This is a genomic window from Labrenzia sp. ATLA3 (assembly GCF_057180185.1).
The window spans coordinates 57,672-167,983 of the sequence record NZ_JBXUKV010000004.1; the positions used below are offsets into that span (position 1 = coordinate 57,672).

General features: G+C 58.4%; 115 protein-coding genes, 1 tRNA gene and 1 riboswitch (1 of these 117 only partly in view). Of the genes, 56 read left to right on the plus strand and 60 right to left on the minus strand.

Annotated elements, in window-relative coordinates; all coding sequences use genetic code 11:
• Positions 1 to 105: 105 nt before the first annotated feature.
• The 3 genes from AC2A6O_RS11665 to AC2A6O_RS11675 form a co-directional block, all read right to left on the minus strand.
• On the minus strand, positions 106 to 1,896 hold the full coding sequence (locus AC2A6O_RS11665) for a B12-binding domain-containing radical SAM protein (RefSeq protein WP_498927177.1): 1,791 nt from the start codon (positions 1,894 to 1,896) through the stop codon (positions 106 to 108).
• Between the two features lie 78 nt (positions 1,897 to 1,974).
• On the minus strand, positions 1,975 to 2,268 hold the full coding sequence (gene yidD, locus AC2A6O_RS11670; RefSeq protein WP_205514254.1) for a membrane protein insertion efficiency factor YidD: 294 nt from the start codon (positions 2,266 to 2,268) through the stop codon (positions 1,975 to 1,977).
• A gap of 223 nt (positions 2,269 to 2,491) precedes the next feature.
• A complete protein-coding gene (locus tag AC2A6O_RS11675; RefSeq protein WP_498927179.1) occupies positions 2,492 to 2,944 on the minus strand; it encodes an iron-sulfur cluster assembly scaffold protein in 453 nt (150 codons plus the stop codon).
• 287 nt (positions 2,945 to 3,231) lie between these two features.
• Between AC2A6O_RS11675 and folE the strand changes: the two genes are divergently transcribed.
• Together folE and hisI are read left to right on the plus strand one after the other, a co-directional pair.
• Positions 3,232 to 3,867 (plus strand): GTP cyclohydrolase I FolE, encoded by a 636-nt coding sequence (folE, locus tag AC2A6O_RS11680; protein WP_148586546.1) that lies wholly within the window; start codon positions 3,232 to 3,234, stop codon positions 3,865 to 3,867.
• A 46-nt stretch (positions 3,868 to 3,913) separates the two neighbouring features.
• Positions 3,914 to 4,369, plus strand: coding sequence for a phosphoribosyl-AMP cyclohydrolase (gene hisI, locus AC2A6O_RS11685; RefSeq protein ID WP_498927181.1), 456 nt, complete (start codon positions 3,914 to 3,916; stop codon positions 4,367 to 4,369).
• A gap of 102 nt (positions 4,370 to 4,471) precedes the next feature.
• On the opposite strand, the gene AC2A6O_RS11690 is transcribed toward hisI, so the two are convergent.
• Positions 4,472 to 4,903, minus strand: a complete 432-nt coding sequence (locus AC2A6O_RS11690; protein ID WP_148586544.1) for a CBS domain-containing protein — start codon at positions 4,901 to 4,903, stop codon at positions 4,472 to 4,474.
• Between the two features lie 281 nt (positions 4,904 to 5,184).
• Positions 5,185 to 5,973, minus strand: coding sequence for a rhomboid family intramembrane serine protease (locus AC2A6O_RS11695; RefSeq protein WP_148586543.1), 789 nt, complete (start codon positions 5,971 to 5,973; stop codon positions 5,185 to 5,187).
• A 554-nt stretch (positions 5,974 to 6,527) separates the two neighbouring features.
• Between AC2A6O_RS11695 and AC2A6O_RS11700 the strand changes: the two genes are divergently transcribed.
• From AC2A6O_RS11700 to AC2A6O_RS11710, 3 genes are all read left to right on the plus strand, one after another.
• Positions 6,528 to 7,175 carry a PAS domain-containing protein gene (locus AC2A6O_RS11700; protein WP_148586542.1) on the plus strand — a complete coding sequence of 216 codons (648 nt, stop codon included), beginning with the start codon at positions 6,528 to 6,530 and terminating at the stop codon, positions 7,173 to 7,175.
• Between the two features lie 366 nt (positions 7,176 to 7,541).
• Positions 7,542 to 8,177, plus strand: coding sequence for a PilZ domain-containing protein (locus AC2A6O_RS11705; protein ID WP_148586541.1), 636 nt, complete (start codon positions 7,542 to 7,544; stop codon positions 8,175 to 8,177).
• A 499-nt stretch (positions 8,178 to 8,676) separates the two neighbouring features.
• The gene (locus AC2A6O_RS11710; RefSeq protein WP_286192745.1) at positions 8,677 to 9,234 is read left to right on the plus strand and encodes a transglutaminase-like cysteine peptidase; all 558 of its coding nucleotides are present in this window, start codon (positions 8,677 to 8,679) and stop codon (positions 9,232 to 9,234) included.
• 171 nt (positions 9,235 to 9,405) lie between these two features.
• Here the strand turns inward: AC2A6O_RS11710 and AC2A6O_RS11715 are convergent, their stop codons facing one another.
• Together AC2A6O_RS11715 and AC2A6O_RS11720 are read right to left on the minus strand one after the other, a co-directional pair.
• Positions 9,406 to 9,933 carry a gamma carbonic anhydrase family protein gene (locus AC2A6O_RS11715; RefSeq protein ID WP_498927185.1) on the minus strand — a complete coding sequence of 176 codons (528 nt, stop codon included), beginning with the start codon at positions 9,931 to 9,933 and terminating at the stop codon, positions 9,406 to 9,408.
• A gap of 6 nt (positions 9,934 to 9,939) precedes the next feature.
• A complete protein-coding gene (locus tag AC2A6O_RS11720) occupies positions 9,940 to 10,266 on the minus strand; it encodes a DUF6949 family protein (RefSeq protein ID WP_498927187.1) in 327 nt (108 codons plus the stop codon).
• A gap of 281 nt (positions 10,267 to 10,547) precedes the next feature.
• Between AC2A6O_RS11720 and AC2A6O_RS11725 the strand changes: the two genes are divergently transcribed.
• Entirely contained in the window at positions 10,548 to 11,177 is a 630-nt protein-coding gene (locus AC2A6O_RS11725) for a hypothetical protein (protein ID WP_498927189.1), read from the plus strand.
• A gap of 86 nt (positions 11,178 to 11,263) precedes the next feature.
• Here the strand turns inward: AC2A6O_RS11725 and AC2A6O_RS11730 are convergent, their stop codons facing one another.
• On the minus strand, positions 11,264 to 11,479 hold the full coding sequence (locus AC2A6O_RS11730) for a DUF3126 family protein (RefSeq protein WP_148586536.1): 216 nt from the start codon (positions 11,477 to 11,479) through the stop codon (positions 11,264 to 11,266).
• A gap of 112 nt (positions 11,480 to 11,591) precedes the next feature.
• Positions 11,592 to 12,428 carry a serine O-acetyltransferase gene (cysE, locus tag AC2A6O_RS11735; RefSeq protein ID WP_148586535.1) on the minus strand — a complete coding sequence of 279 codons (837 nt, stop codon included), beginning with the start codon at positions 12,426 to 12,428 and terminating at the stop codon, positions 11,592 to 11,594.
• 165 nt (positions 12,429 to 12,593) lie between these two features.
• Here cysE and AC2A6O_RS11740 point away from each other — a divergent pair, with 165 nt between their 5' ends.
• Positions 12,594 to 13,406 (plus strand): enoyl-CoA hydratase-related protein, encoded by an 813-nt coding sequence (locus AC2A6O_RS11740; protein ID WP_498927191.1) that lies wholly within the window; start codon positions 12,594 to 12,596, stop codon positions 13,404 to 13,406.
• Between the two features lie 129 nt (positions 13,407 to 13,535).
• On the opposite strand, the gene AC2A6O_RS11745 is transcribed toward AC2A6O_RS11740, so the two are convergent.
• Complete coding sequence (locus AC2A6O_RS11745; protein WP_498927193.1) at positions 13,536 to 14,420, minus strand: alpha/beta fold hydrolase; 885 nt, start codon at positions 14,418 to 14,420, stop codon at positions 13,536 to 13,538.
• Positions 14,421 to 14,489: 69 nt separating this feature from the next.
• Entirely contained in the window at positions 14,490 to 15,245 is a 756-nt protein-coding gene (locus AC2A6O_RS11750) for an alpha/beta fold hydrolase (protein ID WP_148586532.1), read from the minus strand.
• A 214-nt stretch (positions 15,246 to 15,459) separates the two neighbouring features.
• Here AC2A6O_RS11750 and AC2A6O_RS11755 point away from each other — a divergent pair, with 214 nt between their 5' ends.
• From AC2A6O_RS11755 to AC2A6O_RS11775, 5 genes are all read left to right on the plus strand, one after another.
• A complete protein-coding gene (locus tag AC2A6O_RS11755) occupies positions 15,460 to 15,705 on the plus strand; it encodes a zinc-finger domain-containing protein (RefSeq protein WP_498927195.1) in 246 nt (81 codons plus the stop codon).
• Between the two features lie 15 nt (positions 15,706 to 15,720).
• Positions 15,721 to 16,923, plus strand: a complete 1,203-nt coding sequence (locus AC2A6O_RS11760) for an FAD-dependent monooxygenase (RefSeq protein ID WP_498927197.1) — start codon at positions 15,721 to 15,723, stop codon at positions 16,921 to 16,923.
• A gap of 73 nt (positions 16,924 to 16,996) precedes the next feature.
• Positions 16,997 to 17,740 carry a competence/damage-inducible protein A gene (locus AC2A6O_RS11765; RefSeq protein WP_498927199.1) on the plus strand — a complete coding sequence of 248 codons (744 nt, stop codon included), beginning with the start codon at positions 16,997 to 16,999 and terminating at the stop codon, positions 17,738 to 17,740.
• Positions 17,741 to 17,755: 15 nt separating this feature from the next.
• Entirely contained in the window at positions 17,756 to 18,265 is a 510-nt protein-coding gene (gene gpt / locus AC2A6O_RS11770) for a xanthine phosphoribosyltransferase (protein WP_148586528.1), read from the plus strand.
• Positions 18,266 to 18,504: 239 nt separating this feature from the next.
• Positions 18,505 to 19,188: a L,D-transpeptidase gene (locus tag AC2A6O_RS11775; protein WP_498927202.1), complete on the plus strand. Its 684-nt coding sequence runs from the start codon at positions 18,505 to 18,507 to the stop codon at positions 19,186 to 19,188.
• Positions 19,189 to 19,213: 25 nt separating this feature from the next.
• Here the strand turns inward: AC2A6O_RS11775 and sfsA are convergent, their stop codons facing one another.
• Together sfsA and AC2A6O_RS11785 are read right to left on the minus strand one after the other, a co-directional pair.
• Positions 19,214 to 19,918: a DNA/RNA nuclease SfsA gene (sfsA, locus tag AC2A6O_RS11780; RefSeq protein WP_498927204.1), complete on the minus strand. Its 705-nt coding sequence runs from the start codon at positions 19,916 to 19,918 to the stop codon at positions 19,214 to 19,216.
• 62 nt (positions 19,919 to 19,980) lie between these two features.
• Positions 19,981 to 21,405, minus strand: a complete 1,425-nt coding sequence (locus AC2A6O_RS11785) for a TrkH family potassium uptake protein (RefSeq protein WP_148587321.1) — start codon at positions 21,403 to 21,405, stop codon at positions 19,981 to 19,983.
• A 454-nt stretch (positions 21,406 to 21,859) separates the two neighbouring features.
• Between AC2A6O_RS11785 and AC2A6O_RS11790 the strand changes: the two genes are divergently transcribed.
• Positions 21,860 to 24,001 (plus strand): putative bifunctional diguanylate cyclase/phosphodiesterase, encoded by a 2,142-nt coding sequence (locus AC2A6O_RS11790; RefSeq protein WP_498927206.1) that lies wholly within the window; start codon positions 21,860 to 21,862, stop codon positions 23,999 to 24,001.
• Between the two features lie 2 nt (positions 24,002 to 24,003).
• On the opposite strand, the gene AC2A6O_RS11795 is transcribed toward AC2A6O_RS11790, so the two are convergent.
• Positions 24,004 to 24,498 (minus strand): MarR family winged helix-turn-helix transcriptional regulator, encoded by a 495-nt coding sequence (locus AC2A6O_RS11795; RefSeq protein WP_498927208.1) that lies wholly within the window; start codon positions 24,496 to 24,498, stop codon positions 24,004 to 24,006.
• Positions 24,499 to 24,564: 66 nt separating this feature from the next.
• On the opposite strand from AC2A6O_RS11795, the gene AC2A6O_RS11800 reads away from it, so the two are divergent.
• The 3 genes from AC2A6O_RS11800 to AC2A6O_RS11810 are packed head-to-tail and all read left to right on the plus strand — an operon-like array spanning position 24,565 to position 29,294.
• A complete protein-coding gene (locus tag AC2A6O_RS11800; RefSeq protein WP_498927210.1) occupies positions 24,565 to 26,340 on the plus strand; it encodes an N-acetylglutaminylglutamine amidotransferase in 1,776 nt (591 codons plus the stop codon).
• Positions 26,341 to 26,343: 3 nt separating this feature from the next.
• Entirely contained in the window at positions 26,344 to 28,125 is a 1,782-nt protein-coding gene (ngg, locus tag AC2A6O_RS11805; protein ID WP_148586524.1) for an N-acetylglutaminylglutamine synthetase, read from the plus strand.
• Entirely contained in the window at positions 28,122 to 29,294 is a 1,173-nt protein-coding gene (locus AC2A6O_RS11810; RefSeq protein ID WP_498927212.1) for an osmoprotectant NAGGN system M42 family peptidase, read from the plus strand. Before ngg ends, AC2A6O_RS11810 begins: the two co-directional genes overlap by 4 nt.
• A 24-nt stretch (positions 29,295 to 29,318) precedes the next feature.
• Here AC2A6O_RS11810 and AC2A6O_RS11815 read toward each other — a convergent pair whose 3' ends face one another.
• Genes AC2A6O_RS11815 through AC2A6O_RS11830 form a run of 4 tightly spaced genes read right to left on the minus strand, consistent with a single transcriptional unit; the run spans position 29,319 to position 32,503 of the window.
• Positions 29,319 to 29,993 carry a class I SAM-dependent methyltransferase gene (locus tag AC2A6O_RS11815; RefSeq protein ID WP_498927215.1) on the minus strand — a complete coding sequence of 225 codons (675 nt, stop codon included), beginning with the start codon at positions 29,991 to 29,993 and terminating at the stop codon, positions 29,319 to 29,321.
• Complete coding sequence (gene phnE / locus AC2A6O_RS11820; RefSeq protein WP_148586521.1) at positions 29,990 to 30,823, minus strand: phosphonate ABC transporter, permease protein PhnE; 834 nt, start codon at positions 30,821 to 30,823, stop codon at positions 29,990 to 29,992. The genes AC2A6O_RS11815 and phnE (AC2A6O_RS11820) overlap by 4 nt, the downstream gene beginning before the upstream one ends.
• The gene (gene phnC, locus AC2A6O_RS11825; protein ID WP_498927217.1) at positions 30,816 to 31,631 is read right to left on the minus strand and encodes a phosphonate ABC transporter ATP-binding protein; all 816 of its coding nucleotides are present in this window, start codon (positions 31,629 to 31,631) and stop codon (positions 30,816 to 30,818) included. Before phnC (AC2A6O_RS11825) ends, phnE (AC2A6O_RS11820) begins: the two co-directional genes overlap by 8 nt.
• A complete protein-coding gene (locus AC2A6O_RS11830) occupies positions 31,631 to 32,503 on the minus strand; it encodes a phosphate/phosphite/phosphonate ABC transporter substrate-binding protein (RefSeq protein ID WP_498927219.1) in 873 nt (290 codons plus the stop codon). The genes phnC (AC2A6O_RS11825) and AC2A6O_RS11830 overlap by 1 nt, the downstream gene beginning before the upstream one ends.
• 298 nt (positions 32,504 to 32,801) lie before the next feature.
• On the opposite strand from AC2A6O_RS11830, the gene phnC (AC2A6O_RS11835) reads away from it, so the two are divergent.
• The 4 genes from phnC (AC2A6O_RS11835) to phnE (AC2A6O_RS11850) all read left to right on the plus strand — a co-directional run bounded on the left by phnC (AC2A6O_RS11835) (position 32,802) and on the right by phnE (AC2A6O_RS11850) (position 36,640).
• Positions 32,802 to 33,623: a phosphonate ABC transporter ATP-binding protein gene (gene phnC, locus AC2A6O_RS11835; RefSeq protein ID WP_498927221.1), complete on the plus strand. Its 822-nt coding sequence runs from the start codon at positions 32,802 to 32,804 to the stop codon at positions 33,621 to 33,623.
• An 89-nt stretch (positions 33,624 to 33,712) separates the two neighbouring features.
• Positions 33,713 to 34,624, plus strand: a complete 912-nt coding sequence (gene phnD, locus AC2A6O_RS11840; RefSeq protein ID WP_148586517.1) for a phosphonate ABC transporter substrate-binding protein — start codon at positions 33,713 to 33,715, stop codon at positions 34,622 to 34,624.
• 241 nt (positions 34,625 to 34,865) lie between these two features.
• Positions 34,866 to 35,780 carry a phosphonate ABC transporter, permease protein PhnE gene (gene phnE / locus AC2A6O_RS11845; protein ID WP_498927223.1) on the plus strand — a complete coding sequence of 305 codons (915 nt, stop codon included), beginning with the start codon at positions 34,866 to 34,868 and terminating at the stop codon, positions 35,778 to 35,780.
• A gap of 2 nt (positions 35,781 to 35,782) precedes the next feature.
• Positions 35,783 to 36,640 carry a phosphonate ABC transporter, permease protein PhnE gene (phnE, locus tag AC2A6O_RS11850; protein ID WP_498927225.1) on the plus strand — a complete coding sequence of 286 codons (858 nt, stop codon included), beginning with the start codon at positions 35,783 to 35,785 and terminating at the stop codon, positions 36,638 to 36,640.
• Positions 36,641 to 36,843: 203 nt separating this feature from the next.
• Here the strand turns inward: phnE (AC2A6O_RS11850) and AC2A6O_RS11855 are convergent, their stop codons facing one another.
• Both AC2A6O_RS11855 and AC2A6O_RS11860 read right to left on the minus strand, forming a co-directional pair.
• Positions 36,844 to 38,019 (minus strand): alpha-D-ribose 1-methylphosphonate 5-triphosphate diphosphatase, encoded by a 1,176-nt coding sequence (locus AC2A6O_RS11855; protein WP_498927227.1) that lies wholly within the window; start codon positions 38,017 to 38,019, stop codon positions 36,844 to 36,846.
• Between the two features lie 362 nt (positions 38,020 to 38,381).
• Positions 38,382 to 38,467 (minus strand) — tRNA-Leu (locus AC2A6O_RS11860).
• Positions 38,468 to 38,686: 219 nt separating this feature from the next.
• On the opposite strand from AC2A6O_RS11860, the gene map reads away from it, so the two are divergent.
• The 3 genes from map (at position 38,687) to AC2A6O_RS11875 (ending at position 42,747) form a co-directional block, all read left to right on the plus strand.
• Positions 38,687 to 39,517: a type I methionyl aminopeptidase gene (map, locus tag AC2A6O_RS11865; RefSeq protein WP_148586513.1), complete on the plus strand. Its 831-nt coding sequence runs from the start codon at positions 38,687 to 38,689 to the stop codon at positions 39,515 to 39,517.
• Positions 39,518 to 39,582: 65 nt separating this feature from the next.
• Positions 39,583 to 40,296, plus strand: a complete 714-nt coding sequence (gene radC, locus AC2A6O_RS11870; protein ID WP_148586512.1) for a RadC family protein — start codon at positions 39,583 to 39,585, stop codon at positions 40,294 to 40,296.
• A 171-nt stretch (positions 40,297 to 40,467) separates the two neighbouring features.
• Positions 40,468 to 42,747 carry a bifunctional diguanylate cyclase/phosphodiesterase gene (locus AC2A6O_RS11875; RefSeq protein ID WP_498927230.1) on the plus strand — a complete coding sequence of 760 codons (2,280 nt, stop codon included), beginning with the start codon at positions 40,468 to 40,470 and terminating at the stop codon, positions 42,745 to 42,747.
• A 78-nt stretch (positions 42,748 to 42,825) separates the two neighbouring features.
• On the opposite strand, the gene AC2A6O_RS11880 is transcribed toward AC2A6O_RS11875, so the two are convergent.
• Together AC2A6O_RS11880 and ppdK are read right to left on the minus strand one after the other, a co-directional pair.
• Entirely contained in the window at positions 42,826 to 43,782 is a 957-nt protein-coding gene (locus tag AC2A6O_RS11880) for an ArgK/MeaB family GTPase (RefSeq protein ID WP_498927232.1), read from the minus strand.
• 40 nt (positions 43,783 to 43,822) lie between these two features.
• Entirely contained in the window at positions 43,823 to 46,495 is a 2,673-nt protein-coding gene (gene ppdK, locus AC2A6O_RS11885; protein WP_148586509.1) for a pyruvate, phosphate dikinase, read from the minus strand.
• Between the two features lie 325 nt (positions 46,496 to 46,820).
• On the opposite strand from ppdK, the gene AC2A6O_RS11890 reads away from it, so the two are divergent.
• Positions 46,821 to 48,608: a tetratricopeptide repeat protein gene (locus AC2A6O_RS11890; RefSeq protein ID WP_148586508.1), complete on the plus strand. Its 1,788-nt coding sequence runs from the start codon at positions 46,821 to 46,823 to the stop codon at positions 48,606 to 48,608.
• A 12-nt stretch (positions 48,609 to 48,620) separates the two neighbouring features.
• The gene (locus AC2A6O_RS11895; RefSeq protein WP_498927234.1) at positions 48,621 to 49,502 is read left to right on the plus strand and encodes a 4-(cytidine 5'-diphospho)-2-C-methyl-D-erythritol kinase; all 882 of its coding nucleotides are present in this window, start codon (positions 48,621 to 48,623) and stop codon (positions 49,500 to 49,502) included.
• A gap of 98 nt (positions 49,503 to 49,600) precedes the next feature.
• Here the strand turns inward: AC2A6O_RS11895 and AC2A6O_RS11900 are convergent, their stop codons facing one another.
• Positions 49,601 to 50,617 carry a polyprenyl synthetase family protein gene (locus AC2A6O_RS11900; RefSeq protein WP_498927236.1) on the minus strand — a complete coding sequence of 339 codons (1,017 nt, stop codon included), beginning with the start codon at positions 50,615 to 50,617 and terminating at the stop codon, positions 49,601 to 49,603.
• A 174-nt stretch (positions 50,618 to 50,791) separates the two neighbouring features.
• On the opposite strand from AC2A6O_RS11900, the gene AC2A6O_RS11905 reads away from it, so the two are divergent.
• A complete protein-coding gene (locus AC2A6O_RS11905) occupies positions 50,792 to 51,028 on the plus strand; it encodes a putative signal transducing protein (protein WP_148586505.1) in 237 nt (78 codons plus the stop codon).
• 1 nt (position 51,029) lies between these two features.
• Positions 51,030 to 51,839, plus strand: coding sequence for a tRNA1(Val) (adenine(37)-N6)-methyltransferase (locus tag AC2A6O_RS11910; RefSeq protein WP_498927238.1), 810 nt, complete (start codon positions 51,030 to 51,032; stop codon positions 51,837 to 51,839).
• Between the two features lie 13 nt (positions 51,840 to 51,852).
• On the opposite strand, the gene AC2A6O_RS11915 is transcribed toward AC2A6O_RS11910, so the two are convergent.
• Positions 51,853 to 52,125: an usg protein gene (locus AC2A6O_RS11915; RefSeq protein ID WP_148586503.1), complete on the minus strand. Its 273-nt coding sequence runs from the start codon at positions 52,123 to 52,125 to the stop codon at positions 51,853 to 51,855.
• A 147-nt stretch (positions 52,126 to 52,272) separates the two neighbouring features.
• The gene (locus tag AC2A6O_RS11920) at positions 52,273 to 52,620 is read right to left on the minus strand and encodes a c-type cytochrome (protein ID WP_148586502.1); all 348 of its coding nucleotides are present in this window, start codon (positions 52,618 to 52,620) and stop codon (positions 52,273 to 52,275) included.
• A gap of 163 nt (positions 52,621 to 52,783) precedes the next feature.
• Between AC2A6O_RS11920 and AC2A6O_RS11925 the strand changes: the two genes are divergently transcribed.
• The 3 genes from AC2A6O_RS11925 to AC2A6O_RS11935 all read left to right on the plus strand — a co-directional run bounded on the left by AC2A6O_RS11925 (position 52,784) and on the right by AC2A6O_RS11935 (position 56,374).
• The gene (locus AC2A6O_RS11925) at positions 52,784 to 53,716 is read left to right on the plus strand and encodes an AAA family ATPase (RefSeq protein WP_148586501.1); all 933 of its coding nucleotides are present in this window, start codon (positions 52,784 to 52,786) and stop codon (positions 53,714 to 53,716) included.
• A 50-nt stretch (positions 53,717 to 53,766) separates the two neighbouring features.
• Positions 53,767 to 54,981 carry a vWA domain-containing protein gene (locus tag AC2A6O_RS11930; protein ID WP_498927241.1) on the plus strand — a complete coding sequence of 405 codons (1,215 nt, stop codon included), beginning with the start codon at positions 53,767 to 53,769 and terminating at the stop codon, positions 54,979 to 54,981.
• 517 nt (positions 54,982 to 55,498) lie between these two features.
• On the plus strand, positions 55,499 to 56,374 hold the full coding sequence (locus AC2A6O_RS11935; RefSeq protein ID WP_498927243.1) for a hypothetical protein: 876 nt from the start codon (positions 55,499 to 55,501) through the stop codon (positions 56,372 to 56,374).
• 48 nt (positions 56,375 to 56,422) lie between these two features.
• Here the strand turns inward: AC2A6O_RS11935 and AC2A6O_RS11940 are convergent, their stop codons facing one another.
• Complete coding sequence (locus AC2A6O_RS11940; protein ID WP_498927982.1) at positions 56,423 to 56,902, minus strand: L,D-transpeptidase; 480 nt, start codon at positions 56,900 to 56,902, stop codon at positions 56,423 to 56,425.
• Positions 56,903 to 57,257: 355 nt separating this feature from the next.
• Here AC2A6O_RS11940 and AC2A6O_RS11945 point away from each other — a divergent pair, with 355 nt between their 5' ends.
• Positions 57,258 to 57,872, plus strand: a complete 615-nt coding sequence (locus AC2A6O_RS11945) for a YceI family protein (protein WP_498927245.1) — start codon at positions 57,258 to 57,260, stop codon at positions 57,870 to 57,872.
• Between the two features lie 75 nt (positions 57,873 to 57,947).
• On the opposite strand, the gene AC2A6O_RS11950 is transcribed toward AC2A6O_RS11945, so the two are convergent.
• Positions 57,948 to 59,054, minus strand: coding sequence for a branched-chain amino acid ABC transporter substrate-binding protein (locus AC2A6O_RS11950; RefSeq protein ID WP_498927247.1), 1,107 nt, complete (start codon positions 59,052 to 59,054; stop codon positions 57,948 to 57,950).
• Positions 59,055 to 59,376: 322 nt separating this feature from the next.
• Between AC2A6O_RS11950 and AC2A6O_RS11955 the strand changes: the two genes are divergently transcribed.
• From AC2A6O_RS11955 to AC2A6O_RS11965, 3 genes are all read left to right on the plus strand, one after another.
• Positions 59,377 to 59,904, plus strand: a complete 528-nt coding sequence (locus tag AC2A6O_RS11955; RefSeq protein ID WP_498927249.1) for a flavin reductase — start codon at positions 59,377 to 59,379, stop codon at positions 59,902 to 59,904.
• 54 nt (positions 59,905 to 59,958) lie between these two features.
• The gene (locus AC2A6O_RS11960; RefSeq protein WP_498927251.1) at positions 59,959 to 60,963 is read left to right on the plus strand and encodes a P1 family peptidase; all 1,005 of its coding nucleotides are present in this window, start codon (positions 59,959 to 59,961) and stop codon (positions 60,961 to 60,963) included.
• A gap of 68 nt (positions 60,964 to 61,031) precedes the next feature.
• Entirely contained in the window at positions 61,032 to 61,550 is a 519-nt protein-coding gene (locus AC2A6O_RS11965; protein WP_148586493.1) for a DUF3833 family protein, read from the plus strand.
• Between the two features lie 179 nt (positions 61,551 to 61,729).
• Here the strand turns inward: AC2A6O_RS11965 and AC2A6O_RS11970 are convergent, their stop codons facing one another.
• Complete coding sequence (locus AC2A6O_RS11970; RefSeq protein ID WP_498927253.1) at positions 61,730 to 62,311, minus strand: NAD(P)H-dependent oxidoreductase; 582 nt, start codon at positions 62,309 to 62,311, stop codon at positions 61,730 to 61,732.
• Positions 62,312 to 62,428: 117 nt separating this feature from the next.
• Here AC2A6O_RS11970 and AC2A6O_RS11975 point away from each other — a divergent pair, with 117 nt between their 5' ends.
• Complete coding sequence (locus AC2A6O_RS11975; protein WP_498927255.1) at positions 62,429 to 63,046, plus strand: TetR/AcrR family transcriptional regulator; 618 nt, start codon at positions 62,429 to 62,431, stop codon at positions 63,044 to 63,046.
• Positions 63,047 to 63,097: 51 nt separating this feature from the next.
• Here AC2A6O_RS11975 and AC2A6O_RS11980 read toward each other — a convergent pair whose 3' ends face one another.
• A complete protein-coding gene (locus tag AC2A6O_RS11980; protein WP_498927984.1) occupies positions 63,098 to 63,583 on the minus strand; it encodes a YcgN family cysteine cluster protein in 486 nt (161 codons plus the stop codon).
• A gap of 220 nt (positions 63,584 to 63,803) precedes the next feature.
• On the opposite strand from AC2A6O_RS11980, the gene AC2A6O_RS11985 reads away from it, so the two are divergent.
• From AC2A6O_RS11985 to AC2A6O_RS11995, 3 genes are read left to right on the plus strand one after another with little or no spacing between them, the layout of a single operon-like run.
• Positions 63,804 to 66,017 (plus strand): transglycosylase domain-containing protein, encoded by a 2,214-nt coding sequence (locus AC2A6O_RS11985; RefSeq protein ID WP_498927257.1) that lies wholly within the window; start codon positions 63,804 to 63,806, stop codon positions 66,015 to 66,017.
• Entirely contained in the window at positions 66,014 to 66,694 is a 681-nt protein-coding gene (locus tag AC2A6O_RS11990) for a DUF1214 domain-containing protein (RefSeq protein ID WP_148586488.1), read from the plus strand. Before AC2A6O_RS11985 ends, AC2A6O_RS11990 begins: the two co-directional genes overlap by 4 nt.
• Positions 66,691 to 67,254, plus strand: a complete 564-nt coding sequence (locus AC2A6O_RS11995) for a DUF1254 domain-containing protein (RefSeq protein WP_148586487.1) — start codon at positions 66,691 to 66,693, stop codon at positions 67,252 to 67,254. The genes AC2A6O_RS11990 and AC2A6O_RS11995 overlap by 4 nt, the downstream gene beginning before the upstream one ends.
• A gap of 75 nt (positions 67,255 to 67,329) precedes the next feature.
• Here the strand turns inward: AC2A6O_RS11995 and AC2A6O_RS12000 are convergent, their stop codons facing one another.
• Positions 67,330 to 69,012: a tetratricopeptide repeat-containing sulfotransferase family protein gene (locus AC2A6O_RS12000; RefSeq protein ID WP_498927260.1), complete on the minus strand. Its 1,683-nt coding sequence runs from the start codon at positions 69,010 to 69,012 to the stop codon at positions 67,330 to 67,332.
• A gap of 549 nt (positions 69,013 to 69,561) precedes the next feature.
• Positions 69,562 to 70,425: a hypothetical protein gene (locus AC2A6O_RS12005; RefSeq protein WP_498927262.1), complete on the minus strand. Its 864-nt coding sequence runs from the start codon at positions 70,423 to 70,425 to the stop codon at positions 69,562 to 69,564.
• 464 nt (positions 70,426 to 70,889) lie between these two features.
• Here AC2A6O_RS12005 and AC2A6O_RS12010 point away from each other — a divergent pair, with 464 nt between their 5' ends.
• On the plus strand, positions 70,890 to 72,050 hold the full coding sequence (locus AC2A6O_RS12010) for a DUF2336 domain-containing protein (protein WP_498927264.1): 1,161 nt from the start codon (positions 70,890 to 70,892) through the stop codon (positions 72,048 to 72,050).
• A 56-nt stretch (positions 72,051 to 72,106) separates the two neighbouring features.
• Here AC2A6O_RS12010 and AC2A6O_RS12015 read toward each other — a convergent pair whose 3' ends face one another.
• The 3 genes from AC2A6O_RS12015 to AC2A6O_RS12025 form a co-directional block, all read right to left on the minus strand.
• The gene (locus AC2A6O_RS12015) at positions 72,107 to 72,478 is read right to left on the minus strand and encodes a DUF1491 family protein (protein ID WP_498927266.1); all 372 of its coding nucleotides are present in this window, start codon (positions 72,476 to 72,478) and stop codon (positions 72,107 to 72,109) included.
• A 114-nt stretch (positions 72,479 to 72,592) separates the two neighbouring features.
• Entirely contained in the window at positions 72,593 to 73,372 is a 780-nt protein-coding gene (locus tag AC2A6O_RS12020) for a peptidoglycan-binding domain-containing protein (protein WP_148586481.1), read from the minus strand.
• 8 nt (positions 73,373 to 73,380) lie between these two features.
• Positions 73,381 to 75,081 carry a sensor histidine kinase gene (locus AC2A6O_RS12025; protein ID WP_498927269.1) on the minus strand — a complete coding sequence of 567 codons (1,701 nt, stop codon included), beginning with the start codon at positions 75,079 to 75,081 and terminating at the stop codon, positions 73,381 to 73,383.
• A gap of 379 nt (positions 75,082 to 75,460) precedes the next feature.
• On the opposite strand from AC2A6O_RS12025, the gene AC2A6O_RS12030 reads away from it, so the two are divergent.
• Positions 75,461 to 75,931 (plus strand): DUF5330 domain-containing protein, encoded by a 471-nt coding sequence (locus tag AC2A6O_RS12030; protein ID WP_498927271.1) that lies wholly within the window; start codon positions 75,461 to 75,463, stop codon positions 75,929 to 75,931.
• Positions 75,932 to 76,187: 256 nt separating this feature from the next.
• Positions 76,188 to 76,619 (plus strand): SufE family protein, encoded by a 432-nt coding sequence (locus AC2A6O_RS12035; protein ID WP_498927273.1) that lies wholly within the window; start codon positions 76,188 to 76,190, stop codon positions 76,617 to 76,619.
• Positions 76,620 to 76,760: 141 nt separating this feature from the next.
• Here the strand turns inward: AC2A6O_RS12035 and AC2A6O_RS12040 are convergent, their stop codons facing one another.
• The 8 genes from AC2A6O_RS12040 to AC2A6O_RS12075 all read right to left on the minus strand — a co-directional run bounded on the left by AC2A6O_RS12040 (position 76,761) and on the right by AC2A6O_RS12075 (position 83,441).
• Positions 76,761 to 77,177: a Ros/MucR family transcriptional regulator gene (locus tag AC2A6O_RS12040; protein WP_148586477.1), complete on the minus strand. Its 417-nt coding sequence runs from the start codon at positions 77,175 to 77,177 to the stop codon at positions 76,761 to 76,763.
• Positions 77,178 to 77,492: 315 nt separating this feature from the next.
• Positions 77,493 to 77,837 (minus strand): monovalent cation/H(+) antiporter subunit G, encoded by a 345-nt coding sequence (mnhG, locus tag AC2A6O_RS12045; protein WP_148586476.1) that lies wholly within the window; start codon positions 77,835 to 77,837, stop codon positions 77,493 to 77,495.
• A complete protein-coding gene (locus AC2A6O_RS12050; RefSeq protein WP_148586475.1) occupies positions 77,834 to 78,190 on the minus strand; it encodes a cation:proton antiporter in 357 nt (118 codons plus the stop codon). The genes mnhG and AC2A6O_RS12050 overlap by 4 nt, the downstream gene beginning before the upstream one ends.
• Positions 78,187 to 78,663: a Na+/H+ antiporter subunit E gene (locus tag AC2A6O_RS12055; protein WP_498927276.1), complete on the minus strand. Its 477-nt coding sequence runs from the start codon at positions 78,661 to 78,663 to the stop codon at positions 78,187 to 78,189. The genes AC2A6O_RS12050 and AC2A6O_RS12055 overlap by 4 nt, the downstream gene beginning before the upstream one ends.
• The gene (locus AC2A6O_RS12060) at positions 78,660 to 80,249 is read right to left on the minus strand and encodes a Na+/H+ antiporter subunit D (protein WP_148586473.1); all 1,590 of its coding nucleotides are present in this window, start codon (positions 80,247 to 80,249) and stop codon (positions 78,660 to 78,662) included. The genes AC2A6O_RS12055 and AC2A6O_RS12060 overlap by 4 nt, the downstream gene beginning before the upstream one ends.
• A gap of 5 nt (positions 80,250 to 80,254) precedes the next feature.
• Entirely contained in the window at positions 80,255 to 80,632 is a 378-nt protein-coding gene (locus tag AC2A6O_RS12065; RefSeq protein ID WP_148586472.1) for a Na+/H+ antiporter subunit C, read from the minus strand.
• Positions 80,632 to 81,051 (minus strand): Na(+)/H(+) antiporter subunit B, encoded by a 420-nt coding sequence (locus tag AC2A6O_RS12070; RefSeq protein WP_148586471.1) that lies wholly within the window; start codon positions 81,049 to 81,051, stop codon positions 80,632 to 80,634. Before AC2A6O_RS12070 ends, AC2A6O_RS12065 begins: the two co-directional genes overlap by 1 nt.
• Positions 81,051 to 83,441: a putative monovalent cation/H+ antiporter subunit A gene (locus AC2A6O_RS12075; RefSeq protein ID WP_498927280.1), complete on the minus strand. Its 2,391-nt coding sequence runs from the start codon at positions 83,439 to 83,441 to the stop codon at positions 81,051 to 81,053. Before AC2A6O_RS12075 ends, AC2A6O_RS12070 begins: the two co-directional genes overlap by 1 nt.
• Positions 83,442 to 83,888: 447 nt before the next feature.
• Here AC2A6O_RS12075 and AC2A6O_RS12080 point away from each other — a divergent pair, with 447 nt between their 5' ends.
• From AC2A6O_RS12080 to AC2A6O_RS12090, 3 genes are all read left to right on the plus strand, one after another.
• Entirely contained in the window at positions 83,889 to 84,836 is a 948-nt protein-coding gene (locus tag AC2A6O_RS12080; RefSeq protein ID WP_498927282.1) for a GGDEF domain-containing protein, read from the plus strand.
• Between the two features lie 156 nt (positions 84,837 to 84,992).
• Positions 84,993 to 85,442, plus strand: coding sequence for a peptide-methionine (R)-S-oxide reductase MsrB (gene msrB, locus AC2A6O_RS12085; RefSeq protein WP_498927284.1), 450 nt, complete (start codon positions 84,993 to 84,995; stop codon positions 85,440 to 85,442).
• Between the two features lie 242 nt (positions 85,443 to 85,684).
• On the plus strand, positions 85,685 to 86,383 hold the full coding sequence (locus AC2A6O_RS12090; protein ID WP_498927286.1) for a substrate-binding periplasmic protein: 699 nt from the start codon (positions 85,685 to 85,687) through the stop codon (positions 86,381 to 86,383).
• 65 nt (positions 86,384 to 86,448) lie between these two features.
• Here the strand turns inward: AC2A6O_RS12090 and AC2A6O_RS12095 are convergent, their stop codons facing one another.
• Positions 86,449 to 86,883, minus strand: a complete 435-nt coding sequence (locus AC2A6O_RS12095) for a winged helix-turn-helix transcriptional regulator (protein ID WP_498927288.1) — start codon at positions 86,881 to 86,883, stop codon at positions 86,449 to 86,451.
• Positions 86,884 to 87,023: 140 nt separating this feature from the next.
• On the opposite strand from AC2A6O_RS12095, the gene AC2A6O_RS12100 reads away from it, so the two are divergent.
• Positions 87,024 to 87,881: an SDR family oxidoreductase gene (locus tag AC2A6O_RS12100; protein ID WP_498927290.1), complete on the plus strand. Its 858-nt coding sequence runs from the start codon at positions 87,024 to 87,026 to the stop codon at positions 87,879 to 87,881.
• Positions 87,882 to 88,033: 152 nt separating this feature from the next.
• Positions 88,034 to 89,269 (plus strand): MFS transporter, encoded by a 1,236-nt coding sequence (locus AC2A6O_RS12105; protein ID WP_498927292.1) that lies wholly within the window; start codon positions 88,034 to 88,036, stop codon positions 89,267 to 89,269.
• Between the two features lie 37 nt (positions 89,270 to 89,306).
• Here the strand turns inward: AC2A6O_RS12105 and AC2A6O_RS12110 are convergent, their stop codons facing one another.
• The gene (locus AC2A6O_RS12110; protein WP_148586463.1) at positions 89,307 to 89,897 is read right to left on the minus strand and encodes a hypothetical protein; all 591 of its coding nucleotides are present in this window, start codon (positions 89,895 to 89,897) and stop codon (positions 89,307 to 89,309) included.
• On the opposite strand from AC2A6O_RS12110, the gene AC2A6O_RS12115 reads away from it, so the two are divergent.
• Positions 89,896 to 90,150: a hypothetical protein gene (locus tag AC2A6O_RS12115; protein ID WP_498927294.1), complete on the plus strand. Its 255-nt coding sequence runs from the start codon at positions 89,896 to 89,898 to the stop codon at positions 90,148 to 90,150. The genes AC2A6O_RS12110 and AC2A6O_RS12115 overlap by 2 nt on opposite strands.
• Before the next feature lie 30 nt (positions 90,151 to 90,180).
• Here the strand turns inward: AC2A6O_RS12115 and AC2A6O_RS12120 are convergent, their stop codons facing one another.
• The 6 genes from AC2A6O_RS12120 to AC2A6O_RS12145 all read right to left on the minus strand — a co-directional run bounded on the left by AC2A6O_RS12120 (position 90,181) and on the right by AC2A6O_RS12145 (position 96,354).
• Positions 90,181 to 92,376: a M10 family metallopeptidase C-terminal domain-containing protein gene (locus AC2A6O_RS12120; RefSeq protein WP_498927296.1), complete on the minus strand. Its 2,196-nt coding sequence runs from the start codon at positions 92,374 to 92,376 to the stop codon at positions 90,181 to 90,183.
• A gap of 465 nt (positions 92,377 to 92,841) precedes the next feature.
• Complete coding sequence (locus AC2A6O_RS12125) at positions 92,842 to 93,903, minus strand: FecCD family ABC transporter permease (protein ID WP_498927298.1); 1,062 nt, start codon at positions 93,901 to 93,903, stop codon at positions 92,842 to 92,844.
• 53 nt (positions 93,904 to 93,956) lie between these two features.
• Positions 93,957 to 94,892 (minus strand): ABC transporter substrate-binding protein, encoded by a 936-nt coding sequence (locus tag AC2A6O_RS12130; RefSeq protein ID WP_498927300.1) that lies wholly within the window; start codon positions 94,890 to 94,892, stop codon positions 93,957 to 93,959.
• Positions 94,893 to 94,908: 16 nt separating this feature from the next.
• On the minus strand, positions 94,909 to 95,682 hold the full coding sequence (locus AC2A6O_RS12135) for an ABC transporter ATP-binding protein (RefSeq protein ID WP_498927302.1): 774 nt from the start codon (positions 95,680 to 95,682) through the stop codon (positions 94,909 to 94,911).
• The gene (locus tag AC2A6O_RS12140; RefSeq protein WP_498927304.1) at positions 95,679 to 96,086 is read right to left on the minus strand and encodes a DUF1636 family protein; all 408 of its coding nucleotides are present in this window, start codon (positions 96,084 to 96,086) and stop codon (positions 95,679 to 95,681) included. The genes AC2A6O_RS12135 and AC2A6O_RS12140 overlap by 4 nt, the downstream gene beginning before the upstream one ends.
• Positions 96,076 to 96,354 (minus strand): hypothetical protein, encoded by a 279-nt coding sequence (locus tag AC2A6O_RS12145; RefSeq protein ID WP_498927306.1) that lies wholly within the window; start codon positions 96,352 to 96,354, stop codon positions 96,076 to 96,078. The genes AC2A6O_RS12140 and AC2A6O_RS12145 overlap by 11 nt, the downstream gene beginning before the upstream one ends.
• Positions 96,355 to 96,461: 107 nt before the next feature.
• A riboswitch (cobalamin riboswitch) is annotated at positions 96,462 to 96,674 on the minus strand.
• 131 nt (positions 96,675 to 96,805) lie between these two features.
• Here AC2A6O_RS12145 and AC2A6O_RS12150 point away from each other — a divergent pair.
• Positions 96,806 to 98,890, plus strand: coding sequence for a S9 family peptidase (locus tag AC2A6O_RS12150; RefSeq protein ID WP_148586455.1), 2,085 nt, complete (start codon positions 96,806 to 96,808; stop codon positions 98,888 to 98,890).
• Positions 98,891 to 99,092: 202 nt separating this feature from the next.
• Positions 99,093 to 99,491 (plus strand): hypothetical protein, encoded by a 399-nt coding sequence (locus AC2A6O_RS12155; RefSeq protein ID WP_498927308.1) that lies wholly within the window; start codon positions 99,093 to 99,095, stop codon positions 99,489 to 99,491.
• 13 nt (positions 99,492 to 99,504) lie between these two features.
• On the opposite strand, the gene AC2A6O_RS12160 is transcribed toward AC2A6O_RS12155, so the two are convergent.
• Entirely contained in the window at positions 99,505 to 100,422 is a 918-nt protein-coding gene (locus AC2A6O_RS12160) for a LysR family transcriptional regulator (protein ID WP_498927310.1), read from the minus strand.
• Positions 100,423 to 100,522: 100 nt separating this feature from the next.
• Here AC2A6O_RS12160 and AC2A6O_RS12165 point away from each other — a divergent pair, with 100 nt between their 5' ends.
• The 3 genes from AC2A6O_RS12165 to AC2A6O_RS12175 are packed head-to-tail and all read left to right on the plus strand — an operon-like array spanning position 100,523 to position 101,448.
• A complete protein-coding gene (locus AC2A6O_RS12165) occupies positions 100,523 to 100,831 on the plus strand; it encodes a putative quinol monooxygenase (RefSeq protein ID WP_498927312.1) in 309 nt (102 codons plus the stop codon).
• A gap of 6 nt (positions 100,832 to 100,837) precedes the next feature.
• Entirely contained in the window at positions 100,838 to 101,056 is a 219-nt protein-coding gene (locus tag AC2A6O_RS12170; protein ID WP_148586451.1) for a DUF2798 domain-containing protein, read from the plus strand.
• Positions 101,057 to 101,073: 17 nt separating this feature from the next.
• Complete coding sequence (locus tag AC2A6O_RS12175; protein ID WP_498927314.1) at positions 101,074 to 101,448, plus strand: RidA family protein; 375 nt, start codon at positions 101,074 to 101,076, stop codon at positions 101,446 to 101,448.
• Between the two features lie 186 nt (positions 101,449 to 101,634).
• Here AC2A6O_RS12175 and AC2A6O_RS12180 read toward each other — a convergent pair whose 3' ends face one another.
• The 5 genes from AC2A6O_RS12180 to AC2A6O_RS12200 all read right to left on the minus strand — a co-directional run bounded on the left by AC2A6O_RS12180 (position 101,635) and on the right by AC2A6O_RS12200 (position 104,665).
• A complete protein-coding gene (locus tag AC2A6O_RS12180) occupies positions 101,635 to 102,126 on the minus strand; it encodes a GNAT family N-acetyltransferase (protein ID WP_498927316.1) in 492 nt (163 codons plus the stop codon).
• Positions 102,127 to 102,155: 29 nt separating this feature from the next.
• Complete coding sequence (locus AC2A6O_RS12185) at positions 102,156 to 103,088, minus strand: c-type cytochrome (protein WP_498927318.1); 933 nt, start codon at positions 103,086 to 103,088, stop codon at positions 102,156 to 102,158.
• 142 nt (positions 103,089 to 103,230) lie between these two features.
• Positions 103,231 to 103,692: a c-type cytochrome gene (locus tag AC2A6O_RS12190; protein WP_498927320.1), complete on the minus strand. Its 462-nt coding sequence runs from the start codon at positions 103,690 to 103,692 to the stop codon at positions 103,231 to 103,233.
• A 200-nt stretch (positions 103,693 to 103,892) separates the two neighbouring features.
• Positions 103,893 to 104,495, minus strand: a complete 603-nt coding sequence (locus tag AC2A6O_RS12195; RefSeq protein ID WP_148586447.1) for a superoxide dismutase — start codon at positions 104,493 to 104,495, stop codon at positions 103,893 to 103,895.
• 38 nt (positions 104,496 to 104,533) lie between these two features.
• A complete protein-coding gene (locus AC2A6O_RS12200; RefSeq protein ID WP_286192738.1) occupies positions 104,534 to 104,665 on the minus strand; it encodes a hypothetical protein in 132 nt (43 codons plus the stop codon).
• Positions 104,666 to 104,840: 175 nt separating this feature from the next.
• Here AC2A6O_RS12200 and AC2A6O_RS12205 point away from each other — a divergent pair, with 175 nt between their 5' ends.
• Together AC2A6O_RS12205 and AC2A6O_RS12210 are read left to right on the plus strand one after the other, a co-directional pair.
• Complete coding sequence (locus tag AC2A6O_RS12205; RefSeq protein ID WP_498927322.1) at positions 104,841 to 105,176, plus strand: hypothetical protein; 336 nt, start codon at positions 104,841 to 104,843, stop codon at positions 105,174 to 105,176.
• Positions 105,177 to 105,395: 219 nt separating this feature from the next.
• Positions 105,396 to 106,574: a YbfB/YjiJ family MFS transporter gene (locus tag AC2A6O_RS12210; protein WP_498927324.1), complete on the plus strand. Its 1,179-nt coding sequence runs from the start codon at positions 105,396 to 105,398 to the stop codon at positions 106,572 to 106,574.
• Between the two features lie 10 nt (positions 106,575 to 106,584).
• Here AC2A6O_RS12210 and AC2A6O_RS12215 read toward each other — a convergent pair whose 3' ends face one another.
• Positions 106,585 to 107,442, minus strand: a complete 858-nt coding sequence (locus tag AC2A6O_RS12215) for a branched-chain amino acid aminotransferase (RefSeq protein ID WP_498927326.1) — start codon at positions 107,440 to 107,442, stop codon at positions 106,585 to 106,587.
• Positions 107,443 to 107,754: 312 nt separating this feature from the next.
• Between AC2A6O_RS12215 and AC2A6O_RS12220 the strand changes: the two genes are divergently transcribed.
• Together AC2A6O_RS12220 and AC2A6O_RS12225 are read left to right on the plus strand one after the other, a co-directional pair.
• Positions 107,755 to 108,195, plus strand: coding sequence for a VOC family protein (locus AC2A6O_RS12220; protein ID WP_498927328.1), 441 nt, complete (start codon positions 107,755 to 107,757; stop codon positions 108,193 to 108,195).
• A 114-nt stretch (positions 108,196 to 108,309) separates the two neighbouring features.
• Positions 108,310 to 108,972, plus strand: coding sequence for a haloacid dehalogenase type II (locus tag AC2A6O_RS12225; RefSeq protein ID WP_148586442.1), 663 nt, complete (start codon positions 108,310 to 108,312; stop codon positions 108,970 to 108,972).
• Between the two features lie 93 nt (positions 108,973 to 109,065).
• Here AC2A6O_RS12225 and AC2A6O_RS12230 read toward each other — a convergent pair whose 3' ends face one another.
• From AC2A6O_RS12230 to scpA, 3 genes are all read right to left on the minus strand, one after another.
• The gene (locus AC2A6O_RS12230; protein ID WP_498927330.1) at positions 109,066 to 109,452 is read right to left on the minus strand and encodes a YkvA family protein; all 387 of its coding nucleotides are present in this window, start codon (positions 109,450 to 109,452) and stop codon (positions 109,066 to 109,068) included.
• Positions 109,453 to 109,641: 189 nt separating this feature from the next.
• Positions 109,642 to 110,067: a GFA family protein gene (locus AC2A6O_RS12235; protein ID WP_498927332.1), complete on the minus strand. Its 426-nt coding sequence runs from the start codon at positions 110,065 to 110,067 to the stop codon at positions 109,642 to 109,644.
• A gap of 41 nt (positions 110,068 to 110,108) precedes the next feature.
• Positions 110,109 to 110,312 carry the final stretch of a methylmalonyl-CoA mutase gene (gene scpA / locus AC2A6O_RS12240; protein ID WP_148586440.1) on the minus strand. The gene runs 1,962 nt beyond the window's last position, so only the last 204 of its 2,166 coding nucleotides appear in the window; its start codon lies beyond the right edge, outside the window; the stop codon is at positions 110,109 to 110,111.

The following is a 110,312-nucleotide window of genomic DNA, read 5'->3' on the forward strand; positions in this document are numbered from 1 at the left end:
ATGAGTGCCTCAGTTGCCCTTGTCGCCATTGCGGAAATCATCATTGCGGCACTAGGCATGGCCTTTGTTTGGCGCCTGCCCCGGCGCAGGGCACCTGCATCCCACTCACAAGGCCGTAGCCGCCTTCGCTCGATCCTTACCGGCCTTGGAGAGCGCTGCGTCGCGAAGCTGTTTGGCAACCGCTTCCGTACCTCCACGCGTTTCCCGGATCATCGCCAGATCCTCCTCTTCGCTCCGGTTCATCGGCGCGATGGCAAGGTCGGAATAGGTCCGTCTGTCAGGCGATGCCTTGACCTTCCGGTAGATCCGGTAAACCCGCCAGACGGCGGACAGATAGATCCAATGTTTGGCGACGATTTCGGCCAGATAGCGCGGATAAAAGGCAAGCGGATTTTCAAGCGGCAGGCCACCGCGTCGGTCGGTTCGGAATTTCAGGCGGAAATAACCGCCCTCCAGCGGATGAACGCCCTCGCATTCGACCATCAGCTTGAACCACATCATCAGGAACAGCTTGTTGCCCGGACGGCCCTTGCGGTGTGCAGCGGCCCGGCGCAGCACCGTCTCGATGTGGCCATCTGAATAATAACTCGCCCAGGCCTGCCGATAGGCGTCCTCCCAATCCTCGTCGCTCATTTTCGGGTGATGGTTCACCCGGTGATTGAGGTCATACTTGTTGAGATCGGGATCCATCCAGATGCCTTTGTCGAGCAGCACCTTGTGATCCTCGGAGCCCGGCAATGGCGTCAGGTAGAAGAACTCGAGCAGATCGAGAGGAAGCTCTTTCTTGATGATCTCGACGTCATGAAGGACCGACTCTTTCGTATCCCCTGGAAACCCGATGATGTAACCGGCATAGGTGGTCGCCCCGTGCGCCCGCCATTTCTGCAGCATCTCGCGGTATTCGGTGATCTTGTTCTGCCGCTTTTTGGCAGCAAGCAGGTTGTCCGGATTGATATTTTCCAGACCTATAAAAACCCGGTTCACCCCGGCCCGCGTCGCCTTCTCGATGAAACCGTCAATCCGGTGGCAGAGCGTATCCACCTGGATGATGAACTTGATGTCGAAGTTCTCCTGCTCCCTCAAGCGGATCAGGCGGTCGAAGAGGGGTTCCCATTCCCGGTTGCGGGCGAAATTGTCGTCGGTGATGAAGAAGCGGTCGATGCCCTGCGCGACGTTGTCGCGAATGATCTGCTCCAGATCATCGGCTGACCGAAACCGGCTCTTGCGGCCCTGCACGTTGATGATCGTGCAGAAGGAACACTGGAACGGACAGCCGCGGCCAAGATCGAAACTGGAATGCGATCCGGCCGTGAAGCGAATGTGCTGGGAAGGCAGGATCGGTGTCGGCTCCCCCTCCAGCGATGGTAAATCCGCCATGAAGTTGTAGAGCGGCTTCAGATCTCCAGAAAACGCATCGCGGAAGATATCGTCCAACCGCCCGTCCTCGGCCTCGCCGGCAAAATAGACGACCCCTTCCTTTTGCAGCTGCACCATTTCTTCCGGCATTTCATCGAGCATGGAAATGCAGCCGGAGACATGAAACCCGCCGATGGCAACCGGAAGGCCTTGCTTCAGGAAAGTGCGCGCAAGGTCGCCGGCGCGCGGAAACTGATTTGATTGAACTCCGACCAGCGCAATAAGCGCAGATCCGCCCGCTTTTCGGATTTGCCGGGCGATCTTGTCCGGACGAACCCGTTTGTTGGTTTCATCAAAGGTGTGAAGATGGATGCGGACGCCCGTTCCGAGCACCTCACGGTTCCGCGCGTTTTCTGCCAGTCCGTTCAGACTGGCAAGTGTGTTGGACGGTATCGCAGAACGAAGCCACTGGATCGGGTAGCCATCGTCGTCATAATGAGTTGGCTTGATCATTATGAAATGGAAGTCGCGTACGCTCATTCTTCCCTCCGCCTACTGGCATGAGAAGCAAGCGTTGCATTGACCTAACGTCAGGTCAACAACTGGTTGATACAGCGCTCAGTCCAACCGGTGTTCCCGCGGAATGTGCTTGCCGGTCCAATGACCGTAACGCCATGGCAAAAACCAGCGTGCATCCGGCGGCAAGGCGTCCGGGACCGGGTCGAAACCGGAAGCCCCCCAAGGGTTACATCTGAGAACACGTGACAGGCCGATCCAGCCTCCAGCCCAGAAGCCAAAGCGGCGGATGGACTGCTCGGTATAGTCCGAACAGGTCGGCGCATAGCGGCAGGTGCGCCCCATGAAGAGAGACAGGGAATGACGGTAGACCCAGATCAGGGCGATTGCGATCATCCCGCCTGGGCCAAGCCGGTTTTGAGGTGTGTTTTTGGGGCCGTGGCTATTGCACATTATCGATGTTCAAAGGCAACGTTCGAATGCCATCCGGAAGAGGATAGTTTGGCCATCATCCAATCTCGCCGAGTATTGGCCGCTCCTGTCTTCAAGACATTCATTTCCGCCCCGCCATTGCCAACGCGCCACAGCGCAGGGCCAACGCAATCTGCGGCGAGCGCCTTCATGCCGCGGCACCGTCTGCCTTTTTCTTGGCTTCAATCTGATCGAGCGCATCGACAACGGCATCGAACGTCAGCATCGTTGACGCGTGCCGGGCCTTGTATTCGCGCACCGGTTCCAGAAACTTCAGATCTTCAAAACGACCAGAAGGTGCGTCGCCGCCCTCCTTCAGCATTGCGCGCATTGATTTCTGGACCTCGCGCAGTTCAGCCCCGCTTGCGCCGATGATGTTCCGGGCCATGATCGAGGAGGATGCCTGGCCAAGCGCACAGGCTTTGACGTCATGAGCGAAGTCCGTGACCACTCCGTCTTTCATGCAAAGATCCACAATCACGGTCGATCCACAAAGTTTGGAATGGGCTTTCGCGCTGGCGTCCGGTTGGTCGAGACGACCCACCCGCGGGATGTTTCCGGCGAAGTCGAGGATCTTCGCATTGTAAATGTCGTCAAGCATAACTCGCCTCTTCGTGAAAGCCTGTGACGCGCGACACATTGATGGCGCACTGCTTTCCTATATATACATCAGATGCCACAGCAAATTCGCAAGGGGCAGAGTGGTCGCAGTTGGTTTCTCGCATGTCGCATGCAGGTTGGAAACCGGCTCTTCCCACTCAGAAACTGCGCGTTCGCTTTTTGTATGGAGTATGATAATGGTCCGCGGCTTGAAAGCCCGAGCCGTCTGATCTGTGCATCAGTGAGCGCCGTATGACGAGTGACAAGGGTAAAATTGCGAGGATCCCCATGGACGCTGTCCTCAAGCCGGTAGAAACAACATTCGAAAGAAAGACACCGGATCAATTGCAACGGCCTAGCCGTGAAGAAGCTGAAGCTGCAGTGCGAACGCTTCTGGCCTGGACCGGCGACGACCCGGACCGTGAAGGTCTGGTGGAAACACCCAAACGCGTGGTCAAGGCGCTGAGCCAGCTTTACGGCGGCTACTTTGAAGATCCGGCAGAGCATCTGGCCAGGACATTCGAAGACGTGGGCGGCTACAAGGACATTGTCCTTGTGCGCGGCATCCCGTTCCATTCCCATTGCGAACACCACATGCTGCCTTTCATCGGCGAGGCGCATATCGCCTATTATCCGGCGGAAGGCGTGGTCGGGCTTTCAAAACTGGCACGCGTTGTCGACATCTATGCCAAGCGTCTGCAAACGCAGGAAAACTTGACTGCGCAGATCGTATCGGTCATTGACGACGCGCTGGCTCCGCGTGGCCTGGCCGTGATGCTGGAAGCCGAACACCAGTGCATGACCATGCGCGGTGTCCAGAAACCCGGTGTCTCCACGATCACCACCCAGTTCACCGGCGTTTTCCAGGACGATCCTGCCGAGCAGGCGAAATTCATGTCTCTGGTGCGCAGCAAGGGCGCCTGACTTTCCAGCCCTTGCGTTCAAAAAAGACGGCAAGGGCTTTCCCCCCATGTGCAACACTCACCTGACTGAACGCACCGACAAGCAAACGGTCGAAAACGGCGACCTGATGATGCCGAAATTCGACCGGGACGGCCTGATTGTGGCTGTCGTCACCGATGTGACGTCAGGCGAAGTGCTGATGGTGGGCTATATGAACGCCGAAGCCCTGAAGCGGACAATCGAGACCGGCGAAGCCTGGTACTGGAGCCGGTCGCGGCAAAGTTACTGGAAAAAGGGTGAAACCTCCGGCCAGATCCAGACCGTGCACGAGATCCTCACCGATTGCGATCAGGATGCCCTGGTGCTGAAGGTTTCAGTCGCTGGAAACGGCGCTACCTGCCACGTGGGATACCGCTCCTGCTTTTACAGAAGAACCGTAAGGAGCAGCGATGGCCCGGTGCGTCTGGAGCGCGTTGAAACCGAACGGGTTTATGATCCCGACGAGGTTTACGGCAAGAGCTGAAGCAGGTCGGAACCCTGCCGGAGATTATCAATAGTTTCTCAGTTGATCACCCCGGCCGCGTTTCGCACGCGCCGGGATGTCATGGTTCGAAAGCAGCTTCGCTCAAGCCATCGTGATGTAGCTGCGCATCTGCTCTGCTTCGAGCTCAACCTGCGCAATCTTGAATTTCACGACGTCACCGATGGAGATCACTCCGGTCAGTTTTCCGTCTTTCACGACGGGCATGTGGCGGAATCTGCCCTGCGTCATGTGGGCCATGACTTCGTTGATGTTGTTCTCTTCGGTGCAGGTAATAACCTTTTTGGTCATGACACTGGAAACCGGCGTTTTCAGCGCGGACACACCTTGTGTACCGATGACACGAACGATGTCCCGCTCTGATACAATCCCATTCACGGCACCATCATCATCGGAGACAACCACAGCACCGATCTTGTGTTTTGCCAGGGTTTCACAAATTTCGCTGAGCAACGCGTCGCTGCGCGCTGTGATAATTTCGTGGCCCTTCCCACTCAGGATTGCGGCTACGGTCATTCAATCACCTCCCATGGCATCAATCGGTCCGTTTTACCGGACCTGATCAACCGACGCTCAATCGGAAGCGATCAAACGTCTACAGTTGATCGACCTGAATGCAGTCTCCCAACCGGTCTCCGCAAAGAGTTTATCCGGCTACTCGACCACCTTCGCACCAACTGGCGCCGGACGTCCATCCGAATCCGGCAGGACGCCCTCCAGTCTTGAAGGTATCATGGCAAAAAAATCTGGCCGCGCAAACTATTGACGTTGCGTCTAGTGGGCTCTTGAGCCTGACTTCAGGAATTCCGCCGCTGCGGCACCGGGTCAAAGAACGGAAACAGAGCAAGGCCTGCGACGAAGCCGCCGATATGGGCTTGCCAGGCAACACTGGCCGGTTGCCCCGCGATGGGCCCGCTCATCAGGCCGAAGAACAGGTTGAGCCCGAACCACACAGCAACAAAGACAAGAACCTGCCGGTCGCGCAGGCATTCCGACAGGGATTGAGCCGGAACGAAATAGGCGGTCGGATCGTTGTTGCGGATTGCCCCTAGCGGCCCTCCGCGCTCGAACACGAAACGGATGGCGGCCGCCATCTGGCCGGAGATGGCAGCCGACGCACCGATCATCGGTGCCCCCTCGCCCCAATGGGTCGCAAGGTGAGCAAACGCGCCCCCAACCGAACAGGCTGCCGAAAACACCAGAAAGCGTCCGGCACCAAACCGTCTGGCGACAGCACTGCCGAAAATCACCATCCAGAGCAGGTTGAAAATAATATGCATGGCACCGCCATGCAGCAGACTGTAGGTGACGAAGGCCCAGAGGCTGGAGACGAGATCCAGCGGCGGCAGGCTGCTGAAATAGGCGTATTTCACCGGCCAGAAGGCGAACAGCTCCACGATCAGATTGGACAGGTTCACCGGAAGGATCATTTCCCGCAGAACATGGATCGCAATCAGAATTCCGCTCAGCCAGACAATGACGCTCGGCAAATTGAAGACAGGCGGACCGGACGGCCGTTGAGGACGCTTTTCCTTCTGGGCTTGCTCGCGCCGGGCGCGTTCTTCATCGATGCGGTAAACGTTCATGGATCCTCTGCCTTTCGTGTCTTTCTTCTAAGCCAGATCGAAGACAAAACAAGAGTGGTTCGACCGCCGGATGCCGGGAAACCGGGAAATGGTGAATTTGATTTGCCGGTTCCCTTGCCCAAAGGGCTCGGAAAATACAAAGCGCCGGCCACCCAGAAGGTTGCCAGCGCTTTGCGATGCCCCCCAAAACCGGTCGCGTCCCCACGACGCCCGTTCAGGACAATTGTTCACTCTGGTCGGCGCTTGTTTTGCCGAGGCAGCTTTTGGCGGCTGTCCTATCGGCCCGCGGCCTGACCTGCAACACCAGGTTCCTCCCACCCGCTGTTTGTATGAACTGATTGTTAAGCTGCCAGCCCAAATGCCGCAAAACAAGCTTTACTGAAAATTAACCTTAATTCCCGGCCTGACTGTTCACTTTCGATCCGCCAGCACTTGGCACGCCCCCTGCTTTGTAGAGCTCAAAAACCAACAGGGAAACATTTTCGTCCCGTTTTGAAACAGACACTGTCTTGAGACGAAACACCGGGCGCAAGAATGGGAAAGAGGCGAACCAGATGAAACACGGCGTAACGCAAACTCTTTACAACTACTGGGACAATCTTCGCGGCGCCCGCCCCGCGCCGAACCGCAGCGAAGTCGATCCGGGTGAAATCCGTGGCCTGCTCGGCGACACTTTCATTCTCGAAACGAATGGCCCGAAGGACGTGCGCTACCGCCTGGCCGGAACGCGTCTGTGTTCCGCGCATTGCCGGGAGCTCAAGGGCCGCAACTTCCTGCGCGGCTGGAACGTGAAAGACCGTGAGGCGCTGGAAAGCCTGCTTGCCGCCATAACCGAAGACGCCGCTGCCGCCGTGATCGGCATCAATGGCCACACGGAACGCGGACAGATCCTGCAAATGGAAATGTTGCTGGTTCCGCTGAACGTTCCCGGCGAAGGCAGGATCCGGGTGCTGGGCAGCTGTACCCCCATGGAAAAACCCTATTGGATCGGCCTGCATCCCATTTTGAGCCAGTCCGTCAGCAGCCTTCGCCTGGTCTGGCCGGATGAGCGGCCCTATTTCGTGGATTCTCCGGCAGCGACACTCAATCCGATCCTGCCGCGCTTCACGGCCGAAGGCATGGCCATGCCGACGCCGCCCCTGCCGACCGGTGCGGAGCGCAAGGTCGGACATCTGACCGTCTATTCGGGCGGGAAGTCCTGACGCGAACCGCGCATCTGGCGCTGTAGTTTCCCCGTTTGCACAACGACATCGGCCCGGCTGAGAATCAGTCGGGCCGATGTGTGTTGCCCCTTCGTCAATTTGCAGACGTTTCAGGATGAAATAAGAAGGACCTTCCGGACTTTTACTCCCGATTTCTTTCGCCTAAAGGCGTCTATCCTCTGGAAATACCGGCATATTGGCCACGCCCGCATTTTTATCCACGCCAAGTCTGGACCTGAGCCGCTTCTGGGCTACACTCTTACACATCGTTAACCCCAGCTACCTAAAGTGCATTAACAGACGTCTTTTGAATCGCATCTCAGCCGGGGACAGTGCGATTTCCGCATCGTTTTGGATAAAATGGGCATGAGCGCCGGAGTGGCAACAGCAACCGAAGGAAGCAGATCGCTTCAAGTCACTGACCGCCGGCGCCATCAACGTGTCCAGGTCAATATTCTGGGCCGCTTCATGCTGGAAGACCGGCGTGAATATCCCTGTCAGGTCGTCGACATGTCGCCAGGCGGCATGGCCATGATTACACCCGTCACCGGCAGGGTCGGTGAACGCGTGATTGCCTACCTCGACCATTTAAGCCGCGTCGAAGGCACGATCTCCCGCCTCATCGATGGTGGCTTTGCAGTCGAGCTGCGCAACACTGTGCGCAAACGTGACAAGATCGCCAACGTTCTCACCTGGCTCGCAAACCGGGATGAGCTCAATCTTCCCGAAGACCGGCGCCACGACCGTTTCGTTCCCAAAAATCCGATGACCAAGATGATCCTGCCAGACGGCTCGGAGCATGTCTGCCGGATAATAGATGTGTCCCTGTCCGGTGCAGCTATCGCGACGGATATCGTTCCGGAAATGGGCGACCCGATCACGCTCGGAAAGATGCAGGCGCGTGTCATTCGACGCATTGAAGGTGGCATTGCTGTCGAATTTGCAGCCGTGCAGAGCCGCGAATTGCTGGAACACCACATATCGTCATCAGAAGAAAGCTGACAGGCGCTTTCCTGTCTGCCGCAAGTGGTTGCGTACCATGTTGACGGACCCGGCTTCAGCCGGGTCTTTTTGTTTCTACTCGGCGTTTCGGGCGACAGATCTCCTTCTCAGACTGCTCCCATCCAAAAAAATTCAAAAAATTTTCGCTGCCTTTTCCCACCCCCAGAGTGCGAAAAAATGCCTGTTTCGGCTCGCCATGTGACTAGTTTAAAGCCCAGTTTCAGCCACCTGATTAGCGCCAAAATCCATATATTTCAGAGACTTCTAGAGGATAGATCAAATTTTATGAAAGTTTTCTTCTAACTTGAATCAAAGTAAATTCAAATAACGATAAAATTAAGATCAAACACCTTTAAAATACAGATAGAGTTTTACTTTGGAGATTTTCCCCAAGTAAAAATCATTCCGTCATCGTTGCGTCAGCCTTGGGGAGGGCGTTACGATGAAATTACTTCACAGAACTGTACTCGCATCTGTAATTTTACTGTCGTGCACTGTCATGGGATCGATTGCACAGGCAGATCCCGGTCGCTTCATGGACATGAGGACGGTCGTCAAACCGCCGGTCGGCTATGAGCAATTCTGCCGCGACAACGCCTGGGCGTGTCCGAAGGAAAAATATAAGGCGGTTGTCGTGAAGCTGGACGAAACCCGCTGGAACGAACTCATTGCCGTCAACAAGGAAGTCAATCACCGGATTCGCCCGATGACCGATCAGGATCTCTTCGGCAAGGAAGAGTACTGGACGTATCCGGTAAACGGTTATGGCGACTGCGAGGAATATGTCCTTGAGAAACAACGCGTGCTGATGGAGGCCGGCTGGCCCAAGAGTGCCCTGCTCATCACCGTCGCCAAGGACACGCAGAATTCGGGACACGCAGTGCTGACGGTTCGGACCGACCATGGCGACATGATCCTCGACAACCAGATCGAGGCGGTCTTGCCCTGGTACTCGACCCCCTACCGCTACATCAAGCGTCAGTCCGCCAGCTCGCCCGTGCAGTGGACAGGCATCTCCGACACGCGTGTGACCACCGTCAGTAGCGTGTCCAACTAGGATTGGGATTGGTCCGGCGTCAGCCGGCCTCTAGGACGATCCGGTCGCGTCCCCACCCTCCCCATCCCTACCACGACCGGATCCAGGGAACCGACCAGCGCCCCCCGCAGGTCGGTTCCCGCCTTTTCAGGCAAGTCGAAGGGCTGTTCGAGAGGAACGCGCCAGTAGGGATCAGAGTTCGCGCAGTCCGGACTTGAAACGGCGCCAGTTCCGCACGTAGCCGTCAGCGGAATTCGCAATACCGTTCGCCGCTTCCAGCGGCAGTGTCTTCACCACCCTGCCTGGCACGCCCACCACAAGTGAATTGTCCGGAATTTCCTTGCCTTCAGCGATAAGGGCATTCGCTCCAATGATGCAGTTGGAGCCGATGACAGCACCGTTGAGGACGGTCGCCCCCATGCCAATCAGCGAATTGTCCTTGATCGTGCAGCCATGCAAGATGGCCTTGTGTCCGATCGTGCAATTGGCCCCGATGGTCAATGGAAAGCCCATGTCCGTGTGGAAGACGCAGCCATCCTGCACATTGGAGCGCATGCCGACGGTAATCGGCTCGTTGTCACCGCGCAGAACCGCGTTGAACCAGACACTTGCCGCTTCATGCAGGATGATATCGCCGATCAGCGTTGCATTCGGCGCGATCCAGTATTCATCGTTTTCAGGAAAAACGGGCGAACGTCCATCAAGAGCGAAGACAGGCATGAAACCTCAGATGTAACCGATCATAATCAGGGCGACGTTGATCACCATTACACCGGAACACATGCTCCACATACCGGCGATGGTGGAAGAGGCAACCAGCCAGCCCACCGGCCGCTTTTCGATCCTGCGTCCACGGATGGCATTGCGCATGATGATGAAGGGTCCGGCGAACACGCACAGGAACATACCTGCAAGAAACGACAGGAGCCCCTCGCCGTCTACGGCGAACTTCGGCGGCTGCTTCGTGATCAACTGATAAAGACTACCCAGCACACCCGACGCTACAAATCCGGCGCATGCGATGTATCCAACGATTAGAAGATTGAACAGCACGCCCGTTAACCCCTTATTAACTGTTTCCTGCGGAAAGTGATTAAGAATTCATAAAGGATCAAGAGCAAAGACCGTGCCGGAATGGCAAATGCGCCGAATCCCCGCAATTAAACCACCTGGAGCGGCATTGACACCTTCCCTTTGCGAGACACCTGTGCCGTTTCTGGACACTCTGTCCCAGAAAAGCGCACACGAACCAAGGGGCTGAAGTCGTGATACCCGTCTCCTTGCCAGGGCCAATCAGGACGGATCCCCGCCACTTCACATGGCTGGCTTTGGCAATGTGCGTACTGGGCACGGCTCACATAGCCGGCAAGGTCTACACGTGGTCGTTCGGCTGGCCTGCTGAGGCAAGCGTCAGACAAGACCAGCCTGTACACTTTGCCATTGGCCCGACACGCTTTGAATTGCCTCTTAACCTGATCGCGACAGCCTTTCAGAAACGGCAGGCCCTTGGGGGAGACGCTGAATTTGCCACCCTGCGGCTGAACCTTGACTGGTCTCCCGGCAAATCAGATGACGGCGATAAAGGCTGGAAGTATCCGGTAAAAATCCAGGTCGACCTCGAGAGCAATCCAGGCCGGGAAAGTTTGCGGGCGAGGCTTGATCCGTTCTACAGGCGCCTGGCACGGGGCGGCGAGAAGAGAGGCCCCGCAGGCCTGAAGGTGCTGACATTGTCTGCGCGCCGCGCCCCGGCAACCGATATCATTGCCTACGACCCGACCGTGCAGAACGGCTTTATCGTTCGCTGCCGGAAAGACTCCTCTTCCGGAAAGGCTCGCTGTCATCGCGCAATCGTGTTCGCCTCCGGCCTGGAGCTGCGCTACAGCTTCGATCAGTCGCTTTTACCTGACTGGCGCCGTCTGGACGCGGACGTCGTTGCCAGCATTGAAGGCTATCAGATCAAATAACCGGGTTCGTCCGATTGGACAGAGCATGAAAAAGGCGGCTTCCCAAGGGAGCCGCCTTTTTCATGTCGCGATCGAAAGTCTGAAGCTCAGACTTCGTCCAGGTCGATTTCCAGGATTGCCATCTGGAAGTTCCAGCTGAGGTCTTCATCCTCATCATCCCGAAAGATGACGCCGATGAATTCATCGCCGATATAAACCTCCGCAGAGTCGTCCTTGCGCGGACGGGCCTGCACCTTGATGTTCTTGTTCTCGAACTTCAAACGCAGATAGGCTTCGATCTTTCGGATCTCATCGGGTTTCACGGCGCTCTCCTGCTCTTTTCTTTCAGCATCATTCTGGCGCGGACCCTACAGGAGCAAACGGAAATGCCAAAGCCCTTCCGCAAGCTTTCCCCGTCTTCCTGAAACCGGAATTTCAATTCGATTGACCGCCATAATCGCCCAGTAGCTGATTCATGCTGCGGGCCGGTTCTGCGCATCCTGCTTTTCCGACGATCTTGGCAGGAACCCCGGCAACAGTGGTGTTCGCAGGCACGTCCTGAAGCACGACCGATCCCGACGCAATGCGTGAGCAATGACCGATTTCCAGATTGCCCAGCACCTTGGCCCCTGCCCCGAGCAGGACTCCACGGCGGATTTTCGGATGACGGTCGCCATCTTCCTTGCCTGTGCCGCCAAGGGTCACCCCCTGCAGGATCGAGACATCGTCTTCGATCACGGCGGTCCCGCCAACGACGATCCCCGTGCCATGATCGATGAAGATACCTTGCCCGACGGGAACAGCCGGATGGATATCGATCTGGAAAACTTCCGAGCAACGGCTTTGCAGATAAAGCGCAAAATCCTTGCGCCCCCGGCGCCAGAGCCAGTTTGCCAACCGGTGCGTCTGCAATCCATGAAAGCCCTTGAAGTAAAGCACGGGCTCCAGGAAACGGAAGCATGCCGGATCGCGGTCGAAGACGGCAACAATGTCGACGCGGAAGATCTTAGCCAGCTCGGGCTCGTCGGCCAGCGCTTCAAGGTAGGTCTGGCGGATCAGCGATGCGGAAACGATGTCCCGGCCCAGCCGGTCGCCAAGGCGATGAACCACGGCCTCTTCCAGGCTGTCGTGATTCAGAACCGTTTCATAAACGAAGGACGACAGGGCCGGCTCTGCCACGACCATCGCTTGTGCTTCATCCCGCAACTGATGCCAGACCGGATCATGCGTCGGAACTTCTTTCAAACCGGTCTTGCCGATCGGTGCTGACATGGCCTGTCTCCTTTTCAAGCCGTCACGAGTGGCCCTTAAAATAGGACTGTCGTCTGATTTTCCCAAATCAAACTTCCTGATATCAGATATGACTGTCTCGAATGAACCCTGATACCCGAAGATTTTCAGCACCTTGCGAACTGAATCGTATTTTGAGGTTAAGTCATGCCTACGCAAACGTCCCAAACAGCCACTTCCGGCAACCCCATGGTGGTTCGCAGCGGTCAGATTGCAGAACTTGTGCTGAACTCACCGGACAGGAAAAACGCCCTGCCGCTCGCCGCCTGGCAGGCAATCCCGGCCGTGCTAGCCGAACTGGCGCAGGATCCTGTCATGCGGGTTTGCATTGTGCGCGGCGCTGGAGGCAAAAGCTTTTGCGCAGGGGCCGACATATCGGAATTCGAAGCCATCCGCTCCACACCGGAAGCCGCCAAATACTATGACGACATTAACGTCGCGGCCTTCAAGGCTCTGAAGGTTCTGCCGATTCCGGTCATTGCGGCAATCGAAGGCCCCTGCCTTGGCGGCGGCCTGGGCATCGCACTCGCCTGTGACCTGCGTATCGCAACACGCTCTGCCTTCTTCGCCATTCCCGCAGCCCGGCTCGGCCTTGCCTATCCGCCCGAAGCGCTCGGCGATCTACTGGAAGCTGTTTCGCCCTCCAACGCCAAGAGACTGCTGTTTTCGGCCGAGCGACTGACGGCGGAAAAGGCGCTCGACATGGGCCTCGTCAACGAAGTGGTGGAAGACAGTGAGCTGAACCATCGCATCGAAGCGCTGAGTGCAGCTCTGTGCGCCAATGCACCTCTGTCTCTGAAGGCAGCAAAGCAGGCGATCAACAGGCTTGCGCAACCCGGCGATCAGACAGATGCAGCCCTCGACCTCGTCAACGCACAGGCCTGCATCGACAGCGCTGACTATCGCGAAGGCTGCAGGGCCTTTCTGGAAAAAAGAGCACCAGTGTTTACCGGCAACTGACAGCGCCCGACGCCGTGAAACAAGCTTGAATCAACCTCTGAACCTTTCGGACCAGACAGTTGAAACGACTCTTTTTTCGCGCGCGGCCGCGAGACACATGTCTGTCGGTGATTGTTTACCCAACCAGTCTCAGGCCATGGCCGCGTCGGATTTCAGCGCGATCAGGAAGTCTTCTACGGCCCCGGCGAACACGTCATTGCGATCACCGGCAACCATGTGGCCGGCGTCGCGGATATCCGTGAATTTCGCGTGGGGGACCTGCGCCTGAAATTCGCGCACATGGTCCATCGAAACCAATTCGGAATTCTGTCCCCGGATCAGCAAAACCGGCAGCGACAGATTGCCGGCCGCTGCCAGCATGCGTTGCTGGCTTTCCGCCGCCATAGCGTCATCCTGATGATGTTTGGACTTCAGGAACGCCGGGTCCCAGTGCCAACGATACCGGCCATCGGCATGGAGACGAAGATTTTTAGAGAGGCCGGACAGGTCCTTCGGCCGGGAGCGGTTTGGCAGATAGCGGGCAATCGCATCGGCGGCCTCTTCCACGTCGGCAAAGCCATCATCGACCCTGTCGCCCATGAAACCCAGGATCTTGGCAACTCCGCCCATATCGATCCGCGGCGTGATGTCGACCAGCACCAGTGCCGACAGGCCACCGGTGTTTTCCTGCCCTTCCGCCAGCATGCCGGCAAAGCCACCCAGCGACGCACCGACGACAACCGGTCGGGCCTTATGCAGGGCTTCAACCTGCCGTGTGACGGCAACCAGGTCCTTGGCGAAATCGTCGAATGTGTAATTGCCGGAGGCAACCCAGTCACTCTCTCCGTGCCCGCGCTGATCGAGCGAATAGACCGGGTGGCCGAGGTCCGCGATCCTGCGCGCCGCTCCGTCCCAGGAATGCCTCGTCTGGCCGCCACCGTGGAGCATGATCACCGGCAGGTCGCCCAGTCCGTAGCGGTCTGCAACCAGACTGTTCTTCTCCGCCCCCAGCATTTCAACACGCTTCGGCCCCATGCAACCTCCCTCGATGCCCGATCACCTTCGCTAAACGCCTGTCAGGGCGTTGTGCGGCGGCGTCAAACCTTACGCTTCAACATTGTTCAGGAACGCCAGAACGCCCTGTTTGTGAACCTTGTCCCCCACAGCAACCATGTGATCGCGGCCCGGGATCTCGAGAACCTCCGCATGCGGGATCAATGACGCCAACTTGTGCGGCGACCCGGCAATGTCATCCTTCGTGCCAACGGCAATCAGAACGGGTCGCTCGATGCGCGCGACATCTTCCTCGCTGATTTTCTGTCGTGAGGAACGCATACAGGCAGCCAGGGCCCGCCGGTCAGATCCTGTCTGCTCCGCAAAAGCCCTGAAGGCCCGCCCTGTGCGGTCGGACACATCCTGAATGCGGTCGGTCTCAAGCGCAGTTGCGATCGGCTCCGGATCGCCGATACCGGAAATCATGCCGTAGCCAAGGCCGCTGAAGATCGCGCGCCGAACCCTGCCCGGATGATTGAGGGTCAGAAATGCGGAAATCCTCGCTCCCATGGAGTAGCCCATGACGTCGGCGCGTTCGATGTTCAGATGATCAAGCAGGCGCTTGGCGTCCTCTGCCATCACGGGCGCGCCATAGGCGGCCGGATCGTAGAACTTCTGGCTGTCTCCATGGCCGCGATTGTCGATGGTGATCACACGCCTGCCATCATCCACCAGCAGGTCGACCCAACCGGGATACTGCCAGTTCACCTGCTTGTTGGATGCAAACCCGTGGATCAGCAGGATAGGGTCGCCCTCGCCTTTATCCTGATAAGCGATCCTCACACCGTCGAACTCGAATTGCGGCATCTGAGACTTTAACCTTTACGTAAACGGAATACCTAATTGCAAGGTAGAGTAAGAGGTTTAGGCTGCGAAGGTAAAGCCCCATTCCCGCTTCAGGTGAAGGCGGCCTGCGCTTGTGGATCGCAGAATACGGGTCTACCCATATATTTTACAAATGGATATGGTCCTCAAAATTTGCTATCGGGGTCCCAACCTTTAGAGACAGAGGAATTTCAACATGGCGGATCATGTCGTCCCGCATTTCCAGAACTCCAGCGGACACGATTCGGTGGCCATAGGCGCACGAGAATTCATGTGCATCGGCGCAAATCCTCCGTTTGATCACCCGCATGTGTTTCTGGACATGGGCAGTGAGAACGAAGTGGTCTGCCCCTATTGTTCCACGCTCTACAAGTTCGATGCGACGCTGCGGGCAACCGAATCCTCGCCTTCAGACTGCACCTGGGCACCCGCTGCCGCATAAATTATTGGTCTGTGCATGAGCAACAATGGCGAGATCGGGCTTCCGATCATCATTGCCGGGGCCGGCATCGGCGGTCTCACGGCCGCCCTCAGCCTGCGCGCTCAAGGTCATGAGATCGTCCTTATAGACAAGGCGCGGCAACTGTCGGAAGTTGGCGCCGGTCTGCAGCTTTCGCCCAATGCCTGCTCCGTGCTGGACCAGCTTGGTCTTCTGGAAGATCTGGCCCCCTTCGCATATGCCCCCGATTTTGTGAAAATCTGGTCGGCAAAATCCGGAGACGAGCTGGCCAGGGTCAGCATGGGCACTTTCCTGAAGGAGCGTCACGGCTATCCCTTCTGGGAAATCCACCGGGCAGATCTGCAGCGCGTTCTGCTGGACCGGGTGAAAGCCACCGAAGGTATTTCCATCCGCCTTTCCAGCGAAGTGCTCGATCTGGAATCCACTCCCTACGACCACCTTGTCTGCATTTTCCAGGATGACGAGATCACCGGAAACCTGCATTGCAAGGCACTTATCGGTGCAGACGGTGTCTGGTCCAAAACCCGTCGGCTCATTCCCGGGCATGAAGATGCACATTTCAGCGGCCAGGTCGCCTACAGGGCAACGGTACCGATCGATGCAGTTCCTGAGCGCTGGCAGCGGGATGCGGGCCTGTGGTTCCACAAGAGCGCCCATCTGGTGCATTATCCGGTTCGCGGCAGACGGGAACTCAACATCGTCGGGCTTGTCCAGGAATCCTGGAAGGACGAAACCTGGTCTGCAAAGGCCGACAAGGAAACTCTTCTGAAGATCTTCCGGGACTGGCCGACAGAAGTTCGCAACCTGCTGACAATCCCTGAAACCTGGTTGAAATGGGCGCTTTGCAGCGTGAGCGCCGCGGGTCCCTGGACCCATGGCAACATTGCGCTGATCGGTGATGCTGCGCATGCCATGCTGCCGTTCATGGCCCAGGGCGCCGCAATGTCCATAGAAGATGCCGCGGTGCTGGCGCAGCATATGCCGCAAGACGTTGATAACATTCCCGCTGCGTTCAGGGCCTTCGAGCGGCAACGCAAACATAGGGTTCAGCATATCCAGGGCATTTCCTTCAAGAATGCCCGCACGTTTCACTACGGCGGCGCGATGGCCTTTGCCCGCGACACCGTCCTGCGTCTGTCGAAACCGGAAAGCCTCGCCGCCCGGTTCGACGATATTTATGGCTGGACTCCTGGGCAATAAGCCCGCTTTCGCTTGAGCCCAGCCTCAAGCTGGGATAAAGCCAATCCCCATCCATGTGTCAGGGAGTGCGAAGATGACCGGTCAGAGGGCAGATGACGTCGTAACGGCTGCGTTTCTGGTCATCGGTGACGAGATCCTGTCCGGCCGCACGAAGGACAAGAACATCGGCTTTCTCGCCGATTACCTGACAGCGCTCGGTATCGACCTGAAGGAAGTCCGTATCGTCCCGGACGAAACACCGGAAATTGTCGGTGCGGTCAACGCGCTGCGGGCACGTTACGACTACGTGTTCACCTCCGGGGGCATCGGCCCGACTCACGACGACATCACTGCGGAAAGCATCGCTGAAGCGTTCGGGGTGCCCCTGAACCTCGATCCGCGCGCCGTCGCCATCATGGAACCCCATTACCCGCCGGGACAATTCACTCCGGCCCGTCAACGGATGGCCCGGATTCCGGAAGGTGCCGACCTCATTGAAAACAAGGTCTCCAAGGCCCCCGGCTTCCGAATGGAGAATGTCCACGTCATGGCAGGCGTTCCCTCCATCATGCAGGCGATGATGGACGCACTCGCACCTGACCTGAAGACCGGCAAGAAGATGCTGTCCGAAACGGTTGCGGCCGACATGCCCGAGAGCCGTATCGCCGAGCGCCTCGCCGCCATTCAGGACGCACATCCGCAAACCTTGATCGGCTCCTATCCGAGAGCAACGGACGGCAAGTTCAGCACACAAATCGTAATCCGCTCGCGTGACGAAGCCATACTGATGGCCGCGAAAAAGGATGTGGCCGAAGCAGTCGCAGACCTATCGGGATAATCTGAAGGACTAGAAATGGAAAACCCAGCCCAAAACAAAGCATTCCCTGTGTCCTGGGACATGTTTCACAGAGATTCCCGCGCTCTGGCATGGCGCCTGTCGAGCGAAGGCAAATGGAAAGCCATCGTCTGCATCACCCGTGGCGGACTGGTACCGGCCGGCATCGTTGCACGCGAACTCGGCATCCGCACGATCGAAACCGTCTGCATTGCCTCCTATCATGATTACGACAGCCAGGGGTCGCTCAAGGTCATCAAGCCGGTCGATCCCAAGGTCGTCGATCTGGAGGACGGCGAAGGCAGCGGTGTTCTGGTCATCGATGATCTGGTCGACACCGGCAAGACCATGAAGGTTGTTCGCGAGATGCTGCCGAAGGCGCATTACGCGACCGTTTATGCAAAGCCGGTCGGCGTGCCCATGGTCGACACTTTCATTACTGAAGTTTCGCAGGATACCTGGATCTACTTCCCATGGGACATGGGTTGGCAGTTTCAGCCGCCACTTGCCAAGGAAACGGCGGGCTGAACCACGCTCTGCGGTAAGGTCCAGCAACTGTTCCGCGTGCTCGGAACATCTTCTGATAATTCGACAATCGACCGGTCAGACTTCGCGTTTGGCCGGTCGATTTGCGCCTGGGCCACAACAACTTTCCGTTAAGGCAGCTAAGGCTGGCGGGAGAAAAAACACGACAAATCAGAACTTTGGCGCTTGTCGTGCGTTCTCTTCTGGAAAACACCCTACCTCAGCCCAATTCGGAAACCGGAATGCTCACCAGACGTTTGTTCCTCGCCTCCGCCGCAGCCGCTCTTGTGACCGGCTGCGCTTCCAGTCAGCGAACCGGGCAACTTGCTCCAGGCCCCACCTACACATCCAATGGGCCGGGTGGGCCTGTTCGCATTGCGCCCGAGTATCTTCAGATGTACCGGGCAATGCCTGAAGAGCCCTACCCGATCCCGGCTGTCGATCTGTCCAAGATCAATCCGGTCTACTACCGCCAACTGGTCAACTACTCCGCTCCCGAACCTGCCGGCACGATCATCGTCGACACGCCCAACCGGTTTCTCTATCTGACCATGGAGGGCGGCCAGGCAATGCGGTATGGCGTCGGTATCGGCCGGGAGGGGTTTGCCTGGGGCGGTCGTGCGCGCATCGCCCGCAAGGCCGCCTGGCCCAAGTGGACCCCGCCTGCTGAAATGATCGAGCGCCAGCCCGAACTGGAGAAATACAGGAACGGCATGCCGCCAGGTCTCGACAATCCCTTGGGTGCGCGGGCGCTCTATATTTTTGAAGGCAACCGCGACACGCTCTACCGCCTGCATGGCACGTCGGAAACCTGGTCCATCGGCAAGGCCGTGTCATCAGGCTGTGTGCGCCTGCTCCAGCAGGACATCATCGATCTTTACAACCGTGTGCCAAAAGGCACGCCGATTGTCGTAAGGCAGGCGTGATTGCTACCGGGCCTCTGACCTTAACTCAGACAAGGATCTCAACCGGCTTGACCGCATCGATGCCGTCAAGCCGGACATCGCAGCCGATTGCAAAGACTTCCACCCCGGCGCGTCTGGCATCGGCAAAGGCTGCCGCATAGGCGGGGTCGATATCGTCCGCCAGGCTCATCCGGCTGCAATCAGGCCGCTGCACCAGAAACACCATCGCTGCCCGATGGCCCTCGGCCACCATGTCGCTCAGTTCCACGAGATGCTTCGCACCGCGCGCGGTGACGCTGTCGGGGAACTCGGCAAGTCCTGCGTCCCGCATCAGGTGAACGTTCTTCACTTCCACGTAGGTCTTTGCCCCGTCGGAACCTTCCAGCAGAATGTCGATGCGCGAGTTCTTGCCGTATTTCACTTCACGGCGCAGGGTTTCATATCCTGCAAGCTCGGCAATACGCTCTGCCTCAAGCGCCTCTTCCACCAGTTTGTTGGGATGCGCCGTGTTGATCCCCACCAGAGCGCCGTCCGCCTCAATCACTTCCCAGGAATATTTGAGCTTTCGTTTCGGATTGTCAGAAGTTGACAGCCAGACCCGCGCGCCCGGTTCCTTCAAACCGAGCATAGACCCCGGGTTGGCGCAATGCGCCGTGATTGCACCGCCGTCGTCATCCAGAACAACATCGGCCAGAAAGCGCTTGTAACGCTTGACCAGACGGCCACTGACAAGCGGCGTGGAAAACTTCATGACAAGTCTCTCTCATGCAGAACGAGGCCGGACGGCCCCGTTGGTTCAGGTGAGCCGGAGGGTCACTTGGACCAGAAATCCGGGTCAAGAAGGACAAGGATCGTGAACAGCTCGAGGCGGCCGACCAGCATCGCAAAGGACAACAGCCACTTGGCGCCGTCCGGCAAGGGGGCAAAATGACCGGCAGGTCCGATCACCGGTCCCAGCCCCGGGCCGACGTTGCCAACCGAAGTCGCCGCGGCGGAAATGGCGGTGACCAGATCCAGATCGAAAAAGGACAAGGCAACCGTGATGATGCCGACAGACCCCATGTAAACGACGAGGAAAGCCAGAACCGAGAAGGACAATTCAGGCGTCAGTCTGGTGCCACCGTATTCTTCCGACATGATCCGGTGTGGCCGTACCATGCGGCGCAAATGGGCGCGAACTGTCCCGAAGAACACCAGAAAGCGGAAAATCTTGATGCCGCCTGTGGTCGAACCTGTGCAACCGCCGACGAACATCAACAACAGCGCTATCCCGACAACCGGTGCGCCCCATTGCGAATAGTCGCCCAGCGCGTAGCCGGTTCCAGTGACGATGGAGACCACGTTGAAGGTGGCCCTCAGCAGAGCATCGTCAAAGGGAAAGTGCATATTGAGGCCGAGGTAGACGGTCAGCGTCATCGCCACGACGGCCAGGAACCCGAGAAGCGCCCTCACCTGCGGATCGCGCCAGAGCAAGAGCGGATGACCGCGCAAGGCCTGCACGATAAGCACGAACGGCAGGGCGCCAATGACCATGAAGACAATCGCAACCCAGCCGGACGCCGGATTGGTGAAATACCCGAAGGACAGGTCGTGGGTGGAAAACCCGCCCGTCGATATCGTGGTCAGGGCGTGATTGAAGGCATCGAACAGGTCAATGCCGGTCATCAGGTAGGCGACGATACACAGGAAGGTCAGAAACAGGTAGGCAAGCCCGATCAGGCGGATCAGTTCAACCGAGCGGCTGACGATCTTTTCGGACCGGTCGGAATTCTCACTCTGGAAAAGCTGCATACCGCCGATCCTCAGGAACGGCAGCAGCACGATGGCCATGACGATGATACCGACACCGCCCATCCACTGCATCAGCGAACGCCAGACCAGCAATCCCGGAGGCAGACTGTCGATACCCGTCAGAACGGTGGACCCGGTGGTGGTAAAGCCGGAGACCGCCTCAAATACCGCGTCGGCATAACCAATGCCCAGCCACAGAAACGGCAACGCGCCGAAGGCGGGCAAGGTGGTCCAGGCAAGCGTGGTGAGAACAAACGTCTGTCGGGTATCCAGCCCCTCGCGCAGCGACCCGCCGACGGCAAGAGACAGCAGCATGCCGATCATGCCCGTCAGAAGCGCGGAAAAGACAAAGGCCTGCCAATCAGCGTTTTTCTGGGCCACGTCCACGATTGCCGGAATGAGCATGGCTGTTGCCAGGCCGACATACAGAAATCCGAGAACGTTCAAAACTGGTCTGAGAGAAATCAAGTATCAGTCATCCCGAAAAGCACTGTGCAGATCGACCTTTCCATGAACTGCCGAACCAACCACTCGTCCTAACGCCTTTCCGCCGATTTTCCAATGGCTTTGGAGCGCGTTCCCCGGAAGATGACAGCGACCGCCATCCCCCTCTTGATCAATGCCAGGCCTGGTGAGGACCGGCGACGGTGCCTGGCTTCGCTTTCGGCAGAGGTGTAGCCGAAACAAAGCCCGGAACCTCAGAGGCGAAATCGACGCCGTCAGGGGGCTGCATTCCTCCAAATTTCTTGACCCTGTTCAGGATTTCGTAGCGAATAAGAATTACTTTTGCGTGCTGATTGTCGATCCAGCCCCTTATACGTGAAGTTGACAAGGATTTGGTGCAATTAAACGGCTCGGCCTACATTCGCTTGCATTCAAGGTCAGCATTACCCTGCTTGTCATGGTGCTCTGCAGCATCGGGCTGATATCCGGGCTTGCCTATCATGAATTGTCCAGAACCACTCAGGAAAACGCAACCATAAGGCTTGACCGGGCAGCTCACGCAGCCGCCTCGATACTGCGCTATGGAACGAATGAAAGGCTTCTTCCCGAATTCGCAGGGACGGGCGCTCCGGCCTTGATACGCGTTTCCGAGGCGACCGCAGATGAATTGCTCCAACCGGGCGAAAAGCTGAAGGCGCTGGTGGAAACCATCGGCAAGACCAATCAGGGCGCAGCCAATCTGTTTAGATGGTCTGCAAGCACCAAAACGTTCAAGGAATTTGCGACCACATTACCCGGCCCGGAAGGCCAAAGCCCGCCAGCCGTTACGATCGATGAAGGACACCCTGCCTTCGCCAGCCTTTCGGCCGGACAGCCTTATTCCGGTAACGTTCCGGTTCAAGGCAGGTTTCGCCTCGCCTATCTGACGCCGATTGTCACCGAAGGCGGCAAGGTCGCCGGTGCCCTCGCAGTCGATGTCGGCTGGGTGGACGACCTGTCTCTGGCAGAAAACCGCCTGAAAACCCGAATAACCTCTGCGGCCATCATCATTTTGATTGCCGTCCTCCTCATCGGCGGACTGCTCTTGCACTTCGAGTTGCGGCCCCTGCGACGACTGGCAAAGGCAGCGGATGATCTCGCCGCCGGCCTCCAGCCAAAGCGTATTCCCTTCACGGACCGCCGGGACGAAATTGGTGATCTGGCACATGGGCTGGAGAAGGTTACAGACCTTCAGGACAAGTTGCACAAACTTGCCTATACGGATCCGGTAACGACTGCGGGCAACCGCTCCAGATACTTTTTCGACCTGAGCCAAGCGTTGAAACGGGCCAGAACCGGAAGCTTTTCTGCATCCCTCATCCATCTGGATTTCAATGGCTTTGCGAAGGTCAACGATACCTTTGGCCAGCAGGTTGGCAACCGGGTCCTGCTACAGGCCTACGCCCGGCTTGCCAACATCTTTGGCCCGAGCGCGCAGATCGCGCGCATCTCGGCCGATGACTTTTGCATTCTGCTTCCCTTCGACGGTAAGGGCGCAATCGCGGAAGACTATGCCGTGCAGGCAATCGACATGCTGTCCGTGCCCTTCCAGATGGAGGAAGGTGAAATCCACGTAGAGCCAAGCATTGGCATCGCCTTGTTGCCACGGGACGCGGAAGATGCGGAAACAGCGCACCGCATGGCCGGTCTTGCCTTGAGGGCGGCAAAACGGAATGCAGGCCCACGCTATGAATTTTTCTCTCCGCCGCTCAACGACCGGGTCCAGAGTGAAATGCTCACGGAGACGCTGCTGCGGGCCGCGCTCCAGACCCGCCAGCTTGTTCTGCATTACCAGCCGCAGGTTTGCCCCGCTGACGGCCGCCTTATCGGCCTGGAAGCCCTACTCCGCTGGCCTCACGAAAAACGCGGCAACATTCCCCCGGCAGAGTTCATTCCGATAGCCGAGAAAACCGGACTTATTCTGGACCTTGGCAGATATGTGCTGGATTCAGCCTGCAAACAGGCAGCGCAGTGGCGGCAGGCCGGGTTCGAATTCGGTCAGGTGTCGGTAAACGTGTCACCGCTGCAATTCCGCCAGTCCAGTTTTGCCGAGACAGTGCGTCAGACCTTGAAGACCTATGGGCTGCCGGCCAGTTGCCTGTGTCTGGAAGTGACGGAGAACGTCTTTGTCGACACCAGGGAACAAATGGTCCTGGATATCCTGTCCGAGCTTCAGCAGATTGGGGTGCAATTGTCGCTGGACGACTTCGGCTCAGGATATTCCTCGCTAAATTATCTGCATCGTCTACCGTTCCAGGAGCTCAAAATCGATCGCGCCTTCATTTCCGGGGCAGACAGCCATCCGCAGCGCGAGCAGCTTTTTGAAGCGATTGTCCGTCTTGGACGCAGTCTGGGGCTGCGCGTCATTGCAGAGGGGGCCGAAACAGCAGGTGAACTGGCACTGACCGTGACCCATCAATGTGACGGGATCCAGGGTTATATCTGTTCCCCGGCGGTGCCCGCAGAGCACCTTCAGTCGCAACTGCAAAACTTCCGTACAGATCTGAAATCCGAAAGCCTTGCGGGCAGCTCAAGCCATTCCTCGAAACGGCTGGCATGATCTTAAGCTGAAACCTTCCCAGTCATCAGGATCGGAGACGCATCCAGATTATGCGCATTCATCATTTCGGCAATTTGCTCGATGGAGGCGACGAGATGAACCCGCTCTTCAGCTTTCAGACTATCGAACTTTCGCTCAAACTCGTCGTGCAGAAGGCCAGGCAGGTTCGAGACAACCTCTGTGCCCTTTTCTGTCAGTTTGGCATGCACGATTCGTCTGTCAGAGACGGATCTGTAACGCTCGACGAGGCCCTTTTCTTCCAGCTTGTCGAGAATGGTTACAACAGTTGCCGAGCTCAGATCCGCGTTGTCGGAAAGGGCCTTGGTCGTCACCTCTCCCAGATCCCTTATGCCTTGCAAAACAACAATTTGTGGGATGGTGAGCCCAGTCTTCCTGGACACCTCCCGAGAGCGCAAGTCAATGGCCCGGACGATCTTCCGGATAGCCTTGACCACTTGCGATGACTGCATCGCCTGCATCATTACACCTCTATTCATTTGAACTCTAATGATTAGAGCTCTATATAGTGCGCGTCCAGTTACGAAACGGAGAATTTTTTCAATATGTGCGGCATTTGCGGCGAAGTGGTTTTCAATGGTAGCCAGGCAGACGTGGTTCGGGTCAGCCGGATGGCGGACGCAATGGCGGCGCGCGGCCCGGATGGAATGGGTGTGACGCAACGCGGCCGGGTCGCATTCGGGCACAGGCGCTTGAAAATTATCGACCTTAGCGAACGTGGCACCCAGCCCATGACCGACATGGTGCTTGGCCTCTCGTTGGTGTTCAACGGCTGCATATATAACTATCAGGAACTGCGGACGGAGCTCATCGACCGCGGTTACTCGTTCTTCTCCACCAGCGATACCGAGGTCATCCTCAAGGCCTGGGCCGAGTGGGGCAAGGATTGTTTTTCCAGGTTTCATGGCATGTTCGCCATCGCCATTCACGAGCACGACAGTGGCCGCATCCATCTGGCGCGCGACAGGTTCGGCATCAAGCCGCTGTACCTGAGCGAAGCGAACGGACGTCTTGCCTTCGCCTCCTCCCTGCCCGCGCTGCTGGCCGGTGGCGGCATCGACAAGTCGATCGACCGCGTCGCCCTGCATCACTACATGAGCTGGCACGCCGTCGTTCCCGCGCCGCGCACGATCCTGAACGGTGTGCGCAAGCTGCCCGCCGCGACGGTGCGGACGATTGAACCTGACGGCAGCTCCAGCGAGCATACCTACTGGGAGCCGCGGTTTGAAAAATCAGCAGAAGACCTCGCCCGCAGCGCCGACGACTGGCGCGATGCGGTTCTTGAAAGCCTGCGCACGGCGGTTCGCCGCCGCATGGTGGCGGACGTTCCCGTCGGCGTTCTCCTGTCCGGTGGTGTGGATTCCAGCCTGATCGTCGGTCTGCTGGCCGAGGAAGGCCAGAGAGGCCTTGCGACGTTCTCCATCGGCTTTGAAGAAGCCCACGGCGAAAAGGGCGACGAGTTCCAGTATTCCGACCTGATCGCCGAACACTACGGAACCAATCACCAGCAGATTTTCATTCCCTCTTCCGAGCTCCAGAAGAACCTGCCCGGAGCGATCCAGGCAATGTCGGAGCCGATGGTCTCCTACGACAACATCGGCTTTTATCTGCTGTCGCGTGAGGTTTCCAAGCACATCACCGTGGTCCAGTCCGGCCAAGGGGCCGATGAGGTCTTTGCCGGCTATCACTGGTATCCGAAGCTCAGCGGCTCAAACAGCCCTGTCTCGGACTACGCCACCGCCTTCTTCGATCGTACGGAAGCGCAGATGGCAGAAGCTGTTTCGCCCGCCTATCATTGCGAGCGCGATGAAAGCCTTGCATTCGTCGAGCAACACTTTGCCCGCTCCGGCGCGGAAGATCCGGTAGACAAGGCCCTGCGCCTCGACACCAACGTCATGCTGGTGGATGATCCGGTCAAGCGCGTCGACAACCATTCGATGGCCTGGGGACTGGAAGCGCGTGTGCCCTTCCTCGATCATGAACTGGTCGAGCTGGCCGGCAGAATTCCGGCCGAATTCAAGCTCGCCCAGGAAGGCAAGGGTGTCTTGAAGGAAGCAGCGCGCAAGGTCATTCCGAGCGCCGTCATCGACCGTCCGAAGGGCTATTTCCCGGTGCCGGCCCTGAAATACATCCAGGGTGAGTATCTCGACATGGTGCGCGATACGCTTTCCAGTCAGGCCGCCAGGGAACGAGGCCTCTTCAACGAGGTTTACCTGCAGAAGCTTTATGCCGACCCGACCAAATACATCACGCCGTTGCGTGGTTCCGAGCTTTGGCAGGTCGCGCTGCTGGAAATGTGGCTGCAGGCACAGGAGGTCTGATACATGGCCGATAATGAACCATCTCGGCCAAAGGGCGCCTTCGACCATCGCCTGAAACGCATGCGCCAGCATGGCTTGAAGCCGGAATACCGGCTGGAAGAGACGGAAGCCCAGAAAAACCGCTTTGTCGATTGCGGTTGGGGGCGACTGGTGTTCGCCAATACCTACAGCGAAACCGACAAGCTGGTCGAGATGCTGCGCAACGAACGGCCTGACAGGCGCGACATCGCGTTTTATGTACGCGACCCGCATGTACTGGTCGGATCGGCACCTCACGAGCTGTTTCTGGACCCCTCACACACGTTCCGTCTGGATCTCGCGACCTACCGGCCGGCCCGTAACCGGCGCAAGGGTTTCACCGTGCGCCGACTGTCCTCGCGCAGCGATGCCGAGGCGATCAACGAACTCTACCTCACCCGAGGCATGGTGCCGGTGCCGCCGGAGTTCTTCTGGTCGCAGCTCGACCCGCGCACCATCACGGTGCTTGTGGCTGAGGAAGACGAAACCGGCGTGATCGTCGGCACTGCCATGGGGGTCGACCATGGCCGGGTCACCAACGGCGCCGATCTCGGCAGTTCACTCTGGTGTCTTGCTGTTTCCCCGCAAGCCCGGTTTCCGGGCATCGGTGAAGCTCTGGTCCGGCGTATGGCGGAAGTCTTCAAGGGCAAAGGCACGCCGTACATGGACCTGTCTGTCCTGCACGACAACGACCTTGCCATCGGTCTTTACGACAAGCTCGGCTTCGAGCGGGTTCCCTATTTCACCGTCAAGCGCAAGAACACGATCAACGAGGCGTTGTTTGCTGGCCCTGCCCTGGAAGACAAGCTCAATCCCTACGCCACGATTATTGTGAACGAAGCACGGCGGCGTGGCATCCAGACCGAGATCATCGACGCGGAAGGCGGCTTCTTCAGGCTGAATTATGGCGGACGCTCGGTTGCCTGCCGGGAATCCCTGAGCGAATTCACCAGCGCCGTCGCCATGTCGATCTGCGATGACAAGGCCACGACACGCCGCATTGTCGAACGTGCCGGTGTCTGTGTGCCGAACCAGATACTGGCAGGCTCCGCCGACGAGATCGCCGCGTTTCTTGAAGAATACGGCTCGGTGGTCGTCAAACCTGCGCGCGGGGAACAGGGCAAGGGCATTGCCATTGGACTGACAACAACCGAAGACGTGATGGCTGCAGTCGACGTCGCCCGAACCTACTCCAACGACGTTCTGGTGGAGGAATTCGTCACGGGCCAGGATCTTCGCCTTGTGGTGATCGACTACAAGGTGGTGGCCGCTGCCCTGCGCAAGCCGGCAGAGGTCACCGGAAACGGCAAGTCGACGATTGGCGAACTGATCGATATCCAGTCGCGACGCCGAGCCGCTGCAACGGGCGGGGAATCCAGGATCGAAGTGGACGACGAAGTGCTGCGCTGCCTCAGCGCAAATGGCTTTCAGCTCGAAGACATCCTGCAGGAGGGCAAGAGCCTGCCGGTTCGCCGCACCGCCAACCTTCACACGGGCGGCACCATCCACGATGTGACCGGCGAAACCCATAGCACGCTCGTTCAGGCAGCGATCAAGGCGGCACGCGCCATTGAAATTCCTGTGACAGGCATTGACTTGATGGTCGCAGACCCGCGACAACCGGACTATCGCTTTATCGAGGCGAACGAGAGGCCGGGGCTTGCCAATCACGAACCTCAGCCCACCGCCGAACGCTTCGTAGACTTTCTGTTTCCCCTGTCGGTGCCACAGCCCGTCAGGACGACCTTGAACCGGGCCGGACAATGACCTTACTAAATATCGACATTTCCTACCTGAACGACAGGCTGAAGGATCTTCTGAAAATACCGAGCCCGACGGGATATACGGACGAGATCGTCCGTCATGTTTCCAAGGAACTGGAATCGCTCGGGGTGTTTTACGAGATCACACGCCGCGGCGGAGTTCGCGCGAGGGTCTCCGGCAAAAAACGCCGGCCCGCCCGGGCTTTCGTATCGCATCTCGATACGCTCGGAGCCCAGGTCAAATCCCTCAAGGACAATGGCCGTCTGGAGCTCGTCCCCATCGGTCACTGGTCCGCGCGGTTCTCAGAAGGTGCCCGCACCACGATCTTTTCCGAGAGCGGCGCCTATACCGGCACCATCTTGCCGCTGAAGGCCTCGGGGCACACGTACAACACCGGTGTCGATGAGCTGCCGGTCGGCTGGCCCTATGTCGAGCTTCGGGTCGACGCATATTCCAAGTCGGTGGAGGATCTGCATCGCTTGGGTATCGACGTTGGCGACTTTGTTGCCATCGACACGGCTCCGGAATTCCTGGAAAACGGCTTTATCGTCTCCCGCCACCTCGACAACAAGGCCGGGGTCGCGGTGATGCTGGCGGCAATCAAGGCGTTGGTGGAATCTGGCGTCGAACCGACGGTCGACGTGTTCTGGCTATTCACCATCGCGGAAGAGACCGGCCAGGGCGCTCAATCTATCCTGACGCCCGACATCGCCTCACTGGTCGCCATCGACAATGGCACCAGCGCCCCCGGGCAGAATTCGGACGAATTTGGCGTCACCATTGCGATGGCAGATCAGACAGGCCCGTTCGATTTTCATCTGACCCGCAAGATGGTTCAGCTCTGCCGGGACAATGACATCAAGTTCCAGAAGGATGTCTTCCGCTTTTACCGCTCCGATGCGGCAACGGCCATTGAAGCGGGTGCGGATGTGCGCACGGCACTGATCACCTTTGGTGTGGATGCCAGCCACGGCTATGAACGCATCCACATGCATGCGCTGCGGTCGCTTGCCGAACTGGCCACCGGTTACGCTCTGAGCCCGGTGGAAATCCAGCGCGATGCCCGCGAATTCGCGGACCTCAAGGGCTTCACGAGTCAACCAACGGCCGACGCCGACCAGAAGCTCAATCCTCAAACCGACGAACCGTTGCCGGAACCGGGGGGGGGCTAACGCCCGCCCGCCCCACCCCCTCGATCAGCGGTTGAGTTCGGCAATCATGTGCCAGTGCCACGAACCGGGTTTCGTGTGCACCTTGTCTTCCAGATAGCTCAGCTCGAAACGGTCGAACAGAGCCACCAGCTCACTCGCGTTGCAATAAAAATGCGGGTGATCCTTGTCGTCGTCGCCATCGCGCACCCAGGTGTCGGCGGCCACTTCCGTCCCGATACCGAAGTTGGCGTTGCGCTTCGACAGCATTGTCCCCTGATAGATCCCGCCAGGTTTCAGTACCCGGGCGATTTCCGAGATCGCTGTGCGAACGATTGAGGGATCGCCGTGATAGATCACGTTGAAGGACAGAACGTAGTCGAAACTGTTGTCTTCGAACGGCAGCGCCGTCATCGGGGCCAGATGAGTTTCAATGTTCACACCTTCCGCTGCCGCACTCTTTTCCAGTTCCGCCAGCCCCGCTTCCGAAAGATCCATCGCATGCGTCTCGAAACCGGCACGGGCGAAAGACAGGGCGTGACGGCCAACGCCGCAACCAAGATCCAAAGCCCGGACCTTTTCCCGCTTCTGAAGTCGTTCAATCAGACCGGCAACATCCGGATCCGGACGCAACCAGTCGGCCCGGCCCTCCTCCGTCTGCCAGCGTTTGTCCCAGGCCAGATGGGCCGTATCGGTTTTTTGTGAGGCTAGTGCGTTGCTCATTGAGATGCTCCTTCCAGAATGCGGCTGCGGGTCAGGTTGCCGAGCCGTTCAACACAAAGAACCAGCACGAAGATCATCAGGATGATGGTCATCGCGAGCTGGTAGTCAAAAAAGTCCATAGCCACCTTCAGTTCGATGCCGATGCCCCCTGCCCCGACAAGGCCGAGCACGACGGACGACCGGGTCGCCTTTTCAAGCGCGAACAGCGACGTGGTGATGAAGGAAGGCATCGCGGCGGGCACCACCGCACAGAAGATCGTGTCGAAGCGGCCCGCCCCGGCGGCTGTCAGCGCTTCGCCGGGCCCCTTCTCCACATCTTCCATGGCTTCAGCGAAGAAACGTCCGCAGAAACCGACGGTGTCGACAGCGATGGCCAGCGTGCCCGCAAAAGGCCCCAACCCGACCGAAATGACGAAAACCAGTGCCCACACGAGATCCGGCACCGTCCTGAAGAGAGCGATCAGCAAACGCGCGGACGTATAGACAGCCCGTGACAGCAAGGAGGGTCGCGTCAACCCCTTTGCGGCCAATACCGCCAGCGGCAGGCTGAGAACAATGCCGATGAGCGTACCTGCCAGCGCCATCTGGAATGTTTCCAGCAGCGCTTTCGACAATTGTGGCAACCGCTCCAGCGACGGCGGCCAGGCCCGCGACAGGAAGTCGGCCAGTGCCGGACCGCCAGAGACCAGAGCGGAAAAAGACCAGCCGGCCCCCTGAAACGACCAGACGACAAAGGCAATCAGAGCCACGTAGACGACGAAGTGCAGCGCGCCGGGACGTTCGAACCTGTCCGGCAGGCGAGAGTGCTTGAATGTCAGGAGATCAGCCATAGTGCTTCCCCAGATCCGCAGCGCTCAAACCGCTGCTGCTGTCATCCAGAACGACTTCCCCCTGCCGGATCGCAAGGACACGGTCGGAATAGGCAAGCGCCTGTTGGACGTTGTGCGAGGTGAACAGAAGCGTGATCCCCTCTTCCCGGGTCAGTTGGCGAAAGAGGTCCATCACTTCCTGACCGGCAACCGGATCCAGACTGGCAACCGGCTCGTCCGCGACAATCATTTTGGGCTGCTGCATCAGGGCCCTGGCAATCGCCACCCGCTGGGACTGGCCGCCGGAGAGCTGATCGGCCCGTTTCATGGCCTGGTCTGCGAGCCCGACCCTGTCGAGGCAGGCCATCGCCCGATCCCGCAAGGCCGTTGCGGCCAGAAGCTGCGACCAGCCGCGTATGCCGCCGGCACGGCCAAGATTGCCATGGATCACATTGGTCAACGCGGAAACCCGCGGCACCAGATTGTGCTTTTGAAAGACAAACCCAACTTCGGCGCGAACCCGTCTGAGTTGTCGCTGACGCGCCGCGGAAATATCCTCGCCGAACAGCAGAACCGAACCGGCTTCCGGCTCGATCAGCCGCAGTGCGCACCGCAAGGCGGTCGATTTGCCAGCACCGTTGGAGCCGATCAGGGCAACCGCTTCCTCACGGCCCACGGAAAAGGAAATACCGCGCAGCACGTTCCGATCCTTGCCGAACGACTTGCAGAGTCCCTCGACCTTCAGATCGCAGATTGGGTTTGTCTCGGGTTTTGAAGCCGGAACCGCCGGCGCAACCGCGCCGGCGGACTGGAGCAGAGGCTGCGCCATTATTCACCGATGAACTTGTCGTATTGCGGGAAACCGGCGGTGGTGTACATGGACCGGACGAGGTCGTAGGAACCGTCCTCGATCGCCACCAGATCCATGCCCGAATACTTGTCGTTTTCCTCATGCTGCAGGATCGCGGCGATGATTGAATCCTTGTTGTCGAGGATCGCCTCGCGCAGCTTCTGCGCTGCCGCGGGATCGACATGGGCCCCGACCATGATCATGTCGTTCGGCAGATCACCGGAACGGGCAATCACCCGGAAAAAGCCGTTGGGGACGCTGTCATCCTTGTTGCGGGTGCCCAGCCAGGAATTGTGGTTGATGCCGATGGCCGCAACATCACCCTTCTTCAAGGCCTCATGCGCGATGTTGCGAGAGGTATGCAGCTTGTCGATGTCCTTGATCGGATCGACACCATAGTCGGCCATCAACTGCATCGGACACAGCATATTGGACGTGGACCCGATGTCGCCGAAGGCCACTTTCCTGCCCTTGAGATCGGCCGGGCGCGTGAAGCCGCTGTCGGCACGCACGACGATGGCACAGAAATAGTCCGGACGGCCGAGACCGATCAGCGGGCGGGCTTCGGTCAGTTCGTTGATCACGATGTATTCGGCAGGCCCGGTCACGACGAAATCGACGCGTTTGGCGCGCAAGGCTTCAGCAGCCGCGGTACGGCTGGTCACCGGAAAGAACTCGAACGTGTGGTCTGTCGCATTTTCGAGGGCGTCCTTGAACGGACCCCATTCGACCTGCAGCCGCTCCAGGCCTTCCACATCAGTTACGGCCAGCTTGAAGCTATCGGCCAGGGATGAAGACAGGGAAACGGCGAGAACTGCAGCCGCGAGGGCGGCGGATTTCAAAAAACGCATGACGGGAACTCCTCAGAAAACCGAAACAAAGCCGGCAAGGCAAAGGGAGCGTAACGACAAGCGCGCTGTTGAACGTGACTGTATTATGTAAATTTTACGAAATTTACACCCCACCAAAACAGAACCTCAAAGGAGAAATTTCCATTATCTTGAATCTAACAAATAATTCTTCCTCTTATTTGTTTACCGGCAAATCTTAATCACAACATTGTCGTAAAACTTCATAAAAGTATAATCGTATAGACATCTAATCTCGGCACATGACTGCTATCTCGCTCTCCGTTTTTCGGAGGGGCCGATGCTGGTCATTGAGCAATTATCAAAAGTGTTTGGAGACCTGACCGCTGTGGACAGTGTCTCCCTTGCCATTCCCAAGGGGCAGATGGTGGGCGTCATCGGTCGATCGGGGGCCGGCAAGTCCACTTTCCTGCGCATGGTCAACCGGCTGACCGACCCCAGCCGGGGCACGATCCTGAATGAGGGCCAGAACATCACGGCCCTGAAGGGCCGCGACCTGCGCCTCTGGCGAGCGTCCTGCGCGATGATCTTTCAGCAATTCAATCTTGTTGAACGCATGGATGTGCTGACCAATGTCATGATCGGCCGGATAGCCCACACAGGCTTCCTGCGGTCCATGACGCGCTCCTTCACCGATGAAGACCGCGCCCGTGCCATCGAAGCGCTGGACCGGCTCGGTCTGGTGCCACAAGCACTGCAACGTGCTGGAACCCTTTCGGGCGGCCAGCAGCAGCGTGTCGCCATTGCCAAGGCACTGGTGCAGAACCCGCGCATCATGCTGGCCGACGAACCGATTGCCTCTCTCGATCCGGCCAATGCCAGCCGGGTGATGGACGCCCTGCGCGAAATCAACCAGACGGACGGTCTCACGGTTCTGGTCAACCTGCACACACTCGACACTGCCCGCGCCTATTGCGACCGGATCGTCGCGATGAAGGACGGGCGGGTTCAGTTCGACGGCACACCGGAAGCACTGACAAGCGAAAAGGTGCGTCAGATCTACGGCACCGATGATCTTTCGGCCGACATCAACGAAGCGGTGACCTCCACCTCCCTCACAGCAACCTCTTCCCGGCAGCCCGTCAAGGCCTTCGGGACCTGACTTTCGCGAAGCGGTCTTTCCGCTCTCGCAGCCTTAAGCGGCTTGTGCCGCCAACCCGCCGGACCAGCCGGCACCAAAGGAGACTTAAGATGAAGGCCCTATTTGCAGCCGCCGTATCCGTTGCCATTCTTGCAGCCTCCCCGGCCCTCGCCGAAGGCTGGAAGGACCAGTACAAGACGATCAAGTTCGGCATCCTGTCCGGCGAAAACGAAAAGGACCGGATCGCCCGCTACACACCATTTGAGAAATACCTGGAAAATGAACTCGGCGTAGATGTCGAGATCTTCACGGCCGGCTCTTACGACGGCGTTATCCAGGCGATGGCAGCCGACCAGATCGAGTTTGCCTTCTTCGGGTCGTCCTCCTATGCCGCCGCCTACACCGAAACCAACGGCGGTATCGTCCCGCTGGTCTCGCGCCTGCAGAAAGACGGTTCCACCGGCTATTTCTCAGTGGTCGCCGTACGTTGCGACAGTGGCTACAAGACCCTGGACGACCTCAAAGGCAAGACGCTTGCCTTTGCCGATCCGGACAGCACCTCCGGCTATGCGGTCCCCTACTTCAACCTGAGCAAACAGGGCTACGACCCGAAAACCTTTTTCAAGGCCATCCCCTTCTCCGGCGCCCATGAAACCGGTGTCCTTGGCGTCTACAACAAGCAGTATGACGCTGCCGCCACCTACATCACCAACGAGGAAGACGGTATTCCGCAGCGCATGGTCACCAAGGGCATGATCGAAAAAGACTCGATCTGCACCATCTGGAAATCCCCGGAAATCACCTCCGGCCCGCTAGCCGCCCGCGCAAACCTGCCCAAGGGGCTGATAGATGCCATGCGCACCGCAGTCATGGAGATCCCGGAGAAGGACACGCTCGCCTTTATCGAGATGACCGGCGGCGAAGACAGCACGCAGGAAGGCTGGATCGAGGTTGATCACGATCGCTACCAGTGGATCGTCGACATGCGCGATTGGCTGAAAAAACAGCGTCGCGGCGGCTGAAACTGACGTAAATGACGTTTCAGGCCGGGCCGTTGGTTAGGCCTGAAACGCCCCCCCCTGAGGAAGTGCCAAGCGTGGTCCGAAGGCAAGGACGGCAGGCTGCTTTCTTGCGGCACATCTGTCGCGGCTGTCCGTCCCGTCGCACGTCAAGGCGCAGCTTTGTGAAGCAGCCTCATTTCCGACACCTGTTCGCGGCGATCCATCGGCGCTTTCATTTCAATTGCGAGCAACGGCAGTGGCCATGACAGCCCTTACCCCCGCCATCGATCAGTTCGAACACGACTACGCCGCCGCCCGCCGGTCTGCCCTGCGGCTGAACCTGATCTCCACGCTGCTTTTTGCTCTCTGCTTCTTGGTGACGGCTTGGATCGGCGGCTTCTTCGACATGACCGACGTCATCCTTCCCGGCGGCGAGCGCGTTTCCATGTGGAAGATCTGGGCAGGCCTGCCTCGGCTCGGAGAATATCTCTACAAGACCTTGCCCGAGCTTCATCGTGAAACGCTGGGTGCGGATCTTGCTGGCTGGTTCTGGCGCTGGAAGGTCTGGCTCTGGCTGCTCGTGGAGACGATCCTGATCGCCTATATGGCAACGCTGCTTGGCATCGTCGGGGCCTTTTTCCTGAGTTTCCCGGCATCGCGGAACCTGTCGCCCAACAGATGGGTGCTGAACGTGACCCGGCGGTTTCTGGAAATCATCCGGACGGTCCCTGATCTGGTCTGGGCCCTCATCTTCGTTTTCTGTTTCGGCGTAGGCCCTCTGGCCGGTGTGCTCGCCATCGGTCTTCATGCCACCGGCGCTCTGGGCAAGCTCTACTCAGAAGCCAACGAAAATGCCGACATGCGGCCGCTGGAAGGTATCAAGGCCTCGGGGGGTTCGTGGTTCGACCAGATCCGCTACGGCATCGTGCCTCAGGTTGTTCCGAACATCATCAGCTACACGCTGCTGCGTTTCGAAATCAACGTCCGCTCATCCTCCATCGTCGGCTTTGTCGGTGCAGGCGGCCTAGGCCAGGAGATCCGCGTGGCCATGTCCCTGCAGGAATACACCGATCTCTCGGCCCTGTTCCTGATTGTCTTCGTCACCGTGATCGTCATCGACATGCTGAGCGAGAAGGTGCGCCACCACATCATCGGCCTGACCGGAAAAGGTATCTGACCATGACCGCTCCAACGCCCGACATCGCACGCGCCAGGTCTCTGGCTCCAGGTGCCTTTTCCACGCCTCGCCGCACACGTCTGATCCAGCTTGCCGGCTGGACGGTTTTCCTTCTTCTGACAGGCTGGTGCCTGTGGGATTTCGGTTTCGCGCCCGCACGACTTCTTCAAGGAGCGACACGCTTCGGCGACGTGCTGGCCTTCATGTTTCCGCCCCATATCTGGACGAGCTGGGCGGAGTGGCAGGAGATCCTGAAAGGTCTTGGGGAAACTGTCGCCATGGCCTTCATGGGCACGCTTCTGGGGGCCGTGATTGCGTTTCCGCTGGCGTTTCTGGGGGCCAAGAACATCATGCCGTTCTCCTGGCTCCGGCTTGGCGTCAGGCGCGGGTTCGATGCTCTGAGAGCCATCGAACAATTGATCCTTGCCCTCATCTTCATTCGTGCGTTCGGCCTCGGCCCGCTGGCCGGCATCCTGGCCATCGCGGTGTCGGAAATCGGCACCTTCTCCAAACTTTTTTCCGAAGCGATCGAGAACACCTCCCAGAAACCGGCAGAAGGCGTCCGCGCCTCCGGCGGCGGCAGCGTCCAGACGATCCGCTTCGCCGTCCTGCCGCAGGCCCTGCCGGTGATCCTGTCGATCATTCTCTACAATTTCGAATCCAACACCCGCACCGGCACCATTTTGGGCATCGTCGGCGCCGGCGGCATCGGCTTCCTCCTCGCCGACCGCATCCAGGCCTATCGCTGGCCGGAAGCCTGGACGATCATTTTCCTCATCGTGCTGGTCGTCTACCTGATCGACGGCTTCTCCGGCTTCCTGCGCCGGAAGATCATCGGCTCGGAGTCTGGGCGGACGTGAGATCGTGATGTGGCGAAGCATCCCCTTTGATCGCGTTGCCACCTTTCCGATGCGTGCCCCTCACTCCGCAAACATCAATCAACGCCTCCCGCTTCCCTGGGAAGCGGCATGAATGCCATGGTCGAACCATGGCATTCATGCCGTGACCTCACCACGAGCCCAGTCTCGAAGGCGTTCAATAACCGCGTTTCACCGCTGAACGATCAGAGCACCCGCTGACCGTTCCGCCAGGCCCGTTTGATGAAGGGATGTCCGTTGAAGACGCCAACGTGAAGCAGGTCGGCGCGTTTGCCCTGTGCGATCTCGCCCCTGTCCGACAGCCCGGCCACTTCCGCCGGTGTTTTCGAAACCATCCGGATTGCCGCCGGCAGGTCAGCGTGGAAGGCGTCTCCCGTTCCCACGAGGAAAGCGCAGTCAAGCAGCGAGCGCGGGACGTAGTCGGATGCCAGGATATCGACCAGATCTTCTGCCAGAAGCGCGCTGACGGCGATGTTGCCTGATTGGGACCCACCACGAATGACATTGGGCGCGCCGCCGACAACATGCATGGCATGGCTCTTGGCCTTGCGGGCCGCTTCCAGCGTGCAGGGAAATTCCGAAACACTGATACCTTCACCAAGTGCCTCGTCGATATGCTCAAGTTCCGTATCATCGTGGCTGAGCAGCGGCAGCTTGTACGCATGCGCCAGCGCGACCACCGCCGGCCGCACCTTCGAGCTGGTTTCGTCCGAAAAATTCAGAAGTATCTGCGTCTCCCGCTCGGCAACGGCACGTGTTTCGCCCGTATCCGCCATGCGCCGGTGGAGGTAGGCCTCAACATCCTTGCTCTGCCGACGGCCCGGCAGGTGTTCCATCACCGACACCATGCGCACGATGTCCTTGCCGATGTTTTCTTCCGTCAGGCGCGTCGTTTCGCCATCCGTGATCTCACAGCGAAGGTGCACCAGGTGCTCGGACTTCAACATGCCAGCCGCCTGGAGCGTTTCCAGCGCATCGATCATCGGCGCAAGGATTTCCCGGCGTTCGGGGTTCTTGATCGTCGCGCCAACGCACAGGCTGTCGAAAACGGTGGTGATGCCGCTGCCGATGATCTGCGCATCATGTGCCATCGCAGCCCGTGATGGTTCCCAACGCACATGAGCACGCGGGAAGACATGTTTTTCGAAATGGTCGGTGTGAATGTCGACCAGTCCCGGCAGCAGATAATCGCCCTGAAGATCATCCCCGGCTTGCGGCGCGTTGCCCTGATCAACCGAGACAATCCCGGTGTCGGAAAAGGCAACGTGCCCACTGACGACCTCGTCCGCGAGCACGAGCCAGGCGTTTTTCAAAACTGTCAGGGCGCTGCCGGAAGGCACGCGATTGTCGGCATACGTCATGGAAACTCCCTCCGGCGAGCAGAATGAACGAATTCAAGAATGGCCCGGAAGTGGACCGAAAAAGATGTGGCTCCGTGTGACCGGGAGCGAACTGAGCCGGAAGCAAACGCGCTTCCGGTTGAACGCCCGATGATCTAGCGTTCTTTCGAGCAGAAATTGTGACAGTCGTTCAACGGATCCGTGACAATCCGGAAAAATCTGCGGTTTACAGGCAAAGAGAAGGCAGTACGGAGCCGAATTTGCAACCTGCCTTCAACCGACTGGAAAGACAAGAGCATGCGGAAAGACGTGACAGGCGAGAAGGGAAACCCAGAACCAGGTCGGCGCTTAAGCAGACCGGAGACCGGTCGCGCAACAAACTATGGTGCGGGCGACGGGACTCGAACCCGTACAGCCTAGGGCCGAGGGATTTTAAGTCCCTTGTGTCTACCAATTCCACCACGCCCGCTTTTCTCTTCCCCTAGCTCTCCTGCCGGAAAAGCGCAAGAAGGCACCGCGGCTTTTCACCGCGTTAGCAGGAAGTTTCCACGTCAGGCTGATTTTGCCGGAACAGAAGCTGGAAATTGAGCGCTCGGAGCGGTATGTGAACAAACAACGGATAATTGGTGCCGAACCCAGCCTTCATGGCTTACAATGCACCGGAAAATTGTGAGACACGGTAATCCCCATGGTCAGCTATATCGACGCTTCGGAAGCACCTTTGAAAAATACGGGCCAGATACGGTTGTACGGTCCAGAGGATTTCGAAGGCATGATGCGTGCCGGTCAGTTGACAGCAGCCTGTCTTGATGAGCTCACCGATCTCGTCAAACCGGGCACAACGACCCAGGAAATCGATGACTTCGTCTATCAGTACGGCATGGATCACAACGCCATTCCGGCAACGCTGAACTATCGCGGCTACACCAAGTCCTCCTGCACGTCGATCAACCACGTCGTCTGTCACGGCATTCCCAACGAAAAGGGCCTGCGCGAAGGCGACATCGTCAACATTGACGTTACCTTCATTCTGGACGGGTGGCACGGCGATTCCAGCCGCATGTACCCGGTCGGCCAATTGAAGCGTGCCGCCGAACGCCTGATTGATGTGACCTATGAATCGCTGATGCGTGGCATCGAGGCGGCCAAGCCGGGCAACACCACGGGTGATATCGGCGCAGCCATCCAGACATTCGTTGAGGCGGAACGCTGCTCCGTGGTGCGCGATTTCTGCGGTCATGGCGTTGGTCTGCTGTTTCACGACACCCCGAACATCCTGCACTATGGCCGCCCCGGTGAAGGTGTGGAACTGAAGCCTGGCATGATTTTCACAATCGAACCGATGGTCAATCTGGGCCGTCCGCACGTGAAGGTTCTCAGTGATGGCTGGACCGCCGTGACGCGCGACAGGTCCCTGTCGGCCCAGTTCGAACATTCCATCGGTATCACTCCCGAAGGCTGCCAGATCTTCACCACTTCGCCCAAAGGCATCCACAAGCCTGGCCTGCAAACCGACTGAAGGTACGGCTGCCCCTAAATTATCGGCGAAGTGCCGTCATCTGATAGCGGCTGACGCAGGAGCTCATGAAAGAGACGACCACCGCCAGTGAAACACCGGCCACCGCCGGCGGCGACCACAAGGGGCACCGCCAGCGGCTGCGGGAACGATTCCGTAAAACCGGCGAGCAAGGTCTTGCCGACTATGAACTTCTTGAATTTCTTTTGTTTTCTGCCCTGCCCCGCCAGGACACCAAGCCGATTGCCAAAGCCTTGCTGCAGCGCTTCGGTTCCTTTCCGGCGGCTCTTGCCGCGCCCAGGGAAAGGCTGAAGGAAATCCCGGGCCTGTCAGACATCAGCATCGACGCCCTTCAGGCCGTGCACGCATCCGTCATCCGCTTTCACAAGGCTGGCCTGGAAAAACGTCAGGTGCTGGACAGCTGGCAGAAAGTCATGGACTACCTCCAGGTTTCCATGGGGCTTGCCCCTGTCGAGCAATTCAGGGTCCTGTTTCTGGATAAAAAGAATGCCCTGATCGCGGACGAAGTTCAGCAGACAGGTACTGTCGATCACACCCCCGTCTATCCGCGCGAAGTCATCCGGCGTGCTTTGGAGCTTTCGGCGACGGCGCTGATCCTGGTGCATAACCACCCGTCCGGAGACCCGACCCCGTCCAGAGCCGACATTCAGATGACCAAGAAAATCGTCGATATCGCCGGCCCGCTCGGGATCGAGGTGCATGATCACATCATCGTCGGCCTGCGAAACAATGTCAGCTTCCGCAGCCTGCAATTGATCTGATTGCCCGCTCGGGAAAGAAGCCAGATTATGCGCCTGTGCTGAAGAGTGCCTTCAGGCCGCAGGCAAAACCGGATCAGATATTTCCAGACTTTACCCTTAATTTACTTAGAAGTTTGGGGCATTCCTTAACCCGCACCGACAATACTCGGCCCAAAGAAACCGGGCTCGTGTATGAACAATTCGACTAAAAATTCCGGCGGCCAGATAGCAAACGCGATCATCATTCCGATGGTTGTCATCGTCATGATATCCGTTTTCGGTATCTTTGGCCTGCTGCACTGGTCTGCCCGCCTGTCGGACGAAACTGCCGTCGAATCTCAGAACAAGCTGATTGCGGGTGCGCTGCAGCTCACCCAGAACTACATGGTGAAGCAGCAGAACGGAGTCGTGATCTGGGACGAAGCCTATCGTAGGGTCAACCAGGCCGATCTGGACGAAGGCTGGATCTACAACAATCTGATGCACTGGTTGTTCCAGAACCACGGATTTACAAAGTCGATCCTGATCAATCGTGATTTTGACGTGCAGTACATCTATGCGCAGAACCACACAAGCAAGTGGATGACGCCAGAGCTGCTCGACGAGCTGAAACCTGCAATCGCCAAGGTACGTGCCCGCTACATCATCTCCTTCCGCCGCACACCGTCCGGCCTTTACAGCTTTGTGCCGCAAAGCAGCGATGCTCGCCGGTCGATCGCGGAAACAGGCGTCGTTTCCCTGGCTGACGAACCTTATCTGTTCAGCGCGGCAGCCGTCATGCCGCAGATCCAGTCGATTTCACGGGTGCGGTTTCCACCGACAGTGCTGGTTAGCCTGGTGCCCTTGCGTGGTGAAAAGCTGAAAGAAATCTCCGACATGTCGCGCCTGAACGGCTTTGTACTTGCCCCCACCGACACCGAGCGTGACGGTGTCGGCCGTTTTCAGCTGAAGTCGCCGCATGGGCAGGTTGTCGGCCTGATCGCGTGGCAAACCTCTGAGCCTGGCAGCCAGATGATGTACCGCATCAATCCGTTCCTGTGGCTGGCAGCTTTCATGATTGCCACCGTGGTCTTCGCAGTGGCCATCTTCACCTACCAGATGACCAGGCGGCTGGCGCAAAGTGAAGCCAGGGCGGTGCACGCCGCTCGCCACGATGCCCTGTCCGGCCTGCCGAACCGCGCCCGTTTCCATACGCTGCTGACGGACACACTGGAAGAAAGCGCGGCCAACGGAACAAATACCGCCGTAGTCTACATCGACCTCGATCATTTCAAGGACATCAACGACACCCTCGGTCATTCCGCAGGTGACAAGGTGATCACTGCCGTTGCCCAGCGGCTGCAGCACGTCATTCCCGAAACCGGGATCGTTGCGCGCATCAGCGGCGATGAATTTGCGATGGTCATCAAGAACTGCGAAGACGATGTCTGGCTGGAATATATTCTCGATCAGGTTCAGGACGAAATCAGCCGCCCGATCATGATCGGCAGCCGTGAACTTCATGCGAGCCTTTCCATGGGTGCGGCCGTGGCCCCGCGAGACGGCGACGATCCGGACGAACTGCTGCGCAAGGCCGATATCGCGCTTTACGATGCCAAGGAGAACGGCCGAAGCCGCCGATCCTTCTTCGAACCGAACATGGAGCATCACGTCCAGTCCAAGGACCGGCTGTCACGTGAATTGCGCCTGGCGCTGAAGAACGACGAACTGGACCTTGCCTATCAGCCGCAATCCGATACCTCGGCCAAACGGATCGTCAGTGTGGAAGCTCTGGCACGCTGGACCAAGAAAGACGGCACCGTTATTTCACCGGCCCAGTTCATTCCCGTCGCCGAGGAAACAGGCCTGATCAACGATCTGGGCATCTGGGTGCTCAACAAGGCTTGCGCCAAGGCGCATGAATGGCCCGGCATCACCGTGTCGGTCAACGTTTCGCCGAACCAGTTCAAGCACCCGCGGTTTGTCGAGAAGGTCATGGCAATTCTGGCTGCCAACAACCTGCCGCCGCAGCGCCTCGAAATCGAGGTGACGGAAAGCGTCTTTGCGGGCCGGAACGATTCGGTGCTGAAAGCCCTGCGAAGACTGAAGAACCTGGGCGTGAAGGTCGCTCTCGATGATTTCGGCTCAGGCTATTCCAGCCTCAGCTATCTGCGCCGGTTCCCGTTCGATACGCTGAAGATCGACCGGGACTTCGTTTCCGACATGAACGGAAACGCGGAGGCCGAGGCAATCCTGGTATCGATCATCCAGCTCGGCAAGGCGCTCGGCATGACCATCGTGGCGGAAGGCATCGAGACCCAAGAACAGATCCGGTTCCTGCAGGCGCACAATTGCCACCGGATGCAGGGCTTCTATATCTCCCGCCCGTTGTCGGACGAAGCTCTGACGCAGTTTCTGGCCGACTTCCACAACATCAGCGCCCCCGGCTTCGGCACTGATCTGAGCTTGCAGGCGCGCGCAGCAGAAGCCTGATGCCGGTTCAGACGGGCAAGCGGCTTATGCGTCAGTCCTGTAAATTCTTCTGGGGAATCAGAGCTTCATTCCCTGGGATCAAACACCCAGCAGTGGCCGGAGCTTGGCGGCAAAGCCATGAAAGCTCGCAAAGGGGGCCGTCTCGGCCGACGTCAGCCAGTCCTGCCCCGAACCGGCGGCCAGCTTCAGTCCCGCATGGCCAAATTCCGTGCGCACCATATCCTTGAACCAGGCGACATGCTGAGCCTTCCGCTGCCTCTGCAAGGTATTGTCTGACGCGATATGGGCATGATGGCGCTGCCAATGCCCGACCAGTTCGTCAATGCCGCTGAGGGTCTGCGCGGAGACTTCGCACACCGGTACCGTCCATCCACCCGTGCCACCTGTGTCGCTGAGCGACAAGGCACCGGCAACGTCAGAGGCGGCCCGGCGCGCAAGCGCTCCCATATCGGCCTTGGTAACAGCCACGATGTCCGGCAACTCCATGATGCCAGCTTTCATGAACTGAAGACTGTCGCCGGATCCTGGCTGAATACACAGCACAACCGTGTCGACTGCCTGCTTCAGATCGCCTTCGGACTGGCCGATACCAACGGTTTCAACGATCACGCAATCGCAGACACACCTGAGAACGGCAATCGCGGCAACCGCATGATCGGACAGACCGCCGAGACGATCCCGCGCAGCCATGGAGCGCACGAAAACACCATCATCGGAAGGGTCGGTCTTCAACCGGGTGCGGTCGCCCAGAAGCGCGCCACCGGTCACCGTGGAAGACGGGTCGATGGCCAGCACCGCCACGCTTTGCCCCGCTGCCCGGCAGGCCTTGATGAGGGCATCCGTCAGACTGGATTTCCCCACCCCGGGAGGACCGGTGAGGCCAAGCACCTTCGCGGTGGGCTCTCCGGCGGCCCGATCCAGAAAAGCTGCGGTTTCCGCGTCTTCCGAATGGCTTTCCAACCGGCTGAGCACACGTGAGAGCTGCCTCTTGCCACCCGCACGCAAGGCGTCCAGCTTGGGGTAGGCATCACTCACACCGCACTCCCTGTCGACTCAACGGGCCTTCCCCGCCCATTCAGCTTCCGGACTTGAACTTCAAGGCAGCCTGCGCAGCCGCCAGCCGCGCAATCGGCACGCGGAACGGTGAACAGGAGACATAGTCCAGGCCAACGCTTTCGCAAAAGGAGATGGACGCCGGATCGCCGCCATGCTCGCCGCAAATGCCGAGCTTGATATCGGGACGCGTGGACCGGCCACGCTCGACACCGATCTTGATGAGTTCGCCCACGCCTTCCTGATCGAGCGAGACGAACGGATCCTGCTCCAGAAGACCGCGCGTCTGATAGGTTCCGAGGAACGAAGCCGCATCGTCACGCGAGATACCGAAAGTGGTCTGCGTCAGGTCGTTGGTACCGAAGGAGAAGAACTCGGCAGACTCGGCGATTTCCGCCGCCTTCAGCGCGGCACGCGGCAATTCCACCATGGTGCCGACCTGATAGGTCAGTTCCGCACCGGTTTCACTCATCACCGCCTTGGCCATGGCCTCGATGCTCTTGCGCACGAGGTCCAGTTCCCCCTTGAGGCCAACCAGCGGAACCATGATTTCCGGGACCACCGGCGCGCCGGTCTTCTTCGCAGCTTCGACGGCCGCCTCGAAGATGGCCCGTGCCTGCATTTCGGCAATTTCCGGATAGGATACCAACAGGCGGCAGCCGCGATGGCCGAGCATGGGGTTGAATTCCTCCAGCGCCAGCGCGCGGTCGCGCAGCAGATCCGGATCAGCGCCCATGGCTTTCGCGACGTCCGCCAGTTCCTCTTCCGATTTCGGCAGGAATTCATGCAGCGGCGGATCCAGCAGACGGATGGTCACCGGCAGGCCATGCATGATCTCGAAGAGATCGGTAAAATCCTGCCGCTGCATGGGCAGCAGTTTGGCAAGCGCGGTGCGACGACCGGCTTCCGTGTCTGCCAGAATCATTTCACGGACGGCGACGATGCGCTCGCCCTCGAAGAACATATGTTCGGTACGGCAAAGGCCAATGCCCTCGGCGCCGAATTCCCGGGCCACCTTTGCATCCTGCGGTGTTTCCGCGTTGGTGCGCACGCGCATGCGACGCCCCTTGTCGGCCCAGCCCATCAGCGTCCCGAAATCGCCCGAAAGGGTCGGCTGCAGCATCTCGACTTCGCCAACAAGAACCTGGCCCGTGGCACCATCGATGGTGATGATATCGCCTTCCTTCAGCTGACGGCCCGCAGCGTTGATCACGCCGTTGCGGTAGTCGATGCGCAGCATCCCTGCCCCGGCGACGCAAGGCTTGCCCATGCCGCGGGCAACAACGGCCGCGTGGCTGGTCATGCCGCCGCGGCTGGTCAAAATGCCTTCGGCCGCATGCATGCCGTGGATATCCTCGGGGCTGGTCTCAACCCGCACCAGGATCACCTTCCGGCCTTCCGACTTGGCATTTTCCGCGTCATCAGAGGAAAAGACGATGGCGCCCGATGCAGCACCGGGCGATGCCGGCAGACCTGTCGTGATGATATCGCGCTTTGCTTTCGGGTCGATGGTTGGGTGCAGAAGCTGATCGAGCGCTGCCGGTTCGACGCGGCCAATCGCCTCTTCCTCGCCCAGCAGCCCTTCCGCCACCATGTCGACCGCGATCTTCAGCGCTGCCTTGGCGGTGCGCTTGCCCGACCGGGTCTGCAGCATCCACAGCTTGCCCTTTTCAATGGTGAACTCCAGGTCCTGCATGTCCCGGTAATGGGCTTCCAGTTTGGCGCAGTATGTCTGGAACTCGGCGAAGGCCTCCGGCATCAAGGCTTCCAGCGACGGGCTGGAAGACCCTGCCTCGATACGGGCCTTCTCGGTGATATCCTGCGGCGTGCGGATACCGGCAACCACGTCCTCGCCCTGAGCGTTGACCAGGAACTCGCCATAAAGGGCGTTTTCGCCGGTGGACGGATTACGCGTGAAGGCAACGCCGGTGGCAGAGCTCTCGCCCATGTTGCCGAATACCATGGCCTGAACGTTGACGGCCGTGCCCCAGGACGACGGCAGATCATGCAGGCGGCGGTAAGTCACGGCGCGCGGCACCATCCAGGAACTGAAAACGGCGCCAATGGCGCCCCAGAGCTGCTCCTGCGGATCCTGCGGGAACGGTTTTTCCAGTTCCTCTTCCACCAGCGCCTTGAATTTCTCGATAATGCCAAGCCAGGCATCCGCATCGATTTCCGTATCGAGCGTCAACTCGTTGCGTTCCTTGTACTCTTCCAGAATTTCTTCGAACTCGTGGTGATCGAGCCCCAGAACCACGTCGGAATACATCTGGATGAAACGGCGGTAGCTGTCGTAGGCGAAACGCCGGTCGCCCGCTTCGCGCGCGATGGCCTCTACAGTCTGGTCGTTAAGGCCAAGGTTGAGGACGGTGTCCATCATGCCGGGCATGGAAACGCGTGCTCCGGAGCGTACGGAAACCAGCAGAGGCCGCTCCGGATCGCCAAACTTGCGGCTTGTCGCCTCGCCAACCTTTTCCAGCGCTTCGACAACCTGGGCCTTCAATGCATCCGGATAGGATTTTTCGTGCTCATAATACCAGGTGCAGACTTCAGTGGTGATGGTGAACCCGGGTGGCACCGGTAGACCCAGGCTGCTCATTTCAGCAAGGTTCGCGCCCTTCCCGCCAAGAAGATTACGCATGTCCGCCGCACCTTCTGCGGCTCCATTGCCGAAACTGTAGACCCACTTGGTCATCTGACACTCTCCTCGCCTGGTTCAGTCTGCCGGTTATCTCACGCAGCCAACTTGCATTATCACAATGCAGCGATCGGAACGCATGCGCCCGACATTTTTTGCACTGCACATTCCTGCTACGGCATCTGTCCGTCTTCAAGCCCTTTTTTCCACGAAAGCGATCGTGTTTGCTCGTAACTCTCAGCATTTCCGACGTAGGGCAAAATCAAATGGATTTAAACCCGCAGAAAGTTATACCGGTTGCCTTGCCGGTCAGCCTTAAAGACGCCATTGTCAAAGGCAATAAGCAGTAAACCCATCAAGTTCAGGGATAGAAGTGCGAACAATGATTACAAATGCGATCGGCGCCGTTTCAACCAGGGCTCGCAATCCGCTCCGTCAGAAACTGCTTGCGCTGGTCAGTGTGCTCGCCCTTCTTCCTGCGACGGCTCTAGCGGAAACAAGCACCGAGGTAGAACCCCTCGGCACGCCGTCCGATCTGCCGTTCACCCTGTCCGGCAGCTATCTGTCGGGACGGCTTGCAGGCTTTCAGAAAGATTATGCACAGGCTGCGGCATTTTACGAAGAAACTCTCGCGGCCGACCCCGACAACACCATGCTGCTGGAGCGCACCTTTCTGCTGAAGCTGGCCAACGGCGACGTTGAACAGGCTGTTGTCTATTCCAAGGAACTGGAAAGCGCCGGACTGCAGAATTTCCTTGCCCAGCTGACACTCGGCGCGCAGGAAATGCTGGACGGCCGCTACGAAAAAGCCAACGAAGAACTGGAACGCGGCCGCAACGGCCCGCTCGCGCAGCTTTCCATCGGGATCTCCCGTGCCTGGGCTCTTTACGGAAGCGGCAAGGTCGATGAAGCCGTCGCCATGATCGACGGCCTGGAAGGGCCGGACTGGTTCGAGGTGTTCAAGTCGACCCACAAGGCACATCTGCTGTTTGCCGCGGGTCGCAACAAGGAAGCGTTGGAAGCCGCCGAAAGCGCCTATGCCATCGACCAGGGCGCGCTGCGCGTTGTCGACGCCTATACGCGTCTTCTGGCAGCGAACGGTCGCCAGAAAGAAGCACTTGATGTGCTTGATCAATATGATGCGCAGTTCCGCGGGCACCCCAAGCTCGACCAGACCCGCAAAGCCATCACCAGCGGCCAAATCATTCCGCCGATGGTCACCGACCCGGCAGCTGGCATGGCGGAAATCCTTTATGGCCTCGGTGCGGTGATCGGCCGCGACGGCGGTGAAGAACTGTCCACGTCTTATCTTCAGCTCGCACTGTATCTGGATCCGAAGGCAGAATTCGCAGCCATTGCCCTCGGCAGTGTGTTCGAGCGGATGGGCCAGCCTGATCGGGCAATCGAAGCCCTGATGAAGGTGCCGGAAGACAGCGTGCTCAAGCGTGAAGCCGAAATCCAGGTCGGCATGAACTACAACGCTCTGGAGATGCTGGACGAAGCCCGCAGCCATCTGGAAAAGCTGATCAAACAGGATCCGTCGGATCTTGAAGCCGTGATTGCGCTTGGCAACATCCTGCGCGCGCACGAGATCTACGACGAAGCTGAGGTGACCTACTCCAAGGGTCTCGACACCATTCCCGAACTGGAACGCCAGCACTGGCTGCTGCTCTATTTCCGCGGCATTGCCCGCGAAAGACTTGATAAATGGGAGCTGGCGGAGGCCGATTTCCGCAAGGCGCTCGAACTCAACGAGAATCAGCCGCTGGTGCTGAACTATCTCGGCTATTCCCTGGTCGATCAGGGCCTGAAGCTGGACGAAGCCCTTGGCATGATCCAGAAGGCAGTCGAACTGCGGCCGACAGACGGCTACATCGTCGACAGCCTTGGCTGGGTTTATTTCCGGCTTGGACGGTATGAAGAAGCGGTGAAGGAACTGGAGCGGGCGATCGACCTGCGTCCAGCCGATCCGGTTATCAACGATCACCTGGGCGATGCCTACTGGATGGTTGGCCGCCGCAACGAGGCGCGCTTCCAGTGGAATCACGCCCGGGACCTGGGACCGGACGCGGAAGAACTGCCAAAGATCCTCAAAAAGATCGCAGACGGCCTGCAGGAGGTTCCGGGCACGGATGCCGCCAAAGCCGAAACCGACAAGAACGGCGGCTAACCGGACAAAACCATGGCCCTCGCCACAAAGTCTTCCTCACGGGTAGAACTGGCCCGGGCCAAGGTCAATTTGGCACTGCATATCACGGGCCAGCAACCAGACGGCTATCACCTGCTGGATTCCCTCGTGGTCTTCCCTCAGATCGGCGACAGGCTTGCGATCGAAACCGCAGGGGAACTCGAGTTGCGCCTCGAAGGCCCGTTCGCACGGGACCTGACCGGCGGGGCCGAAGACAACCTTATCCTGAAGGCGGTGCGAAGCTTTGCCGGCAAGGCCGGCATTGATGTTCCCCAGGTCCGTCTGACACTGACCAAACGCCTCCCGGTTGCCTCCGGCATCGGCGGCGGCTCCACCGATGCTGCAACAACCTTGCGGCTTCTGGAAGACTTTACCGAAACCTACCTTGCCGATGACGAAATGCACGCCCTGGCGCTGACACTCGGTGCGGATGTTCCGGTTTGCCTGTTTCCGGAGCCCCAGATCATGCGCGGCATTGGCGGCGATCTCAGCCCCGGCCCTGACCTGCCGGCGTGCGGTATCGTCCTTGTGAACCCGCGGGTCGGAGTGTCGACACCGGACGTCTTCAAGGCCATGGAGCGCCGCGACAACGCCCCCATGGATCTCATGCCGGAAAAGTTCGAGACGCTCGCCTCGCTGGTCGCCTATCTGGAGACCTGCCGCAATGACCTTCAGGATGCGGCCAGGAGCCTGTGTCCGGAAATCGGTCAGGTGCTTTCCGAGCTGGAGGCCGAAACCCGCATCGATCTCGCCAGGATGTCAGGCTCCGGTGCGACCTGCTTCGGTCTGTGTGACCTGAAGGCTTCCATGGAGATCGAACGCACGTTGCGCGCCGCCCATCCGGACTGGTGGATCGCCTCCGGGCCGCTTTCGTGACAACAACCCGGATCCACCCGTTAAACGCCATGAAAAAAGCCGCCAATTCGAAAAATGGTGGCTTTCTAATTTCTTCAGGAAACAAAGGCTTGGAAGCGTCAGCTCACACGGGAGATGCAGAAGGCAACTGCATCGCCAAGCGCGTCGCTGTGCGGCCCCGATGGCAGCGTATCCAAAGCCGCGAGGGCTTTGTTGCCATAGTCCTTTGCCCGTTCGATCGTTTCGGACAGAGCATCGTACTTGTTCAATAGCTCAATGGCCCGTTCCAGATCGCCGTCCTGAATTTCCTCGCCTTCCAGGCAACGTCTCCAGAAATCGCGATCGGCATCAGTGCCCCGGGCAATGGCCAGCACGACGGGCAGGGTAATCTTGCCTTCGCGGAAATCGTCACCGACATCCTTGCCGAGGTCTGCCGCGGACCCGCCGTAATCAAGCGCATCATCGACGAGCTGGAATGCGTAGCCGAGCTCCATGCCGTAGGTTCTCGCAGCGCGCTTCATTTCGGCCGACTGCCCGGCAATCACAGGACCGACTTCAGCTGCAGCTGCAAACAGGGCAGCTGTCTTCGCCTCGATCACCCGCAGATAATCTGCTTCGGTGGTGGTGATATTCTTGGCAGCGCCAAGCTGCAAGACTTCACCCTCCGCAATGACTGCCGACGCCGTTGACAGAATGCGCAGCGCTTCCAGCGAGCCGACATCCACCATCATCTTGAAGGCCTGGCCAAGCAGATAGTCACCCACAAGCACACTGGCCTGGTTGCCCCAGAGCTTGCGCGCGGCAAGCTTGCCCCGGCGCATATCGCTCTCGTCGACAACATCGTCATGCAACAGCGTGGCGGTGTGCATGAATTCCACACTGGCGGCCAGTGTGACATGGCCATCGCCCTGGTAGCCGAACATGTCCGCACAGGCGAGCGTCAGCATCGGCCGAAGCCTCTTGCCGCCGGAGGAGATCAGGTGCTTGGCGATTTCGGGGATCAATTCAACATTCGACCCTGCCTTCGACAGGATCAGTTCGTTGACCTCGCCCATGCCGCCGGACACCAGATCAACGAGCGACTGAATGCTCGGACGGCGCGGCTGATCGTTTGTATAAGTTGCAACAACGGCCACTAATGGCACTCCCTGAATATTTGTGCGGACAATATGGTGCGAACGCGTTCGGGGCAAGCCGCCAATCCATTGACAAACTGTTGAAATGTCGCAATCAGCTGGTTTTGCTGTAAACCGTTCGGGCAGGACCCTTGGTTCACCCGCTGGACATCGACCGCTAACGCCGGGAATCTTATGGAAGAACTTGTCAGAACAAACGATCCCGTACTGATTTCCTTTCTGGAATCGATTCTCGAAGAAGCAGGCATCAAGCATTTTGTCGCAGACGGCAACATGAGCATTCTCGAAGGTTCCTTGAGCATGATCCCGCGCCGCATTCTGGTGGATTCAGACCAGATCCAGGTGGCACGCAAGCTGGTCCGCGACGCTGGCCTGGAACATGAGCTGCGCCCGGAAAATGGCCAGGCCTGACATGACCTCACCAATGGACAGTCCCGAAAGCCCCTCACAGGAAACGACCCATGACGCCTTTCTCGGTGGCAAGGTCTATGTGCATCAGCCCAAGCGTGGACGTCACCGGGCCGGGCTCGACGCGGTCTACCTGGCAGCAGCCCTGCCCGATGGCACCAGGGGACATGTCGTTGATCTTGGCGCAGGTGTCGGCACAGCAGGATTTTGTGCCGCCGCGCGCTTGCCGGAAATAAAGGTTACTTTGGTCGATATCGACGAGACCGTGCTTTCCCTTGCCCGCCGCGGGCTGGAAGACCCGGCCAACGGTGCCTTTTCCAACCGGCTTTCCCTGCTTGAGGCCGACATTACGGCCAAGGGAAGCGTGCGCCATGCTGCCGGTCTCACACCCGCAATGGCCGACCATGCCATCATGAACCCGCCTTACTACGAGGCGGACCGCTTCCGGGCCTCCCCCAACTCGGCGCGCGCAGGCGCGCATATGCTGGACGACCGGGGACTGGAGCCCTGGGCAAAAACCGCGACGGATATTGTCAAGGAAGGTGGCAGCCTGACCGTGATCTTCCGGGCAGACGGGCTGCAGGAACTGTTGAGCGTGCTCAAGGGCCGGTTCGGCGCGATTGAAGTTATTCCGCTGCGCCCGAGGCCGGAAGCGGCGGCAACACGTGTTCTGCTGCGCGCCATCCGCGCGAGCAAGGCCCCATTGCGGTTGATGCCGGGGTTCGTATTGCATGAGGGGGACGGATCCGATTTCACCCCTCAGTCAAAAGCCGTCATGCGTGATGGCGAAGGACTCGGTCTCAGCGCGCGCTGATCCCTTCCCTCACTCAGTGCACCACGATCTCTCCATCCGCGTAGCGGAAATCGACTGGCGAGATCAGGGTCTGATGCGCAACGCGCACCGAGTGAATGCGGCCTTCTATTTCCCGTTCCCAGAACGACAGAAACCGGGTCAGTTCAGGAAATTTGGGCGCCAGATCTTCCGTTTGCCACAAGAAACTCTGCAGCAACTTGGGATGATCCGGGAGGCGGTAGAGGATTTCCGCCGTCATCAGTCCATAGCCGAGAAGGCGCTTTTCAAAGTCAGAGCTGGTGTTCATGCCAATCCTTTCTTTCATGCAAAGAAAGATTGTCACGGATATCAGGTTAACCAAACCCGACTTTTGGATATTTGCTGTTTAAAAACAGAACTTTAGCAGCACTCTCATGAGCCTGCTAACAACAGGCTCACCACACCGCAATGCCTATCATTTCGTCTGGATGGAGGTCAGATACCCCAGAAAGGCATCAATGTCATCCGGCTCGAAAGCAATTTCCGGCATCCCCTCATGCGCGGTGACGATACCTTCCGCCAGAGGCTCTTCAAGACTTTCCAGCGGATAGCGGCTGGAAAGGTCACGAAAGGCAGGCGCGCCGGTCTGCGCACTTTGATCGTCCTTGCCAACCGCGTGGCACATTGCGCAATGGATCTCCGCCAGTTCCAGGCCGGTTGCCACGCTCACCGGATCGGTTGGATAACCTCCGTCGGACGCCAGAACCGGCGATGTTGCGAACAGGACAATGACCACACCAAAAAACGGCTTGCAACGCGACACTCTTCTTCCCTCCCTTGAATCAGTTTCGCTTTTATAGAAGGTTCGGAAACAGAAACCCATTAGGGGGAACACGTTGGCCGAGAAAAATTCGACCTCGGAACCAATGTTCCTGACGCCTGTCTCTCTATATAAGCGGGGTAGCCACCCGTTCACCGGAGGAAACATGAACCAGTTGCCGGCTTCCATTGACGACACTCTCGCCCTGATGGATCAGGCGGGCTACGTGGCCGACCGGTCGCTTGCCACCGTTCTGCATCTGGCCCTCAAGATGAAACGCCCGCTGTTTCTGGAAGGGGAAGCCGGTGTCGGCAAGACGGAGATAGCAAAGGTCCTGTCGACAACGCTCGGCCGCGACCTGATCCGCCTGCAATGCTACGAAGGCCTTGATGTCTCCTCCGCCGTCTACGAATGGAACTATCCTGCGCAGATGGTGGAAATCCGCGTTTCGGAAGCTGCGGGCGACACCGAACATTCCGAGCTTTCCAAGTCGATCTTCGATGAGCGCTTCCTGATCAAGCGTCCCGTCCTGCAGGCGCTGGAGCCCTCCCTGTCCGGTGCACCGGTGTTTCTGATCGATGAACTCGACCGGGCGGATGAAGCCTTCGAAGCCTTCCTTCTGGAAGTTCTGTCGGATAACCAGGTGACCATCCCCGAACTCGGCACTGTGAAGGCTGCCGAACCGCCCATCGTGATCATCACGACCAACCGCACGCGGGAAATCCACGACGCCCTGAAGCGGCGCTGCCTCTACCACTGGGTCGACTATCCCGATGCCGAGCGCGAGTTGGAGATTGTCCGCCGCAAGGTTCCCGGTGCCGCCCAGCGCCTTGCCAGCGAAGTGGTGGCCTTCGTGCAGAAACTGCGCGCCGATGAGGATCTCTTCAAGCAGCCAGGTGTCGCCGAAACACTGGACTGGGCGACAGCCCTTTCAGAACTCAACGAAATGGCGCTCGATCCGGACATGGCATCCGACACGCTGGGTGTTCTGCTCAAATACCAGGACGACATTGAACGAGTCCGCGGCTCGAAAGTGCGCCAGATGATCGACGACATCCGCAAGGACGCCCCCCACCAGCAATCCATGCCGGCGGTTTAAACCGGTGACGCACGTGCAAGGGTTCCATCGCGTTCATCCGGGAGGCTGCTTTGCCAACCTCGCCTGAACTGCGCTCACGGATCACGGATAACATCGTCTATTTCGCTCGAACGCTGCGCAAGGCTGGCGTTCCGGTGGGCCCTGCCTCCGTGGTTGATGCGGTTGCGGCTGTGGAAGTGTCCGGCATTGAAAGCCGGGAAGATCTCTATTGGACACTGCATTCTGTCTTTGTCCGCAAGCACGAACAGAAAGTCCTGTTCGACGAGGCTTTCCGGATCTACTGGCAAAGCCGCGGTCTGATCGAAAAGATGCTGGCGATCCTGTCTCCAGTCGCCCCGCCCAGGGGAGCTCCTGAAAAACCCAAGGCCGGGCAGACACGCGTTTCACAGGCGTTTCAGGCCGCACAGGAACGGGTTGCCGAGGAAACCGTTCCGCAGATCGAAGTCGATGCAAAGTTCACGGTTTCCGGAAAGGAAATGCTGCAGTCCAAGGACTTTGCGCAGATGACCTCGGATGAAATCACCGAGGCCAAGCTGGCGCTTCGGGCCATGACAATGCCGATGGACAAGATCAGGCTCCGCCGCCTGAAACCTGCCGCAAGAGGCAAGGTCGATCCGCGCCGTACCTTGCGCGCGTCCATGCGGGCGGGGGGCGACATCATCGATCTGAAATTCCGCAAGCCGGCGGAAAAGCGCCCACCGCTTGTTGCCCTTTGCGATATTTCCGGTTCGATGAGCCAATACTCCCGGCTGTTACTGCATTTTCTCCACGGCCTGACGGTGGAACGGCGTGACGTTCACACATTCCTGTTTGGCACGCGCCTGACGAATGTCACGAGACAATTGCGCATGAAGGATCCTGACGAAGCCCTGGAAGCCTGCTCGTCAGGCGTGGAAGACTGGTCGGGCGGTACACGCATCGCCTCCGCTCTGCACGACTTCAACCGGCACTGGTCGCGCCGCGTTCTGGCCGGTCAACCGACCGTGCTTCTGATAACCGATGGACTGGAACGCGATACGGACGAAGACCTTGAACGGGAAATCGACCGCCTGCACCGCTCCTGCCGCCGCCTCGTCTGGCTCAACCCGCTGCTCCGTTTCGAAGGCTTCGAGGCCAAGGCAAAGGGTATCCGTGCCATGCTGCCGAATGTGGATGAATTCAGAGCGGTTCATTCGCTTGACGCAGTTGCAGACCTTGTCGCGGCGCTGTCAGGTTCAGGCGGCCGCGACAGCAGCGCCAACCCGAAGCGCTGGCTGAAAACGTGACAGTGCAATGTGCGTTGGAACCATCAAAAGGTCTGTCCTGCCAAGCAAAAGCGACTGTAAGACAGGAAACCCCGCCAGCATCGCGTTGGGGCACTAGATGCTGGCAGGGTCTCGAGAGAGCCCTTTGCAGGCCTCGGATGTATCATATATTCAAATTTTGGAAACTAAATGCGTCATGCTGTCCCTGCGACGCGGCGCGCCCAAGGTCATCACCGGAATCATCCGGCATATGCTCTGATTTTTTGATGGAACCTTCTCTGCCGCCAGACACGCTCGGGAGACATCAGCAGCGCACGCGGCCCGCGTCTTCCGTGTTCGCGCTCATTGCGATCACCTGAGTTGCCCTGCTGGCCAGGGGACACCGCTTGTACCGCACGCCCCGTTTGAGGAGTGCTCCATTCCAGCGGCAAACCGCTCAAAGCACTCTTGCAATTTTCGCCCCCCTCGAAAATCCGGCGAAACTAGGCTACTCTTCCGGCTCCGAACAACGACCAAACCTAGAAATTGCTACCGCGGTATGACCAGGAACAATTATCTGGATCTCGACAAGACAGTCTATCAGCAGGTCATAGGCTGTTCGCTCGTGCTCGTCATGCTGTTCGGTCTCGGCCACAATATCTATCTGTCCGCTGGAGACCCGTTTTCCGGCCCAACACCGTCGACCCATCCAATCACGGCACTTGGATTTCTGATCCTGGCGGGAGCCATTTTCTTCCGGCCTCAGTGGGACAACTCGCACTGGCTCAAGAATATCCTGTGCTGGCTGATGATTGTGTTGACAGGCCTGCGTATCGTCGAAGCCTTGTTTCCGGATCAAATTTCGGTTTACGCGCACGGTTGGCTCACCGAGTCTCTGGAAGCGATCGGCATGTACGGCCGTCTGTCCGTTGAAACCGCACTCTTCCTTGTCTGCTGCTTCGGTTTCGAACTCTCCCAGGAACGCCATACAGTCGTCAGACTGCTTCTCGTGTCCGTCTGCCTCGCAGTATTGTCCCTTGGCTTTGCCGAAACCGTCTATGCGTTCTTCCTGTGGGGCGAAGAACTGTCGATGATTACCCAGATCGGCATGTGTCTGGTATCGCTGGACCTCATGGTCCGGATGCGCAATCAGCCGCCGTTCAAAAGCGTGATGCAGCCTGGCAGATCCAACTTCCACCTTCAGTTCACTGCGCTTGCGCTCTACCTGCTACCCATGATCGTCGGCACGGTCGTGCTGCACAAATTCCATATCTCGCCTTCCGAAAAGGCACCGTTCGAGCTCTTCTTCGCAGGCACAAGCTGTGCTCTGCTCGCGATTGTTCTGTTGCTGGGCACCTATCTGGACCGGAAGAAGCCTCCGGAAAACGCCTGGTCTTCGAGCACATCCGGCCCCAGTCGCAGCCTGGACGATTGATGCCCCTGCTGCCGCCTTTCGGCTGCTAGCAAAACCAGCCAACGGGAATCAGGGCAAAGCAACGACCGGCGTGCGGACCGTCACCCTTTGAAACAGATCCTGAATGTCGTGATTGGCCATCCGTATGCAGCCATAGGAAACGGCACGCCCGATGGAGCCAGGGCGGTTGGTGCCGTGAATGGCGTAGTTTCCATTCGAGAGGGTCATGGCGGCAACGCCCATGGGGTTATTGGGTGCCCCACCGCGTATGACCGTAGGCAGATGCGGAAAATCACGCCGGACTTCCTCTGACGGAGCCCAGTCGGGCCTTACGTATTTCGCCGTGATGAAAGCTTGTCCGGTCCAGGACTTCTGCCGTTTGCCGACAGCCACCTTGTACCGGATTGCCCGGTTGCCACCGAGAACCAGATAAAGCCGTTTTTCGGAGTTCCTGATGACGATGGTGCCTGCCTGAAATCGTGCGTCGGAAAAGCCCACCACTTCTGCGGCATTAACGGAACCGAACGTGAGCCCGTTGGCAAAAAGCATCGCCAGGGGAATGAGAAAGTGGAACAGGGAGACCAGACGCATTACAAACTCCGTGCAGTTGCGCGAAGATTACCCTGCCCCCCGCCTTGAAAGAACCGGGACGCGCCTATTTTCTTACCAAAAGGTTAATCGACACTCCAGTTCCGTACGCCAATACGGTTTGCCGGTCTGTTGACTTCAAGCAGCGGTGCGTCCGGTCTGCGATCAGGGTTTTGCCTGTGACGACCGTCACCATGCCTGGCGCAGCAGAATGACATACTGCACCCATGGCGCCGAAGGGCCCAAACTCTAGACATTTGCGGACCATTGATTGCCGCACCAATTACTTCGCTCAGCTTGTTCAAGGACTTATGGAATGACCCAAACCTTTGCAATGTCACGTGGCTTCAAGAGCCCACTTCGTAAAACCGCGGCAACCTTCGCCTGCCTGCTCGCGCTCGCATCAGCCCCGCTGCCAGCTTTCGCCGGGACGCTGACAGGCACTTACATGCTTTCACCGGCAAAACTTGCCACCGGCTTTTCTGTGCGGGTGCTGGGTGGCAAAGCGGTTACGGGAGAATTCAAGACCGTCTCCGGCAAAATGACACTTGATCAGAACCACCCGGAAAAGAGCCGCGTCGTCGTGAAAGTTGACCTGAGAAGCGTTCAGACGAACAACGACAGGGTCACTGGTTTTCTGAAGAGTTCGGCCATGTTCGATGTCGCCCAATACCCGGTTGCGACGTTCCAGAGCACCCGGGTGCAGATAACCGGTCAGAACACCGCAGACGTGGAAGGTGTGTTGAACCTTCGTGGACAGCAGAAACGCACCAAGCTTTCCGTGACGATTACCGACGGCAAGGCCAACGGTCAGGTCGGTTTTGAGGTGTCGGGTGGCTTTTTCCGAAGCCTTTACGGCATGGAAGCCGGACTGCCGATCTACGCCGACAAGGTCAACCTCAAGATCAGCGGTACCGGATCACGCACCTGAGCGCGGTCGTTTGATTTGAGTCTGGAGAAGCACGCGCCCTGAGCGGGCCGCGTGCTCTTCCAGTTTGTGCAAAGCTCACCGCGCTTGCGGCATCCCGCCCTGCCACTGGTAGACGATATAATCCGGCAAGTTGCTGTCGCCGTTTTCATTGAACGTAACGTCTCCAATCACCGTATCGAAGGTTCCCTCATTCAAGGCGCTCGCAACGTCCGGCAGGGCCGCGTTCCCGGCGGCCTCCACCGCCTGAGCCCAGGCTTGAATTGCGGCATATGTCGTCAGGGTGAAACGGTCGGCAGAAAGTCCGGCTTCTTCCAAGGCCGCAACGAGATCCTGCGCTTGCGGTCGGTCACGGGGGATCTCCGGATAGGTCAGCAAGGTTCCGTTGCCCGCGTTGCCAGTCACGGACCAATAATCGTCCGTCATCAGCGCATCTCCGGCCATCAGAACCGCATCCAGCCCCTGGCGTGCCATCTCCAGTTTGATAAGCCCCGCTTCCGGATGGTACCCACCCAGATAGACAACATCGACAGCCTGAAGCTTGAGCTGCGACACCAGGGTACGGAAGTCATCACCGCCAGCGTCAAATCCGAGTGACATGCTTTCACTGGTACCAAGCTCGTTGAGGGCAGCCTTCACCGCATCGGTAAGTCCAATGCCGTAAGCTGTCTTGTCGTGCAGCAGGGCAATCCGCCGGTCGCCGAACTCGTTGACGAGAAATCTGGCTGCCACGTCCGCTTGCCGGTCGTCTCTGGGGGCCAGACGAAAAGTCCCCTCACCTGGCCGTTCGTCGGTGAACTTCGGCAGCGTTGTTGCCGGTGAGATCTGGACAATGCCCCCACCGGCATAGACTTCGCTGGCTGCAATCGAACTGTTGAAGCAAAGATGACCTGCAACGAAGACGACGCCTTTGCCGATAAGCTGGTTGGCGACAGCGGCCGCCTGATCCGCGTCGCAACCATCATCGGCGACTTCCAGCACCACCGTCTTGCCGTTCACGCCGCCGGCCGCATTCAGGTCGGCAACCGCCCTTTCCGCACCGATGCGCATCTCTTCGCCGAAAGCTGCGAACTGTCCTTTCATCGGTCCGGCAACCGCGATCCGGATGTCGGCAGCAGCAGGTGTCGCGACGACAACGCCAAAAGCAAGAAGGCCAAAGCTGGCCAGAAGCTGCTGAAAGGTCATTCATGTCCCCAAACTTCGATGATTGCTCTCTACCCCTAGCGCGGCGGGCCCTGCAGCTCAATGCGCACTTGCAGCGCAGGTGGCAAATGCTGCCCCCCTGCCCCATATCAGACGGAGAATGTTCGATCCGAAGATCTGCTATCGCTGCTGCGCAAATGGTCTTTCATCGAAGTTGCGAGGTCCCAAAGTTGCGGCATCTGATACCCAGTCTGTCCCCCGTTGAAGGCGGCATGGTCTAGGCATCCTATCCATGGCCGCCTAAACTCCGGTCCGCGTCCGAAAGACGAATGATTCCCCGCTGAGCCACTCAGGAACCGACTTGATGTCGCCAACTTCTTCAGGCCCCGATGATCCGGACAGGCTTCCGCTGGAGACCGAGATTTTCCGGGAGGCCATGAGCCGAATTGCAACGGCCGTTCATGTGGTAACCACCGATGGCCCGGGCGGCCGCATCGGTGCAACCGTTTCTGCGGCATGTTCGGTCAGCGACGAACCGGCCAGTATCCTGGTTTGCCTGAACAAAAAAACACGCATCCACGCCGCTGTTCTTGAAAACCGCAGATTCTGCCTCAACACGCTCAGCGATGATCATGAGGCAATATCCGACGCCTTTGCCGGACGCGACAAGCTGGAGATGCCCCAGCGGTTCGAAAAGGCGGCGTGGACAACTCTGGCGACCGGATGCCCGGCCCTCGACAGCGCCCGCCTCAGCGTCGATTGTGAGGTATATTCTGTTACGGAAATGGGTACGCATTCGATCATTGTCGGCACCGTGATCGACCTGCGAATGACCGATCCGGGCAAATCTCTTCTTTACGTTCGCCGAGGCTACAAAAGCCTCGACACCTGACGCCCAGCCCCTCAAACTCCCAAACGCCAACCTTCAACCAAGGACCGTCAGTTCATGCCCGGTTTACGCAATCTGATCACCGATGTTCCGGGCCTCAAGGTCGGCAATGCCACCGATCTTGAGCTGAAATCCGGGGCAACCGTGCTCGTTCCTGACGAACCGGCGGTCGCGTCCGTTGCCATTCACGGTGGTGCACCGGGCACCCGCGAAATCGCGCTGCTGGAGCCTGAACAGACTGTTGAGAAGATTGATGCCATCGTCCTGGCCGGCGGGTCCGCCTTTGGCCTGGATGCAGGCGCGGGTGTCCAGGGCCGCCTTGCCGAACTCGGCTACGGCTTTCAGGTCGGCCCCGTCCGCGTGCCGATTGTTCCCACCGCCATATTGTTCGATCTTCTGAACGGCGGTGACAAAAGCTGGGGCCAGGCGGCCCCCTATAGGGACCTGGGCCGCTCGGCTCTCGACGCCATCGGCCACGACTTTTCCCTGGGCTCCGTCGGGGCAGGAACCGGCGCCACCACTGCCAATCTGAAAGGCGGCCTCGGCTCGGCCTCCCATGTGCTGGACAATGGCGTCACGGTGGGAGCCATTGTCGGTGTGAACGCACTTGGGCGGGCAACTGTCGGCGACAATGCCCACTTCTGGGCAGCACCGTTTGAAATCGGCGACGAGTTCGGTGGCCTGGGCATGGCCCACCCGCTGCCGCAGGACGCGATTTCCGTCCGTACCAAACTGGACGGCCTCAAGGCCGGTGCCAACACCACGATAGCCGCAGTGGCGACCGATGCCATTTTGACGAAGGGCGAAGCGAAGCGGCTTGCAGTTATGGCGCATGACGGTCTTGCCCGCGCCCTGTGGCCGGCGCATACGCCGCTGGATGGCGATCTTGTCTTTGCGCTGTCCACCGGTCAGCGCCGGATGGAAAACGGCCTGGAGGACATGGTTCAGCTTGGAGCCGCAGCCGCCTCGTGCCTGGCCCGTGCCATCGCGCGCGGCGTCTATAACGCCTCACCGGCCCCCGGCGATCCTGTTCCAACCTTTAAAAAACGCTTCGCAAGCTAGCTACAAGATCCGAAGAGCACCGGTTTGCGTAAGTTGGGCAGATTTTCCTGAAGGAGGCTCTGCCCGTCATGACCCGCGCCCGTCGATATCTGCTCCTGTTCGTGTTCGCCATCGCTGCCGCAACCTCTATCCCGGCACAGGCCAAATCCCTGGTGCTGGAAGAGTTCTTTCGCGGAAAAACCATCGGCAAGGGCGTCTTTGAAAGCAAGATCGCCGGTGTCTATCGTCCCTTCACCGTCAAGCTTACGGGAACCTGGAACAAGCGCACATTTACGCTCAGACTTCGCGAAGACTTCATCTATGACGACGGTGAGCGGGACACGAAGACCTGGTTCTTCCAGAAAGTCGCCGAAGACCGCTACATAGGCCAGAGAGCCGATGTGCTTGGCTTGACCAATGTGCGAACCGACGACAATGGCGCCCTTCGTTTTTCCTACGTAGCGAGCCTCGAGACGGAAAACGGCCCCTTGCTGCTTCGCTTCGATGATACGTTGAAACAGGTGGACCGCAACACAGTCGAAAATACGGCAAAGGTGATGAAGGCGGGGATCACCGTGGGAACGGTGTCGCTGACGTTCAAAAAATGACAGCTGCCGCATGAAGCCGCTGATTGGCGCCTGGTCAGACCGATTTCATCACTTTCAACGAAAAGCAGCCTGGGCGCACATTTTTTGCGGCACAGGCTGCAATCGGAAGCCGGAACTCGGCGCAATCAAGATGCAGACGTTCAATGGCTTCCGATTTGCAACAACGGATGGGACCAACGTCACGCAGCCTTGCGTCCCAGTGCTGCGGCCCGGTCCAGCATCTTGCGTTTCGCCTCGTCACCCGTTCCACGGATCGGTGAGAACATGTGATAGCCCTTGGGCTTGAGACCGCAGAAACCGAGGATCTGTTTCTCCGTCTGTTTTCTGATGCCTGCGCCATAGATCCAGGTGAAGTACCAACCTGGCGTATCGGAAGTCACCAGAACCTGCGCGGTTCGCCCCTTCAAAAGCTGTTCGGGTATCGGTTTGCCTTTCACGTATTGAAAGGACATGCCCGGCAGCAGGATGCGGTCAAACAGGCCTTTCAGCTTGCCCGGCATCCCGCCCCACCACAGCGGATGCGTCAGCACGAAATGCTCACACCACAAAATGTCCTGCCACAGTGCTTCCAGGTCAGGTTCCAGCGGCTTTGCATCCTTGAAGGAAGAAACTCCGAAATCCGCATCGAAGTTAAGATCCGCCAGATGCCGTACGCGCACCTCATTGCCGGCCGCGCTCGCGTTATCGGCATATTCCGCCGCAAGAGCGCCCGAAAAGGTGTCCTTTGCGGGATGTCCTTCCAAAACCAGTATCCGTGTCATGTCTCACCTTGTGAATTTGCAGGCGCTGAACGCCAAAATTGACCATGGTCATTTTTTGACATTCAGCGAAGCATCCGTCAAGATATTTTTTGACCACGGTCAATTTAACGGAAAATCATGACACGCAAACCTCAGCAGCGAAGCATCGCAACACGCGCCCGGGTTCTGGCCGCCGCCCGGGATCTCAGTCAAAAACACGGGCTGGATCTGGTCACCGCAGAAGCGGTTGCCCAGGAGGCAGGCGTTGCCAAGGGAACGGTGTTCTCGCATTTCGGCGACATGGACGGTCTCTTGTCCTACGTCCTGCTGGACCGCCTGAACGCCCTGCGCGCGTCAACGGCAACCGAAGGGCCGCAAGCAGAGAAAATGTCCGATCCGGTCGGTCTGCTCTTGCGACGCATGATGTCGTTGATCGCGGTCATCACCGACAGCCCGGCAATCCTCCGGCTTTTTCTGGACAATATTGGTGTTACCAAACCCAATTGCGCCGCTGAATTCGTCGAGACGCTGGATGCGCTGGATGCAGAGTTGGAAGAATTTCTGACTTTCTGGCAGCAGGAGCCCGGCTTGAAGCCAGAACTGCGAAAGGACCGGTCACCAAAGGAAATGGTCGATGGGCTGATCGCCTTCATGATCCACGGGGCAATTCTTATCAAGAGCCATCAGTTGACCGACAAATCAGATCTGGAGCATCGGCTCCGACGCCATGTCGAGGCTTTCCTGCTCAGGCAATGAGACAGGTTGAGGCGGCCCTGGAAAGGCCTCAGTCTTCACAACATAAAGTGGCTAACTCTGTGCGTCTTCCGGCAGTTCGCCTGGCCAGAACACCACATGGTGCTCGTAGTCTTCCAGAGCCATGCCATCTTCGGGTATCGTCCGCCCGCGAACGGAAATGCCTGCCTGATGGACCGTTTCCGGATCTCCCGACACAAGAGGATGCCACCAGTAGAGGTCCTTGCCTTCGCGAACCAGCCGGTATGCGCAGGTTGGCGGCAGCCATGTCAGCGTCCGTACCTCGCCGGGTGTAAGCTGAATGCAGTCCGGCACGATGGACGCCCTGTTCTCATAGTCTTTGCAGCGGCAACTGGTGCCGTCAAGCAGCGTACAGGCAACGTCTGTCCAGACGATCTCACCGGTGTCCCAGTCTTCCAGCTTGTTGAGGCAGCAGCGCGCGCAGCCATCGCAAAGCGACTCCCACTGGGGCTGCGTCATGTCTTCCAGCGTCCGGGTTTTCCAGAACGGAAGCTCGCGTGAGGTGTCGTCGGCAATCATGAAGTCGCGCACGCCTTTCTTGGGCAAGAACCACCGGCGCCTATCATGCTACAGTCCCCCGGGCAAGCCGGGCGAAAATTCGGGCTGTTTTTCCTCAATGAATTTGCAACAAATGTCGGTAAACTGGACCACCGAAACGGTCATCCTGGTGACCTGTTTGCACGGCCCCAAAAAACGGCTAGCTTGTGCCGTCCCATTTTGATCCGGAGACCTTGTTCGCGTGACGGACAGACCGCAGTCAGAAGACGTCGAGACCGGCAGATTGCCGGAGCAGAAACCGCCGAGAAAGCGCAATCGGTTCCGGCGCTTTTTCCTGGCGGTCGACGCCCTTATCGACACAGCCCTTTGGAAGAGCGGAACAGCCATCCGCCGGACATTCGAAGGCTATGACGCCTTTCTGCGGCGGTTCCGGGCCAAGGGCATCTGGCGCGTTCTTGCCGAACTGTCGTCAGACGGCCTGACCTACGGCCTTGCCGGTTTCATCGTTGTGCTGGCCTTCGCCCAGCCCGCCTTTGAGGCAACACGCTATGCCGACTGGAAGACCACAGATGATTTCGCGGTGACATTCCTGGACCGTTTCGGCAAGGAAATCGGCCGGCGTGGCATCGTGCTCAACGACAGCGTCCCGCTTGAGGAAATTCCCGATTCGCTGATCAAGGCCACTCTTTCCACCGAAGACCGCCGTTTCTTCAGCCATTTCGGCATCGACTTCTTCGGCACCTTCCGCGCCATGGTGGAAAACGCTCGGGCCGGAGGTGTCGTCCAGGGTGGGTCGACGCTGACGCAGCAGCTCGCCAAAAACCTCTTCCTGACCAACGAGCGCAGCCTGAGCCGCAAGATCAAGGAAGCCTACTTGGCGCTGTGGCTGGAGGCGAACCTGTCCAAGCAGGAGATCCTGAAGCTCTATCTCGACCGCGCCTACATGGGCGGCGGCGTGTTCGGGGTGACGGCGGCTTCCGAATTCTATTTCAACAAGAATGTGCGTGAGCTGACGCTTGCTGAAAGCGCCATGCTCGCCGGTCTCTACAAGGCGCCGACCAAATACGCGCCCCACATCAACCTGCCGGCGGCCCGTGCGCGTGCCAACGAGGTTCTGTCCAACATGGTGCAGGCGAAATTCCTGACCGAAGGCCAGGTCATCGGCGCGCGCCGCAATCCGGCGCTTGCCGTCGACAGGTCTCAGGAACAGCTGCCGGAATATTTTCTCGACTGGGCACTGGACGAGGTAAAGAAACTCGCGCGGCGTTATCCGGCCCTCGCCCGCGACCGCATCGTTACAGTGCGCACCACATTGGACCCAGCACTGCAGCGTCAGGCGGATCTGGCGGTCGAGACCGTGCTTCGGGAAAACGGCAAACTACGTGACGTTAGCTCGGCGGCGCTGGTTTCAATGATCCCCGACGGAGCCGTGGTTGCCATGGTCGGTGGCAGTTCCTACGGCGAAAGCCAGTTCAACCGTGCGGTCAACGCACTGCGGCAGCCGGGATCCTCCTTCAAGCCCTTCGTCTACATGACGGCCTTCATGAACGGCTACTCGGCAGACAGCGTTGTCACCGACCGGCCAGTCTGGATCGGCAACTGGTCGCCGAAGAACTATTCGAGAAGCTACCGAGGCGCCGTTACGCTGAAAACCGCGCTTACCAAGTCCATCAATACCATTCCTGTGATCCTGTCGCTGGATTTCGGCCGTCAGAAGATCATCGACACCGCCTATCGCATGGGCCTGACCCACGAGTTGGAAAACTCCGTCTCACTGCCCATCGGCTCATCCGAAGTCTCCGTCATCGACATGGCCTCTGCTTATTCCGTCTTTGCAAACGGCGGCATGAAGGCACCGGCCTACGCGGTTCTTGAAATCAAGAACAGTGCCGGCGAGGTCCTCTACCGTCGCGAACGCGATGAACCGCCTGCAGAACGCGTCCTGCCGGAGGACAAGGTGGAAGAGATGAACGGAATTCTGGTCAATGTGGTTGAGGCTGGCACGGCCCGCCGGGCGCAGATCGACGGAGTGGTTGCTGCCGGAAAGACCGGCACGACCAACGCTTATCGCGATGCCTGGTTTGTCGGCTACACCGGCAACTTTGCCACGGCCGTCTGGTTCGGCAATGACGATTTCACCTCGACCCGCCGGGTTACGGGCGGCAGTCTGCCTGCCATGGCCTGGCAGAAATACAATGCCTTTGCCCACAACGGCATTGAGTTGGCGCGCATGCCCGGCGTCGAACCGGAAAGCCTGCCCCGCCTGTCCCGCTCGACCCCGGCCAAACTGGCAACAGACACTGGCGACTCCGCCCAGCCCCGGGTGCTGAAACGGCGCACGCAGGACCTGCTCTTGCAGATAGGTCAGGACTTGCGCCTGCTGCTTGAGCGCAAGAGCGCCGAAGCAGCGCCGGCTCCGGGGTCCGCCAACACCGATGTCGCGGCGGTGCAATGAGCGATACAGGTTTCCGGCCCGCTCACGGCGAGGCAGACTGGTATGACGAGAAGCTTCCGCGTGCCATCCGCTCGCATCGGGGCAACCCCTTCCGCACAATTGCCACGGTGACTCTTGTCGTCGTTCTGGCCTCACTTCTGGGCATCAGCTCTGCCTATCTGATCATCGAGCGGGAACAACCGCTCAATGCTGTCACCCTTGGGCCCTGGCACGCCTATCCGAAAGCCGGAACCTCCGAGGCCGATCCCTATTCGGTAGCGATCTATACCAGGGGGGCTGTCATTCCTCTGGCGTCTGGCGAAGGTCTGGCACTGGTCGCGCGCGAGGACAGCAACGGCCATGAGCTTGATCCGACTTGTGTCTACAGCATCGCGGGCCAGACCCCGTCAGCCCGGCTCTGGACCCTGACTGCGGTTGATGGCCACGGCCACCTGGTCAAGACAATGTCCGGCCGGGTGAACCTTGCAAGCGACGCCTTGCTACGAAATGCGGACGGCACCTTCGACATCACCGCCGCCACCCGCCCCCACTCCGGCAACTGGTTGCCGCTGGCAAGTGAAGCCAGGGCTGCCGACGGTCTGCGCTTCGTCTTGAGGGTCTATGACGCACCAGTCACCACCGGCGCCGCCCTTGATGGTGTCAGCATGCCCACAATCGAGAGGTTGGGCTGCCCGTGACCCTGTCCTCCCGCTTTTCCCTGTCTGTCGGATTGCTGGCCACGCTGTGTCTGGCAGCCATCATTCATATCCTGGTGGTACTGAGTATTCCGCACAACGTTCTGCACAGCGCTTATGACAATATCGAAACATACGGCCCCGACAGGCAATTCAACCTGCTTCCCGATGTCCGTCCCGGTGAGGAGGCTCTGCCCGATCTCGACCCGGCCATGAAGCACGCCGCGTGCCGGTTTCAGCTTGCCGACGGGCCGGTTCTCTTTGACGCCAGCATTCCGGCGCCGTTCTGGTCAATCGGCCTGTTCAACGCCGCAGGAGAAGCCGTCTACAGTCTCAACAACCGCACGGCGGGCGCAGAGCGTCTGTCGATGCTGGTGCTGACCACCGAACAATTGTCGATCCTGCGGGAAAACCCGCCGGAAAACCTGGAAGATCTCATCGTCATTGAAACGGAAGAACCGTTGAGCGGGTTCGCGCTGCTACGGGCCTATGTGCCGCACCCGAACCGGGCAGACAGCATCGACCGTGCGCTTAAGGCCGCAAGCTGCGGCTCCATTCGCTAAGCGCCCCCGCCGCCTACTTAGGCACGACGATCTGCACGCATCGAACGCCGGCAAGAAGAATGGCAGGGCATGGGTTCACGAAGCTGGTGAACCCGCCTCTCGCAAGTCCGAGACATCATTATCCGGCGCCCCGGCCGAAAGCGACTTCTGCTGACCGTAGGCGTCTTCGCCAGGCGTCTTCTGCCCTTCTTCGAGCGGAGACAACGGACCAAGCGCATTGAACAGGTCAGCCAAAACATCCTTGTGACGCTTCCAGCGCCCGATCGAAGATCGGAACATCGGTTTGCGGACCTGCAGATTGGAGAAGGTCGTAACGGGGCTGTCGCCGTTATAAAACTCCAGACACTGCTCCTCCCAGTCCATGCCTGTACATGCCAGAAGGGCTTTGCTTTCCTGCTCCTGGTTCTCAACCAGATGTTCGTAGGAAAGAGTGTGGATACGGACCGGAAGCACCTTTTCCCAATGCTTCATCAGGCTGTCGTAGGTAAGAAAATACCTGCCCAGAGTCTCCTGCGTCATGGCGTAGTTGTGCGCGGGCGAAAGCGAATGCGACAGCAGTGAAACGCAGGTGTCCGCAGGGCAGCGAACGCAATGGATGAAAGCGGCCTTCGGAAACAGAAGGCTCATCAACCAGAGCATTTCGAAGTTATGCGGCATCTTGTCGGTGACGCGCTCGGCCCGCCGGTCGATTGCATTCAGTTCAGCCAGATAGTTCCGGGCAAATTGCTTGAACTCACGCGGTCCGAGGCTCTTCAACCGGCTTTCCAGCGCAGCGCTCGGTGCCCTCTGCAGGCCGAGATCCTGCTGCAGCAGGCGGAAAAAGGGAATTTCTGCTCCACTGGCGATCCGCGAATGCCGGCTGACGATCTGCTCGGCCAGAGTTGTTCCCGAGCGGGGCATGCCGAAAATGAAGACCGGTTTTTCCGAGCTGTCGCCAAGTTCCGTGCGTTCCGCGAAAAACGTTTCGTCAAACACCTCCTTCATGAAGGCGATGCGTTCTTCGTGAGCCGACTGATCGAAGGATTGGTAGCGTAGCCGGCGCGCGGAGCGATAGTGCTGCGCGGCGGTTGGCGTATCGCCCAGGTCGTAATGGATCTTGCCGGCAGCCCAGTGCAGCTGCGCCAGTTCCGGCTCGGGCAACGTGCTTGCCGATTTCAGCAAGTCCTCAATCCTGCCCAACTCGGCCGGCACCTGCGTGTAGGTACGTGCCATCGTCAGGTTTTGAAGCGCCGCAGGAAGCTCCTTGCCCAATGCTATGGCCTTTTCGAACCAGCCAATCGCCTCATCGACATGGCCGACGGTGACATCCAGCTTCCCCATGCCCAAGATCGCATAGCCATTTTCCGGATCGATCGCCAATGCACGCTGAAAACTCTGGCGCGCGAGCAGAGGTTGGCGCTTGAGCGTATAAAGATCCCCAAGATGAGCGTGAAAATCTGCCACCTTTGGCGCAAGCGCAACGGCCTTTTTCAACGATTTCATCGCGCCAGCCAGGTCACCGGCGTTCATGAGCGCCAGACCGAGCAATTGATGGACCTGCGGGTGCTTTCCGGCTTTGCGCTCGGCCTTGCGAAGCATCTCAATGGCCGCGCCGATATCACCGTTCTGATAGGCTGCGATGCCAAGTGAAAAATTTGCCTGCGGGTTCTTTGGATCGAGCTTCAAAACCTCCTCGAACATGCCAAGTGCAATTCCGATGCGACCAGCATGTTGATGGGAGAGCGCTTCTTTGACGAGAAGCGTGATGTTCGGGCTCATTCGACAACCTTCAGATTCGAGGGGACTGATCACGCTGTAAACTGAACGGTTTAGTTCGACGCATGAGCGACGGCAAGTCTCAAAACCTCCGAAAGGACATTCCTTAGTCGGAAAAACGTCCAAATTTAGGCTAAATAACTGAGGTAACGCATCTTTTTATGGAGATCACATTTTTTTGCATTGCAATAGATAAAACTTATACGCGCATACCCTAAAGGCAGGTCAATCGTACAAAAAATCCAGCCAAGGAAGTAAAACAAGTTCGTCCGCTCAGTGGATTGTTAAAAAGACCACCAGAACCGCAATCGTATTGATTTAACGAAAACGCTCACCCCACCAAACAAGAACTAGCCGCTTTCTTCCAGAGAAACAGAGCCCCAAGAAATTCCAAAGAAGTCGCGTAACCTTTTTGGTGTCCGCGCATACGGGCTGTGGAAAACCACACATGAATGCCACGACGGGACGGGCCTCTTACATAGGTATATTTGACGGGTGCGGATTATACCTCTGAAAGACGGCCTGATTTCAGACAGCAAATTCGCTCAGGCGCTATTTTACCACCGGAGCGCGTTCGGTGCCCCAGCCTGTATAAATCCGGGACCTGCGAACGGGTTTGTCGTCCCCATAACGCTTTTCCGGGTCGCAACCCACTTCAGCAATGCGGACCTGGCCTTCAAGTTCCCGGATCGCGTTGTTGACCTTCCAGACGCGGTCGCGCGTCGGCGTTTCGATTTCCAGCCCGTCGAGGGCCTTCTTGTAAGCGATGATCCGATAGCGCAACGCCTGGCCAACCCATTTGATCATTACGCGGTTTTCCCAGACACGGGCCTTGGCACCGTCATAGGTCTCTTCGGACTTGACCGGCTTGTTCTGCAAAACGCGCAGGCGCTCATCATCTGCGGCCTTCACACGCAGGGCAACTTCACAAAAGGGCATGACCAGTTCCGCGTCGCCGGACGCATCGGCGGCAATCTTGTCGTAGCGGGCATCGGAAGACTGAAATTTGTCCGATCGCAAATAGATCAGATAGAGGTCTGGCGGCACACGCCCCTCCACCTCCGGCAGCACGCGTGTGCGTGACAGTTCAACCATGGTTCCGCCGATCCAGTCCTTCGTCCAGGGCGGACGGATCAGCGTCCAGCCGCGATTGCGCAGCAGCTTTTCATCATTGGTGTAATTGAATTTGGAAACCGGGTCTCCCCGAAGGCGCGCCGCCTCATCGCCGGCAGCGGGCATGACCTTGTCATGAATGACAGATGGCCGTGCCCGGTCGAAATCTCCAGTCGGACGCGTGCAGGCGCCGAGGACGACGGCAATCAGCAGGGCAGCCGCGGCGATGGCCCCCTGCCCTGATCTGCAACCGCTCTCCGCAAGGGATGCGGTGGCGGAATGATCCGCTTTGCCTCTGCCCATCGGGCGTTTCTCCAGGCCGCTAAAAAGAAATTTCTCCTGCGCGGCTGGAGAAGCAGGGACCGTCAGTCCTTGTCTGAGCCAGCAGGTCCGGCCGCTTTTCCGATGGTCGCGATTCGTGCGGCAAGATCAAGGTCGTGGCGCTCGATCCGGACACCTGGAAAGAGGATAACTTCTCCAAAGGTCTCCGAACTCGATATTCGGCGCTGATTGGAACGGCAGCCCACACGTGCTGTGGGGCGTTGAGCTGATGTAAAGTCCAACAAGTTGCCCATCGTCTCCTCCTTCGGTTCCGATCTCCCCTGACGGTGTATTACCGACCGGGAACGGTCAAACGGGCGACGCATTACTTCCTGCTCTTCATTAAGAAGCCGTCAGGGTTAACAGCATGCTAACGCTTTTCCTGCAATTTGAACGAAGCAAGTTCCTCCGGTGGTCCGGTCTTTTGTATTTTGTAGACGGGTGTCATGCGCCAAACCCAACATTTCAGTCAGCCTGTGCCGAATTCCTCTTTTTCCACCAAGTCCGCGTCGTCCAAGGGCGATGATCGCGGTGTGCTTCTGGCCGCAAGTGAGCTGTTTGCCGGTCGCCACCGTCATGACGTTGAAGAAACACATATTTTTCTCGAGTTGGCGTCCAATTTCCTGCCGAAAACCTCCCTGCCGGACAGACGCCGCATTTCAAATCTTCTGGCTTCGCATCCGGAGATACCGGATGACCTCCTGTTCCAGCTCGCCTCCGACGAGGACGAACTGACGGCCTATCCCGCAGTGCGTTACAGCCCTAGGCTTTCTGTGGATCTCCTTTTGAAGATCGCGGAAGCTGGGCCGGATTCCCTGCGCAAGGCCGTCGCCAACCGGCCATCCTTACGCGAATCGGTCATCACGAAATTGTGCGAACACGCCGGAGCCTCGGTAATCCGTATCCTTCTCGACCGGGAAGACGTCACCCTGACACCAGGTCACCAGGCAAAATTGAGTTGTCGTAGTGACATCGTTGCCACTCTTGGTTTAGAATTGGCAGGGCAAGATGCTCTAAACCCGGATGGACTCATGGGACAGTTCCTGCATTTACCCGCTCCATTGAAATCGAAAGCGATTGCCGCGGCTGAGATGACCAGCCTTGTCAAACAGGCTCAGGCCCCCGGATCTTCGACCGACAGGCGCGCGGACACAACACGGCTCAAATTGCGGGATGCCCTGATGAGCGAAGCGCTTTTGCAGCACCGCTCCCGTTTTTCAGACCTTCTCGGCCAGGGGCTCGGACTGCCGCAGGCCACATGCGATCTTCTGATGCATGATGATCAGGCGGAAGGGCTGACCGTCGCACTCAAGGCGCTCGGCATGCCGGCTGCCGCCGTCACGACAGTGTTGATTAGGATGCTGGGTGAAAACCTGACTTTGGAAAGGCTGCGCCACCTCTTGCGCCTCTATCGCACGCTCAGCCAGGGTGCAGCGGAAGTGCTGGTCGGACAGTGGATCCTGCACGACCAGGGCGCTCAGCCGGCGTCAGCACAGCTTGGCTCACAGTATCAGGACACTGCGCGCCGCGATGCGACGGCCACGGATGGACAGACATCCGGTCTCGCTCAACCGGATATCACGATCCGAAAATCGACCCATTCCTGAAAAAGCCGCGCGAACTCGATCTTGCTGCCGGCTGAAGGCCCGGATGTAGACCTGCTTCAAAAGCGGAAAAAGTCTGCGCCGGGTTCCGGCTTATCCTGTGCCAGCGGCAGGTCTATCTGACCATCGCGCGCCTCGATATCCACCAGCCAATAGTCCGGGTCCATCCGCGCCTCGCTCGCTAGCCGCGTGTCGATCACGTCCTTGTCCACCTGCTCGAAAATCTGTTCGAAAAGGCGCCCATCAGGCAAGCTGCTGAACATGGCTTGGGGAGCCGGACCGTAGAAGTCGAAATTTCCGTCCAGGCGATCGACACAGATAAAAACGGCTCCGGCCTCCGGAGCACCCCGCCTGGAGACAGCGGCAAAACCGCCTTCCCCAAACACGCGCCGAACCAATGCGCTAACAAAAAAATCAGATGTGACTCGCATTCAGCCCGCCCTTGCCGCTAACGCCGACCTTCTAGGGTGTGGCCGCATAAAGCTCAAAGTAATATGTCGCTGGTCTACGACAGATACCGGCGGACGGCAACGGGCTGCCCATGGCTAACCGGACAGCGACCGGCCGCTGACCATCTCCAGTCGCTCGATCACCTTGGGACCGGGTTCGCCCGTCATCGGCAGCCCCCTGTCAAATTCAAAACGCCTGATGGCAGCGGTCGTATTGGCGCCCATGACACCGTCCGCTTTCAGCGGGCCGTAGCCAAGTTCAGACAATGCCTGCTGGAGCTTCTTCAGCTTCGGGTCCACATCAATTCCGGCCTCGGCTTCCTCGTCAAGAGATTGCGCACCAGCCTGGCTCGGCGTCCCGGAGAAACCGGGTTTGGGACGCGGCACGGGACCTTGAACGTTGGCCATGGGGCTTTCCCCCTGCATCAGCACAAGGGCAAGCAGGGCTTCTGTCGCCTCGCCCGTCTCGATCTGCCCAGCGTGACGCTCGAATCCCCGGATGGCCCGCTCGGTCGCCGGGCCGTTCAGGCCGTCCAAAGGCCCTTCGTACAGGCCGATCTTACGCAGGGCGATCTGCAGATCGAGCACCAAAGTGGAGATTTCCTGCACCTGAAGCCCCGGACTTCTACCATCCGGTTCCGGCAACTGCATGGTATCCGGCCGATCTCGCGTCGTGAACAGGGGCGCCGGGTGCCGGCCTGGCTGAAGACCGACAGCATTTGCCACGATCAGACACGCCGTCAAACCCATGACCACGGTACCGCCCGCCGCGACAGGATTGTCGAGCGCCATATGCCCGGCCTTGGACATCAGGGACTCAGACGGTTTCACCTGCTGCGCCTTGGCCTGCTTCGTCGTTTTTTTTGCTCTTGCCATTCCGCTGCCTATGCCGACCTCGCCATCCGCTCGGCCCCGGTTCCCTTTGTGGATTGAGCGACGTCTTGCTGCGCCTGCATCTTGAGCGGCAAGGTGACAATCACGCTTTCACCCTGCCCAAGAACGGTTTGAACCGTAAGGCTGCCGTTCATGCGTTCCAGAAGGGCCCTGGAGAGACCGAGCACGGTCGTTGAGGCTTCAGTGCTCCAGCACAGGCTCGATTGCCGGTTCTTGACCGAGAACACATAGTCGGCGCTTCCCGCATCCAGCTGAACACCAACACTTAACACAGCGCCGGCCTCGGAGGTTTCAACCATGTCTGCCAAAAGGAAACACAGCGCTTGCCGCAACAGTTTTCTGTCGGCAGCCACCGGAGGACACGCCACATCGCTGGCCATCTGCACGGATACGCCACGCCGCAATGCTGCTGTCGCCACCATGTCCATGCATTGATTGAGGCATGTCTCCACATCCACACCGGCAATGTCCGGTTCATTGACAGAGTTTTCCGCAGGAACCAGATCCAGTGCCGTCGTCAACGAGGCGAGACCTCGTTCCCCACTTTGGCGCAAGGCTTCCACGGCTTTCTTCAGCACGGGATCGGCGGTTTCCCGGCCAAGGCGATCCAGTCGTTCGGAGTGCGCCAGAATGTCGGCAAGAGCTTGCGAAGCTTCGACACCCGCAGTTTCCAGCATGTCGCGCGAGATACGGTCCGCACGGGCACTTCCCTGCGCCGACAGTTCACCGCCAGCCGCTGCAAGCGGTTCGATGATTTCAACGGGTCGGAGCGTTAGCAAAAGGTCTTCCGCATTTGCAGGTTTCGCCCCGCTATGACGGCCCGGGCGCAAATGCACCTCCATCCGCCTGTAGTCGGCCTGCCCGGCTTCCCCTGGGCGGCTTGCGCCGATCCTCACCCGCGCCTCGAAGGTTCTGGCAACGCTGTTCAACCGGGCTTCTGAAAGACAGGTCAGGTAAAGCGGACGGTCTGCGACGTGAAGGCGCGGAAACAGCCAGTCCTCGTCACTTTCTGCCGGAAGATGGCCCAGCACTTCCTTCAGCGGACCACCAATGACCTTGAGCGCGCCGTTCGGGCCGAGTTCACAATAGATGTCGGAAACGCTCTGGCTGATCTGGAGACGTTTTTCCTCCGTCGCGCGAACAACCTTCTGCGCAAGCGAACGGTCGAGGGCAATGCGGAGCGACAGCATCCCGACGTAGAGCACAGCCGCCAACACCGCCAGTGGCGTCGCCAGCCCGGGCAGACCGGATGCGGCGGACACAGGCACGGGAAGAAAGGTCAGACCAAGAACCAGAACGCCGCAGAGCCCGGTCACGGCAAGCGCCGTCCGCCGGCTCGCTGCAAGCGCAGCTTCCACGGGCGGCACCAGCAGCCAGGCCAGTGCGAAGGAGTGCGCACCGCCGGTAACCGTACAGACACCAGCTACAAACAGAGCGAACAGGGAAGCGGAAAAACCTGCAGCCCTCGAGAGCGCCCCCGACTGGGAAAGATACAGCGCCAGAGGCCATTGGCTCAGCATCCAGGCAAGTGCCAGAAGCGTTGCGGCCTGAGGTGCCCCGGCGAGCGCCAGATGCAACGGCAGCACCACAAGCGCTGCGGCACCGCTGGCGAAGCAGCTGAACAGAAACGAGCGATGCAACGGTGCAAGAAAAGGATCGGAAGCCGCGTCGGGATGAATCATTCCATCCACGCGGGCCACCCAATGCCCCCAGATATTTTGTATGTTTTTCAGAAGGTTACGCACTCTACTCTACCACAAAACAATCACGGAATTATCCGCTCGCACCTTTTGTAGGGACATTGTCGGTTGCAGCACTTAAGGAACGATAAAGGATGAATCCAAATTGCGTTTTTTTCCGAAAAACTCATAGCGTTCAACAAGTTGACCACCATTGGCTAAAATTTGAATCAATATTTCAGAAAATACGACTTAAATACCTGATTTATTTTATGAAAATTCGCTTTTCCCATTCAACCGAGGATTCTCATGTCACTGCTAGTGTGCCTTCATAACAAGCGTGCCAACGGCACAAAGGCACGCAAGACTGAACAGACTATTGGGTAGCGACATGTTCTTTCTCTTGAGGACGGCCTTTTGGCTCACCTTGGTGCTCGTCCTGATTCCCCTAGGGTCGGATCAGGAAGACACTTCGGTTGAAAACATCGATCCGGTGTCCGCCTTCCTGGCGGCACAGGCAACGATGTCAGACATTGGTGGCTTTTGCGGACGCAATCCGCAAGCCTGCGAAACGGGAGGCGATGCACTGACGGCGATCGGCAGCCGCGCACGCGACGGCGCCCGGATCGTTTATGAGTTTCTCGATACACAGATCTCCGAGAAACCGGAAAGCGAACAGCTGGTCACCGGGTCCACCCCCGCACAGAATATGAGTGAAACAAGCACTCAGCCCACCGGGCAAGCCAGGCAGATTTTCTCCGGCAACCCGTCGTGGCAACCGGTTTTCGATAACGTCTCTTCCAGAGAGACAGTCCTTGGGCCGGTGCCACGGCCCAAACCACGCTCAGGACAAAAAACCTGAGCGGACTGGCCGTTCAGGATCCTATGACCTCCTGGATCCGAAAACGGCCGATTGCGCCCCGCTGGAGCGCTGCTGCCCGGCAGCATCGCAAAGACGGCTTCACTTCAGCGGCTCGTTCCGCTGCGCCGCAGATGGAAAGCTGCCCATTTCATCTGCGGCGTATCTTTATTCTTCTGAGCCACCGCACCTGCTGGCATTTGCACTTTGCCACTCACGAGTTATATGAAGGCGAACAAGACCTTCAAAGACCGGTGCCATGACCACATCCCTGAGCGACATTCTTGAGACGTTTGATTTTCTCGACGACTGGGAAGATCGCTACAAATATCTCATCGACCTCGGCAAGGAGATGCCTGATCTCTCCGACGCCGAAAAGAGCGATGCCAACAAGGTGCGCGGTTGTGTGTCGCAGGTCTGGCTGATCACCACAATCGACAAGACAAGCGACGGTGAGCCCGTCCTCAGCTTCAAGGGCGACAGCGACGCTCTGATTGTTCAGGGGCTCGTAGCCATCGTCACGTCTGTGTTCAGCGGCAAAACCGCCAAGGATATCCTGGATACCGACGTCGAAGCCATTTTCGCCAAACTGGGTTTGCAGGAACACCTGACGCCGCAGCGTTCAAACGGTCTGAGATCCATGGTCGGCCGCATTCGCAGCGATGCCCAGGGAGCGATTGCAGCGGCCTGAGAGCCTTCGATTGCGCTTGTCCGGCGGGCGACAAAGTGACCTAGGGTAAGCACTCTCCACACGCTTTCGAAAATCTTCGTCGTAAAAACAAAAAGAGCTGCCCAAGGGCAGCTCTTTTTTTCTCAACCGAAGCTGAACGTTTTACTTGGAGCGCTTGCGCTGCTGGCCGAGACCCATTTTCTTGGCCAGTTCCGAACGGGCAGCCGCATAGTTCGGCGCAACCATCGGATAATCGGCACCCAGGTCCCACTTCTCGCGGTACTCTTCCGGGGTCATGTTGTAGTGCGTGCGCAGGTGACGCTTCAGCGACTTGAACTTCTTGCCGTCTTCCAGACAGATAATGTAGTCCGGCATGACCGACTTCTTGACCGGCACGGCAGGCTTCAGCGGTTCCGGCTCCGGCTCGGTAGACGTGCTCGCGGTTTTCTGCAGCGCGCCGTAAACTTCGTTGATCAGGCCTGGCAGATCTGTTGACGCTACGGTGTTATTACTCACGTAGGCTGAGACGATGTCTGCAGTAAGATCAATCAGATTTGCATCCACCGGACTGTCAGTCATATTTCACCCATTCTCTACTGATTTCAAAATTAGCTTTGTGGTTTACCTGCAAAAAATGTGTGCCGAAAGCGGAATGAGAAATTCAGTTACTTGCGGGCCCAGAAATCAAAAAGATTCTACTTTGCAGGCAATCGTCACCGCCTTATATCGCTGCTTTCGTTGCCCGACAACCCCGAAATTCAAATAAAAATCGATCAGAAGCAATAAAAGTCAAATTGTACAAATATTGGCTTCCACTAACCCACTAAGTTTGACAATGGACCGATAGTATTGTCAGGAAATCTGTCTTTCAGGACCATTGCCTCTCATCGTGACTCAGCTTTTGGGCCGCACAATTTTCGCCAAAGCGTCAACCTTGGTATCTGCACACGGACGGTAACCAGCTGCATATGCAGCTTTTGCCAATAAATGAGCCGAAATTGGGGCGGTGAGCAGGAAGAAAACCACACCGGCGATTGCTCGCGTGACAACAGCCAAATCACTCGCATGCACTGCCAGCGCCAGCAACATGACACCGGAGCCCAGTGTACCGGCCTTGGAAGCCGCATGCATGCGCATGTAAACGTCTTTCAGCCGGATGATGCCGATCGAAGCGACCAATGCGAAGGAAGCACCGACGATCAGCATGATACCGGTGATAATTTCAACGGCAGCGTTCATTGTCCCGCCTCCTGACGTTTAATGCTCTCCTCGACTTCGTCCATGATCGTCTTATCCCCGGCAAGGCCGCGGTTGAGCACGAAGCGTGCGAAGGCGACCGTCGCCAGAAAGCCGACGAGACCAAGCGTAATCGCAATGTCGATGTAAAGATAAAAGCCTGTGGACACGCCAATGACGGCGATAAAGCCGATGCCGACGGCAACCAGCATGTCCAGAGCAACGATCCGGTCCGGAAGACTGGGGCCCTTGACCGTCCGCACCACGATGATGAAGAAAGACACAGTCAGCAGAGCCAGCGACACGGAAACGCAGACATCCAGAAACTGGCCTGAAAAGGTCTCAAATGGTGTCATCTGAACACCTCCAGGATCTTGCGTTCAAAACCGTTCTTGATGTCATCGATCGTGGCTTGCGGATCCGGAACGTCGATACAGTGCACATAAAGCGTTTTCCGGTCTTCGGACACATCAACGGACAGCGTGCCCGGCGTCAGGGTGATCAGGTTGGCCAACATCGTGATTTCGAAGTCCCTGTCGACTGTCAGAGGAAACGCGATGATACCCGGCTGCAGCTCGATCTTTGGCTTCAGCACGATGATCGCGACCCGCCAGGCAGACAGCACCAGTTCATAAACGAACAGCACCGCCAGACCGACGCCTTTGGAGACACGCTGGAAATAAGCCGCCGTGCCCACCTGTTCGCGAATGAGGTAAAGCGCGCCGAAGCTCAGCACGAAGCCGAAGGCCAGATTGACTTCGGAAAAACTGCCCGTGACGGCGCCCCAGGCGAGCATCAGAAGAATGTTGATGAGAAAGAGACTGGTCATACCTGGCCCCCAAAGACTGAACGCAGGTAGCCAAGCGGTTCAACAATGCCGCTTGCCCCTTGCGTTGAAAGCTCCAGCATCCATTCCGGCTGCAAACCGAAATAGACAACAAGCGCGGTCAGAATTCCAAGCGGTAGCCAGACCGCAGCTCCGGAAAGCTGCGTGCCGGTCTCGCCCGATATGGCAACGGTCTCCCCGTCCGTCGTGCCTTCAGGGCCGCCTCGCCAGAAAGCGAAGATCCAGACCCGGCCCATCGCCAGAGTTGTCAGGAACCCGCTGACAAGGATGGCGGCACCGAGCCAGGTCCGGCCGTCGGAGAAGGCGGCATCAACGAGGATGACCTTGGGCCAGAAACCGGAAAACGGCGGCAGACCGGAAACGGCGAACCCCAGCACCAGAAAAACGGCCGCGAAAGCAGCGCTTTTCTGATAAAGGCCGCCGAGTTGCCTGAGATCGTAAGAGCCGCCCATCATGTTCATGATGCCTGCGGCCATATAGAGCGCCGTCATGACGATGATCGAATGGACCGCATAAAATATGGCACCCGAGATCGCCAGCGTCGAACCGACGGCAACACCGGCAAGCATCGACCCGATACCGGCGATGACCACGTAGCCGAGTAGCCGTCTTACTTCGCTTTGCGCCAACGCGCCGATGGCCCCCGTCAGCAAGGTGGCGATGGCGACCAGTGCAATCACATCCGCCATATAGCCGCGGGACGCCGGCAGGATCAGCACGAAGATGCGGATCAGCGCATAAACGCCGACCTTGGTAAGAAGACCGGCGAAGACCGCCGACACAACCACATTGGGCGTATGATAGGAGGCAGGCAGCCAGAAATTGACCGGGAAAGCTGCCGCTTTCATTGCAAAGGCCAGGAAATAGAGCGCAGCGACCGTTGCCAGAGTGCCGGACGCGGGATTTTCCAGGGCAGCCACTTTCAAGGCGAGATCCGCCATGTTGAGCGTGCCGAAAATTCCGTAGAGCATACCCGTGGCAATCAGGAAGAGGTTCGTCCCGATCAGGTTCAGGACGCCATATTTGACCGCGCCGTCAAGCTGGATCCGGTCATTGCCGAGGACCAGAAGACCATAGGACGAGATCAAAAGAACCTCGAACCAGACATAGAGGTTGAAGATATCACCGGTCAGAAACGCGCCGCAGACACCTGTCATCAACAACAGGAGAAATGGATAAAAGCCGTATCTGCGACCGGTGCTATCGACTGTCGCGGCCCCGAAAACGCCTGCGCAGAAGGCAACGATCGAGCCAATCAGCGACAGGGTTATGCCGAGCGTATCAACGGTGAAGGCAATGCCGAACGGTGGCAGCCAGCTGCCCATGACCATGGTGATCACACCATGATCGAGCACCCGGATCAGCAGCGCGAGGTTTGCGACCACCAGCAACCCCAGAAACCCGATCCCGAGTTTGGGCTGCAAGTCGGTATTCTTGCGCAGCATCAGGCACAGCGCACCGCCCAGGATGGTGATCAGCGAAGGCGCGACGACCAGCCAGTCACCCAACGCAATGGGTGCGGTGTTCATGGCCTGGGAGAGATCGACAGAAACGGAAGAACCGGCCATTTAGCTTAGTACCCTTGCGGCGGAGTTTGGTCGTGTTCGGGTTCGGCGATGCGCATCTCGTCCACTTCGTCGGTGCCCAGTTCCTGGTAGGCCCGGAAGGCCAGAACCAGAAGGAAGGCAAAGAACGAGAAGGAAATAACGATGGCTGTCAGCACCAGCGCCTGCGGCAGGGGATTGGCCGTCGCCGTTTCCGGAGCATAAAGATGATCGGGAATGAGCGGCGGCACCTCGCGCGTCAGGCGCCCGTTTGTAAAGATCAGCAAGTTCACGGCATTGCCCAGAATGGCGATGCCAAGAAGAATACGCACCAGCTGCTTGGAGAGCATCAGGTAGACGGCCACGGTAAAGAACATGCCAATCAGGATGACGACGCCACTTTCCATCAGTCGGCCTCCCTTTCTTCAAGCGCCAGCGCAATGGAGCCGATTGCTCCGACCACCACCAGATAAACGCCAATGTCGAAGAACAACGGCGTGGACAGAGCGACCTCCACACCAAACACGTGAACTTCCAGCCACTGACTGGTCATGAATGCCTGAGCCTTGAAGATCGACGGCAGACCAGCCAGGGCCGACAGGAACAGCCCGAAACCTGAAACTCCCATCGGGTGGAAGACAATGGCGCGGCGCACGGAGGCAACACCGCAGGCGATACCGAAGATCGCGAGCGCCGATGCGGCGATCAGACCGCCGATAAACCCGCCCCCCGGCTCGTTATGGCCGCGCAAAAGCACGAAAATCGAGAACAGGACCATCAGCGCGGACAGATAGGGCGCAATGGTGCGGAAGATGATCGTACGCATCAGCGAACCTCCCCTGTCTGGGCGGGTGTGGGATGGGAAACCGTCTTGGGCTTCTCGATGGGTTTTTCAGGCTTGGTGCGCACCCGGATCAACGCCAGCACACACAGACCCGCCAGCACCACAACGGCAATTTCACCCAACGTATCGAAGCCGCGGAAGTCGACGATGATTACGTTGACGATATTGCGCCCATGGGCGATGGAACGGCTGAACTGCGCGAAGAAGTCAGACAAGCGGGTATCGAAAGGCTGCTGCGTGATGGCCAGGAGCGTCATCGTCAGGCCGAGACCGACACCGATGGCGACAATGCCACTGACAACCGCCGCGAGGCCATGCCGGTGATCGCTGGGTGACAGGTTCAGCCTTGTCATGACCAGTGCCAGAATGACGACCGACAGGGTTTCCACCATGAACTGGGTGAACGACAGATCAGGCGCCCCGAACATCATGAAGATCAGCGCAACCGCAAACCCCTGGATACCCAGCGAAACGATGGCCGTCAGGCGGGTATTGGCGACCAGAACCGCGATGAGACCAAAGAAGGCGATCAGCAGGATACCCCATTCATAGAAGCGGTAGTCCGGCATCTTCGGCATCGCCGGCAGGCTGTCCGTCAGGAAGCCGGGCACCAGCACCGCGAGCCCCGTGAAGATGAAGGTCAGGATCATGTAGGTGTGCATCTTGCCGGACTGCAGCACGCGCGTGATACGCCAGGACAATCCGACTGTGCTGGCCACGAACTGATCGAACCCCTTGTCCGGGCCCCAGCCTATCGCCGTGAGCGCGCTGCCGATCACGCCGCGCAGACGGTCGATCTGCGTGAACAGTGCAACGCCAAGACCAATGGTGACCAGAGAAAGCAGAAGCGGTGCGTTGATCGATGTCGGCCACAAATGAAGTTCCACCTGCGTCGTCTCTCCGACCAGGGAAGACAGGGTTGGCGCGATCAGGAGTTCACCGCTGGTATGTGCGATCAGGGCCAGCCCAAGACCGGTCACCGAGAGGAACACGGGACCGGCAAACAGCAGCACAGGTCCTTCGTGCGCATGTTTCGGCGTTTCCACCTTCGGACCGAAGAACGGCTTGATGACGACCGCGGCTGCGATCACCAGCATCAGGGCATTGCCGACAACGGCCGTGACGGTGATCGGCAGGCCGAGCTCCAGCCAGCCCCAGGTGCCGTAGTAAAGCACTTCCTTGGCGATAAAGCCGATAAACGGCGGCAAGCCGGCCATGGAAAGCGATGCAAGGCAGGCCGCCACGAAAGTGATCGGCATCGCCGACCGCAGGCCGCCGAGCTTCCTGATGTCACGGGTTCCCGCTTCATGATCGATCGTGCCGGCCACCATGAAGAGTGCGCCCTTGAAGAGAGAATGCGCTAGCAGATAGAGGACCGCACCTTCCAGCGCCTTTTCCTGACTGGTGCCGGTCAACATGACCAGAAGACCCAGCGAGGCAACCGTCGTATAGGCGAGCATCAGCTTCAGGTCGGTTTGGCGCACCGCCAGGATCGTGCCGACCAGCAGCGTCACACCACCGAATAGCGGCAGAACCGTCGTCCACAGTTCCGTTCCGCCCAGCAGCGGGTGCATGCGCATCAGCAGGTAAACACCAGCCTTCACCATCGTTGCCGAATGCAGATAGGCGGACACAGGCGTCGGCGCTTCCATGGCGTTGGGCAGCCAGAAATGGAACGGGAACTGTGCGGACTTGGTGAAGGCACCGCCCAGAACAAGGAAAAAGATCGGCACGTAGAGCGTGGTGTCCTTGATGATATCCGGTGACGACAAGAGCACCGACATCTCGATCTCGCCCGTGGCCGAGATGATCAGGATGAACCCGGCCAGCAGCGCCAGACCGCCGCCCCCCGTGACCACAAGCGCCTGAAGCGCGGCCCGCCGTGACGCGGCGCGCAGGTGATCGAAACCGATCAGCAGGAAGGACGTGATCGAGGTCAGTTCCCAGAAAATGAACAGGGAGATCAAGTTGTTGCCGAGCACAAGGCCGAGCATCGACCCCATGAACATGAACAGAAACGAAAAGAACCGGCCCTGTTGCGGATGGCCTTTGAGGTAGCCTCCAGCGTACAGGATGATGAACGTTCCGATACCGGAAATCAGCAGAGCGAACAGCGTCGACAACCCGTCAACGTAGACGGAGAAATTCACGCCATAGCTGGGAGCCCAGGCCATTGCCGCAACGAAGCTTTCCCCTTTCGACACAGGTTCGACGAACCCGGTGAAATGGAGGAAGATCAGTGCTGGTACGATTGCCAGCACCCAGGCCGCATTGTGTTTGAACCAGCGGGTCAGAAAAGGCGCAACCACAGCCGCAGCAAAGGGTGCGAGGACGGCAAAGAGAGTGGTGTCGTCGATCAATGCTGGCGTCATGCTGATCTTTCGTCACGGTTTAAAAGAAACGACGGAAACGGGCTTTCTCGAATCAGCCCCGATCCGCCGGATAATAACGGCCCCGAAGGTATATGACATGTCTTAGGTAGTCGAAATTACGTGTTCAAGCGTATGCCGGTCGTTTTTCAGTGAATTCCCCCGCGTCACATGCGCGCTTTTGTCAGGGGTTGGACTGGCGAGCCAGCTTCTTGTGCATTTTGTCTGTGCTGAAAACGCGTCGACTTGAAAAGCCGCAGGCTCCGCGTGCGCAATACAGCTCACACCAAGGACCTTCAGAAAAAATCACCTTCGTCTACACCTGGGACAGGCAGCTTGCCACTTGATTTCAAAGCGTGAATACCGTTCAGTTCCAGTTAGGGAATGCATTGCCACGAAAATCGAGCGAGGCAAGGAAAGATGGTGTCGGGCAGCAATCGGGACACGCCTTTGGCGACGGACCTTCTCCATCCGTCTGGCATCGACTTTGAAACGCTCGTCAAACTGGGCAATGAGGCCATTGTTCTGATCGGTTTCGATGGAACCCCCACCTTCATTTCGCCGGCCGCCGAGCGGCTGTTCGGGTGGAGTGCGGAGAAACTGGCCGACCATCTGAGCGATCTTGTCTATCTGGCCACTCCGGATGCAGACGCGGACCATTTACACCGGATCCTGTGCGGTAGCGGCGATGCACAGTCTCCCCTTCCCCATGCAGAACTTCAGCTCCGTTCCGCCTTCGGCTCTTTGGTCTGGGCGGAGGTGAGCACCCATTTGTTACGGGACAGTCGCGGAGCGGCTTACGCTTTCGCCGTCTATTTCCGAAGCATTGCCAAGCGCAAGGAGCTGGAAAGCCGTCTGGATGCGGCAACGCAGACCGACCCGCTTACCGGCCTGCTGAACAGACGCGCCTTTGAAGAAGGCCTGAAGCGGGAATGGGCGATTGCCCTTCGTGAAAAGACCCACACCAGCCTGATCAAGGTCTCGCTCGACAGGTTCGAAGCACTAGCGGAGCATTTCGGGCCGGGCGCCGCGGAGGAGTGCCTGACGAAAGTCGCGGAAACCCTGAAGGAAACCGCGCGCCGGCCGGCGGATATCGCCGCCCGAACCGCAACGGCGGAATTTTCTCTTCTTCTGCCCAGAACCCACCAGATGGGCGCCGAGACCATCAGCGCCTATCTTCACTTGGCAATCCAGGATCTGGGCATTCCCAATCCGGACAACACGGCAGGCAATGGCGTCATGACAGCATCGGTTGGTGCAGCCTGCGCGGTTGTCGAACAGACCGGCATTTCGGAAAGTTCCGAACTGATCCTCGCCGCCGCAGAGAGCTGCGTTTTTCAGGCACGCCAGGAAGGTGGCAATCGCGTGAAGTCAGTGTTGCACCACCTCACCCGTTAGAAGCGGGCTGGCGTTGAGCGGCGCAAAAAGGCTTTGCCTCGGCAACACCAGCCCCGCAGACACCGTGACCGATTGGCGAAACCTTTATCTGCTGCCGCTTGCAGCCAACGGTGTGCGGGCCTATTTCTCGGAAAAACACAATACAAGGAATCCAGAATGACCGACGAGACCACTCGCCAGCATCAAGCGTCTCCAAGCGTCAAGAAAACCACTGCGGAATGGATGGAGCAGCTTACACCCGAGCAGTTCTATGTTACCCGGCAATCCGGCACCGAGCGCCCCTTTACCGGCCCCTATTGGGACAACAAGCTCATCGGCCGCTACGACTGTGTCTGCTGCGGAGCGCCGCTGTTCATGTCAGACACGAAATTCGATTCCGGGTGCGGATGGCCCAGCTTCTTCGAGGCAGTCAGTCCGGATGCGATACGGGAAATCGAAGACCGTTCGCATGGCATGATCCGGACCGAAATTCGCTGCAGCAGCTGTGACGCGCACCTGGGACACGTCTTCCCGGACGGGCCGCCACCCACAGGCCTGCGTTATTGCCTCAACGGCCATGCGATGAATTTCGTTCACGGTGGCAGGCTGTCCGCAAAAGCCGAATAGCCACTTTACGTTCCGCCAGCCCTGAGTGATCGGCCCGCAATGACGAGCCATAATGATCTCCGGGCGGGCGGAATTAATACATGCATTGAATAATATTTTTAAGAACAGTCGCAGATTTTACATTTCAGTCACACCCCAATGCTAATAACTACATCAAAGCTTTAAGAACTCCGGGGTAGCTCTTGTCTGTATTGCGAAGGTTTTCCAGAACACTTTCTCGCGCGCTGGTTGTCTACCTGGGATTGGGACTTCTAACTCCGCTGATACTGTCTTCGACAGCGAACTCGGAGGAAATTATCGCGTTTACTGGTTACCTGCCTCCGCTTTCCATAAATGAAGAAGAGAAAGGGATCGCGGTTGAGCTGATGGAACTTGTTGCCGAAGAAGCCGGGCTTGATATCAAGATCAGGTTCGCGCCCTGGAGGCGAGCACAGATTCTTGCAGAAAACACTCCCGGCTCCCTTCTCTTCACCGCCGCCTATTCCAAGAAGCGCAAGGAAAAATTCGAGTATATCGCGCCGCTCCTTTATACGGAAAGCGCGCTCGTAACCCTCGATGAACCCCTCGATACATTTGAGAAGGCAATTGAGAGCGGCAAGGTGATCGGCGTTCATCTCGGCAGCCAACGGAGCCAGATTCTGCGGCGTTTCGGATTTCGCAACGTGGAGGAAATCCCAAGCGCCGAGCAGATAAGTGCCATGCTTAAAAACGGCCGTATCGATGCCTGGTACACAATGTCCGTCCGGGCAAGCTACATGTTCAAGAAACAGGGCTATGATCCGAAAACCCTGGTGATCGGGGCCCCGGTCACTCACGGAATTCAGTGGCTTGCGGCCAACAACGATCTCGATCCGCAGATCAAGGGCCGACTGTCCGCTGCCATCTCCAAAGTGTGGCGGGATCCGAGATACTGGCAGATTGTCGACCGGTACTCGCACTGACAGCGCCCGTAAACCCGTACGCACCTGCGCAAGACCTCTGACCGCACGGGCCTATGGCCCATTTGCTATTCCACAGCCTCTGCTTGGCTCTGATGAGGCCTGGCAGACAGAATTCTGGTGGTATTGACCTCTATCCAGTCGGCAAAATCGCGCACCTTCGTGGCAGCTTCCCTGCCGATGGGTGTCAGGCTGTAATCGACATGGGGCGGCACTACCGGATGGGAATACCGGTTGACGAACCCGTCCGCCTCCAGGGTCTGCAGTGTCTGCGCCAGCATCTTTTCACTGACACCGCCCACAGTCCGGCGGATTTCCGAAAACCGCCTATCTTTTTCCAGAAGTGCAATCAGCACCAGCACGCCCCAACGGCTGGTCAGATGACGCAGGATCTCGCGGGACGGACAGTTCTGGTTGAGCAATTCCCCCTTCTGTATCAGTTCGGACAAGGGCGCGCCGCTGTTGAGCATGCACCTGGGTCCGGTTTCGGCTGTGTCGGTCATCGTGAGGTCCATCTTTTTGATGCGAGATTGGAAGAATCTCATAACTAACCTTTTTGTACGTACTAACAAAAAGTTAGTTATACGTCTACATGGGGAGCATCCGCAGGATTTCAAACGATCAACCATCAAGGAGAAATAAGATGATCGCAGTCACGGGTGCCAATGGCCAACTCGGCCGTCTCGTCCTCAAACATCTGACGAACCTGACCGCGCAGCCGGTTCGCGCCCTCGTCCGCTCCCCGGAAAAAGCTGCTGACCTTGCCAGTGATCAGGTTGCTGTTGTGAAGGCGGATTATGACGAAAGCATCACTCTGCCCGCCGCCCTGGAAGGTGTTGAGCGTCTTCTGTTTATTTCCGGTTCGGAAGTCGGCAAGCGTCTCCCGCAGCACAAGGCCGTCATCGACGCGGCAAAGGAAGCCGGCGTCCGCTTCATCGTCTACACCAGCCTGCTCAACGTGCCGCAGTCCAGCCTTCTTCTGGGCGAGGAACACAAGGAGACGGAAAAGCTTCTGAGTGAAAGCGGCATTGCCCACGCCGTGCTGCGCAATGGCTGGTATGTCGAGAATTTCGGCGGCACCATCGCAGCCGCCCTTGCACACGGTGCCGTTGTCGGCGCAAGCGGTGACGGCAAGTTTTCTGCGGCCGGTCGCGAAGACTATGCAGAAGCCGCGGCCCGGACGGTTTCCGGCAGCGATCTCACCACCAGGGCTCTGGAACTTGGTGGTTCATCCGCTTTCAGTCTTGCCGACCTTGCAGCCGAACTTTCCAGCCAGTCAGGTCGCGAAATCCCGTTCAACAATCTTCCGGAAGCCACCTATGCCAGCATTCTCGTACAGGCCGGCCTGCCTGAAGGTTTCGCCAAGGTTCTCGCAGATGCCGACAGAGGCGCTTCTGAAGGCGACCTTTTCACGGCCTCCACGGCTCTGGAAGACCTGAATGTCCATCCGGCCCGTTCCCTGAGCGACTTTGTGGCAGAAAGCCTGAAAGCGAACGCGTAAGCTCCCGATAAAAGACAGCTCCGGCACGAAGGCAGCCTTGCCGCCTTCGTGCACTTATCTGAATTTGTGGTCGGTCGCTTCAAGGATATTTGTTGGTCGCCGGCTGGCGAACCTGTTACCCAGTAAGTTCTTCACTTTCCCGGTAACCGATCATGTCTCTCGCGACCGCATCTGATCCATACGCCCAGGACGGGCCCTACGCCTGGTTCCGGCTGGCGATATCGATCCTGCTGAGCACCCTGGGGGGCGCAGGCATGTGGGCGGTCATCATCGTTCTGCCCGCCGTCCAGACGGATTTCGGTGTCGACCGGGCCGACGCCTCCCTGCCCTATACCGCCACGATGTTCGGTTTCGCCGCCGGCAACTATCTGCTGGGCCGCTTCGTGGACCGCTATGGCATCGTCCTGCCGGTCATAGGCTCCGCCGTGTCACTTGCCGCAGGTTTCGTGCTGGCCGCTCTTGCACCGGATGTCTGGTCGTTCACTCTGGCTCAGGGTGTCCTGATCGGTCTGGGCACCGCGGCCACCTTCGGACCTCTGATTGCCGATATTTCGCATTGGTTCGTGAAGCGGCGCGGCTTCGCCGTCGCCTGCGCCGCGTGCGGCAATTATCTTGCCGGTGTGCTCTGGCCATCCCTGATCCAGTGGAGCCTTGCCACATCCGACTGGCGCCAGACATACATCCTCATCGGTGTCATCTGCCTTGTGGCGATGGTGCCACTGGCCCTGTTGCTGCGCAGGCCTCCGCCGGACAGGTCCCAGAGCACCGGCACGGCAACCGCTCGTTTCGGACAGCAGGACACCGGACTGCCGCCAGCCGTCTTGCAAGGACTTCTGGTGGTTGCCGGGCTTGCCTGCTGTGTCGCCATGTCCATGCCTCAGGTCCATATCGTCGCCTATTGCGTCGATCTGGGATATGGCGTTGCGCCCGGGGCGGACATGATCGCCCTGATGACCGGTGCCGGTGTCGTCAGCCGGCTCACATCCGGCTACATCGCCGACAAGATCGGCGGGGTCATGACGCTGCTGATCGGCTCCGTTCTGCAATGCGCGGCGCTGTTTCTTTTCATTCCGTTCAACGGGCTGGCGTCGCTTTACCTGGTGTCGCTCATCTTCGGCCTCTCACAAGGCGGCATCGTGCCCAGCTATGCGGTGATCGTGCGCGAATATCTGCCGGCTCACGAGGCGGGGCAGCGGGTCGGTCTGGTGATCATGTCGACCATTCTGGGAATGGCCCTCGGCGGGTGGCTGTCCGGTTGGATCTACGACCTCACCGGTTCCTACCAGGCCGCATTCCTGAACGGAATCGCCTGGAACTTCCTCAACATGGCAGTGATGATCTTCATCTTCATGCGCGGCAAGATGCGGCCGACGAACGCCGCTGCCTGAGGTCATTGCCCGATGGCAAGCACCAACGGCGAGCCCGTTACTTCAAGACGCTGAAATTGCTGGTAATCAGCCAGATCTGCGACAGCAGGACAACGCTGACCAGACCAATATGATAGACGGTATGCCGGATCCTCGTCGCAGCAAGAAGCAGCACGATGATTATGATCTGGCGCACCAGATACGCGGTTCCCAGATCGTTGAAATAGTCGATCCCCTTCAGCCGGGAATCCACGATATCGAGCGAGAACATCAGGGCAAGCAAGCCGTAGATCCAGGTTTTTCTGGCGTAAAAATAGTCCTTGTAGTTGGCGTATTCTTCCATCTTGTCCGGGTAAAGCACCGCGGTGATGAAGAAGTAGAGCGCGGCGAAGGCGATGACGAAGAAATAGCTCTCGAACGTCCAGACCTGAATGCGGCCAAGCGCAAATTCAAACCACCAGAAGTGAACGACGGACAGCAGCATGAACAGCGACCAGCCCAGATGCACGCTGTAGATCTCTTCCTGCCGCGGGTGCTGCACGTATCGCGCAAGACCATTCAGCAGACGCGCAACGCCCAGCCCGATCACCATGCCGATGATAATCCGGATATGAGCGAATTCCGCGAGATTAATGGGAAGTCTGTCCATGGGTACGCCGCATCTGGTCTATGTCCGGCAACACTATACCAATACCGCCCGATTCGAGATCACTCCCATGGAAACAGTCCGGATCTCCCATAGCAAGCGCTTCGCCTTTACCGGACAAACCGGCCTTTATCGGTTCACCACCCAGGCGATGCAGCTTGTCCGGACAACAGTTCAGGCCATAGACTCATCAAGTCGCGTCCAAGTCCTTGTAGATGCGCGTTTGACATCGGCTATCTATCTCAAGGCAGAGTGAGGGATTGAGACGCCCCTTTGGCAGCAGCGGCTAGATGAGATCGAAATCGTCCACCTGCAATATTGTGCCATCGGAAAATTCAAACGATTCTATGTAGATCCCGAGATCATTGAACGAAACTTCGTTGCCGTCGTCTCCCCAGGACAGCAGCAAATGGTCTGCATATCCAACCGACGCTTCGATGTCCGATGGTTTCAGGTCCTGGAAAATGACGGTGTCCGTCCCGCGACCGTCAAACTCGCGGATTATCGTATGGCCGCAGTCGGAAGAAATAAGATAGGTGTCGTCGCCAAAGTCCCCCTGACAGGTTTGGCTGCCGAAGGAGGACGGCCCGGGGGCGAGGATGTCGTCGCCTGCACCGGCAAGCAGGCTGTCGGCGCCGTCACCTCCGAATAACATGTCGTTGCCAGCGCTGCTTTGCAGATTATCGCGTCCACCACCGCCATGCATCCAGTAGTCGACCGTTGGATCATTGCCGATTACGCGATCATCTTTCTCAGCACCCTGGAACTGCTCAAAGCCGTACCTGGACAAAGCGACTGTGTTGAACTTCGATCCCTCCTCAATGATCAGCTTGTCTATCCCAGGGCCGCCAATGTTTATGGGTCTATGTCTGTCCCAGAAGACATCGCCGCTGGAATAGTAGATCGTGTCGTTTCCGTCTTCACCGCGGAGCTCGTCGTGGCCCCAGATGCCACCGCGCAGCAAATCGTCACCCGCACCACCATGAAGTATGTCGTGACCGTCGCCGCCAAGAAGCGTGTCGTTTCCTGCATTGCCTTGAAGGAAATCATCACCGCCGCCGCCATGCATCCAGTAGTCGACGGAGCCATCGTTTCCCTCAACTCGGTCGTCCAGTTCCGCACCTTGAAACTGCTCGAAACCGTACAGGGAAAGTCCGGCGGTATTGAATTTCGAACCAGCGGTTATGATCAGCTTGTCGATGCCTTCGCCGCCAACGTCTCTGGGGACGCCATCTGTCCAGAACAGATCATCATCGTCGTAACGCACATGATCGTCACCGGGGCCTGCCCACACCGTGTCTCGTCCGGCCCAGCCGCTCAGAACGTCATCCCCTTTGCCACCGATAAGCGTATCATCTCCCTCATATCCCACCAAGTGATTGCCAGCATCGTTGCCAATAAGCGTGTCATCGCCCTGCCCGCCGTAAGCTCTCTCGATGATGGTTCCGCGTGCGATGAGCAAATTTCCGCTACCGCCGGCGACGCTGGAAATGCTTTCAGGTCGAAGATCGATCCACTGGTCGGCAGTAATGCCATCGAAGACGCTGTTACCGATAAAGTTGAGGAGATCCGATCCGCCGGTATCGAAGATCGTCACCGCCGCATCGGAAGGAATTTCGACGAAAGCCGGCGATGGATAACCGCCAGGGTTTGTTCCATACATCGTGAAATCCGGATAGCTGTTGTCCGGCACGCCATATAAGTCCTGGATTGCGATGATATCCGCAATCATCGGCGTCATCGGATACGCAAAACTGGCGTCTACCGAAGTGTTGGCGGTCTGACTGAAAGAAGACATGACCGAGGATTGCCAGGAATCGTTGGCGTAGTGATTGTCGACGCCATAAGTGGCCGAGTTGTCATAGTTTCCTGCAAGGCCAAGACCGAGCGCCTGACCTATTTTCTGAAGATAGGTAAAGTATGAGAAGCCCGGTATCGCATTGCCATCGTCACTCAGCATGGAGGCCGGTACATTGACGAAAGAGGACAGTATCGTTCCGCCATTTGCTGACGAAGTTACGTAAGGACCGCTGTCTTCGTCGTCAAAGGTGATGTCGGCTCCACTTGAGACGAAGCTGAATTTGAGCCCGGAAACAACGGTCCAGGCATTCAGCGCGCTTCTTGCCAGCGCCTGCCCCTCATCGGTCAGTCCGGTAAGATCTGCCGTGACCTCGTCACCTGCCCGCGCATCAAAAGACCGACGTGAACTGCCGAGTTCATTCCAGTACCCATCCGTGAGCTGTTCGGCAATCTGGTCGTTGGTAAAGACCGGCAGTTGGGTTGCCGTGGCAGTACCGTGGAACCCGGTATAAGCCACGTTCGAACTACTTGCCGGCGTGAAGCCGGAAAGGCAGGGATCCGACATCCCGTCCGCGAAACCCAGACTGCTGCCGTCTTGCCCCCGGCTGTCGTCGTCGCAACTGAACCCGGAGACATAGGGGAAATCCTGGTATCTGCCGGTGGCGGCACAAAGATCACACATATCTGTCCTCGTTGAGTTCTCTGCTTGGATGAAACAAACCGATGATCGGGCGCCGGCGTCCGGACATAAGGGAGATCACACGCTGCCAGCACTGCGCCGCCAGAGAGGCTGTTTAGCGAAGTTATTTCGGTACACGCATCGTTTACCGAAAAATGTATTCGTGATTTTCAATCGGAAGATTAGTCATCACTCAAGAATTATTCAATAAAAACTTGAGTATTTAAATTACTATTTAAATACATCTAAGAAAAAATCAAATTCATTCGATTTTAATTCGAAATAATTCACCTTCTCTATTTATCTAAAGGCATCAATTTCACAAAGCCGCAGCCAAGTCGGCTGCCGTTTTATTCAAATTTCGAAAGAAGTCTTGAATGGCGCGCCTTGATATGAGGGATTTCAAGTGGACGGTGATCCGGCCACTCCTTCCGAACAAGGTCCATACAAACGGCCGATGCCTCTGGCCTAGTGGGCCTGGCCTGACCGGGAGCGCAACAGCAGGACGAAGAAAACACCACCGATCAGCCCCGTGACGATACCGATGGGCATATCTTCAGGCGATAAAAGCGTGCGGGCGATGATGTCCGCCCAGATCAGGAAGATGGCGCCCAGCACCATGGAGGCGGGCAGAACCCGGCTGTAATTACCGCCCACGAGAAAGCGCGCGATGTGTGGCACCATAAGGCCGACGAAACCGATGATGCCTGAAAACGCCACCATCACGCCGGTGATAAGCGCGCCGAGCACAAACACGGTGAGACGAAACCGGGCAACGGGAATGCCGAGCGTCGAGGCGGTTTCATCGCCAATGGTCATGGCGTTGAGATCAGCGGCCCGCACCAGGAAATAGGGTGCCACCAGCAGCAGAATGCCGAGCGGAAACGGCAATTGCGACCACTGGGCAAGACCGAGACCGCCCAGCATCCAGAAGACAACCGTATGTGTTGCCCTGGGATCACCGAGGAAAATCAGAATATTGGCGATTGCCATGATGATGAACGACACCGCCACACCGGCAAGAACCAGCCGGTCGGCACTGGTCGCAGACGCGAAGCGTGTCACGCCAAGCACCAGGAAGGTTGCCACCAGCGCCCCGGCAAAAGCCATCAGCGGCACAGTCATGAGGCCCAGAAACAGGCCGGTGTGCAAAAGCGCAAGAATGGCACCGGCCGCCGCGCCGGAGGAAATGCCAAGCAAATGCGGATCCGCCAGCGGATTGCGCGTGACGGATTGAAGGGCGGCACCGACCACAGCCAGACCGGCGCCAACAAAGCCGGCCAGCAGCGCACGCGGAAACCGGATTTCCCAAACGATCGTTTCGCGGCTCTGCGGCCAATCGACCTCAAAAAGACCGGGCACCGTGCGATTGGCCAGGATCTTGAAGACAGTGCTGCCCGGAATGGCGACCGCGCCTGCGCCGATGGCGGCCACAATCGAAATACCCAGCAGCAGCATCCCGGCAAGAAGCAGAACGCCGGTGCTCCACCGCCGCCGGGATGCGTTGTGTTTTGCCGTCACCTCGGTCATGCCGGATCATCGCTTGTGCCCGCAACCGCGGTGAGAGGCATTGTCAGCAAGTCTCACTCTCCCCAGAAGGCTTCAGTGAGTTTGCCGACAGCCTTGAGGTTTCGCGGTCCCGGCGTTGCCTCGACATAATCCAGGACGACGAAGCGGTCGTTCTTGACCGCCGCAATGCCGGCCAGAGCTGGGTTGTTCTTCATGAAATCCCGTTTCTGGTCCGCCGTCACTTCGCCGTAGTTGACGATCACGACCATGTCCGGATCTTTCTCCACCACGGTTTCCCAATCGACCGTCGCCCAGCTCTTTTCGAAATCGTCCATGACGTTGACGCCACCGGCCGCCTCGATAAGCGCCGTCGGCATAGCATAGCGACCGGCGGTGAAGGGCTTGTCCTCACCGCTGTCGTAGACGAAAACCCGCAGCGGTTTCTCGCCTTCCGGCACCGTTGCCGCGATCCGCGCCAGTTCCTGCTTGTAGGCAGCGACAAGGTGCAGGGCCGTGTCCTCCACGCCGAAGATCTTCCCGAGATTGATCAGGTCGTTGTAAAGATCAGCCAGCGAAGCCTTGGGCTTGTCGCCGATATGGATGCAGGATTCGGTCAGCTCATAAACCTTGATCCCGAAGGGCTCCAGCGTTTCCGGCGTCACTTCGCCGCCAACCTTCATGCCATAGTTCCAGCCGGCAAAATAGAAATCCGCATCTGCCCCGATCAGCACTTCCTTGCTCGGATATTTTGACGCGAGTTCCGGAAGTTCGGCAACGCCCTCACGCATTTCCGCGTCCAGCGTCTTCCAGCCCGAAATGCCGGTATATCCAACCATGCGGTCGCGCAGACCAAGCACCAGCATCATCTCGGTCAGATTGACGTCGTTCGAAACAGCGGCTTTTGGCGGCGCTTCGAAAGTGACCGTACGACTGCAGCTTTTCACCGTGGTCTGGGCAAAGGCCGGAACAGTCAGAAGGGCGAGCGCAGCGCTCAGCAGTAGTCTTTTCATTGTGCTCTCCAGGGAGTCAAAGATGGAAGGTCAGGTAACGCTCACGACTGGCAGACAACTGCTCCAGGCGGACCTGTACCGAATAGGCTTGTTCAATGTTGCCGGGGGTCAGCACCGTTTCCGGCGCGCCATGGGCAACCAGCCGCCCCTCGTGCAGCAGCAGAACCTTGTCGCAGACGCGGCTTGCCAAATTGAGGTCATGCAGGCTTGTGACGATGGTGATGTTCAGATCAGAGATCAGCTCGACAATCTCGAGCTGATGGCGGATATCCAGATGGTTGGTCGGCTCATCCAGGACCAGCAGCTTCGGTTCCTGCGCCAGCGCCCGAGCCACCATCACCCGTTGCCGTTCACCGCCGGACAGCGTGCCAAAGGACCTGTCCGCGTAGGAGTGCAGATCCATTTTCCTGAGGCAGTCATCGACGATTTCAGCGTCCCGTTTGCCTGCATTGGCAATGCCGTTTGCGTGCGGCCGCCGACCAAGAACGACGATCTCGCGAACAGACAGGGCAAAGTCGGTCGGTTGCTCCTGCAGAACGGCGGCGATCGACCGGGCAGCCTCCCGGGCACTGAGGTGCCACAGGTCCGTACCATCCACCAGAATGCTGCCAGAGTGCGGTTTCAAGAAGCGGTAGAGCAGCCGCAGCAGGGTCGATTTGCCGGCACCATTGGCACCGGCAATTCCAAGAACCTCGCCAGCGGGCAGCTCGAAGCTGACCGGATGCAGAATGGTCCTGCCCTGCCCCGTCTTCCAGCTTGCCTCTCGGACGCAAAGATCGATCCCCGTCATGACAAGGCCGTTCCGTCAGCTTCCGAGACGATCATCGCCGCGGGGATGCGGCCCTGCGATGCGGTCCATCGTGTGCCGTGCCGGACGCCGGAAACGCCATATCCATTCTCTAGCTGGCGATAGCGCCTGGCGTAGTCGACCAGATCTTCTATGTCCGTTTCACCTGCATCGATATCACCGAAGAGGTAAATCGCCTCGCCCGTTGCCTTGTAGGCCGCTGTGCATCCACGCGAACAGCTTTCGATGTCGGCTGTACCGCTGATCTCGAAATCGTCACCAACGACCGGAACGGCCAATTGGAGAGCGCGCTTCAACTGGCTGACCAGTTCATATCCGGGCTGACACAGCTGGCCCTTGTGACGGCAGACGGTACTGACAAAAATCTTGTGCGGTTCATTGCTCATGGCGCACCTTTACAGCTTCCGTCCGCGAACGGACAGCATGGGGCGGCGCAGCGACAACCTTGCCACCATGGCTGCGCAAGAAGCTACCAGCTTGAAAGGAAAGAGGATGATCATTGTGTAATGTTATTACATTACTAATCCGATCGTTGGCAACAAGCTTTTGCCTGCCGTTCGGCACCATCGCGCGCAGCGCACGCATCGACAGCGGATCGGAAAGGGTCAAAAGGTTGGCAGGACTTGAGGTTTCAGCAGTCAATTTCCGGTTCATATCGCCCTCCGCGATTGCGCGGGGCAGTTTCGAACCGAATGTGCAACTTTGCCGGCAGGCGCCGATAGACCATGTCACTCACTCCGCCGGGGCACCCCGCCCGGGTTAAGGTTTAAGATGAAATGGCAGGTCTCCTGACTTGCGGGTCATGGCTTGCCTGATCCTTCCCGGGGTTTCCCCAGTGGCGCTTTCAGGTTTGCTCACCGCTCACAGTTGCGGGGGCAGTCACGGATTTGCAGCCTTTCGGCCTCGTCGCACCGTGTTCCCTTTTAATCCCGCTCCGAAATTCAGAGTCGGGAACCATCTCTTCCTAAGTGCTCGAACGCCTGGAAAATGTCAAAGACTTTCACCACCCACCTTGTCGTCCCGAAGCACAACAGATGCAGCCGTCCGGCGGCCTCGGCAGGATTGGCCTCTTGCCTTCACCGCTCAAAAATCCTACCTCGGATCCATGAAACAGGATGCCCTCCCCCCGCGCGCCACTGCGCGCCCCGTCACCCTTGAGACCCACGGCGTTGCTCGCCAGGACGACTTTGCCTGGCTGCGGGCAGACAACTGGCAGGAGGTCATGAAAGACCCTTCCGTGCTGGATGCCGATATCCGCGCCTATCTGGAAGCGGAAAATACCTACCAGGAAGCGCAGATGGCGCCGACGAAGGCTCTGCAGGAACAGCTTTTTGCTGAAATGCGCGGCCGCATCAAGGAAGACGACAGTTCGGTCCCCTCACCCGACGGCCCCTTCGCCTATGGCCTCAAATACGAAACTGGTGGCCAGCAACCGATCTTCTTCCGGACCCCGCGCGATGGCGGCGAGGAAACGGTACTTCTCCACGGCGACAAGGAAGCCGAGGGCACGTCCTATTTCCGGATCGGCGGTGTCAGCCAGTCGACGGATCACAAGCTCATAGCCTGGGCCTATGATGACAAGGGCTCGGAATATTATTCGCTCAGACTGCGCGACGCCGCGACGGCCAAAGATTTCGACTACGCCATCGAAGATACGGGCGGCGGCGGCGTTTTCTCCGAAGACAGTCGTTACGTGTTCTACGTTCGTCTGGACGCCAACCATCGGCCTTCAAAGCTCTTCCGGCACGAGATCGGCACCGACCCAGCCAGCGATGTGCTCGTCTACGAGGAAAAGGATGCCGGCTTCTTCATGGGGGTCGGCAAGACCCAGTCCGGTGACACCATCGTCATCGACATTCACGACCATGAGACGTCCGAAGTCTGGATGATCCCGGCAAGTGATCCGACTGCCGAACCGGTGCTCGTCGCAGAGCGCGAAACCGGCATCGAATATTCCATCGACGATCATGGCGACACGCTTTACATCCTGACCAATGCAGGTGGCGCCGAGGACTTCAAGATCGTCACCGCGCCCAAGAGCAACCCTGGCCGCCAGAACTGGTCGGACCTCGTGCCGCACAAGCCGGGGTGCCTGATCCTGTCCCACTGCGTCTACAAGAGTTTCATGACGCGGCTGGAGCGCGAGGACGGCCTGCCGCGCATCGTGATCCACCGGCTTGCGGACAAGATCGAACATTCCATCGCTTTCGACGAGGAGGCCTATTCGCTCGGCCTTGGAGGCGGCTACGAGTTCGACACCAGCACGATCCGCTTTTCCTATTCCTCCATGACCACGCCGTCGCAGACATTCGACTACAATGTCGAGACCCGCGAGCGTGTTCTGCGCAAGGAACAGGAAGTGCCCTCCGGCCATAACGCGGGCGACTATGTCACCCGCCGCCTGATGGCGCCCGCCGCCGACGGCGAGACTGTGCCGGTTTCCGTGCTGTACCGAAAGGACACCAGGCTCGACGGCTCCGCACCGCTGCTGCTTTACGGCTATGGCTCTTACGGAATCACTATTCCGGCAAGCTTCAACACCAATTGCCTGTCGCTGGTCGACCGGGGCTTTGTCTATGCGATTGCCCATATTCGCGGTGGCAAGGACAAGGGCTTCCATTGGTACAAGGATGGGCGGCGAGAGAACAAGAAGAACACCTTCACCGACTTCATTGCAGCGGCCGATCACCTGGTTGCGGAAAGCTTCACCTCCTATGAGCACATCGTCGCCCAGGGCGGCTCGGCGGGCGGCATGCTGATGGGTGCCGTCGCCAATCTGGCACCGGAAAAATTCGGCGGCATCATTGCCGAAGTTCCCTTCGTCGATGTTCTGTCGACAATGCTGGACGACACGCTGCCGCTCACCCCGCCGGAATGGCCCGAATGGGGCAATCCGATCAGCGACAAGACAGCCTACGATTACATCGCCTCCTATTCGCCCTACGACAATGTCGAGGCCAAGGCCTATCCGGCCATCCTGGCGGTCGGCGGCTTGACCGATCCGCGCGTGACCTATTGGGAACCGGCCAAATGGGTTGCCAAACTGCGGGCAACAGCCACCGGCGACAAGCTGCTGATGCTCAAAACCAACATGGAAGCCGGCCACGGCGGCGCCTCCGGCCGTTTCGACCGGCTGAAGGAAGTTGCCGAATCTCAGGCCTTCGCCCTTATGGTGACCGGAAAAGCCTGACACAGTGCAACCTTCGAACCCGTCAGGCGTGCGGCATACCCCGTACGCCTGACACAGGCGAAACCAATCACGCGCTGCGGCGGATATCAGCCAAGCGAACGTGACTTGATTTTGCCCCGGTCTTCGGCTCATGTGAGAGTCGTTGCAAATCAATCAATTGAACGGTCCCGGACCGCGCCGATCCTGTTCACTGGAGCCTGTGATGACCTGCTACCGCTCTTTTCCGCACCACGTTGTTCATGGGTTGAAAAAGGGATTGCGTCTGGTTCCGGTCGTTGCCGCGTCCCTGAGCCTTGCCGCGTGCCAGTCCTATGAGACGACGGGCGGAAATGTGGTGGAAACGCTGCTGTTCTCCCCGACCTTCACCAAGAACCGGCAGGACATTCCCAGCACCTACAACACGCCTTATGACTGCCGCAGCTTCAGCGGCAGCGGCTGGAAGGGCATTGCCAGCGGCAAGGTCTTCAACTTCAGCCAGAAATACATCATCTCCCAGGCAGGTTGTTTCAAGACGCAGGGCGAGTGCAAGGCATGGCTTTCCGTCATGTCCAGCTACATCGATCAGCCGCGCTACATTCGCTGCAATCCCTACACTGCATAAGCCAACGGCCGGATCAGGCCGGCTCTGGCTCAAACACGGCTCCCTGTAACACCGGAAACGCCGCCATGAAGGTTTCCATGTAATCGAGCAGGCAGCGTACCCGCGCGTTCAGCAGTTTGCCGGTTGGCCACACCGCGAAAATGTCCCGCTGCTGGCCTTGCCAGCTGGCAAGAACCGGCGTCAGACGACCTGACACCAGATCGTCCGAAATCTCGCTCGCGGGCAGCAGGGCGAGTCCGTGACCATCGCTGGTGAGTTGCCTGGCCATGCTGATATCATCGACAACCACGCGTGCATCCAGCGGCACGGTTTCCCGAGCGCCCGTTTCCCGGTGGGTCAACTGCCATTGCGGCAATGTCGACACCCGCACCACCTTGTGCTCACTGATCTCTTGCGGTGTTTCCGGCGCACCTGCCTCTTCAAGATAGGACGGTGCCGCCACCAGCACGGTCGCGATCACCCCGAGACGTTTCTGGAAAAGGCGCTCATCGGTCTGCGGTCCTGCTCTCAAGCCAATATCCACCTTGTGTTCAAGCAGGTCCTTGTTCTCGTTACTGAGGGCCAGTGTCAGCCGGATTTCCGGATAAGCCTTCAGAAATCCGGACCACATGGGTTCCAGAATTCCGATGGAAATATTGGTGGGTGCAGCCACTTTCATGGCGCCCCGGAGGCCATGCAGATCATCGCTCAATCCATCAAGTGTCGTCTCTGCGGTTTGAACGAGATCGGCAAAAGACTCAAAATAGGCGTCCCCCGCCCCTGTCAGCTCGAATTTACGCGCAGAGCGAAAAACCAGCTGCGTGCCAATGGTTTCTTCCAGCTTCGCCAGGCGGCGCGTCACCGTCGCCGCAGGCAACCCCAGATGCGCTGCAGCCTTCGCAAGGCTTCGATGGCGCGCGATGTGAACAAACAAGGCGATGTCGTCGAGCATAATTCCAATTTCGAAATTTAAGCTACCATTCTCCGATATAGATTAGATAATCAGAAATCAATAAATCTGTCTTCATCCAACAAACACAATGGAGACAGTCATGGGCAACTATTTCATCAGCGCAGGTATTGAGCTGCAACAGGGCGCGGACCAGGCCACGGCCGAAATGGAATTGCGCCGGCTGGCGGCCGAAACCCAGCACGAACCGGGCTGCAACTTCTTCGAAATCCGGCAGAACCTGGAGCATCCCGACAAGTTCACTCTCTGGGAGAGCTGGACCGACAAGGCCGCCCTGGCAGCCCACTTCGAAATGCCGCACACCAAGGCCTATCTCGCCAAGAACCTGACCCAGGTCAGCTACATCGAGCAGCTCGGCGAGATCGGTACAGGCGAAGCGAGCGAAAGGTAAGCGGCCATGAAGACCCGATTGATCGCAACAAGCCTGATGTCGCTGGGTCTGTCGCTCCTGATGTCATGCTGGGTCACCTTCCTGAATCTCGGCTGGAACGACAGTTTCTTCTGGCAATGGATGAACGCCTTTCGCCTTGCCTGGCCTGCTGCCGCCGTCATCGCCTTTTTTCTGGGCCCACCCGTGCAAAAGGCAACGCACTACCTCGCCGCCCGGTTGCCGTAATCAGGATTGGAAAGAAGTTGTCTTTGATCAGACAGAACATCAAGGAACTGGGCCTGCCTGCCGGGCCCTATTCCCATGCCGTGCGGCATGGACAGACAGTCTATACCTCCGGCTTCACAGCCTTCGGCTCAGCTGCGCAGGCCGCCTCGGCCGGCCCGCAGGTGAACGAGATATTCAATCAGTTACAGACTGTCGCGGCCCACTTCGGAAGCTCATTGAAGGATCTGCCGAAAGTAACCGTGTTTGTGACCGACATGTCGGATTTGCCGGAAATCCGGTCGACCCTGACAGACCTCTATGAAACTGACATGCCAGCCAGTTCACTGGTCTGTGTTGCCGCCCTCTTTCATTCTGACCTGAAGGTCGAAGTGGAAGCGGTCATTGCCACTTGATTGATCAATGGCTTGCAACGGCACCTGTTCCTCCGTATTATCAATTAGTAGAATATAACTAAATCAAAGCCGCAGAGGCGCTCTCAGATCTTTTGAACAACTGTGCACGGGCAAAACGACCCAATAATAAAAAAGAAAACTTGGCCACCTGCTCGCGGGTGGTTTTGTTTGAAAGCTCGCGAAACTCTACCCAAGTAATTGTTTTCTAAAGAAAACCGTCTCGGTTATCGGCGTATCGTAATAGGCGTCGACATTTTGAAAACCTGCGGCTTTGTAAAGCTTGATGGCACCTGTCATGCTTGGCAGCGTGTCCAGCAGCATTTCGCGGTAGCCTGCAGCCTCTGCCGCCTTGACCACCGCCTCCACCAGCGCACCGCCCACACCCTGACCGCGCCCCTCCGGCAAGACGTATAGCCGCTTCATTTCGCACGCGCCGTCTTGTCCGAATGCTCTCAGAGCAACACAACCGAGAACGATCCCCTCTCCGTCTTTCGCCAGAAACAGCGCCCCCACAGGCGGCGCATATTTTCCCGGCAGGCTTGCAAGTTCCTCCTCAAAGCCCTGATAGGAGAGGTCGATCCCGAGCCAGTCGACATAGGCGCGGAACAGGCGTCGGACCTCGGCAAGATCTTCCTCGGTTTCAACCGCTACGATTGAAATTTGCTGCGATGGGGTCATGGAAATGTCTGATGGTCCGTGATGTGACGTCAGTTGGCCGTTTGAACAACGGCCGGGATGGCTTTCAGATAGGCGGCGATCGCCTCACGATCGCTTGCGGGAAGTTTGGCCATATTCTCTTGAACATGCACCATTTCTCCGCCAACGGAATCGTATTCCGGCGTGAATCCGCTTTCCAGATAATAGGCGATGTCAGCAGCACTCCAGCTGCCGAATCCGCCCTCTACCGGAGTTATGTCGGGAATGCGGCCTTCCCCTGTGGGCGCGGGCGCCCCACCGAGCCACCTGGTCAGCTCCAGCCCACCGGCAAGATTGCGGGGCGTATGGCATTCGCCGCAATGGCCCGGCCCTTCCACCAGATACCGGCCACGCTCCCAGAGTGCGGTATCAACATCCCCCCCGGCTGCAGGCGCGGCAATGACCGGCGCCGGATCCAGGAACAAACGCTTCCAGAGCCCGATGCCCCGGCGGATATTGAACGGGAAACCGAGTTCATGCGGGGGAGCCTTGCCCTCAACAGCCGGCAGCGTTTTCAGGAAGGCATAAAGGTTGCCGATATCCGCGCCGGACATTCGGGCATAGGACGTATATGGAAAAGCCGGATAGTAGTTTCGCCCGTCCGGCGATGTGCCGTGTGTCATGGCATTGGCGAAATCTTCAAGCGACCAGGCGCCGATACCGTCTGCCGTGCTGGAGGAGATATTGGGCGCGACAAACACACCGAAAGGCGTTTCCAGACGCAGGCCACCGCCAAGCTTCAGCTTGTCGTCTCCTTCAGCGTCCTTGGCAGCATGACAGGACGTGCACCCTCCGGCCCAGAAGACCAGCTCTCCTTGCGCGGCATCTCCTGGTGCGAAGGCGGCAAGCTGGGCCTGGTTCAATGTCGTCGGCGCGGACAGAAACCACCCCGCAGCTGCGGCAACAACGCCAAGCACGACGAGGACGATGACAGCCTTTTTCATGGAGTCTCCCTGGGTTCCGCCTGCAGCTGAACACCAAAACAGCGGCTCTTCAGCCCCGAGGGGATGAAATGCCGCTGATCTGTCTCACAAGCTGGAGCCGGCCTGGTGGCACCGGGCACCGAAAGCTCCTGAATTCAGCCGATCAGTTTTTCTTACGGTAAGTTTCGTGGCACGATTTGCAAGAGCCGAATACGGGCCCCATCGCAGCCTTGAACGCTTCCACATCCGCCGGGCCGTCTTTGCCAGCAGCTTCCGAAGCTTTTGCCGTGGCTGCCGCAAATTTTGCCAATTCGGCCGAGAAACCGTCCGGATCTTCCCAGATGGCAGCCGCCGCGCCGGTTTTCCCCTGATCAGACCCTGCGGGGAAGAAATCGCCAAATGACAGCGATGCAGCGCGCATGGTCGCGATGGCCGCTTTTCCGGCGGCAGGCGAATAGGCAATCTCCCCTTTCATCATACCGCCACCAAGTCCGGCGGCTGCGCCGACGGAAGACATGATGGCCTGCCGGGTCGCAATCGGGTCGTCAGACGCCTGAGCGATCGTTCCGGCAAGGCCGATCCCGGCCGCCAGACCCAACACAACAGCGGATTTGATCATTCGCATCGTTCTCTCCCTCTCGTGGAAATTGCCATAGGCAATGATTCACCTGAGAGAGTACAACCCATGGACCACCCAGTCTTGAAATCACGGTCTCGTGAGGTGACGGCTCAGCGGTGAACACACCGTCAACGCTGACGAAACAACCAAACAAAAAACCCCGGCCTTTCCAGGCCGGGGTTTCAAGAAACGGGATGTGACCCGAGTTACTTCGTCGCTGCTTCGTACATTTCCAGCACGTAGTCCCAGTTGACCATGCTGTCGATGAAAGCTTCCAGATATTTCGGACGCGCGTTGCGATAGTCGATGTAATAGGAATGTTCCCACACATCGCAGCCAAGGATCGGCGCGGCACCATGCACCAGCGGGTTTTCACCGTTCGGCGTCTTCATGATTTCCAGCTTGCCGTCCTTCACAGCGAGCCATGCCCAACCGGAGCCGAACTGGCCAACACCTGCGGCGATGAAATCGGCGCGGAACTTGTCGAACCCACCGAGATCGCTGTCGATTGCAGAAGAAAGAGCGCCCGGAAGGGAGCTGCCGCCGCCATCTTTCTTCATCCATTTCCAGAAATGGATGTGGTTGTAATGCTGACCGGCGTTATTGAACAGCGGAGCGTTCTTGCCGTAGCTACCCTTGACGATCTCTTCCAGCGACTTGCCTTCCAGGCCGCTGCCGGCGAGCAGCTCGTTGCCTTTGGTTACGTAAGCCTGGTGGTGCTTGTCGTGGTGAAACTCGAGCGTTTCAGCAGACATGTAAGGGGCCAGCGCATCATATGCATACGGCAGGTCAGGCAATTCAAAAGACATGACAAACTCCTCAAAAGGTCGGTGACGGGCGGCAACATTCAGACATCTTCAGTCAACGTCCGAATGACCGCGTCGAGCGGCAAAATAGGATTGCTGGGCCGACACGGCAAGCGCGGAACCTCAAAATAAAGAAATTTTTTCTTTTTATTTTCAGGCGCGCGATCTGCCATTGACATTTCCCGCAGGTGGAACGCTTTCAACCGTCCCAGGTTGCATCAATCACAAGAACGTGAACAATAATTTTCAAAAATAAGATTGTGTGACTTGCAACACGTACATTCCAGACAACAAGAATTAAATTGATCTCCGTAGCCAGAGATGGCCGACTTTTATTAGGAGATAGTCATGAAATTGAATAATACTTACGCAATCGCCCTTATTGTTTCTGGAAGCATTCTGGTCGGGACCACAATCTCGTCTCAAGCTGCCCCCAGTGACGGAAGTAATCTTGGCGAATGCTACAACAACTGGATTTCGCATTGTAACGCAACGACCAGCGGCTACCCGAACAGTTGCTACGGCGAGAGCCTGGACCATTGTGACGGCGTCCATGGGGCCAGCATGACCCAGATCCCCGGTTACAAGGCCAAGACGATGCGGACCAAGGCCCTGCGCAAGGCAAAACGCACCAACGCCCGCCTCGTCGCTCCTGTTGTTCAGCCGGCTCGCTCTAGCAACTGAGCCAACTTCCTTAAAACAAAAAGCCCTGCAATGGACGCATTGCGGGGCTTTTGTGTTTCACTGATTGATCTCGACAGCATCATTCGCTGTCCATCCTCAATTGTCCGCCTCCCCAGCCGGCTCCGACCTGCAAATGACAATCCGGTTCAATCGTGCAAGATAGCCTCAATGGCCACTGAGGCCTTCTGCCTATTCTCTATCGACTGCCCCTCGGAACCCATGTCAGCCACACCACGCTCTCCCACCACACTGGCTTTCGGCGGCCTGCTCTCCCTTGCAGCCGCCATGGGAATCGGCCGGTTTGTCTATACTCCGATCCTGCCCTTCATGACCGACGGTTTGTCGCTGCCGCCCGACGATGCAGGCCTGATCGCGTCGGCGAACTTTCTCGGTTATCTGGCCGGGGCGCTTGCCGGTGCCTCAAGGTCGCTGCCCGGCAGTCCTCGCATGTGGTTTCTGGGCGGACTGATCGCCAGCGCGCTCACCAGCGCCGCGATGGCACTGACCACCGCTCTGCCGCTGTTCCTGTTGATCCGCTTTGCCAGCGGTGTCGCAAGTGCCTTTGCGCTGGTCTTTTCCACCAGCCTGATCCTGGAAAGGCTGACGGAAGCCGGACGCGGCGGGTTAAGCGCCCTGCATTTCGCCGGTGTCGGTTGCGGCATCGCCTTTTCCGCGATCCTCGTCGCTGTCCTTGCGCATCTGGGGGCGGATTGGCGCATGCTCTGGCTGGCGAGCGGCGCAGCAACGCTTTGCTTTCTGCTGGTCGCAGCCTTTCTGGTGCCGACCGGACCGGTGCCCGTGCCGGGCTCAACAACGGCACACACCTCCCCGGGCGCCGCCCGGTCCTCCCCATTCGGGTCCGCGAGCCGTATCCGGCTGATACTGGCTTATGGCCTGTTCGGGTTCGGCTACGTCATCACCGCGACCTTCATCAACACGATTGCACGTGCCAATCCGGCGCTTCAGTCAACCGAAGCATATGTCTGGCTGACAGTCGGCCTGTGCGCCGCGCCCTCGATTTACGTCTGGAACAGGATCGCAGCGCGGCTGGGAACCCGGAAGGGTTTTGCGCTTGCTTGCATTCTGGAAGCCGCTGGCGTCGCCCTGACGGCCATCAGCACAGTGCCTGCGCTTTTCCTGCTGGGCGCGGCACTTCTCGGGGCAACCTTCATGGGGATCACAGCCCTTGGCCTCATGGAGGCACGGCGCGAGGCCAGTGGGGACGGTCCGGCGGCAATCCGTCAGATGCTGGCGGTTCTTACGGCAAGTTTTGGTGTCGGACAGATGGCCGGGCCCTGGATCGCGGGCCAGATGCACCACCTGACCGGATCCTTTACCGCTTCCTCTCTGGCGGCCGCAGCAGCACTTGTGGTTGCTGCGGCACTGGTCGTCAGGTGACGCTTGCCGCTCAGGCGTGGGAGAATTCCCAGTAGAGTTCTCTTGCGCGTGCCGCAATCGGGCCCGGCTGCAAGTCACGCTCATCAATCCGCTTGACCGGTGTGACCTTGCTGTAGTTACCGGTCGAGAAGATTTCGTCCGCTTCCAGAAATTCGCCATAGTCCATGGTGCGCTCGTAAACATCATAGCCGGCGGACCGCAGCAACTGAATGACGCGCTGACGGGTAATCCCATTCAGGAAAGTGCCGTTTGGTACCGGCGTATGAACCTTGCCTTCCTTGGCCATGAAGACATTGGCCGACGTCAGCTCGGCAACATTGCCAAGCATGTCGCGAACAATAGCATTGTCGAAACCCCGCCCCTTGGCCTCAAGCATGGCCCTGGCGTTGTTGGGATAAAGGCACCCAGCCTTGGCGTTGACCGGCATGCATTCAAGCGTCGGGCGGCGGAACGGCGACAGCGTGATGTTCATGGCTGCGTCCTTGTCCGCCATCGGCGCATCGAACAGGCACAGGCAGAAGCGCGTGCTGTCGGGATCGCCCGCGACAACACCGGGTCCGTCACTCTCTATCCAGTACATCGGCTTGACGTAAATCTGCTTGTCTCCGCCAAACTTCGCACAGCCTTCCTTGGACAGTTCGACCATTTCCCCCACCTGCATGGTCGGCTTCATGCCCAGCGCCTCTGCACTATCGTTGACACGTTTGCAGTGAAGATCGATGTCCGGCATTACGCCTTCAAAGAAGCGAGCGCCGTCAAAAACGCTGGAACCGAGCCAGGAGGCGTGCGTGCGTGGGCCCATGATCGGCGGATTGCCCTCGTGCCAAGCCCCGTCGATCCAGGTCCAGGTTTCACTCCATCCGCTCATGTCCGTTTCCTTTTCCGCGTTGCGGTCGTGCTGTTTGTCCGCCGAAACAACACCCACCACCCCGGCAGGTCAATAGCTTGCCGAAAAAATCCGGAAAGTTGTCGTCTTTATTCGCAAATGCCAGTATAATCGGAATGAAAACAACCAAAATCAAACATATTCGATATAAATTTTCCCCACCCCCTCAAGCAACCGGCAGGTGTGAGTCCCACCGCCTGGTCTGGCCATAACCCGCCTGATCTGCACCCAGGCCATTGACTCTCACCGTGCGAAGTTCTCTATATGTTCCTTCCTCAATCTTGGGAGAGCGGGATGGAACAGCGCATTTCCGTGACGACACTGGTGGTTGAAAACGTCGCCGAAACACGCCGTTTCTTCGAAGACGGTCTGGGATGGCAAGTCCATTCTTCACCTGGCCCCGACGTGGTGTTCTTTCAGGTTCCCGGCAGCGTATTTGCCCTTTATGGCCGCGCCTCGCTGGAAGAAGAGATCGGACGGCCTGTAACCGCCAGCCCCACCGGAGCGGTCACCCTCGCCTGGAACGGCAGGTCGGAAGCCGAAGTGGACCAAAGCTTTCTGAAAGCTCTGGCCGCTGGAGCAAGACCGGTCAAGGAACCCCAGAAAGCCTTCTGGGGCGGCTACTCCTCCTATGTGGAACTGCCGGGAGGCCACCTGCTTGAGATCGCCTACAACCCGTTCTGGCCGGTTGAGGAAAACGGCGCGATAACACTGCCACCTGTGCATAGCAGGTGACAATAGCGGGAAAAGTCGTGCCAGCGTCCTGTGTTGCAGATAGCGGCGCTTGACGCAGGAGGCCTCAGGTTGTTCTCTTCCGCCGTTTCGTGAAAGGACTTGGAGGTCTTGAAGATGGCGCATGCTGCTTACGTGTTCGATGCGTATGGAACCTTGTTCGACGTGCATGCAGCCGTCCGCAAACACGCGGAAAAACTCGGCCCGGACGCTCAGAGACTGTCCTCGCTTTGGCGGGAAAAACAGCTCGAGTATTCCTGGGTGCGCGCCCTGATGGGCAAGTACCTGGACTTCTGGGAGCTGACCCAGCAGGGCCTGGACACCGCGTTCGCCCTGGTGCCTTCCGCTGACAAGTCGCTGCGTGAAGACCTTCTCAGCGCGTATTGGGAACTTGACTGCTATCCGGAAGTGCCACAGGTCCTGACCAACCTGAAGGCGACCGGCGCGAAAATCGCCATCCTCTCCAATGGGTCTCCGGCGATGCTGGAAGCAGCCGCCAAGGCTGCCGGTCTGACGGAACTCTTTGACGAGATCTTTTCCGTCGATGACCTTCGAACCTTCAAGACCGATCCGCTGGTCTATGAAATGGTCACGACCCACTTCCGGATCTATCCGGAAGAAGTCTCCTTTCAGTCTTCCAACCGTTGGGATATTGCAGGCGCGACCGCGTTCGGCTTCCGCACGGTGTGGATGAACCGTATGGGCATGCCAGACGAATATCTCGACCTGTCTCCCAAAGCGGTGCTGGTCGATCTGACGGGACTTGCCACTCTCGGCTGACAGGACCTCCCCAAAAAAAGCTGGGAATGCCTCGGTGGAGGACTTCCCCTTTTTGCGAAACAGTCCCGACGAACCGGACAACGCGTCTGAGGGTCAGACCGGAAGAAGCCGCCAGATCCACACCATCATTGCCAGGGCCCCACCGGTCCAGACAAGCAGGACCAGTCCTGCCGCCATCCGGCTGACAGGCGGCCTGTCCTGTCTTCTGGCAGCTTCCGCCCGGCATTCGGCCATGACCTGCGGTGGAATGAGCCTCACCGCCAGATAGATGCCAAGCGGCACGAGCAGCAGGTCATCGAGATAACCGATCACCGGAATGAAATCCGGTATCAGGTCAATGGGTGAGAGAGCGTATGCGGCAATCGCGATGGCCAGCCCCTTCACATACCAGGGTACCCTCGGGTCGCGGCCAGCCAGATAGAGGGCATGAAGATCGCGCTTGATGCGCTTCGCCCAGGTTTTGATGGCGTCGCTCAACATGACAGACCACGTGCGCAGGAGCCGGACGTGCCCAAGCCGGACCGTATTCTGATCGACGACAACAAGGGCCCCACCCGCGTCTTAACGGAAATCCACTGGCGTATGGGGCCATATCTGTTCGGCATATACCAGGAACCGCCTGTTCCGTTCCATCAGTTACCCGCCAAAGAGAGGAACTGAACCACATCGTCAGCCCTGAGCCTTTTGGGGCGCCATTTCCTCGTAACAGTGCAGGCTGGTGTCGACAGGATCCCAAGACACTGCGCGCGAGACATAGATTGCCCGCGTCGGCTTGACCGCCTCCGGAGTGTCCAGGCTCGACGTCCGAACCACTACCAGCCCCTCCATTCCCGTGCGGGTGTGGAAGACCGGACTTCCGCAGACGGGGCAGAAACGCCGGTTGATAGAACGGCCGCTATCAGCGGTCTTGACGTATTCAGTCACCTCACCGGTCAGGACAAAGGCATCCTCATCGAAAACCGTATGGGTCGAATGACCGGTTCCGCCAAGTTTCCGGCAATCCGAGCAATAGCAGTGAACGGTCAGCTTGGGCGCCGCCTCACAGCGGTAGCGCACCCCCTCGCACAGGCAGCCACCGGTCAGCATCTCGCCCATGCAGCCACCTCCACGGCTCCTGTAGCTTTTTCAGCCCGGGCCTATTCAGCGGCTTCGGCGGACCCGTAACCGAGCTGTTCGTTCAGCTTGCCGATCAGGCCGATGGCCGCTTCGGCAATCACCGTGCCCGGTGGGAAGATCGCAGCCGCGCCGGACTTGTAGAGTTCGTCATAATCCTGAGGTGGCACAACCCCGCCAACCACGATCATGATGTCTTCCCGGCCTTCCTCGGCCAGCGCCCGCCT

Bases quoted from the DNA above. Each gene is read 5' to 3' on its own strand.
- AC2A6O_RS11905 (WP_148586505.1), top strand. From the start codon at position 50,792: ATGGAAGAACTTGTCAGAACAAACGATCCCGTACTGATTTCCTTTCTG.
- AC2A6O_RS12220 (WP_498927328.1), top strand. From the start codon at position 107,755: ATGGAACAGCGCATTTCCGTGACGACACTGGTGGTTGAAAACGTCGCC.
- msrB (WP_498927284.1), top strand. From the start codon at position 84,993: ATGACCGACGAGACCACTCGCCAGCATCAAGCGTCTCCAAGCGTCAAG.
- AC2A6O_RS11705 (WP_148586541.1), top strand. From the start codon at position 7,542: ATGAGCGCCGGAGTGGCAACAGCAACCGAAGGAAGCAGATCGCTTCAA.
- AC2A6O_RS11750 (WP_148586532.1), bottom strand. From the start codon at position 15,245: ATGCCGCAATTCGAGTTCGACGGTGTGAGGATCGCTTATCAGGATAAA.
- AC2A6O_RS11715 (WP_498927185.1), bottom strand. From the start codon at position 9,933: ATGCCTGTCTTCGCTCTTGATGGACGTTCGCCCGTTTTTCCTGAAAAC.
- AC2A6O_RS11935 (WP_498927243.1), top strand. From the start codon at position 55,499: ATGACCAGGAACAATTATCTGGATCTCGACAAGACAGTCTATCAGCAG.
- phnC (WP_498927217.1), bottom strand. From the start codon at position 31,631: ATGGCGCAGCCTCTGCTCCAGTCCGCCGGCGCGGTTGCGCCGGCGGTT.
- AC2A6O_RS11965 (WP_148586493.1), top strand. From the start codon at position 61,032: ATGACCCGCGCCCGTCGATATCTGCTCCTGTTCGTGTTCGCCATCGCT.
- AC2A6O_RS11700 (WP_148586542.1), top strand. From the start codon at position 6,528: ATGAAACACGGCGTAACGCAAACTCTTTACAACTACTGGGACAATCTT.
- map (WP_148586513.1), top strand. From the start codon at position 38,687: ATGGTCAGCTATATCGACGCTTCGGAAGCACCTTTGAAAAATACGGGC.
- AC2A6O_RS12055 (WP_498927276.1), bottom strand. From the start codon at position 78,663: ATGACCAGTCTCTTTCTCATCAACATTCTTCTGATGCTCGCCTGGGGC.
- AC2A6O_RS12145 (WP_498927306.1), bottom strand. From the start codon at position 96,354: ATGAACCGGAAATTGACTGCTGAAACCTCAAGTCCTGCCAACCTTTTG.
- AC2A6O_RS11815 (WP_498927215.1), bottom strand. From the start codon at position 29,993: ATGAGCAACGCACTAGCCTCACAAAAAACCGATACGGCCCATCTGGCC.
- AC2A6O_RS12185 (WP_498927318.1), bottom strand. From the start codon at position 103,088: ATGAAAAAGGCTGTCATCGTCCTCGTCGTGCTTGGCGTTGTTGCCGCA.
- AC2A6O_RS12050 (WP_148586475.1), bottom strand. From the start codon at position 78,190: ATGACACCATTTGAGACCTTTTCAGGCCAGTTTCTGGATGTCTGCGTT.
- AC2A6O_RS12040 (WP_148586477.1), bottom strand. From the start codon at position 77,177: ATGACTGACAGTCCGGTGGATGCAAATCTGATTGATCTTACTGCAGAC.
- mnhG (WP_148586476.1), bottom strand. From the start codon at position 77,837: ATGAACGCTGCCGTTGAAATTATCACCGGTATCATGCTGATCGTCGGT.
- AC2A6O_RS12160 (WP_498927310.1), bottom strand. From the start codon at position 100,422: ATGCTCGACGACATCGCCTTGTTTGTTCACATCGCGCGCCATCGAAGC.
- yidD (WP_205514254.1), bottom strand. From the start codon at position 2,268: ATGATCGCAATCGCCCTGATCTGGGTCTACCGTCATTCCCTGTCTCTC.
- phnC (WP_498927221.1), top strand. From the start codon at position 32,802: ATGCTGGTCATTGAGCAATTATCAAAAGTGTTTGGAGACCTGACCGCT.
- AC2A6O_RS11830 (WP_498927219.1), bottom strand. From the start codon at position 32,503: ATGCGTTTTTTGAAATCCGCCGCCCTCGCGGCTGCAGTTCTCGCCGTT.
- AC2A6O_RS11940 (WP_498927982.1), bottom strand. From the start codon at position 56,902: ATGCTTTTTGCCAACGGGCTCACGTTCGGTTCCGTTAATGCCGCAGAA.
- ppdK (WP_148586509.1), bottom strand. From the start codon at position 46,495: ATGACCAAGTGGGTCTACAGTTTCGGCAATGGAGCCGCAGAAGGTGCG.
- AC2A6O_RS11950 (WP_498927247.1), bottom strand. From the start codon at position 59,054: ATGACCTTTCAGCAGCTTCTGGCCAGCTTTGGCCTTCTTGCTTTTGGC.
- hisI (WP_498927181.1), top strand. From the start codon at position 3,914: ATGTGCAACACTCACCTGACTGAACGCACCGACAAGCAAACGGTCGAA.
- AC2A6O_RS12230 (WP_498927330.1), bottom strand. From the start codon at position 109,452: ATGTTGAGCGACGCCATCAAAACCTGGGCGAAGCGCATCAAGCGCGAT.
- AC2A6O_RS11755 (WP_498927195.1), top strand. From the start codon at position 15,460: ATGGCGGATCATGTCGTCCCGCATTTCCAGAACTCCAGCGGACACGAT.
- AC2A6O_RS11980 (WP_498927984.1), bottom strand. From the start codon at position 63,583: ATGATTGCCGACGACACCTCACGCGAGCTTCCGTTCTGGAAAACCCGG.
- AC2A6O_RS11695 (WP_148586543.1), bottom strand. From the start codon at position 5,973: ATGAACGTTTACCGCATCGATGAAGAACGCGCCCGGCGCGAGCAAGCC.
- AC2A6O_RS11725 (WP_498927189.1), top strand. From the start codon at position 10,548: ATGTGCGTACTGGGCACGGCTCACATAGCCGGCAAGGTCTACACGTGG.
- AC2A6O_RS11895 (WP_498927234.1), top strand. From the start codon at position 48,621: ATGGCCCTCGCCACAAAGTCTTCCTCACGGGTAGAACTGGCCCGGGCC.
- AC2A6O_RS12205 (WP_498927322.1), top strand. From the start codon at position 104,841: ATGAAATTGAATAATACTTACGCAATCGCCCTTATTGTTTCTGGAAGC.
- AC2A6O_RS11800 (WP_498927210.1), top strand. From the start codon at position 24,565: ATGTGCGGCATTTGCGGCGAAGTGGTTTTCAATGGTAGCCAGGCAGAC.
- AC2A6O_RS11775 (WP_498927202.1), top strand. From the start codon at position 18,505: ATGCTCACCAGACGTTTGTTCCTCGCCTCCGCCGCAGCCGCTCTTGTG.
- AC2A6O_RS12215 (WP_498927326.1), bottom strand. From the start codon at position 107,442: ATGAGCGGATGGAGTGAAACCTGGACCTGGATCGACGGGGCTTGGCAC.
- AC2A6O_RS11740 (WP_498927191.1), top strand. From the start codon at position 12,594: ATGCCTACGCAAACGTCCCAAACAGCCACTTCCGGCAACCCCATGGTG.
- AC2A6O_RS12110 (WP_148586463.1), bottom strand. From the start codon at position 89,897: ATGGACAGACTTCCCATTAATCTCGCGGAATTCGCTCATATCCGGATT.
- AC2A6O_RS12125 (WP_498927298.1), bottom strand. From the start codon at position 93,903: ATGACCGAGGTGACGGCAAAACACAACGCATCCCGGCGGCGGTGGAGC.
- AC2A6O_RS12200 (WP_286192738.1), bottom strand. From the start codon at position 104,665: ATGGCAGATCGCGCGCCTGAAAATAAAAAGAAAAAATTTCTTTATTTT.
- AC2A6O_RS11690 (WP_148586544.1), bottom strand. From the start codon at position 4,903: ATGACCGTAGCCGCAATCCTGAGTGGGAAGGGCCACGAAATTATCACA.
- AC2A6O_RS12115 (WP_498927294.1), top strand. From the start codon at position 89,896: ATGGGTACGCCGCATCTGGTCTATGTCCGGCAACACTATACCAATACC.
- AC2A6O_RS12010 (WP_498927264.1), top strand. From the start codon at position 70,890: ATGCGCCAAACCCAACATTTCAGTCAGCCTGTGCCGAATTCCTCTTTT.
- AC2A6O_RS11955 (WP_498927249.1), top strand. From the start codon at position 59,377: ATGTCGCCAACTTCTTCAGGCCCCGATGATCCGGACAGGCTTCCGCTG.
- AC2A6O_RS12170 (WP_148586451.1), top strand. From the start codon at position 100,838: ATGAAGACCCGATTGATCGCAACAAGCCTGATGTCGCTGGGTCTGTCG.
- AC2A6O_RS12225 (WP_148586442.1), top strand. From the start codon at position 108,310: ATGGCGCATGCTGCTTACGTGTTCGATGCGTATGGAACCTTGTTCGAC.
- AC2A6O_RS11790 (WP_498927206.1), top strand. From the start codon at position 21,860: ATGGTGCTCTGCAGCATCGGGCTGATATCCGGGCTTGCCTATCATGAA.
- AC2A6O_RS12065 (WP_148586472.1), bottom strand. From the start codon at position 80,632: ATGGAAAGTGGCGTCGTCATCCTGATTGGCATGTTCTTTACCGTGGCC.
- AC2A6O_RS12165 (WP_498927312.1), top strand. From the start codon at position 100,523: ATGGGCAACTATTTCATCAGCGCAGGTATTGAGCTGCAACAGGGCGCG.
- AC2A6O_RS12030 (WP_498927271.1), top strand. From the start codon at position 75,461: ATGTTCTTTCTCTTGAGGACGGCCTTTTGGCTCACCTTGGTGCTCGTC.
- AC2A6O_RS12195 (WP_148586447.1), bottom strand. From the start codon at position 104,495: ATGTCTTTTGAATTGCCTGACCTGCCGTATGCATATGATGCGCTGGCC.
- phnE (WP_498927225.1), top strand. From the start codon at position 35,783: ATGACCGCTCCAACGCCCGACATCGCACGCGCCAGGTCTCTGGCTCCA.
- sfsA (WP_498927204.1), bottom strand. From the start codon at position 19,918: ATGAAGTTTTCCACGCCGCTTGTCAGTGGCCGTCTGGTCAAGCGTTAC.
- cysE (WP_148586535.1), bottom strand. From the start codon at position 12,428: ATGTCAGCACCGATCGGCAAGACCGGTTTGAAAGAAGTTCCGACGCAT.
- AC2A6O_RS12000 (WP_498927260.1), bottom strand. From the start codon at position 69,012: ATGAGCCCGAACATCACGCTTCTCGTCAAAGAAGCGCTCTCCCATCAA.
- AC2A6O_RS11910 (WP_498927238.1), top strand. From the start codon at position 51,030: ATGACCTCACCAATGGACAGTCCCGAAAGCCCCTCACAGGAAACGACC.
- AC2A6O_RS11915 (WP_148586503.1), bottom strand. From the start codon at position 52,125: ATGAACACCAGCTCTGACTTTGAAAAGCGCCTTCTCGGCTATGGACTG.
- AC2A6O_RS12150 (WP_148586455.1), top strand. From the start codon at position 96,806: ATGAAACAGGATGCCCTCCCCCCGCGCGCCACTGCGCGCCCCGTCACC.
- AC2A6O_RS12210 (WP_498927324.1), top strand. From the start codon at position 105,396: ATGTCAGCCACACCACGCTCTCCCACCACACTGGCTTTCGGCGGCCTG.
- AC2A6O_RS12190 (WP_498927320.1), bottom strand. From the start codon at position 103,692: ATGCGAATGATCAAATCCGCTGTTGTGTTGGGTCTGGCGGCCGGGATC.
- AC2A6O_RS11760 (WP_498927197.1), top strand. From the start codon at position 15,721: ATGAGCAACAATGGCGAGATCGGGCTTCCGATCATCATTGCCGGGGCC.
- radC (WP_148586512.1), top strand. From the start codon at position 39,583: ATGAAAGAGACGACCACCGCCAGTGAAACACCGGCCACCGCCGGCGGC.
- AC2A6O_RS11810 (WP_498927212.1), top strand. From the start codon at position 28,122: ATGACCTTACTAAATATCGACATTTCCTACCTGAACGACAGGCTGAAG.
- AC2A6O_RS12155 (WP_498927308.1), top strand. From the start codon at position 99,093: ATGACCTGCTACCGCTCTTTTCCGCACCACGTTGTTCATGGGTTGAAA.
- AC2A6O_RS12020 (WP_148586481.1), bottom strand. From the start codon at position 73,372: ATGGCAAGAGCAAAAAAAACGACGAAGCAGGCCAAGGCGCAGCAGGTG.
- AC2A6O_RS12130 (WP_498927300.1), bottom strand. From the start codon at position 94,892: ATGAAAAGACTACTGCTGAGCGCTGCGCTCGCCCTTCTGACTGTTCCG.
- AC2A6O_RS11745 (WP_498927193.1), bottom strand. From the start codon at position 14,420: ATGGGGCCGAAGCGTGTTGAAATGCTGGGGGCGGAGAAGAACAGTCTG.
- AC2A6O_RS12100 (WP_498927290.1), top strand. From the start codon at position 87,024: ATGATCGCAGTCACGGGTGCCAATGGCCAACTCGGCCGTCTCGTCCTC.
- AC2A6O_RS11855 (WP_498927227.1), bottom strand. From the start codon at position 38,019: ATGACGTATGCCGACAATCGCGTGCCTTCCGGCAGCGCCCTGACAGTT.
- AC2A6O_RS11975 (WP_498927255.1), top strand. From the start codon at position 62,429: ATGACACGCAAACCTCAGCAGCGAAGCATCGCAACACGCGCCCGGGTT.
- AC2A6O_RS11970 (WP_498927253.1), bottom strand. From the start codon at position 62,311: ATGACACGGATACTGGTTTTGGAAGGACATCCCGCAAAGGACACCTTT.
- AC2A6O_RS12180 (WP_498927316.1), bottom strand. From the start codon at position 102,126: ATGACCCCATCGCAGCAAATTTCAATCGTAGCGGTTGAAACCGAGGAA.
- phnE (WP_498927223.1), top strand. From the start codon at position 34,866: ATGACAGCCCTTACCCCCGCCATCGATCAGTTCGAACACGACTACGCC.
- phnD (WP_148586517.1), top strand. From the start codon at position 33,713: ATGAAGGCCCTATTTGCAGCCGCCGTATCCGTTGCCATTCTTGCAGCC.
- AC2A6O_RS12105 (WP_498927292.1), top strand. From the start codon at position 88,034: ATGTCTCTCGCGACCGCATCTGATCCATACGCCCAGGACGGGCCCTAC.
- AC2A6O_RS11665 (WP_498927177.1), bottom strand. From the start codon at position 1,896: ATGAGCGTACGCGACTTCCATTTCATAATGATCAAGCCAACTCATTAT.
- AC2A6O_RS11675 (WP_498927179.1), bottom strand. From the start codon at position 2,944: ATGCTTGACGACATTTACAATGCGAAGATCCTCGACTTCGCCGGAAAC.
- gpt (WP_148586528.1), top strand. From the start codon at position 17,756: ATGGAAAACCCAGCCCAAAACAAAGCATTCCCTGTGTCCTGGGACATG.
- AC2A6O_RS11765 (WP_498927199.1), top strand. From the start codon at position 16,997: ATGACCGGTCAGAGGGCAGATGACGTCGTAACGGCTGCGTTTCTGGTC.
- AC2A6O_RS12015 (WP_498927266.1), bottom strand. From the start codon at position 72,478: ATGCGAGTCACATCTGATTTTTTTGTTAGCGCATTGGTTCGGCGCGTG.
- folE (WP_148586546.1), top strand. From the start codon at position 3,232: ATGGACGCTGTCCTCAAGCCGGTAGAAACAACATTCGAAAGAAAGACA.
- AC2A6O_RS12235 (WP_498927332.1), bottom strand. From the start codon at position 110,067: ATGGGCGAGATGCTGACCGGTGGCTGCCTGTGCGAGGGGGTGCGCTAC.
- AC2A6O_RS11795 (WP_498927208.1), bottom strand. From the start codon at position 24,498: ATGAATAGAGGTGTAATGATGCAGGCGATGCAGTCATCGCAAGTGGTC.
- AC2A6O_RS12135 (WP_498927302.1), bottom strand. From the start codon at position 95,682: ATGACGGGGATCGATCTTTGCGTCCGAGAGGCAAGCTGGAAGACGGGG.
- AC2A6O_RS11875 (WP_498927230.1), top strand. From the start codon at position 40,468: ATGAACAATTCGACTAAAAATTCCGGCGGCCAGATAGCAAACGCGATC.
- AC2A6O_RS12095 (WP_498927288.1), bottom strand. From the start codon at position 86,883: ATGACCGACACAGCCGAAACCGGACCCAGGTGCATGCTCAACAGCGGC.
- AC2A6O_RS12140 (WP_498927304.1), bottom strand. From the start codon at position 96,086: ATGAGCAATGAACCGCACAAGATTTTTGTCAGTACCGTCTGCCGTCAC.
- AC2A6O_RS12120 (WP_498927296.1), bottom strand. From the start codon at position 92,376: ATGTGTGATCTTTGTGCCGCCACCGGCAGATACCAGGATTTCCCCTAT.
- AC2A6O_RS11925 (WP_148586501.1), top strand. From the start codon at position 52,784: ATGAACCAGTTGCCGGCTTCCATTGACGACACTCTCGCCCTGATGGAT.
- AC2A6O_RS12075 (WP_498927280.1), bottom strand. From the start codon at position 83,441: ATGACGCCAGCATTGATCGACGACACCACTCTCTTTGCCGTCCTCGCA.
- AC2A6O_RS12035 (WP_498927273.1), top strand. From the start codon at position 76,188: ATGACCACATCCCTGAGCGACATTCTTGAGACGTTTGATTTTCTCGAC.
- phnE (WP_148586521.1), bottom strand. From the start codon at position 30,823: ATGGCTGATCTCCTGACATTCAAGCACTCTCGCCTGCCGGACAGGTTC.
- AC2A6O_RS12060 (WP_148586473.1), bottom strand. From the start codon at position 80,249: ATGGCCGGTTCTTCCGTTTCTGTCGATCTCTCCCAGGCCATGAACACC.
- AC2A6O_RS12070 (WP_148586471.1), bottom strand. From the start codon at position 81,051: ATGCGTACGATCATCTTCCGCACCATTGCGCCCTATCTGTCCGCGCTG.
- AC2A6O_RS11960 (WP_498927251.1), top strand. From the start codon at position 59,959: ATGCCCGGTTTACGCAATCTGATCACCGATGTTCCGGGCCTCAAGGTC.
- AC2A6O_RS12005 (WP_498927262.1), bottom strand. From the start codon at position 70,425: ATGGGCAGAGGCAAAGCGGATCATTCCGCCACCGCATCCCTTGCGGAG.
- AC2A6O_RS11710 (WP_286192745.1), top strand. From the start codon at position 8,677: ATGGGATCGATTGCACAGGCAGATCCCGGTCGCTTCATGGACATGAGG.
- AC2A6O_RS11890 (WP_148586508.1), top strand. From the start codon at position 46,821: ATGATTACAAATGCGATCGGCGCCGTTTCAACCAGGGCTCGCAATCCG.
- AC2A6O_RS11990 (WP_148586488.1), top strand. From the start codon at position 66,014: ATGAGCGATACAGGTTTCCGGCCCGCTCACGGCGAGGCAGACTGGTAT.
- AC2A6O_RS11945 (WP_498927245.1), top strand. From the start codon at position 57,258: ATGACCCAAACCTTTGCAATGTCACGTGGCTTCAAGAGCCCACTTCGT.
- ngg (WP_148586524.1), top strand. From the start codon at position 26,344: ATGGCCGATAATGAACCATCTCGGCCAAAGGGCGCCTTCGACCATCGC.